This is a genomic window from Synechococcus sp. HJ21-Hayes (assembly GCF_024345835.1).
Classification (GTDB): Bacteria; Cyanobacteriota; Cyanobacteriia; order PCC-6307; family Cyanobiaceae; genus Vulcanococcus.
This window is the reverse complement of sequence record NZ_JAGQBW010000013.1, coordinates 1-92,027: the sequence shown is the minus strand read 5'-3', so window position 1 is coordinate 92,027 and position 92,027 is coordinate 1. Positions and strand designations below refer to the sequence as shown.

Here is a 92,027-nt window from a genome sequence, read left to right as displayed (position 1 = left end):
CTTGGCGCTGCTGGAGAGTGGTGGTCATGAGTACGGGAAAGAAATGCCGCGTGCCCGAAGGCTTTTGGCGGTAAGTAGGGCAGCGGCCGGAGCCGACGCCTCCCACAACGTAACGGAACATTGCGCGTTCTGTGAAGAGCCACGAAGCAGATCAGCCCCAAAGCGCCCCTTTCTCGCAGCAATCCCATTTGCGACTTAAGATTTTTCTTAGATTCCTGTGTGGAGTGCCTCAGTGGTTCTGATCTGTTGGGACATGGATGGCGAGCGCGGTGCGGTGACCGTGCCCATCCATGAGGCCCGCTTGAGACGCCAGCAGCTCGAGCAGAGCGGGGCTGTCGTCTACTGGAGCGAGCGCGTGGCCAATCCCGGTGGGCACTGCTAAGAGAGCGGGGCTCCCCCAACGGTGCTGGGCCCATGCGGCTGCGCTCGATCCCCTTTGTTGCCACCGTGTCGCTCACCGTGTCGCTCACCGTGTCGCTTACCTCGGCGCTGGCTGGCTGCCAAGCGAGCGGCCCCTCAGCCGAACGCCAGCGGCTCGACCGCCTGGAGTTGCGGGTGCAGCAGCTGGAACAGCGCCAGGCCAATCCGCAGGCGGCCGACACCGCCGACAAGGCGGGCAAGCCTCCCGCCGGGGTGGTGAAGTCGCTCACCTATCGCACTGGAGCAGAATCCAACAGCCTGCGCATCTACTGGGCTGATGGCTCCCAGAGCGATCTGGAATGCACCCAGGAGCAAAGCACCCTCGCCTGCGGCTGAATCCCCATGCGCACCCTCTCAATCCCAGCCCTGGCCCTCACAGCCCTGAGCCTTACGGCGGCACCGCAGGTGCGGGCCCAGGCAGGCCCCGGCACCTACTCCAGCGTCCGCGCCATCAACCTGGCCCGCAACACCGCGGTGAAGCTCAACGGCGGACTCACCGTGTACCGGCCGGCCGCCTGCATGTTCAACACCGACTTCTCCGGTGGTTCCTGCCTGGTGCAGACCAACAGCGACGGCTACCTCTACAAGTTCCTGGGTGGAGCCCCGGGCTGGCAGCAACTCGGCCTGCCCGCCACCACGGAAACCGAACTGCTGATCTCCCCCGATGGCCGCACCGTGGTGAACCTGCTCTACAACGGAGCACCACGCTGAGCCAGCTGCGTGAGGGCCTCGGCCCAGACCCCCTCACAGGCCAACCGCTCGCGCCTGGTAAGGCTCAGGGCAATGCCCTTCTCGCCGTAGGCCGCCTCGTTGATGAACACCGGCCAACGGGCTGCCGGGTCCAACGGCTCTGAAGGAACAAAGCCCTGGGTTCCAGCATCGGGGCTCCAGAACAGCGGATCGCCAGCCTCCAGGGGCTGCCAGTCGCGGTGCTGCCGGCGCGGGTGCAGGGCGGAGGCTGGCGTGCCATCAGGACGCCGTGGCAGATCCACACTTCCGGCATGCACGTGCAGGGTGAGGGCCTGGGGCAGCCGCAACCGCCCCGCCGCCGCTGCGGCGACGGTGTCCAGGCCGGCTTCAAGCGCGAGCTGGGTCTGGCGGCAGATCGGTGCACTCACCAGTCCTTGGGGCACCGGCCCCACCTCAATCACCAGCCCACAGGGCCAGCGCTCCACCAGAAAACCGGTCTGCACCGGATCGGCCTCGTGCAGATACACCGGCAGCCCCAGCCGTGCCTGGATGCCCGCGGCCAGGGCCAAATCCGCCGGGCGCCGGCCGTACACCACCAGGGAATTGCCCATGGCACTGGTGGTGCTGTGCAGATCGAACACCACGGCGCAGGGGTTGGTGCCGCCGGGGCCATGGGCCGCCAGCAGGGCGCGGGCCCGCTGGATCTCCTGCTCCTGGCGGCTGGTATCTGCCAGCAGCTCCAGGGAAAAACTGCGGTTGAGGTCGCAGTCGAGATAGCGGGTGTTGGCCGCCAGCGCCTGGGGATGGCCCACCACCAGCTGCAGCTCTAGGCCGTGGCGGGCCAGCAGATCCGGCTGCTGGCGCCAGTGCTCCAGCAGCCAGGGGGCATTGCGCTCATTGCCATGGGTGGCGGCCACCACCAGCACCCGCCCCTGCGCCATCTCCGGCCTGCTCCATCCAGCGTTCTGCGTCAGCCTGGCAGCAGTTGCCCCGCCGCGCCCATGTCCGTTCCTCCCGCCGCGGTGGCCGCAGCCCGCTGCGCCTGGCGGTGGCAATGGCAGCAACTGATGGGCGGGCTGGGCCCCGCCGATGCCGGGGGCAACTACAGGCGGCCCCCCGCCGCCTTCAGCACCAAACCGCCCCTACCTGCCACGGCCCACCAGCCCCACGGCCACGTGTTGATCGTGGGGCGCAGCTGCCCTTGGGCCCACCGGGCCTGGCTCACCTGGGCCCTGCGGGGTCTGGCCGACACCATCGAGCTGCTGGTGGTGGAGCCGGATCCAGAGGCCGGCCGCTGGCGCTTCAGCGCCGCCTTTGAGGACTGCGACACCCTGCAGGATCTCTACCGCCGCTGCGGCGCTCAGCCCAGCCAGCGGGCCACGGTGCCGGTGCTGGTGAACCGTGCCAACCGCCAGATCGTGGTGGGCGAGAGCGCCCGCTTGATCGAACTGTTGAACGACTGGCCCGCTCCCGATGGCGTTCCGGATCTGGAGCCGTTGGCCCTCAAACCGGCCATCGCTCGCTGGCGCGACCGCTTCCAGAACGCCGTCAACGACGGGGTGTACCGCTGCGGCTTCGCCCGCAACCAGGCCGCCTACAACCGGGCCGAGGCCGAGCTGTTCGCCGCCCTGGAAGAGGCGGAACAGGCCCTGGCAGGCGCCGGCCCCTGGCTCTGCGGCGAGGCGCTCAGCCTGGCGGATGTGCAGCTGTTCCCCACCCTGATCCGCCTGGAAATGGTGTATACCCCTCTGTTCGGCGTGAGCCGCCAACCGCTGTGGCACTTCCCGGCCCTCTGGGCCTGGCGCCAGCGCATCTATGACCTGCCACAGGTGGCGGCCACCTGCTTTGCGGAGTCCTGGCGCCAGGACTACTTCGGAGCCCTGTTCCCGCTGCATCCCTCCGGCATCGTGCCCGCCGGGCCCGACTTGGCCACACTGGTGCAGGCCAAACCCGGCAAGCAGCCATGAGCAGCACCACCCTCGCCGGTGATCCCGTCTTCGAGGGGGTCTACGGACCCTTCAGCATCACCGCCCGCGACCGGCGCGAGGTGCTGGGCTACCGCCTGGCGCTGCTCACCGTGGCCATCGCCCAGGCCGGGCTACTGGCCCAGTGGCACTGGCTGGGCTCCGCGGCGCTCTGGCCCTGGCTGCTGCCGATGGCCGTGGGGCTGGGCCTGGCCCTGCGCTGGATTCACATCTATCTGCGGCCCCTGCACCGGGCGCTGCAGCTGTTCTGGCTGGTGGGCTGCCTGGGCTTTCTCGGCCTCGGGCTAGCGGTGGGCCCGGGGGCCATGGCCACGAGCCTGGCCGCAAACGGCCGCTGGATCTGGGCCGTGGGGCCCTTCTTCGCCGCCCTGGCGGGCATCGGCTTCAAGGAGTTCTTCTGCTTTCAGCGTGCGGAGGCCATCGGCGTGACGCTGCTGCTCCCGACCGCTCTGCTAGGCCATCTCAGTGGCCTGCTGCAGGCCTCTGCCTGCGGCGCCTTGCTGGCCATCGAAGCAGCGTTGCTGCTGCTGCTCACCCTGCGCAAGTTCCCGATGCCAGCCGCGGCCGACGTAGGCGACAAGAGTGTGTTTGCTTATCTGGAGGGTCAACGCCAGCCCTCCAAAGCGTGAGCCTGATCAGCCTGGTGGGAGTCCGCAAGGACTTCGGCATCCGCACCCTGTTCGACAACCTCACCCTGCACGTGGGGGAGAAGGAGCGGCTGGGGCTGATTGGCCCCAATGGGGCGGGCAAGAGCACCCTGATGCGGCTGTTGGCGGGCCTGGAGCCCCCCGGCGCCGGCGAGCGGCGGGTTCTTAGCCAGGCCCGCATCGTGCTGGTGAGCCAGGAACCGGAGATGGATCCGGAGCGCACGGTGCTCGAACAGGTGTTCGCCGAAAGCGGCGAAAAGATGGAGCTGCTGGGCCGCTACACGGCCTTGAGCGATGCCCTGGGCCATGCCCATGCCGAGGGCCGCGACGACACGGCCCTGCTGGCGGAACTGGGCAGCCTCAATGCCCGCATGGACCAGAGCCAGGCCTGGGACCTGGAGCAGCAAATCCGCGAGGTGCTCGAGCGGCTCGGCATCGGCGACACCCAGCGCAAGGTGGGGGAACTCTCCGGCGGCTACCGCAAGCGCCTGGCCCTGGCCTCCGCCCTAGTGGCCGAGCCCGATGTGCTGCTGCTGGATGAACCCACCAACCACCTCGACGCCGACTGCATCCAGTGGCTGCAGGGCTATCTGGAGCGCTTCAGTGGCGCCCTAGTGCTGATCACCCACGACCGCTACGTGCTCGACCAGGTGACCCGCCGGATCGTGGAGGTGGATCGCGGCGAAGCCCGCAGCTACAGCGGCAATTACGCCTACTACCTGGCCCGCAAGGCGGAGGAAGAAGCCGCCGCGGCCGCCAGCGAGGTGAAGTTCAAGGGGGCCCTACGGCGGGAGCTGGAGTGGCTCAAGCGGGGCCCCAAGGCCCGCAGCACCAAACAGAAGGCCCGCATCCAGCGCATCGAGGCCATGCAGGAGGCCCCCAAGCGGCAAGCCAAGGGCCAGATCAGCCTGGCCAGCAACCAGCGGCGACTAGGCAAGCGGGCGATCGAAGCTGAAGATCTGGCGGTGTGGGCCACCGACGAAGCCCGCACGGCCGGCGGCACCCCCCTGCTGAAGGCCTTCAGCTACGACTTCAGCCCTGAAGATCGCATCGGCATCATTGGCCCCAATGGCTCGGGCAAATCCACCCTGCTGGATCTGATCGCCGGCCGGCGCCGGCCCCATGGCGGACGCCTGGAGCTGGGCGGCACCGTCAAGCTGGCCTACTTCGATCAGCACTCCGAAACGGTGCTGGGCAACACCAAGGTCCTCGAGAAGAAGGTGATTGATGTGGTGAAGGAAGCGGCCAGCACCGTGGAGGTGGATGGCAGCCAACTCAGTGCCTCGCAGCTGCTGGAGCGCTTCCTGTTCCCGCCCGCCCAGCAGCACCAACCAGTGAGCAAGCTCTCGGGCGGCGAGCGGCGGCGGCTGCACCTGTGCCGGCTTCTGATCGAAGCCCCCAACGTGCTCTTGCTCGACGAGCCCACCAACGACCTCGACGTCCATACCCTCACCGTGCTGGAGGACTTTCTGGAGGACTTTCGGGGCTGCGTGGTGGTGGTGTCCCACGACCGGTACTTCCTCGACCGCACCGTGGACCGCCTGTTCAGCTTCGAAAACGGCGAGCTGCAGCGTTTCGAGGGCAACTACAGCGCCTACCTGGACCGCCAGGCCGCCATCGCGAGCCAACCAGCCACACGAGCCATCTCCAAGCCGGCGCCCCCGGACGCCAGCGCTCAAAAAGATCCTGCCCCGGACAAGCCCAGCGCCCCGAGCAAAACCCGGCGGCGCAGCTTCAAGGAAAGCCGCGAGCTGGCCGCACTCGAAACCAACCTGCCGGCCTGGGAGCAGCAGCGCAGCGAGTTGGAACGCCTGATGGGGGCAAACGGCAGCGACTACACGGCCCTGGAGGCCCTCACCCAAGAACTCTCGGCGCTGCTGGCGCAGATCGAGGCAGGCGAAGAGCGGTGGCTCGAACTCAGCGAGCTATCCGCCTGAGCCAGGAGTGGCGGGCACCGAGGCCCCCCGCCGCCGCCGCCGCAGATGGGGCAACTCGCCGAATCCGCAGCCCGGCCGCGCCGCCAGGTCACAACGGGGGGAGGGCAACACCGTGCCCTGCCAGGGCTGCTGACGCACCCGCCCCCCTTGGGCCTCCTGCTGCTTGATGGCCGTGGGCTTGTAATCGTCGGCGCCGCGCTGCAGGGCCATCTCATCGCCCATGTGGCGCAGGTAGAGATCGAGCGTCCACTGCACCTGACGGTGCTCAAAGGCCTCACAGGCGGCCTGAACGGAGCTGAAGCGCTGACTCACCCGACCGCTGGGAGCACATTGCTTCCACTCGAGCACCTCATCAAAACTGAGGCCTGAGCGCCACTGGCGCTGCTCGGACAGGTAGCAGTGCTGATCGGGCCCGTTGATCCAATAGAGCTGGCCATCAGCATCGATGAAATGACGATCCCGTCGTTGCGTGATGCGTGCCATGGGCAGCTGTGGCGTCTGTTCTTCTGCTAGCCACGGCGGCCCAGTGTGGCCGCTGGGGGACGAAATCAGAACCCCGCCACAAAGGGCGCCACCCCCTGGTGACGACTCGTATGGTGGGCTCGACGTCGAGCGGCCTGAGGATCTCCGGCCCCTTTCATGAACACCATCGACGAGCACATCGCCAAGGACCAGACCGAAATCGAAGCGGCCAAGGCGGTCGGCGACGAGGCCAAAGTGCGTCACCTCGAAGAGGAACTCAAGGGCCTCGAGGAGTACAAGGCCCACCACCCTGAGGACAAGCACGACCCCAGCTCCCTGGAGGTGTACTGCGACCTCAACCCCGAAGCCCCCGAGTGCCGCGTCTACGACGACTGAGCCTTTCGGCCCAGCCGTTGCCGCTCAGATCCCCAGCTCCCGCCAAGTTGCGGCGAGGAGCTGGTCCAGATTTTTCGAAGTAGCCGCAGAGATCGCCATCACAGGCCGGCCGCAGTGGTCGCTGGCCTGCTGCAGTCGTTCCTCAAGCTCCTCATCCAGCAGCAGTTCGGTCTTGTTGAGCGCCACCAGACAAGGCCGCTCATCGAGACCGTTGCCATAGGCGGCCAGCTCCTGCTCCACCACCGCCAGGTCTCGCACCACATCCTCGGAGCTGGCATCCACCAGATGGATCAGCAGCCGGGTGCGCTGGATGTGGCGCAGAAAATCGTGGCCCAGGCCAGCACCCTGGGCCGCCCCCGCAATCAGGCCGGGGATGTCGGCGAACACGGTGCCATCGCCGGTGGGACGGCGCACCACCCCCAGGTTGGGCACCAGGGTGGTGAAGGGGTAGTCGGCGATCTTGGGCCGGGCGGCGGAGAGCACGGAGATCAGGGTGCTCTTGCCGGCGTTGGGCAAGCCGATGATGCCCACCTCGGCCAGCAGCTTGAGCTCCAGCTGCAGGTTCCACTCCTCCCCCTCACGGCCCTCGGTGCACTTCTCGGGGGCGCGGTTGCGGTTGCTGAGGTAGTGGGCATTGCCGAGGCCGCCGCGACCACCGGCGGCCACCAGCAGCCGCTGGCCCTTCTCGGTGAGATCCCCCAACAGGATGTTGGTGCGCAGGTCGCGCACCTCCGTGCCACAGGGCACCTTGATGGTGAGGTGGTCGCCGCTGGCGCCGCTGCTCTTGTTGGGGCCGCCACGGCGGCCCTCCTGGGCCTCAAATAACCGCTTGTATTTGAAGTCGAGCAGGGTCTGGAGGTTCACATCGGCCTCCAGCCACACATCGCCCCCCCGGCCGCCATCCCCCCCAGAGGGGCCGCCGGCGGGCACGTACTTCTCGCGTCGGAAGGCCACGATGCCGTCGCCGCCGCGGCCGGCGCGCACCGCAATGCGGGCCTGATCAATGAACTGCATTTGAGCAACCCTAGGATCGGGCCCTCGAGAAGACCCGTCTTGGCAGAGGTTCGCTTCCAGCAGGTCAGCAAAACCTATCCGCCCAGGCGGGGAAGCGCACCAGTGGAGGTGCTGCGGCAACTGGATCTAGCCATCGCCGACGGTGAATTCCTAGTGCTGGTGGGGCCATCGGGCTGTGGCAAGAGCACGCTGTTGCGGCTGCTAGCTGGCCTGGAAACCCCCACCTCCGGTGAGGTATTTGTGGGGGATCGCTGCGTCACCGGGCTGCGCCCCGCCCAGCGGGATGTGGCCATGGTGTTCCAGAGCTACGCCCTGTATCCCCACCTCACCGTGGCGGACAACATCAGCTTCGGCCTGCGCCGTCAACGGGCCCGTACACCGCTGCAGCAACTGGGCGACAGCCTGCACCGCGCCAGCCGCCAGCTGCCTGCCCCCCTGCGCTTCCCCTCCAGCCGCGAAAGTCGCATCGAGCAACGCATCCGCGATGTGGCGGAAACCCTGGAGCTGGAGGGCCTGCTCGACCGGCTGCCCAAGGAACTCTCCGGCGGCCAGAAGCAGCGGGTAGCCCTGGGGCGCGCCATCGCGCGCCAACCGGCGGTGTTTCTGATGGACGAACCCCTCAGCAACCTCGACGCCAAGCTGCGCACCGGCACCCGCGCTCAGATCGTGGAGCTGCAGCGCCGTCTTGGCACCACCACCGTGTACGTGACCCACGACCAGGTGGAGGCCATGACCATGGGCCACCGCATCGCCGTGCTCAACCGAGGCTGCCTGCAGCAGCTCGGCACGCCGATCGAGCTCTACCAGTGGCCCTCGAACCTGTTCGTGGCGCAGTTCATCGGCAGCCCCCCGATGAATCTGTTGCCGGTGCTCAGCGTGGGCGGCGGCCAGCTGCAGCTGGGAAACAAGCGCTTCTTGCCGGAGGAGCCCATGGCTGCAGCCCTGAACCGCTGGCAGGCCTTGGGCCAGCCGGACGCCCTCACCGGCGGGCTGCGGGCCGAACACCTCAAACTGGCCCCTGCGACCAATCGCAACCTGGCCGCTGAAGTGAGCCACAGCGAGGCCCTCGGCAATGAGCAACTGCTCACCTGCCGCCTGCTGGAGGGGGATCACCTGGTGCAGCTGCGGGCCGAGCCAGACCAAACCTTGGTGCCGGGTCAGACGGTGCACCTGGAGGTGGACCCCAGCGGTTGGCGCCTGTTCGATGCCAGTGGGGAAGCCATTCCCCGGCCGGAGCCCGTGGCTGGAGCCAATGGCCCGGAACCGCTGCTGCCCCAGCTCGGCTAACGGCCTCGGCCTATTTGGGCCAGATCACACTGCAGCCCTGGCCTCCATCGCCCTGGTCGGCATCGCTCACCCGCTCCACATAGGGCACGCCAGCCAGCCACTCCCGCAGGCCGCGCTTGAGCTTGCCGGTGCCGATGCCATGGATCACCCAGAGCGGACCATTGGCCACGCGCAACTGTTCCTCCACGGCGGCCTCCGCCTCATGCACCCGCATGCCGCGCACATCCACGGTGTTGCGCTCGGTGCGCACCTCGGGTCCGCGGCTGGCGGGATGGCGACGGCTCTTGATCGCCACCTGCGCTTTGATCGGCTCCGGTGGGGAGGGCTTTTCACCGTGGAGCCCCTCGATGGCCGAGAGCTCCAGGTTGAGCCGCATCACGCCACAGCGCACGGTGAGTTCGCGGCCATCGTCGGACAGTGCCAGCACCTCACCTGCCTTGCCCAGTGAGAGCACCCGCACCCGATCGCCCAGCTGCGGCAGCCAGCCACGGTGATCACGCCGTTCCGGCACAGGGCGGTGTTGCTGCTCCAGCTTCTTGAGCCGCTGACCCGCCTGGCGGGCCGACTCGCCCAGGGCCGCCGTATCCACATCCCGGCCCTGGCGCAACCGGCGGATGATGCGCCGCACCTCCTTCTGGCCATCGCGAATCGAGCGTTCCAGCTGCTGGCGGCGCTGCTCCTGCAGCTCGGCGCTCTGATCCTTCTGCTGCTGCCAGCGCTGCAGCAGCTCCTCGTGCAGCAGTTCCGTACGCGCCAGCAGGGCAGCGGCCTCCTCGGCGGCCTCCTGCTGGCGCTGGCGCTGGTTCTCCAGCCCCGCAATCACCTGGTTGAGTTCCCCCTCCCCGCGGGGGGCCAGCAACTGCTGGGCCTCATCCAGAACGGCCCCCTCCAGCCCCAGGCGCGCGGCAATGGCCAGGGCATTGCTGCGGCCAGGGATGCCCCACTGCAGGTGATAGGTGGGCGAGAGGGTCTCCACGTCAAACGCCACGGAGGCGTTCTCGAAGCGCGCATCGTTGTATTTGAGCGCCTTGAGCTCCCCGAAGTGGGTGGTGGCAATCGTGAGCCGGGCCCGCTCCGCCAATTGCCGCAGCAGGGCAATCGCCAGGGCCGTGCCCTCGGTGGGATCTGTGCCGGCCCCCACCTCATCCAACAGCACCAGCGAGGCACCGGCGGTGGCCGCCAGGTCGCTGCCTGGGGGTGGCAAGGCCTCGAGGATGCGCGCGATGCGGCGGATATGGCCGCTGAAGGTGGAGAGGTTCTGCTGCAGCGACTGCTCATCGCCGATATCCGCCAACACCTGGGCGCACCAGGGCAAGCGAGGCGTGCCGCTACAGGGCAGAAACAGGCCGGCGCGCGCCATCAGTACCGCCAGGCCCACGCTCTTGAGGGTCACAGTTTTGCCGCCGGTGTTGGGGCCCGTGATCGCCACAACCCTCAGCTGGGAGCCCACCGTGACGGCCACGGGCACCACCGGATGGCCCTGCTGCCGCCGCTCCTGCCAGAGCAGCAGGGGATGGCGCAGGCCCTCCAGCACCAGCGGGGCCAAGGCATCGGCCTCCAGCTCAGGGCGCACCGCCCCCAGCCAGGCGCTGTAGCGGGCGCGAGCGACGCCGCAATCGAGCTGAGTCAGCACCTGCTGCAGGTGGGTGAGGGCCTCCTGCTCGCCGGCCACCAAGCTGCTGAGCCCCTGCAGCACCGCCAGCTCCGCCTCGCGCTCTTGACCTTCGAGCTGGCGCAGGCGATTGCCCAGGGGGATCACCGCCTGGGGCTCGATGAACACCGTGCTGCCAGAGGCCGAACTGTCGTGCACCAGGCCGGGCAACTGGCTGGCTGCTCCGGCCTTCACCGCCAGCACCGGCCGGCCATTGCGCTCCGCCACCACGCTGTCCTGCAACAGGGCGGCGAAACGCCGCAGCAGCCCATTGAGGCGATCGCGGCGGTCGGCGCGGGTGGCGGCGATCTGTCGCCGCAACTCCGCCAGGGGGGGGCTGGCCCGATCGGCCACCCGGCCACCATCGTCGATGCAAAAGCGCAGGCGCTGCTCCAGCTCCGGCAGGGTGCGCAGCTCCTCCACCAGGGCGGTGGTCACCGGACGCAGATCGGGATCATCGATCTGGCGGCGCAGGCGCCGCGCCGCCGCCAGGGTGGTGGCCACGGCGAGCAGGTCGTCGGCCGGAGCGATGCCGCCCTTGGCGCAGAGCTGCAGGGTGCGGCTCAGATCCGCCACGCCCTGGAAGTTGAGGCCACCCTCGGTGAGGCCATCGAGGGCCAGCAGCTCGGTGGTTTCAGCCAGCAGGCGCTGGCTCTCGGCCCGATCCGGCGCCAAGGGGAGCTGCAGGCAGAGGCTGCGGCCGGCGGTCGTGCCGGCAAAGCCAGCCACGTGCTCCCCCAGGCGTGCCCACTCCAGCAGCTCCAGCGTTTCGGCCTGGATGTCGTGCACAGCGCCTGCGCTCACACCCGGCCAGTGGCAATCGGTGCGGCACCGATGTTGGAAGGCAGTCCCTCAGCGGGCTCGTAGAGCATCTCCAGCCAGTTGCCCTCGGGATCCTGCATGTAGAAGGAGGCGGTTCCGTCGCGATGATCGTGCACGGGGCCGCAGCGGTGCCCCGCCGCCTCCAACTGGGCATGCACCTGGTCCACCTCGGCGCGCTGCTGGAAATGGAAGGCGAAGTGGGGCCCGGCTGCCTTGTAGTCGGGGCTGAGCAGGGCAACGCCCTCGCCGCTGTCAGGCCACTGGAGGTAAGCCCAGTCAACCGCATCCCAGGTGAGGCGAAGGCCCAGGGAGCTGTAGAAGGCCTTGGCACGCTCCATGTCCTGGACGCGCAGAGCCACGTGGCCCAGGCGATGGAGTGGCGGGGGGGTCATCAGCGCACTTGCTGTGTGGCGCCATTCTGGGACGACAGCCCATGAACCCATGCGCCGACGCCTGTTGCGTGCCGCCGCCGATCCCGAAGGCCAGGTGGGCCTGGCCCTGGCGGGCGTGGGCCTGCTCACGGCCGGCTGGTTCTGCTTCTGGCGCGTGCCCACGGAGGTGGTAGGCCGTGGTGTGCTGATCGTGCCGGGGGGAGCCACGGTGATGGATGCCCGCGCCCCGGGACAGATCCTGCGGATCCCCGTGCGCGTTGGCGAACGGGTGCGGCGCGGCCAGCTGCTGCTGGAGCTCTATCTGCCCACCCTGGCTCAGGAGTTGCGGCGCCAGGAGCGCGACCTGCGGGAGCTGATCCGGCTCAACGACGACCTCAACCGCCGCGATGGCCTGCGCCTGGCCTCGGCCCAGCGGGTCCGCGACACAGCTCTGGCCAAGCTGGCCAAGGATCTGGGCCGCTACCGGGGGCTGCGAGCCACCTACGACCAGAAGGTAAGCGATTTCCGCTATCTGGCCCGCCAGGAAGTGGTGGCGCCCCTGGCCCAGGAGGTGGTGTCCACCGAAGACCGGGCCACCCAGCTCGATGTGTCCGCAGAGGAATTAAAGATCCGCGAGAAGGAGGCCATCGACGCCTACCAGAAAGTGAAGCTGGAGGTGGAAACCAGCCAGCTGCAGCGCCGCTTCCGCATCGACGAGCTGCGCCGCTCCATCCAGGTGACCCGCACCCGCCTGCGCTACGACGGCACCCTGCTGGCCGAACGGGACGGCCAGATCCTGGACATTCAGGTGGTGCGAGGCCAGACGGTGAAGGCCGGCCAGCGCCTGGGCACCCTCGGTGGCCCCAAGGCCGATGGCCTCCAGGCCGTGGCCTATTTCGCCCCCGCCGATGCACGCCGCCTACCCGAGGGGCTGCCGGTGGAGGTGGTGCCGGATTGGAATGAGCGCGCCCGCTTCGGCGGGATGCTGGGGGAAGTGGAGCGGGTCAGCCTGCTGCCCGCTACCCGTGAGGATGTGGACACCACCATGGGCAACCCCCAGCTTGCCGAATCCCTGGTGAAGGACGGCCCGGTGATGCGCGCCGAGATCAACCTGCGCCGCCAACCCATCCAGGGCGACGGCTACCGCTGGACCCTGTCCAAGGGCAGCACTGTGTTCCCGATCCGTGAGGGGCTCACCCTCAAGGCCCATGGCTATGTGGAGTGGCGCACGCCGTTGAGTTACGTGGTGCCGGCCCTGAGGGACCTCACCGGCAGCTACCGAACCCTGCGCCAGGAGCGCCAGGCCACCCCGCAACTGAGGCAACAATGAAGATCTGGGACCGGCTCCACCCTCCCCTGCGGCGGGAACTGCCGTTTGTAGCCCTGCAGCTGGCGCTGCTGGTGGTGCTGCTACACGCCAACGCCCCGGAGGTGTGGTTCTGGTTCGCGGCCCTGCTGGTGCTACTGCTGTGGCGCAGCCTGGCCTGGCGCAACCGGCGGCTGGATCAGGGCAACACCAGCGGCAGCACCACCGATTGATCCGGCCGATCCGACACCGGCAGCAGTTCCCGCAGCAGGCGGGCATAGCTCACATTGGCCAGGGTGACCGCCTCAGCGCGGGCCTCCATCGCCTCGGTGAGCCGCCGGATGGTGTCGCTCACATCGGTGTAGTCCGCCAGGCCCAGCTGGTAGCGGGCCCGTACATCGCGGAAGGCCTCACGGGCGGCGCGATAGGCGGCGCGGGCCGCCAGGATCTGATCCAGCGATGCCGTGTGATCGAAGTAGGCGCTCTCCAGACGCTGGCGAATGGCATTGCGCTCCCTGGCACTGGCCTGCTCGGTGCGCTGGGCCGCAGCACGGCTGGCGCTCACCTGGCCCGCGCTCACCCCACCATCAAACAGCTTCCAGTTCAAGCTGACGCCGGCTGCCCAGTCGGCGCTGCCGGTGTTCACCTGGGGAATCACGGACTCCGAGCAGCAGCCTTCGAGCTGCACCACCGGGCGAGTTGCGAGGCCATCGGCCACCCCCGCCTGGGCGAACAGCCGCAGGCTCGGCAACAGGCTGGCCGCCTGGCGATCCGCCTGCAGCAGCAGGGCCTGGCGCGCCTGCTGCAGGGCCAGCAACTGGGGATTCTGCGTCCAGCCGCGCATCAGGGTCTGCTGCAGATCCAGGGGCCAGGGCGGCAGCAGGCGGATCGCCTCCGGTGCCACCAGGGTGACGTCGAAGGGAACATTGATCAAGTTGCTGAGCTGGCGTTGGCGGCTGAGGCGCTGGGCATCCGCCTGGGAGAGGCGGAAGCGGCCCTGCTGCAGATCAGCCTCAGCTCGCAGCAGGTCGACCCGAGGCACCAGGCCACTGGCCTTGAGGGCCGCTACCTGATCGCGCACCACCGTGTCGTTGAGGGTCACGGCCTGGCGAATCCGCCAGAGCTGATCGGCCAGCTGCAGCCCGTAGTAGGCCTCACTCACCTCCAGCTGGAGCTGACGGACCCGGTTGGCATAGCGCTGGCGCGCCTCCCCCAGGCTGGCGCCGAACTGCCCCAGGGCGGCGGAGCGTTCAAAGCTCAAGAGCTCGTAATCGAGCCGCAGAGCGGCAGAGCCGAGGCCCAGGTTGGTCTGGATGGTGTTGCGACCGTTGGGCTCCACCAGAAAAGGCGAGTCCGCCGGATAGAGCCCGGCGTTGTCCTGCCAGACAACGCTGGACGCCCTCAGCTGACTGAAGGCTCCCCCCACCGCCAGGCCCAGCTCCGGCAGCAAGCGGCCCTGCACCGCCGCCAGCAGCCCCTGGCGCTCCCGCACGGCCGCCACCTGCTCGGCGAGATCGGGGTCGTTGCGCACCGCCAAGGCCAGGGCCTGGGGCAGCGAGAGCAGCACCCGACGCTGCACGGTGAGGGCAGACGCCTGGTTGGGCAAGGCCAGGGCTGATGGAGCCGGCAGATCGATGGCCTGCAGCTCTGCCGCGCTCAAGGGGGACGGAGGGGCGGCAGGGTTCTCGTCCGGGACCGTTTGATCCAACCGCTGCACATCACGGGCAAAAGCCTCGAGGCTGCGCAGCAGTAGCGGCGAAGGCGGCCGCTGCTGGGCCAAGGCCAAGGGCCCCTTGGCCATGGACAACAACCCCAGCAGGCTCAGCAGCCAGCAAGGGCAGCGCAAACGAGGGCCCATCAGGATCTGCGGTCCGGGCGGGGGGGCTGGGCCAGGCCGAGGCTGGTGCGGGCAAGGCAGCCGATCGAGAAGCAAATCATGCCGCTGCCGAACAGCGACCAGTGCACCTGAGCACCCCCCTGCTGGAGCTTGGTCACCACAAACAGCACCACCCCGGATGCAAGCCAAGGCAAGGTCACCAGTAGGCGCAGCTGACCGCGGGTCATCGCTTGCGCTGGGCCAGGCCCCAGGAGGTCTTACAGACGCAACCGATGGAGAAGCAGATGGCGGCGCTACCGATCAATCCCCAGCCATGGCCATGGTTACTGAAATCTGCATCAATCAACAGGCGCAGGGCCAACACAAACGTGATGGCAGCCACAAGCCAGGGCCCATAGACCCAGCCCACAAAAAAACCATCCACCACCCAACGCATGGAGGGCCGCGGCCGCAGCGACGTCAACCCTGCTTCAGCCATGCAGCCGCATCACAGGCGTGATAGGTGAGGATCAGATCGGCACCGGCACGCTTGAAGCAGAGCAGGGTCTCGAGCACAACGGCACGCTCGTCGATCCAGCCCCTCTCGGAGGCGGCCTTCACCATGGCGTATTCACCGCTCACGTTGTAGGCGGCAATCGGCAGCTCACTCTCCTCGCGCAGGCGATGAATGATGTCGAGATAGGCCAGGCCGGGCTTCACCATCATGATGTCGGCGCCTTCCTGCTCGTCGAGCTGGGCCTCGGTGATGGCCTCGCGGGCATTGGCCGGATCCATCTGATAGGTGCTCTTGTCCTTGGGGATCGGCTTGCCAGCTGCGGCACGGGGCGCCGAATCCAGGGCTTCCCGGAAGGGCCCGTAGTAGGCGGAGGCGTATTTGGCCGTGTAGCTGATGATCCCCACCTGCTCGAAGCCCTCCTCATCGAGGGCTTCACGAATGGCGCCAACACGGCCATCCATCATGTCGCTGGGGCCAATCAGGTCGGCGCCGGCGCGCGCCTGGACCACGGCCTGCTTGCAGAGGATGGCCACGGTCTCATCGTTGAGCACCACGCCCTCACCACTCACGATGCCGTCATGGCCATCGCAGGAGTAGGGATCCAGGGCCACGTCGGTCATGATCGCCATGCCGGGGTGCACCTGCTTGAGCCGGCGAATGGCACGGGGGATCAGGCCACCCTCGTTGAAGCACTCGGCTCCATCCTCGGTTTTGAGGCCATCGCTCACCTTGGGGAACAGCACCACACAACGGATACCCAGGTCCCAGGCGCGACCCACCTCCTGCACCAGCCCCTCCAGGCTCCAGCGCTGGCAGCCGGGCATGGCACCGATAGGCTCGTTCGTGGCCCCTTCGTGCACGAACAGCGGATAGATGAAATCGGCGGCGCTGAGATGGGTCTCCCGCACCATGGCCCGCAGGGCAGGCGTACGACGCAGCCGGCGGGGGCGGTAGCTGAGCTCCATGCAGGGCCAAAATCTCCGGGCGATCCTAGAGAGCTGGGCGCCACGAGCTCAGACGCACCAACCCAGAACCACCACCACCAGGAAACCGATCACAGCGCTCACCTGGCAGATGCGATCCAGGCGATTGACGCGGCGCGCAACCTCAGCCAATGACTCCTCAGAGGCCCGGGCGTGGGCGTTTGTCCCTACCAGAAACAAGAGGAAGATCCCCAGGCAGACCAAATAGGAATAGGCATAGATCTCATCGAGATAGATGAGTAAGGGACAGGCGGGAAGCCACCCTTGCAGCCATCATGCAGAAAGACAAGCGTCAGCAAAGCCGTGGACAGGGTGTCATGAACCCGAGCGCCCGAAGGTGATGGGCTTCAGAGTCTCGCGTCCTGGAGCCAGGTGGAGCGTGGATCTGAACTGCGCGCAGCGCGCAACTGTTCCAGTAGCTCGCGCTCCTGCTCGCTGTAACTGGCGGGCTGCTTCAGGCTCAGGCTCAAGAGCAGATCCCCACGGCCCCCTGCACGGGGCCAGCCCTTGCCCTTCAGCCGCAAACTACGGCCCACCGCCATGGCGGGGGGCACCGTCACGGTGGCTTCGCCATCGGGGGTGGCCACCCGCACCTCACCGCCCAGGGCGAGCTCGTCGAGGCTGAGGGGCAAATCGGCCTTGAGCTGATCCCCATCGAGGGTCCAGATCGGATGGTCCTGCACCTGCAGGTTGAGGTAGAGGTCGCCGCGACGACCGGTGCCTGGCTGCAGGTTGCCCTTCCCCTTGAGACGCAGACGGCTGCCGGGCTTCACACCTGCGGGGATCCGCACCTGCACCCGCTCATCATTCACAGCCAGGGTGCGCTCACAGCCTCGGAAGGCCTCGGCAAAGCTGAGGTTGATGCTGGCCTCCGCATCGAGATTCAGCGGAACTCCACGGCCAGCGCTAGCACCGGGGGCTCCGAATCCGCCAGGGAACCCCGAACCAAACCCGCCGAAACCGCCCGGAGCGCCAGCAAATCCAGCCCCACCACCCGGGCCACCAAAGCGACCCAGCAGGTCGTTGATGAAGTCGTCGAAATTGCCATACCGACCGAAATCCACATCCACACCACCCATGCCGCTACCACCACCGGCCTGGTTCCAGTACTGGCCAAACTGCTCATAGCGCCGCCGCTTATCGGGATCGGAGAGCACCTCATAGGCCTCGCTGATCTCCTTAAATTTGGCCTCAGCACCCTGATTGCCGGGGTTCACATCCGGGTGGTACTGGCGCGCCAACTTGCGAAACGAGCGCTTGATCGTGTCGGCATCCGCACCGCGATCGACACCGAGCACCTTGAAATAGTCGCGATAGCCGTTGGCGCCCATGGCAGCTGCTGTCTCGGTGGTCAACGGCCCTCCCAGTGTCCCAGCTGAACACCGCTGCCAGAGCAAGCGGTGGGGGGCGGAAGGCCGAACGCCAAGCCGGATTCAACGGCGATGCAAGCTGAAACAGAGGCCGTAACGTCAGTTCCAACGCCTTGATCGCGCCGATGCCCGCTCCTTCAGTCGGTCGCCAGCGCCTCTGGCGCAACCTGGGCCTGACCTGCATCACCGCCCTGCTGGTGGGAGGCCTCAGTGGCACCAGCGATCCACTCCAGGCCGCTGGTTCGGATGCCAGCGCCGTGGGCGAAGCCGTAAGTCCATCCACGCCTGAGCAGATGGCCTTGGTGGAGCATCTGCGTCGCCAGGGCGCCGTGGTGTACGGGGCCTGGTGGTGCCCCCACTGCTTCAGCCAGAAGAACCTGTTTGGCACCGAGGCCGGCCGGCGCCTGCCCTACATCGAGTGCGACAAGGACGACAACGGCCGGCAGCGCTGCCAGGCCGCCAAGATCCGCTCCTTTCCCACTTGGGATCTCAACGGCGAACGACGCGAAGGGGTGCTGAGCCTGGAAGAACTGAGGGTGTGGAGTGGATTCAGCAGCAACAGCGCAACGGTTTCACCAGCGTTGAAATAACAGAAGCCCAGAGGGAACCTTCTTACGCTCGGGTTACAGCCCGGTCCGGGGTGAGGTGGGTGGCCGGACTTATCCAGACCGTTGATTCACTGAACAGCCTGCTGCCGCTGCAGCGACACATCGGCATCTTGGCGGGCTTCCTGAGCTCTGGATCTTGGCGGGCTTCCTGAGCTCTGGCTCGGTTGACATCCGGCCTATACCCAGGTTGACGCCATCCCAGCACCAGTCGTGGTGGCAGCAACCGAGCGCGAGAAGATCACCGCTCTGAGCGTTGCTGTCTGTGGTCTTGGTGGCACCCCCACTGCAGATACGCCCCTATGAGGCGGACGACTGGCCGGCGGTGTGGCAACTCCTGGAGCCGGTGTTCCGCGCCGGCGAAACCTTCCCCCACGATCCCGCGATCTGCGAGGCCGAAGCCCAACTGCTGTGGGTGGAGCAGCCCCAGGCCGTGATGGTGGCCACTGATGGGGCCGGGCTCTTGGTGGGCACCTATTACGTGAAGCCCAATTCCCTCTGCCTGGGTGCCCACGTGGCCAATGCCGGCTATGTGGTGGCCGAGCACATACGCGGCCAGGGCATCGGCAGCCGCCTCTGCCAGCACTCGCTGAAGACCGCCCGGCGGCTGGGTTTTCGGATGATGCAGTTCAACCTGGTGGTGAGCACGAACACCGCCGGCATCCACTGCTGGCAGCGGAACGGCTTTCAGATCATCGGCACCCTGCCCGGAGCGTTCCTCCACAAGCAGTTGGGCTATGTGGATGCCCTGGTGATGGTGCAGTCGCTACTGGAGGAGCCGCTGCCATGAAGGTGGTGCCATGGCGGTTGAAACCGGGCGACGACCTGCGCTTGGCGCTGAAGGCCTGGATCGGCAAGCAAGGCGAATCGGCCGGCTGCGTGCTCATCGGCATGGGCAGATTGTCGGTGGCCGAGCTGCGGATAGCAGGCCAGCAGGAGAGCACCACGATCAGGGGCAACCTGGAGATCCTCAGCCTCACCGGCACGCCCTCGGCCAACGACGCCCACCTGCACATCGCTGTTGCTGACAGCACCGGAGCGGTGGTGCTGGGGCTGCTGCCGGAGTGGGAGTTTCACCGGGGCCTGGATCCCGCCACCGGCTACGCCGAGCTGCAGATCAGTCCTCGGGCGCCTGGGGCCGAAGCGGCAGCCGCCGTTCCACCTGCACAAACACCAGCCAGGCCACCCCGGCACTGATGCCCCCCGTCCAGTCATTGCGCAGCAGTTCCACGATCGACACCGTGCTGGCGCCGATACGCAGGCCACGCAGCATAAAGCGGCCAAGCTTGTCCAGCGTCTCCCGATTCATCGTCATGGGCTGGGGCCAGCGCAGAGGGGATTCAGATTGGCGGAAGGGGAGGGGGTTGTTCCGCCAGTTGGGCTATCGCACCCGAAGGGACACCCACCTGATGAGGGATCAGCAGCCCCAGCTGCAGCAGCCAATGGAGACACGCCCCGATGCCGATGTTGACCTACTGATCACCGGCCCAGACGGCTGGCTGGCGACCCGTGATCTGGCCCGCCTGCTGCTGCATTGACAGGACATCCGGTGTCCACAGCAAAGAGCTACTGCCACTACGACGAAGAACCTGAACACCTCGAACTCGACCGCGCCGCTTGGATCAGGCGCGCTGCCTGGAGATGGCTGCGGCGTTGTGACGGGAGGTCAGCGACTCGGAGAGGAACCGAGATCCCAGTCCCTAGACACTAGAAAGGGGCCTTCCAGCCCCCACGGATCATTTGGGTGATAAGGCTGATCTACCCCATCTCCCTAACTAGGGTCAGGCGGCCACAGGGGCGGTCTGACGGGAGAAACGAACGATGTTGTTCGCTGTTACGTGTTTGCTCTTACCGAGCAGGCTTCAGTCACCCTCCTGATGCCCCGTCGAAACCATTGCAGCCCCGGCAAAAGCCCCGGCAGTGCCGAGAGCGGGGGAATGGAGCTGAGCGGAATCGAACCGCTGTCCGAAACATTGGTGTGAGCCACCTAGTCCGGCCGAAACCGGACTCCTTCATTGTGGCAGCAGGACCAGGCAGCAGGTGGGGTGGGCATGACCGAACGCAACTGGACGCCATCCCGCACAGCGGCATTCCCCTGCCTGGCCGTGGTGCCACCGGGGCTGGAGGAGGCGGCCGCGGCTGAGCTGGCGGCCCTGGGGGCCACCGGGGTGAGGCCCCTGCGGCGGGCGGTGCGCTGTCAGACGGATCTAGCCACGTACTACCGCCTGCACCTGCAGGCCCGCTTGCCCTTCCGACTGCTGCGCCAGCTGGCGGCCTTCCCCTGCCGCGGACGCGACGACCTTTACTGGGGCGTGCAGGAAGCGGCCGACTGGGGCTTCTGGCTCCCTCCCGAGGCCAGCTTCCGCGTGGATGCCAGCGGCAGCATCCCCGGGCTGAACCACAGCCACTACAGCGCCCTGCAGGTGAAGAACGCCCTGGTGGATGGCCAGCGCCAGGCCTGGGGCGCGCGCTCCTCGGTGAATCTCGACAACCCCGACCTGGCCCTGCACCTGCACCTGAGTCCTGGCCGTCCTGGCCAGATCCCGGAGGCGATCCTGAGCCTGGATGGCAGTGGCGAGAGCCTGCATCGCCGGGGCTACCGGGCCCGCATGGGCCTAGCGCCGCTGAAGGAAAACCTCGCCGCTGGCCTGATCGCCCTCACCGGCTGGAACGGCAGCGTGCCCCTGGCCGATCCCCTGTGCGGCTCCGGCACGCTGCTGATCGAGGCGGCCTGCCAGGTGCTGGGGCGCGCTCCTGGCCTGGGGCGAGGCTTTGCCCTGGAACGCTGGCCGGATTTCGATGCCGGCCTGTGGCGCCAGGAAGTGGCAACCGCCCAAGACCTGGCCCGCACAGCGCTGCCAGAAAACATCCCCCTGGCCCCGATCGTGGGCAACGAGGCGGATCCGGAGGTGCTGGAGCAGGCGCAGGACAATGCGGAGGACGCCGGGGTGGCCCCCTGGCTGCAGCTGCAGCGCGGCGACTGCCGCGACTTCGTGCCCCCTTCTACCCCGGGGATCCTGGTGTGCAACCCGCCCTACGGCGAGCGGATCGGGGCGGGCGAGGCCCTGGAACAGCTCTACAGCGACCTGGGCCAGATGCTCAAGCAGCGCTGCGGCGGTTGGACCCTGTGGCTACTCAGCGGCAACCCCGAACTCACGGGAGCCCTGCGGATGAAAGCCAGCCGCAAACTGCCCGTGAGCAATGGCGGCATCGACTGCCGCTGGCTCCAGTACGAAATCCGCTAGCGCCCCACCAGGGCCCGGGTGGTCTTGGTGATGCCGGCCATGGTTTCGGGCAGATAGGGGCCCTTGGTCATTTGGCCCCCTACCCGCAGGAACAGGCCGGTGAGCAGCAGATTCAGGCCCGCCAGCACCAACACCGCCTGAATCCAGCCCCAGCCCAGCCCCAGATGAAGCCAGAGCACCAGCGCCAGTTCCGCGGCGATCAAGGCCAGCAACAACGTGGCCAGCCCCCCCATCAGCAGCACGGCACCGCTGATCAAACGGCGCTTTTCGCGGTCGGCCTCCTGCAGGGCAATGCGCACGTGCAGATCCATCACCGAGGTCACCAGTCCGGTGACCCTGGAGGCGGCCTGCAGAGGCAGCCCGCGGGAACGGCGCTCGCCGCTGGGCCGATCCCCACCAGCCCCATTGCCGTTGCTCGTGGTCATGCGGATCGGCGGCCGGATGCCAGCAGCAGGCCGGTGAGCAGACCCACCCCGGCGGCGATCCCCAGGGCCATGAGCGGACGCTCCCGCACAGGCTTCTCGATCCGGGGCCGCAGGCTGGTGTTCAACTCATCGAGCAGATGCTCGAGCTGATCTTCCAAGGGCTTGAGCGAATCGGCGAGGTGGTGGGCCTGGTCCGTGGTGACATGCACCAGGTCCATCAGCTGGGCCTTGACGCCCTCGCTGGTGCGACCAGTCTGGCGAGCGATCACATCCACCACCAGATCCAGACTGCCGCGGGTGGCTTCCAGCGTGTGGCGCGCCACCTCCGGCCATTCCCTCTGGATGATCGGCAGCAGCGCTTCAAAACGCTCGCGGAACAGGGCCGGTGCCGCGGGACGCGGAGCTGCGTCACCGCTGTCGCGTCCGGCTTCGGGCGGAGTGGAGACGGCCGTGCCGACTGGAGAGTCGTAGCCGTTGGCTGGGGTGTCTAAGTCCATGGTGCGACGGCGTTGACGCGGGACTGTCCTCACCGTAGGGACGGCGGCTTGAAATCGTCAGTGCTTGGGCTAGCTTTCTGGGTGCTCGGCGCTCGGGCCTGTTGGTTCACATCAATCAGGTAGCGCTCACGCATTTCAAGTCGTTCGGGGGGTCGATGACCATCCCCCTCGAACCGGGCTTCACGGTGGTGACGGGGCCCAACGGATCGGGCAAGAGCAACATCCTCGATGGGGTGCTCTTCTGCCTGGGCCTGGCCAACAGCCGCGGCATGCGGGCCGAGCGCCTGCCCGACCTCGTGAACAGTGCCGTGCTGCGGGATGGCAAGGCCGCCGAAACCGTGGTAACTGTGCGCTTCGACCTCAGCGACTGGCAGCCCGATGAGGCCGAAGCCGGGCTGGAGGCGCCGGCGGAGGGCCCCTGGATTCAGCCGGGCCAGAAGGAATGGAGCGTGACCCGCAAGCTGCGGGTGGCCCCAGGCGGCACCTACAGCAGCAGCTACAGCGCGGAAGGTGTGCCCTGCAACCTCCAACAGCTGCAGACCCAGCTGCGGCGCCTGCGGGTGGATCCCGAGGGCAGCAACGTGGTGATGCAGGGCGACGTGACCCGCATCGTGTCGATGAGTGCCCGCGACCGGCGGGGCCTGATCGATGAACTGGCCGGGGTGGCCCTGTTCGATTCCCGCATCGAACAGACCCGCAGCAAGCTTAAGGAGGTGCAGGAACGCGAAGAGCGCTGCGCCATCGTGCAGCAGGAGCTGCTGATCTCGCGCCAGAAACTGGAGCGCGACTGCGCCAAGGCCCGCACCTATCAGGGCCTTAAGGAGCGCCACCACCTGGGCCGCCTACAGGAGAAGGTGCTGGGCTTCGAGCAGACCCAGGCAGACGTCCACAGCCTCAAGAGCCGCCAGGAGGCCCTCGCCAAACAACAGGACGCCGATCGCACGGCGGTGAGCGAGGGCCGCGCCGCCCTGGAGCAGGCCGCCCAGGCCCTCGAACTGCTGCAGGCCGAAGTGAAGGCCCTCGGTGAAGACAGCCTGCTGGCCGTGCAATCGGAACTGGCAGGCCTGGAGGCAAGGGGCCGCGAACTGGCACGGCAGGCCGAGAAGCACCAGCTGAGTGCCGAAGAGCTGCAACGCCAACGCCACGAGCTGGCGCGCCAGCAGGGCAACTTGCGCCAACAGCAAGGGGAACTGGCCGCCGCGGACGACCGCTCCAGCCTCGAGCAGGCCGAAGGGGAGTGCCGCGCCGCCGAGGCCGCCGTGGAACTCTCGCGCCGGCGGCTGGGCGAGGTGGCCGGCCGCAGCGGCAACTGGCTCGAGGAGCAGAAACAGCGCAGCCGCCAGCGCCAGGAGCTGCAGGGTCAGGTGTCCCCGCGATTGGCGGAGCAACAGCAGCTGAGTGAGCGGCGGCGCCAGGAGCAGGAACGCCTGGCGGAACTGCGCCAGCAACTGGAGGAGGACGCCGCCAACAGCCAGGGGGTGGCCAGCGCCCTCGGCCAGCTAGAGGAGGAGTGGCAACTGCTGCTGAACGCCCTCCAGGCCGAGCAGGCCAAGGCCCAGGAGCTGGTGGAGGCGCTGGCACTGCAGCAGCGCACCCGCCAGCGATTGGAGCAGGAGCAGTCGAGCCTGGAACGGGAGATCGCCCGGCTCGAATCCCGGCGCGAGACCCTGCAGGAAAGCCGCGGCACCGGTGCCCTGCGGCTGCTGCTGGAGGCGGGGCTGGAGGGCATCCACGGCCCCGTGGCCCAGCTGGGTGAGGTGGAGGATGCCCACCGCCTGGCGCTGGAGGTGGCCGCCGGGGCGCGCCTGGGCCAGGTGGTGGTGGACGACGACCGCATCGCCGCCCGCGCCATCGACCTGCTCAAGAGTCGCCGGGCCGGGCGCCTCACCTTCCTGCCGCTCAACAAGATCCGGGGCAGCGGCGGTGCGGGTGCAGGCGCGGCCTTCGAGCGGGGAGCGGCGGCGGGCCGCAGTGGTGGCGGCGATGGGCTGGTGGGACGCGCCGTGGAGCTGGTGCGGTTTGAAGCGGTGTACGGCGAGGTGTTCCGCTACGTGTTCGGCGACACCCTGGTGTTCCGGGATCTGGCCAGCGCCCGGCGGGAACTGGGCCGCTGCCGGGCCGTGACCCTCGACGGGGAATTGCTGGAGAAGAGCGGCGCCATGACCGGCGGCAGTTTCCAGCAGCGGGGCAACCAGCTGAGCTTCGGCACCGCCAGCGACAACGACGAGGCCGAGCCCCTGCGCCGCCGCCTGTTGGACCTGGGCGAAACCCTGGTGGCCAGCCGCCGCAAAGAGGCGGAGCTGGGGCGCCAGTTGGAGGAGCTCAGGCCCCTGCTGAGCCGCCAGGAACAGCGGCGCGCCGCCCTCGAGGCGGAGCGCAAAGCCGCCCAGCGCTCCCATGGCCCCCTGCTCCAGCGCCGCGAACAGCTCAGCCAGCGCATTGGGCAGATCGAAGCTGAGCTCCAGGCCGCCCAGGAGCGGCTGATGGTGCTGGCCACGGAGCTGGCCCCGTTGCAGCAGCAGCTCAGCGCGCTCGAATCCGCCGAAGCCACAGCCCAGGCCTCCGGCGACAGCGAGCGCTGGCAGGGACTGCAACAGGAACTCGAGAGTGCCGATCAGCAGCTCACCGAGGCCCGGCGTCTGCGGGACGACCTGCTGGCGGCGCGGCGGGAACGGGGCCTGGCCGCCGAGCGGGTGGCCAGCCAATTGCAGGCCCTGGGCGCCGATGAGCAGCGTCTGGCCCAGGCTGTGAATGCCCTGGTGGCCGAACGCAGCCAATGGAAGGAACAGCAGCAGGCCGACCAGCAGCAACGGGCCGCCCTGGAGGTGCAGCAGCAGGAACTCCAGGCCCGCTTTGGCGAGCGGCGCCGCGCCCGCGATGAGGCGGAGACCCAGCTCTCCAATCAGCGGCAGACGTTGCAACAGAAGGAATGGGAACTGCAGCGGCTGGGGGAGGAACTGCTGTCCCTTGGCGAGCAGCAACGCAGCGCCACCCTGCGGCTGGACCAGCTGGAGAAGGAGCTGCCCGATCCCCTGCCAGAGGTTCCCGCCGAGGTGCGTGAGAACGGGCTGGACGCCCTGCAGGCGGAGTTGCGCAGCCTGCAGCAACGCATGGAAGCGCTGGAACCGGTGAACATGCTGGCCCTGCAGGAACTCGAAGACCTGGAGCAGCGCCTGGCCGACCTCCAGGACCGCCTCGACGTGCTCTGCAAGGAACGGGAGGAACTTCTGCTACGCATCGAGACCGTGGCCACCCTGCGCCAGGAGGCCTTCATGGAGGCCTTCACCGCCGTGGATGGGCACTTCCGCGAGATCTTCGCGGGCCTCTCCGATGGCGAGGGCTTCCTCCAACTGGAGAACCCCCAGGACCCACTCGAGGGCGGATTGAGCCTGGTGGCCCACCCGAAGGGCAAGGCCGTTCGACGGCTGGCCTCGATGAGCGGCGGCGAGAAATCCCTCACAGCCCTCAGCTTTCTGTTTGCCCTACAGCGTTTTCGGCCCTCGCCCTTTTATGCCCTGGACGAAGTGGACAGCTTCCTGGACGGCGTGAACGTGGAGCGACTGGCTGGCCTGATCGCACGCCAGGCCGATCAGGCCCAGTTCATGGTGGTCAGCCACCGTCGCCCCATGATCGCGGCCTCCACCCGCACCATCGGCGTGACCCAGGCCCGCGGTGCCCACACCCAGGTGGTGGGATTACCACCGGCGGCCTGAACACTCCCATCCAGCTTCTCGGCCACAATGCGCCCATGACAACGACACCCCCCGGCAGCGACCCGACCGCCACACCAAGCGATCGCCTCTGGCTGCGATCGGAGCTGATGGGGACCCAGGTGATCACCCGTGACACCGGCAGGCGGCTCGGTGTGGTGGGCGAGGTGGTGGTGGACATTGACCGCCGCGAGGTAGTGGCCTTGGGCCTGCGGGACAACCCCCTGACCCGCTTTCTGCCGGGATTACCCCGCTGGATGCCCCTGGAGAGCATCCGCCAGGTGGGCGACGTGATCCTGGTGGATTCGGCTGATTCCCTCTCCGAGGGATTCAACCCCGATCGCTACAGCAAGGTGATCAACTGCCAGGTGGTCACCGAGGCGGGCGAACAGCTGGGCCGGGTGCTGGGGTTCAGCTTCGACATCGAAACCGGCGAGCTCACCAGCCTGGTGCTGGGCGCTTTGGGGGTTCCCCTGCTCGGGGAAGGGGTGCTCAGCACCTGGGAGCTCACCGTGGAAGAAATCGTGAGCAGCGGGCCCGATCGGATCATCGTCTACGAGGGGGCCGAGGAGAAGCTCAAGCAGCTGGGCACCGGCCTGCTGGAAAAACTGGGGGTGGGCGGACCCAGTTGGGAACAGGAGGAGCGCGAGCGCTACCGGCTCAACATGGTGCCGGTGGAGAACCAGCTGGCGGCGGGGCAGCCCACCGCCCAGGAACAGCAGCGCCGCATCCAACCGGCAACTACCCGCAGCTTCGAGCCCGACGAGGCCTACGACTACGTGGAAGTGGACGAGCGCCGCGAGCGCGAACCGCTGCGCCAGCGCCGCTATCTCGATGAGGAGCCGCTCCGGGACGAGCGGCCCCGTAACCCCCAGCCAGCCCCGGGCGGGCGCCGCTACATCCGCGATGACGGCCCCTTGGACGTGGAGCCGCTGGACTACGACAGCCCCGCACCGCCCCGGCGCGACCTGGGCAACGACCCCTGGTGAGGGGTTCAGCCCTGCTGGGCCTCAAAAGCCAGGGAGGCTGAATTCACGCAATAGCGCAAGCCCGTTGGAGTGGGGCCATCGGGAAACACGTGGCCGAGATGGGCGTCGCAGTTGGCGCACTTGATCTCGGTGCGCACCATGCCGTGGCTCACGTCCTGATGGGTGCTGATGGCACCGGGTTTGGCCCCATCCCAGAAGCTGGGCCAGCCAGTACCGGATTCGAATTTGGTGTCGGAGTTGAACAGTTCGCTGCCGCAGCACACGCAGCGGTACATCCCCTGAGCTTTGTTGTCCCAGTAGATGCCGGTAAAGGCTCGCTCCGTACCGCCGAGGCGGGCCACCTGGAACTGCTCAGGGGTGAGCTTGTCGCGCCACTGCTCGTGGTCAGCGGCCCGCTCGGCGTGGCCCTGGGGCGTTCCGAAGGCGGCACAGGAGTTAGGCGTTGCGTCAGCCATCGCGAGGGGGAAACGGCAGTGCGCTCAAGTTAGGCAGCGGATTCCGAGGCCGGCGGCAGCAACTCCCGCACCAACGCCGCCAGGGCAGCCACGGCCCCAGGCTGGCCCCGCAGGCTGCGCAGGTCGTCGCGCATGCCCTCCAGACGCTCCGGATGGGCGAGCCAGTCGGCAGCTTCCGCGGCGATGGCCGCCGGGGTGATCGCCCCCACCCGCTCGGGCACTACCTGCCGCCCCGCGGAGATGTTCGGCCAGGCCAGGAATCCGTGGTGCCGCATGCGCCAGGCGGTGAGGGCAGCCCCAAGCAACCACTTGAGCAGGGGCAGACGGGCCAGGATCCCCAGACCCCCATCCCAGGCCTGCATCACATGCAAATGCTGGGTGGGCACTAACACGATCATCGGCACCCCCAGGGCACCGAGCTCGGCGGTGTTGGCCCCCACCGTGGTGAGGGCAAGACAGCATTGGCTGAGCACGCCATGGGCGGGCTGCTGCTCGATCAACAGGATGGTGGTGCCAGCTGCCGTCTGCAACGCCTGGCCCAAGGGCGTGTCCACGAGCTGCAGATCGCCGGCCTCATAGTGCGCGGCGATCGGGTTCGTGATGGGGCGTCCGTACGCCAGCAACTCAACCACGCTGGTGGTGGGCGCCACCGGTAACAGAAAGCGCGTGGAGCCATTCACCGCCGCCAACCGATCGGCAGTGTCCAGCAGGAAGGGCATGCCCACCTGCAGCTTGGCCCGCTTGGAGCCCGGCAACAGGGCCACCCACTGTCCGGGGGGCAAGGGGGAATCTCCCTGGGCCGATTCCGACAGGTCGGCCATCAGATCGCCCACCACGGTGCAACGCTTGTCCCAGCGGGCGGCCAGTCGATTCGCTGCGGCGGGCCCCATGGCCGCAATGCGGTCGTTCCAGCGGGGCCAGCGGGCCACCCACTCGGCATAGGTGAGATGGCGGTAGCCCAGCCGCGCCGAGAGCAGAACCGTCCAGAACTGATCACCACCCAGGAACACCACCACGCCCTGGCGAGGCCAGGGGCCGTAGCGGCGGGGCCGCAGCAACAGCCACCAGAAGCGCGAGGCCGGCAGGATGCGGGCAAACAGGGCCATGCCCGCCGCCACGCGATGCTCGCTGCCCGTGGCGTTCGGGCACGGCACGAGCACAAGATCCAGATCCACGGCAGCGCCGGGGACCCGTGGCATCAGGGGAAGCTCACGGTGCAGACGCTGGGCAAGGGGGCGCACCCAGGTGCTGAGTTCCCCGGGGCCGTTACACACCAGGACAATGGAGGCACGGGCTGCCGCTACGGGCTGCTGCTCAGACGCCAGCTGAACCACTCACAGAACGCGTCAACGGGAATCTGGGAGGGAGTTTTGAAATGCGGATGGCGAGACTTGAACTCGCAAGACCGAAGTCACACGCCCCTCAAACGTGCGTGTCTACCAATTCCACCACATCCGCGTGGTTGTGTAGGCCTGGCTATGGGGCCCGACCAGAACGCCTCGAACCACTGGGGTTGAGACGGGTTCTGACCAACTGAACCGCAGGAACAGCTGAACCAGACGAGGGGAGGAAGCAGCCCTGGGGCGTTCCTTCCGAGCAATATACCCATCGCCCGGGCCGGCCCCCATCCAGGTGAGCGCTGATACAGTCCCCAGCGGCCTGCGCTGCCGGATCTGCCGGACTGCCACTGGATGCCCATCGGCAAACTGCTGATCGCCAACCGTGGCGAAATCGCTCTTCGAATCCTGCGCAGCTGCCGAGAACTCGGCATCCCAACCGTGGCTGTGTACAGCACGGTGGACAAAAACGCGCTGCACGTTCAACTGGCCGATGAGGCGGTGTGCGTCGGCGACGCGCCCAGCAGCAAGAGCTACCTCAACATTCCGAACATCCTCGCTGCCGCCACCTCCCGCGGCGCCGATGCAATTCACCCGGGCTACGGCTTCCTGGCGGAAAACGATCGCTTCGCCGAAATCTGTGCGGCCCACGGCCTCACCTTCGTGGGCCCTTCGCCCGAAGCCATCCGGTCCATGGGCGACAAGTCCACCGCGAAGGCCACCATGCAGAAGGTGGGCGTGCCCACCATCCCCGGCAGCGAAGGCCTGCTGGAGAGTGTGGCCGAGGCCGCCCGCCTGGCTGACGCCATGGGCTACCCGGTGATGATCAAGGCCACCGCCGGCGGCGGTGGCCGGGGCATGCGCCTAGTCCCCGGCCCCGACCAACTGGAGAACCTGTTCAAGGCCGCCCAGGGCGAAGCGGAAGCCGCCTTCGGCAACCCAGGCCTCTACATGGAGAAATTCATCGACCGGCCCCGGCACGTGGAAGTGCAGGTGCTGGCCGATCGCCACGGCAACGTGGTGCACCTGGGTGAGCGCGATTGCTCCATCCAACGCCGTCACCAGAAGCTGCTGGAGGAAGCGCCAAGCGTTGCCATCAATGCCGACCTACGCCGTCAGATGGGCGATGCTGCCGTAGCCGCAGCCCGCACCATTGGCTACGAGGGCGCCGGCACCGTGGAGTTCCTGGTGGATCGCAGCGGCAGCTTCTATTTCATGGAGATGAACACCCGCATTCAGGTGGAGCATCCCGTCACTGAGATGGTGACGGGCGTTGACCTGATTGCCGAGCAGCTGCGCATCGCCGGCGGGCTGCCCATCTCCCTGACCCAGGACCAGATCAAGCTCACCGGTCACGCCATCGAGGTGCGCATCAACGCCGAGGATCCGCGCCAGAACTTCCGGCCGGCCCCCGGCAAGATCACTGGCTGGCTGCCCCCCGGCGGCCCCGGCGTGCGCTTCGATAGCCACGTCTACACGGGCTATGAGATCCCCCCCTTCTACGACTCGCTGATCGGCAAGCTGATCGTGTGGGGCACCGACCGTGACCACGCCCTCCGGCGCCTGCGACGGGCCCTCTCGGAATGCGCGGTGACGGGCATTCCCACCACCATCGAGTTCCATCTGCAACTGCTGGATCGCCCGGAATTCCAGGCGGGGGATGTGCACACAAAATTTGTTGAGCAGGAGATGCTGCCGCAGATGGGCAAGTAAGCCCAGCGCAGCACCGCCCTCAGGCCGCCACCACACTGGCGCGGATCATCACCTGGGTCACCAGCCCCTGCTGACCCACCAGCAGCTCCCGCACCAGACTGATCAGCCCCACCCAGATCACCGGGGTGACATCCACGCCGCCGATGGGGGCCACCAGTTTGCGGGTGAAGCCCAGCAGCGGCTCCGTGGGCCAGCCCACCAGCCGTAAGGCTCCCTTGTTGAGATCCAGCTGCGGATACCAGGTGAGCACGATGCGGAACAGGAACAGCAGCGTCCAGCCCGAGAGCAGCAGGCCCAGCAACAAATGCACCCCTGGAAGAGCCGGGCGGACCAGGGAGAGAAGCTCAGGTCCCGTCACAAAGCTCTAAGCAGCTGGGCCTTGATCGTAGGAAGTCGCCATCACTGCCTAGGATCCGCCACGGATTAGTCGGTGCCATGACCCCTTCCCTCGCCAACTTCCTGAGCAGCCTCCTGTGGGGTGCGGTGATCGTGGTGGTGCCCATCAGCATCGCCCTGGTGCTGATCAGCCAGAACGACCGCGTTGACCGCAAGCTCTGAGCTGCTGCTGGCCTTGGAGCCCCTAGCGGCTCCCAGCAACCCGCCTACAGTGGCAACACAGGGCCTCTTGATCTGTGGTTAACGCCAGCCTGAATTGGGCCAGCATTGTCGGCATTGTGCTGGCTGTTGGCGGAGCCCTCCTCTACTTCATGAGGAGCTTCAAGCCAGCCTTGGCGCGCGACTACGACGTGTTTTTTGCCGCCGTGGGCCTCCTCTGCGGCGGCATTTTGTTCTTTCAGGGTTGGCGCCTCGATCCAATCCTCCAGTTCGGCCAGTTCCTGCTGGCCGGCACCACGGTGTTCTTCGCCTACGAGAGCGTGCGCCTGCGGGGCGTCACCACCGAACAGGCCCGCCGCTCCTCCTACTTCGACGACGATGAGCCCCCCGCCAGCCCCCGCATGGGGGGTGGACGGGAGTGGGGTGAAGGTGTGGACCGCTTCGACGAACCCCAGCCGCTGCGGCGCCGGATCCGCTCCCGGGAAGACGGCTACGACGAAGGGCGCCCCGAGGAGGATGACTTCTACCGCCCCCGCCGCCCTGCGGCCCGGGCAGCCATCCCCGAGCGGGCAGCCTCCCGCGGGGGGCGTCCGGAACCCGGCCCCTCAGACGCTCCGAGCCGTTTCCGAGCGGGCGGCCCATCCACCGCTGGTTCCGCCCCCGTGGATTTCGGCTCCCGTCGCCAAGGCCGCGACGACCAGCGCCGCGGCAGCAGGCCCGCCGCCCCTGCCGCCGAGAGCATGCCTCGCTCCAGTCGGCGCCCTGCCCCTGGGGTTCCCCAAGGCTCTCCCTATCAGGAGCGCCCCAGCAACGATCGGCCCAGCCCTAGCAACGGCCCTGCTGCCCCAGCTGTGAGTGATGCCGATTTCAGCCCCGTGCGGCCCAGCCCGCGCCAGGCGGCTGGCGCCCCCCGCGACAACAGCTCTCGCTTCGACGACTGACGGCCCTGGGCTTGTCCGTTCAACCCCACAGCTCTAGCCGCTACCGCTGGGCCGGCCTCGCCACCCTGCTCAGCACCAGCCTGTGGCTCTGGGGGTGTGGCACTCCCTGGGAACTGCGTCGCCAGCCGGCCGCGCCCCTGGGCATCGGCCAGGAAGCCCGCCAGGATCCCGCCCTCAGTGGCGATGGCAGGCTGCTGGCCTCGGTGGTGGAACGGGGAGGGCGCAGCACGGTGATCCTGCAGGAGCGCAGCAGCGGCAAGGTCCTTCCCCTGCACCACCTGCGGCGGCAGCAACCCCACAGCTCACCCTCCCTGAGCTGGAACGGCCGTTACCTGGCCTTGGTGGTGCAGCAAGGACCGCAGCGTCAGGCCGTGATCGAAGATCGCGCCAACGGACAACTGCACCCACTGCTGCTGCCGGCCGGCCGCGAACCCCAACGGCTCAGCCTCGCCCCCGATGCCCGCCGGGTGGTCCTCGAGGTGCTCGACAACGGCCAGTCCCGCGTGGAGGTGTTTGACCTGAGCGGGCTGCTCGAGCCAGACCAGGCCCCGGGGCAGCCCGTGAGCGGCGGCGGCGGGCTAACGCGATGAAATCAAGAGCCCTGCTGGCTATGGCGCTTACGCTCTCGAGCCTGCTAGGGGGGTGCCTGGGCGGCAACCTGAGGCCACTGCAAGGCCTCAACCTCCAGCTCGCCCGTGGCGGCACCAGCCATTCCCCAGCACTGAGCGGCAACTGGCTGGCCCTGATCACGGGCCGCGAGGGCCGCGAACAGGTTCAAATGGTGAACCTGAGCAGCTCCGCCCCCGTGCCCCTGCTGGGCCTGAACCGCCCCGACGCCCAACCGCTCAGCGTCACGGTGGATCAGCGGGGTGAGCGACTGGCGCTGGTGCGCCAACGGGAGGGACGCACGGAGCTGGTGCTCTACCGGCGCTCTTTGCAGAACCTGCAAGCAATTCCCATGGAACCGGCCGGTGTTCCCCGCCGGGTGCAACTCAGCGCCGACGGCCGCGTTCTTGCCGTGGAAGTGAGTCGGGGCGGGCAGTGGCAGGTGGACCTACTAACCCTGCCCTGAACCCGGTGCGCTAAGCCCCAGCTCAGGACACGAAGCCTGCCCACTGCAGGAAGGTTTGGCCACTCAGCGCCTCCAACAGCAGGATCGCAGCAAAGCCAACCATGGCGAAGCGACCATTCACACGCTCGGCGTAGGTACTCCAACCGAAGGCCGGCACATCGTTGGTGGTGGCACTGGTGGCCGGGGGCTCCAGCTGAGGGCTGGGGACATCGGCAGGTAGCGGAGCGGAAGGGGGCATGGGGGAATCAGGCGCCGGGGTTGAAGTCATAGCTGGCGGCGGGGATCAACTTCCAGCCGCCCTGGCCGTCCAGTTGCAGCACGGTGTCGTGGAAGGCCTTGAGGGTGGGGCGATGGCCCACGCTCACAAAGGCCATCTCGCGCTGGGTGAGCAGCTGATAGAGGCGCTTCTCGGTGGTTACATCCAAGGCACTGGTGGCCTCATCGAGCACCACAAACCGCGGCGAGTTCAGCAACAGCCGTGCAAAGGCGAGGCGTTGCTGCTCCCCAAGGGAGAGCAGCCGCTGCCAATCCTGCTTGATATCGAAATCGGGATAACGCTGCACCAACTCCAGCAAACACACCTCCTCAAGCACGCTGCGCAGGTGCTCATCTGTGAAGCGGCTGGGGTTCTGGGGGTAGCAGAGCTGCTCGCGCAGGCTGCCCAGAATCATGTAAGGCTTCTGAGGAATGAACAGCAGCTCCAGAAGCGGCGGCCGCTCCACCTCGCCGGCGGCGGGCGGCCAGAGGCCACTCACCATGCGCAGAAGGGACGTCTTGCCGCAGCCACTGGGACCCACCACCAGCACCCGCTGATTGAAGCCCACCTCCAGGCTCAGATCCCGGATCAGCAGGCGATCGCTCTGGGGGGGAACCAAATCCACATGGCTCAGCAGAATCGAAGCCCCAGCCCGTTCCCGCGAACTAGACGCCTCTTCAGCGCTGTTGATCGCCTCCACCTTGCCCTGGAAACCTTCCAGTCGGCTGATGGAAGCGGAGAAGGCCGCCAGGCGATCGATGTTATTCACGATGTAACTCACCGAAAACAACACCTGACTGAAGGCAATGCTCGCCTGTCCAAACACCCCGAAGTCCACCTGCTTGGCGAAATAGATTGGGGCAATCACCAGCCAGGGAAGGAAGCGCGAGAAGTAGTCGTAGGAGCGCTGGATCACACTGATCAGCGCCTCCCAGACAATCAGTTTGTTGTAGTTACGAATGGCACCACCCAGGCGCCTCCCGGCCTCGCGGGACTCCTGCTCCTCGCCCCGGTAGAAGGCAATCGATTCGGCGTTATCGCGGATATGTACTAGGCCATAACGGAAGTCGGCTTCCAGACGCAGCTGGTCATAGTTGAGGGCCACCAGCTTGCGGCTGGCAAAGATGATCACGGCCGTACCCGCCACCGAATACACCAGGAGCCAAAGGGCCAATTTGGTGCTGATGGTCCACAGCACCACAATAAAGCTCACAAAGGTGAGCAGTGCCGAGACAATCTCAACGGTGACACTTAGGCTGGTACTGGTGAAACTGGCTGCATCCTGGGAAATCCGCTGATCGGGATTATCGATCTCTTCGGCCGTTTCATCATTGGGGTTGAGAACGTAGTAGGCCCGATTAGAGAGGTAACGGGTCAACAAGCGGCCGCTCAACCACTCGCGCCACAGCAGGCCAAGCCGGGGAATCAGATAACTCTGCAGGGCTCTGATCGGCAGCGCCAGTACCAGGCAGAAGGCATAAATCGCCACCACCTGCCAAAACTGATCAGCTTGGTAGGCCACCAGGGTATTGTCAACATTGCGGGCCACATAACTGATACCCACGTTGATGCCATTGATCACCAGGATCAGCAGCGTGATCACCCCCATCAACAGCCAGGGCAACCAGCGCCCTTGGCGCAACTTGCCGCGCAGAGCAACAAAACAGCCGATTCCAGCGGCGAACAGCACCATCAGCACGGCCCCAAGCGGACTGCGCCAGATGGCGGCCACCTGCTGGGGAACTCCAGGCAGGAAACGGCCCTGCAGCTCGGGAATCAAGGCACCGGACAGGGTCACAACACCGGTGAGCAGCAACAATGTGCTTCCCACAACCACCGCCAACAGGGAGCTGATCAACAGCAGGAACTGCCAAGCGCGGGTTTCCTCAAGCGGCAGGAAGTAGGGCTGGGCCAGTCGCTGCAGCTTGCCAAGCTGGCTGCGGAAAGCCGACAGGGGGCTCATGACGGTGGGCAAGTGCCGCCATTCTCACCGCTGCTGGGGGCAACCGAGAACAGGTGACCGGTTACCCGGGTGGCCACGCCAGGGCACGGCCGCCAATCACGTGGACGTGCAGGTGAAAGACCGTCTGGCCGGCTTCGGCACCGCTGTTGATCACGGTACGGAACCCCGTGAGCCCCTCCTGACGAGCCACCTGGGCTGCCACTAGCAGGAGATGGCCCAGTAACTCAGCGTGCTGCGGCTCGGCTTCCGCCAGGTTCACGATGGGCTGCCGGGGGATCACCAGGATGTGCACCGGAGCCTGGGGCTGCACATCCCGGAAGGCCAGGCAGCGCTCGTCGGCAAACACCTGATCGCACGGAATCTCTCCTCGCAGGATGCGGCCAAAAATCGTGTCGTTGACGGGCTCAGCCATAGCCAGCGGCGGCGGTTGCAAGCGGGCAGACGCAACAGGGGTGGAACAACACCTCTGGTTTGTCCTGAGGGCTGATGTTGGCACGATGCAGCGGCGGGGCCCTGCTGGGGCTAGAAGCCGTGGAGGTGTCCGTGGAGGTGGACATCGCCCCAGGGCTACCTGGGCTGCTGATGGTGGGATTGGCTGACGCGGCCGTGCAGGAATCGCGCGAGCGGGTGCGTGCCGCGGTGCGCAACAGCGGGCTGCGCATGCCTCTCACCCGGGTGATCGTGAATCTGGCTCCGGCCGACCTACGCAAAGAAGGGCCGGCCTTCGATCTGCCGATCGCCCTGGCGGTGCTGGTGGCCAGCGGCCAACTGGCGCCTCCCCTGCTGGAGGGCATCTGGGCCGCGGGCGAACTGGGCCTGGATGGCAGTCTGCGGCCGGTGCGCGGCGCCGTGGCCCTGGCCCTCGCAGCCCGGCGGGCCGGTGCGCGAGCCCTGGTGATCCCGCAAGCCAACGCCACTGAAACAGCCCTGGTGGAGGGGCTAAGGGTATGGGCGGCCGCCGATTTACCACAGGTGCTGGCGCTGCTGGCCAACCCCGCGCTGGCGAACCGAACCACGCTGCCCTGCACCGCCACCCCGGCCTCTGCCGACGGACCAGACCTGGCCGAAGTGCAGGGGCAGCTGCATGGCCGCCGAGCCCTGGAGATCGCCGCGGCCGGGGGCCATCACCTGCTGCTGGTGGGTCCCCCCGGGAGCGGCAAAACCATGCTGGCTCGCCGCCTGTCGACGCTACTGCCACCCCTGGAGCGCGACGAAGCCCTGGAACTCAGCCAGCTCTATTCCGTGGCCGGCCTGCTGAGCCAGGGCCTCGGCCTGCAGCAACAGCGACCTTTTCGTGCCCCGCACCATGGCTGCTCCAGTGCGGCCCTGGTGGGCGGCGGCAGCATTCCTAGGCCGGGAGAACTGGCCCTCGCCCACCGCGGCGTGCTGTTTCTGGATGAGCTGGCGGAATTCCGGCGGGACGTGTTGAACCAGCTGCGCCAGCCCCTGGAGGAGGGGGAAGTCTGGGTGAGTCGCGCCAGGCAGCGGGTGCGTTTCCCCTGCGAGATTGCCCTGGTGGCAGCCACCAATCCCTGCCCCTGCGGCTGGTTTGGCGATCCCTTGCGACCCTGCCGCTGCGGCACCGGCCTGCGGGAGCGCTACTGGGGCAAGCTCACCGGCCCGCTGATGGACCGCATTGATCTGCAGGTGGTGGTGCGCCGACTGGATGCAGCGGACCTGGGCCGTCGCTATCGCCCGGACAGCCACCAGAGCGCACCGGAATCCAGCGCAGAGGTAGCGGCCCGGGTAGCCGCCGCCCGCTCACGCATGGGCCAGCGCAACCCCAGTGGCATTGCCAACAGCCGCCTGAGCGGCCAGCAGCTCCGCCAGCACGGCCAGTTCGAGCCCCTGGCTCTGGAGCTTTGGCAGGAGGCCATGGAGCAGCGCGGCCTGAGCGCCCGATCCTGCGAGCGGGTGCTGCGGGTTGCCCGCACCATCGCCGACCTCAGCGGAGACCCCAGGGTCGGCCCCGGCGCCGTGGCCGAGGCCCTGAACTACCGCAGCTTTGATCAGGGCCGCGAGCCCGGCTGAGCCAGGGAGCGATCAACCCTTGTGGGGATGATCGCGGTAGGGCTGAACGCCCACGTTCGGAGGCCTCTGCAGGCGGTCTTGCCGCGGGTCGCCAAAAGCATGGGCCACGCTTGTTCCGAACCAGCTGGTGAGTGCAGCCATGAGCTTGTCCACGGGAACCTCCGGTGGGATCAGTCCCATCATCGGCACGGCCACAACAAAGCGGGAACCGGTACAAACACCGATTCCCGCCTTGGAGGGAACTGGAAACAGCTCACCAATCAGCGACGACGACGACGCTGCTGGGCCTTGCGCTTGTACTTCTCGGTGGGGGTTTCGTGGTGACGCAGGCGCTTGAGGTCAGCGAAAATACCGGCCTTGGACACCTGACGCTTGAAGCGGCGCAACGCCGATTCGATGCCTTCGTTTTCGCCGACGGTGACCTGGGTCATGTACCGCTCAATGGAATCTGCAGTTGGACGATGGTAGCAACTGCCCCGCCGAGCTCAGGAACGGGACTGGGCTGGGGCAACAGGAACCGGCTTAGAGGGCTGAGGCACCAAAGGAGCCGAGGGGGACACCGGGGCGGCGATGGGGGTGCCCTCCGGCCAGCCATCCCGGTAGAGGTACACGTGGCCCAGTGCTCGACCACCGAACTGACGCCGCATCAGCTTCCAGCCCGGCTCAGGCACCAGCAGCAGGAAGCCCCCCGCCTGTCCCCCCGTGCGGGCCACCACCATTTCCGGACCGACGCCGGCCTTGGTGGGCAAGGCCAGCAGAACGTTGTCGCCGCCCTTACGCACCACGCTGAGGCGATACACCGTGGCCAGATCGGAGCCACCAACCCGCACCGAGTAACCGTTGGCATCGATGAAGCGGTTGCAGATGCCGGTGAAATCGAAGGTGGCGAGCAGAGGATTCACCACAGCCGGGTTCGAGCCCTGAACCTCGAAGCAGGGGCGGGCTGCGCTGCGCTGCTCATAGATGTTGAGCTGGGCCCGGCTGCCATCCCCAATCGGGGCCGCCACGATCACAAAGCGCTTCTGCTCCACCTCCGCGGCATTGAACAGGGCCTGAGCCTGGGCGGGCGCCTGGGGGCCCAACAGGGCAGTGCAGGCGAGGGCGCCGGCAGAGGCCAAGCCGCTGGCGGAGAGCAGCGAAACCAGGGAACGAGCCGGCGTCTTCACAGCGGAACGGAGGGCGGTGGGGGGATCGTAGAAGTGCTGGCCACGATCGCCATGGGGTTCAGGCCGGCTTGTTGAGGCGGATGGCCACGAGCAGGCTGAGCAGGGTTCCAGGCAAGGCCAGGCCGAGGATCAGGCGAGTGGTGGCCACGCCCAAGTCCGGGTCGCCATAGGCCAGCTCGAACACGGAGCCGGTGGCAGCGATCCCCAGGATGCAGGCCAGGGCGAGGAACAGGCCCGCCAGGGGTTTCATGGGCATGGGTTCAGAGCTCCTGAATCAGGCGACGGGACGCACGTCGTCGCGATTAAAGCCCTTCTCGTTCAGGCCCTCCTGGAGCTTGGCCTCGTCGGTGACGCGATCCACGAACAGCACCCCGTTGAGGTGATCCATCTCGTGCTGGATGCAGCGGGCCATCAGGCCGTCGGCCTTGAGTTTCTTGGGGCGCCCCATCGCATCGCGGTAACCCACCTCCACCACGCTGGGCCGGACCACATCGAGGTACACCCCCGGAATGCTGAGGCAGCCCTCCTCATAGGTGCAGATCGTCCCGCCCACCCCCGTGATCTCAGGGTTAATCAGCACCAGCGGCGGGCTGCTGGGGTCTTCCAGTTCCAGGTCAATCACCAACAACTGCTGATGCACGCCGATCTGGGGGGCCGCCAACCCGATCCCGCGGGCTGCGTACATGCTCACCAGCATGTCCCGTGCGAGATCTCGCACGGCGTCATCCACCTTGCCGATGCGCCGCGCCGGCGTGCGCAGCACCTCGTCGCCCAGTTGGTGGATGTCGTAAGGAGGGTTATCCACCGGCTCCTTGGACACCTGCAGGCGCCCCGACAGCTCTGCGGAGCGCGCCAACCTGGCGAAGCTGCTGGCCAAGGCGTGTCCTCACTGGCGCTTTGTTAAGGGCGATTCTAGGAGCTGCCCAATGGAGCAATCGGTGATCGAGTCCCCAGGCGCCCTGCCTGCAGCGGTGGTGGTGGGTAAGACCCCAAGCCTGCGGGAACCCCAGCTGCTGGATGGGGTGCTCCATTGGCTGGAACAACGCCCCCACGAGAAAGGACGCACCACCCTGGTGCGACGAACCAACCCCGACCAGGTACCCGAGGAACTCACCCCTGGCGCATGGAACCTGCGCAGCCGGGTGCATGACTACGGCGGTGGCGCCTGTGCCCTTGGTCACCGCGCCGATGGCCAGGCCGTGGCGGTGTTCAGCCACGACGGTGACCGCAGCCTGTGGTTGCTGGAGCTGGAGAGCCGCGACCCACAACCGCGGCGCTTGAGCCCGCCGGGGGCCTACGGCGGTGGGCTGATCGATCCAGCCCGCGACCGCTGGATCGGCGTGATGGAAACCAACGGTCGCGATCAGCTGGTGGCCATTCCGCTCAAGGGCGGCGACCCCCAGCTGCTGCTGGCAGCAGCGGATTTCTGCGGCTACCCAGCCTTGAGCCCCTCGGGTGCCTGCCTGGCCTGGGTGGAGTGGCAGCAGCCCTTCATGCCCTGGGATCGCAGCCAACTGCGCCTGGGGCGCTTCGATGCGGGTGGGTTGATCAGCGGGTCGCGCCTGGTGGCGGGCTCGGATGGCTGCGACGACCGCGGCGTGTCGGTGTTTCAGCCCCTGTGGACGGGGCCCCACCTCGTGGTGGCCAACGATCGCCATGGCTTCTGGAACCTGGAGCGGCTGAACAACGCCGACCACCTGGGCGCGAAGGCCCCGGTGACCTGGCAACCGCTCCTGCCCATGCAGGGGGACTTCGCCATGCCCCAGTGGGTGTTCGGCATGAGCACCCACGCCTGGGACGGAGAACAGCTGCTGGCCACGGCCTGCCTCCAGGGCCGCTGGCAACTGGGCCGGGTGGAGGAGCTGGCCGACGGCGACACGGCCGGGAGCGGACAGCCCTGCCGCTGGCACCCCCTGGACATCCCTTTCGACGACCTGGCGGGCCTCTGCGCGGCAGAGGGGCGACTGGCCTGCATCGCCAGCAATGCCACAACGCCACCAGGCCTGCTGGAACTGAACCTGCGCACCAGCCGCTGGCATCACACACCTGCCGCACCCTGTCCGCTGGCGGCCGAGGCCATCAGCGCTCCAGAGGAGCTGTGGTTCCAGGGCTACGGCGACCGCCCCACCCACGCCTGGTACTACCCGCCGAGCGGCGGCGGCCACAGCGGTTCGCCCCTGCTGGTGAAAGGCCACAGCGGCCCCACCGGCATGGCGCGCACGGGCCTGAACCTGGGCATCCAGTTCTGGACCTCCAGGGGCTGGGGGGTAGTGGATGTGAACTACGGCGGATCCACTGGCTTCGGCCGCGCCTACCGCGAACGGCTCGATGGGCAGTGGGGCGTGGTGGACGTGGCCGATTGCGCCGCTGCTGCGCAGGCCGTGGTGGCAGCCGGGAAGGCATCGCCTGAACGCATCGCCATCGAAGGGGGTAGCGCCGGAGGCTTCACCACCCTGGCGGCCCTCTGTTTCACGGATGTGTTCCGGGCTGGAGGATGCCGCTACGGCGTTGCGGATCTCAGCGCCCTGGCCATCGACACCCACCGCTTCGAGGCCCGCTACCTCGACGGGCTCGTGGGGCCCTGGCCCGCAGCGAAGACCACCTATGACGCGCGCTCGCCGCTGCAGCATGCCGACCGCATCCGCTGTCCGGTGATTTTTTTCCAGGGCCTCGACGACCAGGTGGTGCCAGCGGAACAAACCGAGCGGATGGCCCTTGCCCTCAAAGCCAACGCCATCCCGGTGGAGGTGCACCTGTTCCCGGATGAGGGCCATGGCTTCCGCAACAGCGACACCCAGATCCACGTCCTGGAGGCCACAGAGGCCTTCTTCCGCCGGCATTTCCGCCTGTGATCTCCAATCTCCAGGCTGAACTGCTGCCCGGGCTGGGCTGGTTGGCTCTGGCCATGGCCAGCCTCAGCCTGATCCTCACGGTGGGGCGCGCCCTTGGCGCCCGGATGCAACTGCGCTTATGGGGCATCCCCGAAGCCCTACTGGCCGGGCTGGTGGGCCTGCTACTGGCCCCAGGAGGCCCCCTGCCGCTACTGCCCCACCAGGTGCTGGAGCTCTGGGCCGATCTGCCCCTGGTGCTACTCACCCTGGTGTTCGGCTCCCTGCTGCTGGGCAAACCGCTGCCAAAGCTGCAGGGGCTGTGGCGTCCCGTTTCGGGGCAGGTGTCGCTGGCCCTGGTACTGGCCTTCGGCCAGTACGTGGTGGCTGGCCTGGCGGTACTGCTGGTGCTGCAGCCCTGGCTGGGGGTGAGCCCGATCATGGCCTGCCTGATCGAAGTGGCCTACGAGGGCGGCCACGGCTCCGCCGCGGCCATGGGTCCGAGCTATGCCGCCCTGGGCTTTCCCGGAGGGCAGGCCCTCGGCCTGGCCATGGCCACGGTGGGGCTGCTCTCCTCCACCTTGGTGGGGGGCCTGGTGGTGGTGCTGGGGCGCAGCCGCCGCTGGCGCCTGGCTGATGCCGCTGCCAGCGGCGAGACCAGCACCACAACCCAGGTAGGAGCAGGCGCGCCAACGGCCGCGAGCGCCCATCCCACCGGACCAGCCACCTGGGCGGTAAACCTGGCCCTCGCGGGTGTGGCGGTGTTGGTGGGCGTGGCTCTGCTGGCCGCCCTGCGCTGGCTGACCGCAGGCCTGGGGGATGGCGTTGCCACCGTGGTGGACTCCCTGCCGGTGTTCCCCCTGGCGATCGTGGGCTCGCTGCTGGTGCGCCTGGCGCTGGAGCGCAGCGGCAACGCCCACTGGGCCTCCGCTCCGGTGCAGGGCCAGATCGGCACGCTGTCGGCGGATCTGCTGATCACCGCCGCCACCGCTGGGCTGGATCTGGGCCTGCTACGCGCCGATTGGCTACCGCTCACGGTGCTGGCCCTCAGCGGCCTGGCCTGGAATCTGGGGGTCACCCTGGTGCTGGCCCCGCGACTGCTACCAGCGGACTGGTTCGAGCGGGCGGTGATCGAGTTCGGGCAGGCCACCGGGGTGGCCGCCAGCGGCCTGCTGCTGCTGCGCATGGCCGACCCCGAGGACCGCAGCGATGCCCTGCCGGCCTTCTCGATCAAACAGCTGCTGCTCCAACCGTTCCTGGCCGGGGGCGTGGTCACCGTGGTGGCCCCCCTGGCGATTGCGGACTGGGGGTTGCCGATCTGGACGGGCTTCTGCTTTGGCCTGGTGGTGCTGTTCGCCGGAACCGGGCTGCTGCTGGCTCGCCTTAAACCTGAGGCGACCTAGCAGACCTGGCTGCCCCTGCCCCGTAACACAAGGTGCGGAACTGGTGATGAACCGCGGCCATCTGCTCCGAACTCAGCCGCGGGGGCTCACCCAGCTGCAGCGCCTGCAGATACATCTGGGCCAGCGTTTCCACCTCAATGGCGATCCGCAGGGCCTGATCGAGGCTGCTCCCCAGGGCCACCTGGCCATGCTGAGCCAGCAGACAGGCCAGGCGATCCTGCAGGGCCTCCACCGCCAAGTTCGAGAGCTCCGCCGTGCCAAAGGTGGCATAGGGGGCGCAGCGGATGTCATGGCCCCCGGCGACGGCGGTCATGTAGTGGAAGGGGGGGATGCCACGGCCATGGCAGGCCAGCGCCGTGGCCTGGATGGAATGGCAATGCAGCACCGCCTGGATCTCCGGGCGGCAGCGCAGGATGTCGGCATGGAGCTGCCACTCCGACGACGGCCGCCGTGGGCCGCTGTGATGTCCCTCGCCATCCATCGCCACCAGATCCTCAGGCTGCATCTGCTCGTAGGGCAGGGAGGTGGGGGTGATCAGAAACCCGCCGGGAATGCGGGCGGAGAGGTTGCCGGAGGTGCCCTGGTTGATGCCCGAGGCATTCATACGCCGGGCCACCTCCACCATCTGCACACGCAGTGCTTGCTCAGTCATTGCCGTACAGGCCCTGGAGGCCCTGCTCGCTGGCGGCTGCAACGCCGCGCTCGGTGATCAGGGCCGTCACCAGACGGGCCGGGGTCACGTCGAAGGCGGGGTTGAACCCATCACTACCGTCAGGGGTGAGCTGCACGTTGGCGATCTCCCCGGCAGCGGGGCCGCTGGCGATGCGGCCCTGGATGTGGGTCACCTCGGCAGCAGCGCGGGCTTCGATCGGGATCTCGGCCACGCCATCGGCGATGGTCCAGTCGATCGTGGAAGCGGGCAGGGCCACATAGAACGGCACGCCGTTGTCGTGGGCGGCCAGAGCCTTGAGGTAGGTGCCGATCTTGTTACACACGTCGCCGCTGCGGGTGGTGCGGTCGGTGCCCACGATCACCGCATCCACCTGCCCGTGCTGCATCAGGTGGCCGCCGGCGTTGTCCACAATCACGGTGTGGGGCACGCCTTCGCGGCCCAGCTCATAGGCCGTGAGCGAGGCACCCTGGTTGCGGGGGCGCGTTTCATCCACCCACACATGGATGTTCAGCCCGGCGCGGTGGGCCTTGTAGATCGGCGCCAGGGCCGTACCCCAGTCCACCGTGGCCAGCCAGCCGGCGTTGCAGTGGGTGAGCACCTGGAAGGGCTCCTGTTGCCGCTGCGCCGGCCGGGCAGCGGCCAGCTGCTGGAAGATCGTCAGGCCGTGCTCGCCGATGGCCTCGCACATGGCCACGTCCTCATCGGCGATCGCCGCGGCCTCCGCCTTCGCCGCCTCGGCCCGCTCGGCCGGCGGCAGCGGCTGCACCTTGGTGCGCACCCGCTCCAGGGCCCAGCGCAGGTTGATTGCCGTGGGCCGGGTGGCATTGAGCTGCTCGAAGGCCGCTGCCAGGGAGCCATCACTGGGATCGGCCTGCAGGGCCAACATCAGCCCGTAGGCACCGGTCACGCCGATCAGCGGGGCACCACGCACCACCATCGTGCGGATCGCGTCGGCGGCTTCCTCACAGCTGCGCAGGGTGCGCGTTGTGAACTGGTGGGGCAGCCGGGTCTGATCGATCACGCCTACCGAACGGCCATCGGGCTCCAGCCAGATCGTGCGCCAGGCCTTGCCGTCGATATTCATGGCTGCGGGAGGAAAGCGGATCTGCCCTTGATCATCCCTGGAGGCGCGCAGGCGGCCCGGTGCCCTTCAGCACGGGCCAGAACAGGACTGTCCACCAAGCCGTAGTGCCGCGGACGCCACAGCGACCCCTGCCGCCCCGCTCAGATCGGCCGGTAGCCGAACCAATCCGGCACCTGGCTCTGGCTCAGACCCTCGGGGTGGGGCTCCAGCTGCACATGCCAGCGCTCACCGCCCAACAGCTCCAGCTGCTCAATCGCCAGACAATCGTCCACGGCGCACAGATCGTCCTTGTGTTGCTGCAAGGCCCCACCCAGCCACTGCCGCTTGGCCGCCGCCTTGGCCGCCTGCGGGGATCGGGCCACCACTAGGCCGAAGTGGTGCAGCTCGGCCAGGGAATCGGGACGGTAGGCGCCCAGGTTCACGAACCACAGCCGCTCGGGCCGGGGCGCGGCAGGCTCGCGCCCGAGGCGCACCGCCCAGCCATCCACCGCCCGCACCGCCATGTAGGCATCCAGGTGCAAGCCCTCACGCCTCCCGAACCACTGGCGCCGCAGCTCCGGCAGGGTGTCGTCGATGCGGCAGCCGGCCACGAAGCGCACATCGTGCAGCTCGATGGTGCTCTGGGCCGTGCGGCCGCCCAGCACCACCAGAAACAAACTGGCGTTGGCGCTGGAGCTGGCCAAGGTGAGCGCAGGGCGAAGGGGCATCAGTGCCATGGTGACTGCCGTCGACGTGGTGGTGGTGGGCGCCGGCCTCTCGGGGCTGGTGACGGCAAGGCGGCTGCAACAGAAGGGCCTGCGCGTGCGGGTTCTGGAAGCCCGCGAGCGGGTGGGAGGGCGCATGTTCAGCCAAAGCCTCCAAAACGGTGGCGTTGTGGATCTAGGCGGCCAGTGGGGTGGAGCCAGCCACCACCGCTTCGCGGCCTTGCTCGGCGAACTGGCCCTCGACACCTACCCGAGCCACTACGACGGCGACGGCGTCCTGCACTGGCAGGGGCGAGCCCGGCAGGCCCCCCTGGCCCCTGGCTTTGGGGAGAGCCTGTTGTTCTTTGAGCCGCAGCAGCTCGATCTACCCGCAGCCGAGCTGGCCGCCACCCTGGAGCTCCAAAGGGCCTTTGCCCAACTGGTGGCCCAGGTGGACCCGCGGCAACCGTGGCGCACCGCCGACGCCAAGCGGCTGGATCGGCTCAGCGTTGCCCAATGGGCGGCCGAACGGAGCAACCACAAGCTGGCGCGGCTGCCGCTCGCGTGGCTGTGCCGGGTGGGAGGCTCCGGCGGCTTTGAACCCTGGGAGGCCTCGATCCTGCATCTGGCCTGGAGCCAGGCGGTGGCACCCCAGGCCGAGAGCCCCGAAGCCTGGCTGGTGCGGGGCGGGGCGGGCCAGGTGCCACCGCTGCTGGTTGAGGCCCTACAGGCGGGCGATCCGGATTGTGTGCAGCTGGGGCAGGCGGTCGTGGCGCTCCGCCAGAGCGAGGGCTGCGTCACCGTCGTCACCGCTGGCGGCCCCGAATACCAGGCCCGGGCAGCGGTCGTGGCGGTGCCACCCCAGCTGCGCTTGGCCATCCACCTGGACCCACCCCTGCCAGCCGCCCACCGGGCCCTGCTGCAGCGCTCACCGATGGGCGCCATGACCAAAGTGCTGGCCGTGTACGCCCGCCCCTTCTGGCGCGAGCAGGGCCTCAACGGCCTGGGCATCGGCGATCGGCCGGCCCTGGAACTCACCGCCGACAGCAGCCCCCCAGAAGGGCAACCCGCGGTCTTGGCCAGCTTTCTGGCCGGCGAACGGGCCCTGCGCCTGGGCGCGCTACCGGCACAGGAGCGCCAGCAGCGGATCCTGGACGACCTGGTGGCCTACTGGGGGCCCGAGGCCTCCAAGCCCCTGGAACTGATCGAGCAGCCCTGGAACGCCGAACCCTGGAGCGGCGGGGCCTTCACCAGCTTTGTAACCCCCGGCACCTGGACCAGTCACGCCCGCCTGGCGGCAGGCGACCAGGGGGGACCCGGCCCAGCGGCCCATGGCCGGGTGCACTGGGCCGGCACCGAGATGTCACCACGCTGGCCGGGCTACTTCGAAGGGGCGATCGAGGCCGGCGAGCGGGCTGCCGCCGCGGTGCAGCAGCTGTGAGCCACATGCACGACCACTGAGCGCAACATGGTGGTAGTAACTTGAGCATGCTGGCCCCTGTGTCTTTCGTCCCCGCGATCACCCTGGAGAGCGGCGCCACATCGACTGCGCTTCGATCTATGGCAACGAGGCCGAGGTGGGTGCCGCCCTGGCAGCCGGACAGGCCAGCGGGCTCGTGAACCGGGAAGCGCTGTGGATCACCTCCCAGCTCTGGAACGCCTACCACGCCCCTGAGCAGGTGCGGCCGGCCCTGGAGCGGACCCTCTCCAACCTGCAGCTGGAGCAGCTGGATCTGTACCTGATCCACTGGCCGGTGGTGCACCGCCATGGCGTGCTGATGCCCAGCAGCGCAACCGACCAGATCGCCCTGGGACAACTGCCCCTGAGCGCCACCTGGGCCGCCATGGAAGTACTGGTGGAAGCGGGCCTGGTGCGTGAGATCGGGGTGTCCAATTGCAGCGCCAGCAAGCTCGAGGGCCTTTTGGCCAGCTGCCACATCAGGCCGGCGATGAACCAGGTGGAACGTCACCCCTGGCTGCAGCAAAACGATCTGCTGGCCTTCTGCCGCCGCGAGGGCATCGCCATCACGGCCTACTCACCCCTGGGCTCACCAGCGGCAGGCGGACCCACACCGCTGCTGAGCGAACCGGTGATTAGCCAGATCGCCGCGGCCCATGGGGCCAGCCCCGCCCAGGTGCTGCTGGCCTGGGGCATCGCCACAGGCACGGCGGTGATTCCCAAGTCGGTGCAACGCGAGCGGCTGGCCGCCAACCTGGCCGCCGCCCAGCTGCAGCTCACCCCGCCCGAGCTGGCCCAGATCGCCGGCCTGGACCGGCAGCACCGCTTTGTAGATGGCAGCTTCTGGGAGCTGCCGGGTGGGCCCTACAGCCGCAAGACCCTGTGGGACGAACCCGGCTGAGCCCCCCGCCACCCTGCTCCAGGAGGATGGCGGCACCAGCCGAGGGGTGATGGATTTCTTCGAGCGGCAGTGGAGCTCCTATCGAGCGGTGGTTGAGCACGACCTGATGGAGCATCGGGCCGTGGCCAACGCCACAGCCACGGCCATCGACGCCTGGCTGGCCGCTCGCCCTGCGGACGCCTCCGCCCCACGGCTGGTGGACCTGGGCTGCGGCGACCTGGCCCTGCTGGCACCGCTGCTGCAGCGGCTGCCCCTGGGCGCCTACACCGGCCTCGATCAGGCGGCGGTGGTGCTGCCGATGGCACAGCAGGCCCTGGGGAGCGTTGCCTACACCACCCACTGGCTGGAGGGCGATCTGCTGGCCTGGGCCCGGGGCGATCTGGATGGTGGCACTGCAGCCGGTGCAGCACCGGCAACCACCGACATCCTGCATTCGGCCTTTGCGATCCACCACCTGGACGATCCCGCCAAGCTGACATTTCTGCAGGCGGCGCGGAAGCGGATGAGCCCCGGCGGCCTGTTCGTCTGGGTTGATGTGTTTCGCGAACCCGGGGAGAGCCGGGAGGCCTACGTGGCGCGATACACCCAGCGCATCCAGCAGGGCTGGCCCCAGCTCACGACCGAGCAGCAAGAGCACGTGATCAGCCATCTGAGGGGCTTCGACATCCCCGCCGACCGCGCCGCGATCGCCGCGGCTGCAGAAGCGGCCGGCTGGCGCTGGCACTGGGCCTGGCAGGGAACTCACCAAGCCGAGGCCATGGCCGTTCTGCAAGCGGCCTGAGGGAATGGCTGCCGCCCCTCAGCTGTGCTCCCGCAGGAACTGAATGCTGCTCTGGAGCTCATCGGCAAACCGATCGATCTCCTCAGGGGTGGTGGTGAAACTGAGGCTGGCCCGGGCTGACGCACTGAGGCCGTAGTGGCGGTGCAGGGGCTGGGTGCAGTGGTGACCACTACGGATGCAGATGCCGGCTGAATCGAGCAGGGCCGCGATGTCATTGGCGTGCACACCCTCCACGTGGAAGGCCGCCAGGGCACCGCGATCCGGTTGCTGTTTGGGGGTGGGGCCCAGGATCTGCAGACCATCGATCGCCTGAAGGCGATGAAACAGCTGGCGGGTGAGCTGCTGCTCCCAGGCATGGATGCGATCCACACCAATGGTCTCGAGGTAGTCCAGGGCCGCCCCCATACCGATGGCTTCACCGATGGCCGGGGTGCCGGCCTCAAACTTGTGGGGCAACCCCGCCCAGGTGCTGTGATCCAGGTAGACGTCCTGGATCATTTCGCCACCGCCCAGAAAAGGCGGCATCGCCTCCAGCAGCGTTTCCCTGCCCCACAGGAAGCCCATGCCGGTGGGACCGCAGAGTTTGTGGGAACTTCCCACCAGAAAATCAGCACCCAGCTGGGCCACATCAATGGGCAGGTGGGGCAGGCTCTGGCAGGCATCCACCAGCAACAGCGCCCCAGCCCCGTGGGCTAGGGCGGCAATCGCCGGGATCGGGTTGAGGCAGCCGAGCGTGTTGCTCACCTGCACCAAGCTCACCAACTTGGTGCGCTCATTCAGCTTGCTGCGCAGATCTTCAAGGTCGAGCTCACCGGAGGGCGTGAGGCCCGCATGACGCAACACGCAACCCGTGCGGGCCGCCAACAGCTGCCAGGGCACCAGATTGCTGTGGTGCTCCATCACGGTGAGCAGCACCTCATCACCGACCTGGAGGTTCGCCTCACCCCAACTGCGGGCCACCAGATTGATCGCTTCGCTGGCGTTGCGGGTGAACACAATCTCGTTGGCCGACGCCGCCCCCACGAAGGCAGCGGTCTTGGCCCGGGCCCCTTCAAACCCCTCGGTGGCCCGAGCACTCAGCTGGTGAGCTCCGCGGTGCACGTTGGCGTTGTCATGGTCGTAGTAGTGCTGGAGCGCCTCGAGTACTTGCCGCGGCTTCTGACTGGTGGCGGCGTGATCGAGGTAGATCAGGGGCTGCCCCAGGCAGGCGGTCTGGGCCAGCAAAGGAAAGTCTGGACGGGTAAGCGCCGCCAGGTTCGGGGCTTCCGCCACCTCGAGGGCAGGGCGCAGCTCATGGGCGGGCACGGTGCTGGTCATACCGATGCCAGGAGATGTTCGAAGCGGCACCACTGGCGGGCGGCGCCGGGCAGGTCCCGAAGCACCTCTTCGCAGAAGGCCCGCTTGAGCAGGGCTGAAGCCTGATCAGCCGCAATGCCGCGGCTCTGCAGATAGAAGAGCTCGTCGGTCTGCAGGCAACTCACGGTGGCCCCGTGGGCACACTTCACATCGTCAGCCACGATCTCCAGCTCCGGCTTGGTGTCGATCCGGGCGCGATCGGAGAGGAGCAGGGTGCGGCTGAGCTGGGCGGCATTGGTGCGCTGGGCTTCCCTGGGCACACGCACAGCGCCGTTGAACACACTGCGCCCCTGGCCGGCAGCCACGGCCTTGTGCAGCTGATCGAGCTGCCCTTCCGGGCCGGAAAAGCTGATATGGCTGTGGGTGTCGGCGACCTGTCGATGATCAACCACCTGCAGCCCCCTCAGCGTGGTGGAGGCACTGCCATCCACCTGGCGGATGCGGGGCTCGAAGCGAGCCAGGCCCCAACCCGCAGCCACCGTGGCGAGGGTGGCGGAACTCTCCGGCTCCTGCTCGATGGCCAGGTGGGCCAGCAGGGCGGCATCGTTGCGTCCCAGGGCCACCACGCCGTGAGTCAAGCGGGCACCACGGCCCAGATGGGCCTCCAACACCAGGCTGGTGAGACCTGCACCACCGGCGCCGGCGAACTGACAGAGCTCAAGCTCGGCCTTCTCCTCCAACACCAACAACACCCGCAGGGGCAACAGGCCCGCCGCCTGCATGCTCACCAGCTCCAAGGTGAGGCAGGAGCGGCTCGCCACCCGCAGGGCCAACACCTGCTGGGCGGCCGCATGGTTGAGTTCAACAGGCCAGTGGTGCTCGCAGGCAGTAGCGGCCAAGGTGTGGCCCAAGGCCTGGGCGAGTTCGGAATCGCTCAGCGGTGCAAGCCCCGCTGGCAGTACGACACCCGCCAGGGGATCACTACGGCCATCCAGCACCAGCCGCAGGACACCAGGGGCGGCTGGTGGGAGGCCAGCATCACTCGGAGAGCAGGCCAAGGTGGCGTCAAGCCCCGCGAGCAGACCCAGGTCAGTGAAGCGCCAGTCCTCCTGACGACTGGAGGGCACGGGAAGTTCAGCCAGGGCCTCTCGGCCACGCTGTTGCACGGCAGCCAGCGGCCCGTCTGCAACGGGCAGACCATTGAGCCACTGGCGGGTCCAGTCGGCCAGCGCCATGGGAGCCGTGAGGCTGGCCGCCATCAGGCCACCTCCAGGGGAACGGGAGCCTGGGCAGCCAGCTCCTGATCCACCCAGTCGTAACCGCGCTCCTCCAGGTCAAGGGCGAGCTCTTTGCCACCTGTACGCAAAATGCGACCCGCCGCCATCACGTGCACGTAATCAGGGGTGATGGCATCGAGCAAGCGCTGGTAGTGGGTGATCAACACCGTGGCGTTGTCCGCGTTGGCCAGCTGATTCACGCCTCCCGCCACGATGCGCAGGGCATCGATATCCAGGCCTGAATCCGTTTCATCCAGGATCGCCACGAGAGGCTCGAGGAGAGCCATCTGCAGAATCTCGTTACGCTTCTTTTCCCCACCACTGAAGCCCTCATTCACGCTGCGATCGAGGAAAGCCGGATCCATCTGCACCACCTTGAGGCGCTCGCGAACGAGATCTTCAAAGGCAAATGTGTCCAACTCTTCGGCCCCCTGTTCGGCACGGCGGGCATTGGTGGCCACACGCAGGAATTCCAGGTTGCTCACCCCAGGGATCTCCACTGGGTACTGAAACCCGAGAAACACGCCGATGCGGGCCCGCAGCTCAGGGTCGAGAGCCAGTAGATCCTGGCCGCGATAGGTCACCACACCAGCGGTGACGGTGTACGCCGGATGGCCGGCGAGCACTTTGGAGAGGGTGCTCTTCCCGCTGCCATTGCGGCCCATCACGGCATGAATCTCACCGGCGCGCACTGTGAGGTTCACGCCCTTGAGGATCGCCTTGTCCTCAACCCGGGCGTGGAGATCCTTGATCTCAAGCAAAACGGGGGCGTCAGGGCGAATCACAGGTGGGAAACGAAAGGGAACGCAGACGGGGGGACGAACCGAACAGGAGCGAGAAGAGAGTGCGGGACCTAACCCACAGAGCCTTCCAACTTCAGGGCCAGAAGCTTATCGGCTTCAGCAGCAAACTCCATGGGGAGCTGATTGAAAACGTCGCGGCAGAAGCCACTCACCATCATCGACACAGCCTCCTCAAAGCCAATGCCACGGCTCTGGAGATAGAACAACTGATCCTCAGAGATGCGGCAGGTGCTCGCCTCATGCTCGACAGCCGCTTGGGGTTGCTGGGAACGAATGTAGGGATAGGTGTTGGCGGCGGCCTGATCACCGATCAACATCGAATCGCACTGGCTGTAGTTCTTGGCGCCCACCGCCTTCGGCCCCATCTGAACCAGGCCGCGATAACTATTAGCAGAACGACCGGCACTGATACCCTTGCTCACAATCGTGGAGCGGGTGCGCGGCCCCACATGAATCATCTTGGTACCTGTATCTGCCTGCTGCCGATGATTAGTGAGGGCCACGGAATAGAACTCACCCACTGATTCGGCACCTTGCAGCACACAGCTGGGATATTTCCAAGTGATAGCGGAGCCAGTTTCCACCTGGGTCCAGCTGATCTTGCTGCGGTCACCGCGACACTGACCGCGCTTGGTCACAAAGTTGTAGATACCACCCACGCCGTTCTCATCTCCGGCATACCAGTTTTGGACGGTTGAGTACTTGATCGATGCATCATCGAGGGCCACCAACTCAACCACCGCCGCATGCAACTGGTTGGTATCGAACATCGGAGCTGTACACCCCTCCAAATAGCTCACAGACGCCCCTTCTTCAGCCACGATCAGGGTGCGCTCAAACTGGCCGGTATCGCCAGAGTTGATGCGGAAGTAGGTGGACAGCTCCATGGGGCAATCCACGCCCTTGGGGATGAACACAAAGGACCCATCGCTGAACACCGCCGAGTTCAGCGCCGCAAAGTAGTTATCGGTAATCGGCACAACAGTGCCGAGATAACGCTCAATCAGCGGAGGGTACTCCTTCACCGCTTCGCTGATGGAGCAGAAAATGACGCCATGTTCAGCCAGTTTCTCTTTATAGGTGGTCGCAATCGAAACGCTGTCAAAAACAGCATCCACGGCAACATTGGACAGGCGCTTCTGCTCACTGAGAGGAATACCAAGCTTGTCGAAGGTCTCCAGCAACTTGGGATCCACCTCGTCGAGGCTGGTTTTCTTGTCCTGCTGCTTGGGAGCCGCGTAGTAAATGATGTCCTGATAGTCAATGGGCGGATAGCCCAGGGTCGCCCAGTCGGGTTCCTGCATCTGCAGCCACTGCCGATAGGCACGGAGACGGAACTCCAGCAGGAACGGCGGCTCCTGCTTTTTACTGGAGATCAGACGCACCACGTCCTCACTGAGGCCCTTGGCGATCTTTTCGGTTTCAATATCGGTGACAAAGCCGTATTTGTACGGCTGACTCACCAGATCACCAACGGCCTGTGCAGTGCTCATCGGATTCGCCGTCAGCCGGCAGTAAGGGCTTTAACTTCTTCAAGCGTGATGGTCTGCTTCTCACCGCGGAAAGGGTTCTCCTCGGTGAGGAAGAGCATGCAATGGCACTCCTTGCGCTCACGCATGGGCACACAGGGGCAGTTCCAGAAGGCCTGGGACACCTCAGCTTCCTTGTCCTCGTAATGGCGGCAGGGACACAGGGCCCCACCCAACTCATCCTTGTGGCGAGCCAAGCCCTCGAGCACCACAGCCGTGACCCCGGGATCGCTGCAGAAATAAGTACCAGTCCGCTGGGCGTAGGTCTCAGCGAACTTGCGGATCACCTCAAGGCTGTCGCTGGCTGAAGGGCTGGAGGCGTCAGACATGAGCGCAGGTACGAGGTGAAGGGAACGGCAGGGGCACCTCGGCCAGGAGGCAGCACCTGAGCGAATCGACCATTAACGAAACCCCAAGGTTTCGTAAGTCGACCATAGGGCACCCGGCAGCGGGCCTGGGGTGTTGAGGACCCATTGTGGCGCGTGACTGGCCCAGGCCGCCCGTCGTACCTGAATCCCCACGCGACGCCCAGCTGAACCCCAGTGGCTGTTTTGCCATGGCATGGTGTGGGGGTACGGACGTCGCCATGAGCGCCTCCATCCAGGCACCCACCCGCGAAGCCGCGCTCACCCTGATGCTCCGCCAAGGCGAAGTCACGGCGGGTCAGTTGGCTGATCAGCTGGAGGTGTCTGTGCAGGTGATGCGTCGCCATCTGCGCTCCCTGCAAGACGACGGCCTAGTGGAGGCCTGCCCTGCAGCCGAGGGGCCTGGCAGGCCAAGTAATCGCTGGCATCTCACCAGCAAGGGGCGATCCCAATTCCCAGACGGCAGCGAGCACTTCGCCTTGGGGCTGCTCACCTCCATGGCCAGCAGCCTTCCCTCGGAGATGGTGGACCAGCTTCTCCGGCAACAAGCTGCCGATAAAGCCACCGACTACCGCCGCCAGATCGGCCAGGGGGGTCTGCAACAGCGCCTCGAGCAGCTCGTGGAACTGCGCCGCCGCGAAGGCTACGTGGCCGAATGTCGCCCAGACCCGGACAGCCCAGGCTGGATCATCAGCGAATACCACTGCTCGGTCATGAAGATCGCCGAGCAATTCCCCTGCGTCTGCGACCAGGAACTCCAGCTGATTCGGCACACCTTCCCCGACTGCCAGGTGGAACGGGTGCACTGGCTGCTTGAGGGGGGGCACTCCTGTGGCTTCCGCCTGATCCCGTGCTGAGCGAGACCGATCTGCAGGAGCTGGAGAGCAGCCTGCTGCCCGCCCTCGAACGCCATCACCTACGGCTTCTGGCCCATAGCCTGCGCTGCCTGCAGCTGGCGGCCACCAGCCCCGAAGCTCCTCTCCCGAACCAGCAATGCCTGCAGGCCTGGGCTGTGCAGCAGCCCAACCTGGCCGGTGATCCCAGCTTCATTCCGGTGCTGGTGGAGCAGCTCGCCAAGGCGGCTGTGCAGCTGGAAGCGATCGGCGCAGGTCTGCGCAAGCCCCCCCTGGCTTTGGATATGGCCGATCTGGTGCGTTGGGGACGGGCCCAGGCCGACGCCCGCATCGCCGCACTCAACGAGCCAGCACTCCCACCACACAACTGACGCCAGCGAGGGCCAGCAGGGCGGCGAACACGCCGACCCAACCGGGCCGATCTCCCTCCAACCCTGCCAACGGCAGCGCCATCACCGGCGCCGTGGCCAGGAGGGCCACCGCCAACGCCCCTGGGAGCCGCTGCAGGGCCATCTGCTGCAGGGCAATGCCAGCACTGGTGCCCAGCAAGGTGGCCAACAACCACAGGGGCCAACGCCGTTGGGCCGGACGAGGCCGCTGAGCGCCCCAGGGCATGCCCCGTACCAGAGGCAGCAGCACCACGGCCGCCGCCGCCAGCCTCACGCTGGCGGACTGAAGAGGGTCGAGACCGTCGCTCCGCAGCGCCGCGCGAGCCAACAGGGCTCCGCCACTGCCGCAGCACAGTGCTCCCAGGGCCAAGGCCACCCCCAGGCCCTGCTGACCAACCCCGGCGGCCAGAGGGGCCTGCAAGGAGGGCTTCTGGCTGGCCACCAACAGCACCGCCGCCGTGATCAGGCCCACCCCAAGCCACTGGGAGGGGGTGGGCCACTCGGCCAGCCACAGGGCACCAGCCACGGCGGTCACCGCCGGACCGCCGGCATCAAGGGTGAGGGTGCGGCGGGTTCCCAGACGACGCAGAGCAGCGAAATAGAGGCTGTCCCCCAGGGCGATGCCGAGCACACCGCTAAGGATGAGCAGCCCCAGGGTGGTGCCCGTTCCGGACCCAGCCGTCCAGGGCAAGAGCAGCAGCAACGGGGCCTGAAGAGCCAACGCCAACCAGTTCTTCAGCAGGTTCAGCTGGCCGGCGGAGAGGGAGGTGGGCAGTCGGCGCCAGACACTGCTGGAGAGGGTCCAGCAGAGGGCCGCGGCCAGGGCCGCCAGGGCTCCAGGCAGCACGGTGCTCCGGAAACGGCGTTGACTTGCGATCATCGCTGCAACTGCCGCGGGTCCGTGAGCCTCCCCATCGCCGACGCCATCAGCTTTTTCCGGCTGAGCTGCGGCCGCTGGCGCTCCCAGCGCAGCAGCCACCACCTGCTGCACCGCCGCGCCGAGGCCGGCGGCTCGCTGATCGTGGTGGAAGAGCTGGGGCTGAGCGACGAGCGCCTCCAGGCCATCGCCGCCCTGCACCAGCAGGATCCCCAGGGCCTGGTGGGCGGCTGCCGCGTGCGCTGGAGCGGCTCGATGGCCTGGGACAAGGCCGGTGAAGCCCACGAGGGCGAGAGCGTGTTTGGCCTCATCCCCACCGATGAGCGGGGCCGCGAGGGGCTGCTGCTACGCGACCGCGGCTATGCCGAAACCGCTCCGGTGGCGGGGCACTTCCGCATGGATGACCACGACGGCCTGCTGCTCACCACCGACTACGAGACGATGAGCTCCTGGGAACGGTTCTCCTTCGCCGGCCCCAACGTGCGCCTGCGCAGCAGCACGGTGGAGGGCCTGTCCAACACCGCCTCCTTCTGCATCGAGACCCGCTGCGATGACAACAGCACCGCCACGGAGGGCGACGGGAAACGTCAACACAACAGCCACGCACCAGGGCAGCCCCTCTCCCTGCTGGGCTGGTGACTGGAGCCGGTAGGGAACGTTACGGACTGTGAGCCCTCACTCAGGGCGATCAGCCCAGGCCTGGCTTCACTTCTACGATCAGCCACGACGGATGCCGAAGTTCGAGTGGCCCTTCCTCTCCTGAAGTACGCGCCAATCACGCAGAACTCCCGTGTGGACGCCCTGCGGGTGGGTTCGGATGAGGATCCCAAAGCTGTGGCCATGGACAAGGCCATGGACCGCGAAGACCAGAACTTCGTGATTGAGGCGGCCTACCGCCAGATCTTCTTCCACGCCTTCAAGGTGGATCGCGACCGCACCCTGGAAAGCCAGGTGCGCAACGGCCAGATCACGGTGCGCGACTTCATCCGCTCCCTCTGCCTGTCGGACACCTTCAACCGCAGCTTCTACACGCTGAACAGCAACTACAAGGTGGCCCGCCACCTGGTGGAGAAACTGCTGGGCCGCCCAACCCACGGCAAGGCTGAAGAGATCGCCTGGTCTGCCGTGCTGATGACCCGCGGGGTCAAGGGCATGGTGGACGACATCCTGGATTCCCAGGAGTATCTCGATGCCTTCGGGTACGACACAGTTCCTTACCACCGCAATCGGGTGGTGGGCAGCCGTGACCTGGGTGAGACCCCGTTCAACATCACCAGCCCCCGCTACGACGCCTACTACCGGGGAATTCTGGGCTTCCCCCAGATCGTGTACACCGGAACGGCCCGCACAATCCCCGAGCGCTCCATGCAGCGCCGCGGCGGTTTCCCCCAGGACTACCTCCCCTGGGTGCGCAGCCTGCCCGCCATGCGCAGCCGTGGCGGAGTTGGCGGCAATGCCACCATCGATTACATGGCCAAGGTGCCTTACCGCAGCGTGGGTCGCTGAGTCACCCCCTTCAATGGGTTTCAAGACGGCGGGGAAACCCGCCGTTTTTTTATGTCCCAGAGCGGATGCAGCAGTCACGGGATGCTGACGGCAGGCTCCAAAAAGAGGGGGAAGCGGTGAAAGTTGTCAGACTGATCCCAAAGGAATCCGGAGGAACTGTGAGCCAGACCCTGTCATCGCTTGCCCGGATGACCCTGCGTCAACTGCGTCAAGTGGCCAGTGACGTGGGCGTGAGCCTCTACAGCCGCAAATCCAAGGAAGAACTGCTGAGCGCCATCAGCAAGCGCCAGCCCAACCTGGACAGCCTGGAATCAACCCTGCCAGCCCCCACCAGGCCAGAGGGCGACACCCGCGTGGTGTTTCTGCCCCGGGATCCGCAATGGGCCTACGTGTTCTGGGAGATTTCCGACAGCGATCGCCAACAGGCCCTCAAAGCCGGAGCCACCCAGCTCTGCCTGCGCGTAGCCGATGTGACCGGCCTCAGCCACGGGGGCAGCCACCCCCACACCCTGCAGGAGGTGGTGGTCGATAGCCATGCCACCGAGTGGTACCTCCCGGTGCCCCTGAGTGATCGCGACTACCGCGTGGAGCTGGGCTACCGCAAAGCCGGTGGCGGCTGGATCTTCCTCGCCAGCTCCTCCGTGGCCCGCGTTCCTGCCCTGCACCCCAGCGAACAGATCCTCGATCAGTTCGTGCCGTTCTCTCTGGATACCCCTCCCGCTCCCACGCCCCTGGCAGAGCCAATGACCACCGGCGACAACGGCCTGCACGAGCGGCTTTACCAGACCGCCACCATGGGCTGGCGCCGCCTGGGCCGGGGATCGGAAGCCTTCCACGAGCTCGAGCAGGCTGAAGCCGCTGGCCTGAACCCTTCGGGTGTGGGGCTCTGGGCCAGTGGCCGCAACGAATCGGGTGCTGGCGGCGTGACCCCACGGCAGCGGTCCTTCTGGCTGGTGGCCGATGCCGAACTGATCGTCTACGGCGCCACCGATCCCTCCGCCAAGCTCAGCATTGGCGGGGAGGACGTGCCCCTCTCCAGCGACGGCACCTTCCGCATCCAGGTGCCCTTCCGGGATGGCCAACAGGTGTATGCGATTGAAGCCGTGGCCGCTGACGGAGAACAGAAGCGCAACATCACGCTTCAGTTCGATCGCAACACACCAGAAGACAACAGCAACCCCAGTGAGCAGGCTGTAGCCGAATGGTTCTGACCTGAGCCCATGGCCAGCCTGCTTCCTTCCACGGTGGCCAAGCCCATCGTGGCCTTCACGCCCCTGATCGGCAGCCTGCTGGTGCCTCTGGTGGTGCCACTACTAATGGTGCGGGTGAGCGTCGGCGCGGGCGTCCTCGCTGCGGTGCTTCTCAGCAGCATCTGGATGGTGGCCATGCTCAGCACATCGGAGCTGCCTGAACACCCCTAACCCCGTACCCCATCGGCCCCAGGCGCCCCCAAAGGGGAACCCTCAGCCCAGAACAGACAGGGCAGATGGCGCACCGATGCAACAAAGCGCTGGCGCTGGCCGTGGTGTTGTCCGCTCTGCAGGGCTGCACCGCTCCAGGCCAGCTGCTGGGCCAGAAGGCCGCCGAACTGCCCATGCCCGAGGGCATCAAGGTGGCGTTCAACCATCGGGCGGAGGCGGCCTACCGCAGCCCGATCAGCGGGCAACGGCGCAGTGGCGACGATCTCGAAGCCCTGGTACTGGAGGCCATCGCCGGAGCCGAGCAGGAACTGCTGGTGGCGGTCCAGGAGCTCTCTCTACCGAGGGTGGCGCAAGCCCTGGCCGCCAAACACCGCTCCGGGGTGCGGGTGCAGGTGGTGCTGGAGAACACCTACAGCACCCCATGGAGCCAGCAACACGAAGCCGAGCTCAGCCCGCACCTGCGCCACCGGCACCATCAGTTGAGGGCGCTGGCTGATCGGAACCGGGATGGCCAGCTCAGCACCAGCGAGCGGGACCAGGGTGATGCCGTCGCGATCCTGCAACGGGCTGGCGTGCCACTGCTGGATGACACCGCAGACGGCAGCGCCGGCAGCGGCTTGATGCACTCGAAATACCTGGTGGCCGACCGGCAGGTGGTGGTAACCGGCTCCACCAACTTCACACCGTCCTGCGTCCACGGCGATCCCGACAGTCCCCGCACCCGGGGCAACGTGAATCACCTGCTGCGCCTGGAGAGCGCTGAGCTAGCGCAGCTGTTCGCCGAGGATTTCGCGCGGATGTGGGGCGATGGCCCCGGGGGAGAAGCCGACAGCCGCTTTGGCCAGGCCAAGGCCTCCGGCGGAGCCCAGGCCGTGATGGTGGGAGGGCAACAGGTGCAGGTGCTGTTCGCCCCACACCGGCGCGACGACCCCAACCAGGGCCTGCTGCTGTTGGCCAGCACCCTGGAGGAGGCGCGCCAACGGGTGGATCTGGCCCTGTTCGTGTTCTCCGCCCAGAGCCTCACGGACGTGATCGCCGAGCTTCATGGTCGTGGCGTCGCGATTCGATTGCTGGCGGATCCTGGCTTCGCCAGCCGCTCCTTCTCGGAAATACTGGATCTGCTGGGGGCCTCCTTGCCCGATCGCAACTGCCTGCTGGAGGCTGGCAACAAACCCCTCCAGACCCCCCTGGAGGGTGTGGGCATGCCCCGGCTTGCGGGAGGAGACAAGCTCCATCACAAATTGGCGGTGATCGACAACCGCACCGTGATCACGGGCTCCTTCAACTGGAGCCCCAGTGCCGCCCACCAGAACGACGAGGTGCTGCTGGTGATCGACTCACCCCTACTGGCGGCCCACTTCACGCGGGAGATGGATCGGCTGTGGCGTGGCGCAGATCTCGGATTGAATCAACGGCTCCAGCGCAAATTGGATCAGGGCAAGCGGCTCTGCGGCAGCGGGATTCTGCGGCAATGATGGGAACACGCCGTTAACCCCCCATGACCGCCCCCCGCGCTCCCCGCCGCTGGCTGCAGCTGGTGGCTAGTACCGCGCTGCTGCTGGGCACCGGTCTGGCGGCGAGGGCCGAGGTGTACGTGGCATTTCCAACTCAGGACACCCTCCGGCAGGTGCAGCTGGCGGCCATGGGCTGCGCCAGGGAGAACAGTAACGACACCTGCCAGCGCTCCAGGGCCCTCGCCGACCCACTGCTGGATCACCCACGCCTGCCCGCCAGCTGCAAAGACCTGGCGTGGACCATTCGCGAACGCTCCAAGCCGGCGGCCGTGAACAGCTTTGAACGGCGTGAAGCCCTGATCAAGCCAGCCCAGGATCTGATGCAGTTCTGCCGTAGCCAGGAGAAGCCTGTTGTAGAGAAGCCCGCACAGGACAAACCCACCAGTGGATTCAAATTAGGCGGGGGCAAGTAATCAGGGCCGAACAGGCGCTGCACTCAAGCTCAGGATCTCCCGGGCGGTGGCGTCGGCGAAAGTCATGGTCCAACGGGTTGTGGCCGCGGCCTTATCGGCAGTGGCGCAGAGCGGGTTGCGCTCACCGGCGGTCTCACAACTGGCCGACAGCCCCAGCATCGCGTTGGTGAGCTTGCCGATCAGGCAATGTTCCGTGCCGGTACGCCCCAACACGGCCTGGGACGCCACACGGCTCTTCGCCACGGCCTCGGCATAGGGCAGGCTCTTCGCCCCTCCCATGACTGCGGCCCGAGCCACTCCCACCATGAGCATCAGGCCGGCAGCGATGCCGACCACAGGGCCAAGCCGAATGGGAGTGTGAATCATGGGGTGCAAGCCGTTCCGGCAACGGCAACCATGATTTTCACGCTAGCCCTCGCGGGCAGCCGTGTGCGTGCAGCGATGGCAACCGGAACCCCAGCAGAACAGAGCTAATTTGGTGGCCCCTTGGCCCTCCCCGATGACCAGCAGCGTGCTGCACGTGGCACTGGATCAGCCCTTTGCCGATCAGAAGCCAGGCACCTCGGGGCTACGCAAGAGCAGCAAGCAATTCGAAATCCCCCACTACCTCGAGAGTTTCATTGAAGCGATTCTGCGGGTGGTTCCCGGCATCGCCGGTGGCACCTTGGTGGTGGGTGGCGACGGCCGCTACGGCAACCGCCGTGCCATCGAGGTGATCAGCCGCATGGCCGCCGCCCATGGCGTGGCCCGCATCATCACCACCACCGGGGGCATCCTCTCCACCCCGGCGGCTTCCAACCTGATCCGAAAACATGGCGCCAGTGCCGGCATCATCCTGTCGGCCAGCCACAACCCCGGTGGCCCCGAAGGTGATTTCGGTGTCAAGGTGAACGGCGCCAATGGCGGCCCGGCGCCGGAATCGGTGACGGATGCCATCTATGCCTGCACCCAGAGCCTGGATGGCTACAGCATCGTTGACGCCGCCACCATCAGGCTCGACAGCCCAGGAACCACCAGCATCGGCGAGCTGCAACTTGAGGTGATCGACGGCGTCGACGACTACATCGCGTTGATGCAGAAATTGTTCGACTTCGATCAGATCGGCGATCTCCTGCGCGACAACTACCCGATCGCCATCGATGCAATGCACGCGGTGACCGGCCCCTACGCCACACGCCTGCTGGAAGGTCTGCTGGGTGCCCCTGCCGGCACGGTCCGCAACGGCACCCCCTTGGAGGACTTCGGCGGCGGCCACCCCGACCCCAACCTCACCTACGCCCACGAGCTGGCCGAGCTGCTGCTGGAGGGAGATGCCTTCCGCTTCGGTGCCGCCTGCGACGGGGACGGCGACCGCAACATGATCCTGGGGCGCCACTGCTTCGTGAACCCCAGCGACAGCCTGGCGGTGCTCACCGCCAACGCCACCATGGCGCCCGCCTATGCAAAGGGCCTGGCCGGTGTGGCCCGCTCGATGCCCACCAGTGCCGCCGTGGATGTGGTGGCCAAAGAGCTGGGCATCCCCTGCTACGAAACCCCCACTGGCTGGAAGTTCTTCGGCAACCTGCTGGATGACGGCCGGATCACCCTCTGTGGCGAGGAGAGCTTCGGCACAGGCAGTGACCACATCCGCGAAAAAGATGGCCTCTGGGCGGTGCTGTTCTGGCTGCAGATCCTGGCCCGCAAGCGCACCTCGGTGGCGGCGATCATGGCCGACCACTGGAGCCGTTTCGGCCGCCACTACTACTCCCGCCACGACTACGAGGCCATCGCCAGTGAGGCCGCCCATGGCCTCTACGACCGGGTGAAGGGCATGCTGCCCAGCCTGGTGGGCCAGAGCTTCGCCGGCCGTACCATCGCCACCGCCGACGACTTTGCCTACACCGACCCAGTGGATGGCTCGCTCACCAGCGGCCAGGGCCTACGCCTGCTGCTCAACGATGGCAGCCGCGTCGTGCTGCGCCTCTCTGGCACCGGCACCCAGGGCGCAACCCTGCGGGTTTACCTCGAGAGCTACGTGCCCCCCAGCGGCAACCTGCAGCAGGATCCACAGGAAGCCCTGGCAGACCTGATCACCGCCATCGATGCACTGGCGGAAATCAAATCCCGCACGGGGATGGACAAGCCAACAGTGATCACTTGATCACGGCCCCAATAACTACTCAGGCGGCCGGGGGGACTTGATTCAACTCGGCCCGCTTATCGAGAGGCGCGCTTAAAGGAAGCCAGATAATTCCAAGGCGCAGATCTTGACCAGTACACAGCCAAGGGGATCGCGATCAGCTCGTTGACCAACATGGCATGAACATAGGAGGTTAATTCAATATTTCCTTTGGCAAGCAACCACAGTTGAATCACAAAGATCTTGACAACCGCGATCCACAAGATCACCCGAAGCCAGGACAGGGCCCTGAGCGACTTCCTGGCAGCAACGCCAAACATGGTCACCAGAACCGCAATCGAAATCGCGATTCCCATGAGATGCGGCAGGACCAGCGCATCAATGCCACGCTCCGGAAAAACCCGCAGCCCTAGCAGAAAGAAGGCCAAGCAGACAGCCTGATGGACATAGACAATCCGGGCAAATAGGCCGAAACCCCGGGGCCTTGGCTGACGTGGATCTTCAGCCATCAATCCTGACCAGGCATGGCAGGAACAGCAGCGGCCGTGGAATCACCACCCCGGCCTCCACCCTCACCAAACCAGCGCTCCTCAAGGTATTTGATCGCCACGTAGAAGGGAGGAACCACTCCCAGTGAGAGCACCGTGGCAACCAGAAGGCCACCGAAGATCACGGTGCCGAGCGACTGCTGACTGTTGGCACCAGCGGTGGTGGCCACCACCAGGGGCAGGAAGCCTGCCAGGGAGGCGATGGCCGTCATCAGAATGGGGCGCATCCTGGACTGGGCCGCCGCCATGGCGGCATCCGGCACGCTCATCCCCTCCCCAAGATGTTGCTCGGCCACCTCCACAATCAAGATTCCGTTCTTGGCCGCCAAGCCGATCAGGGTCACAAGACCCACCTGGGCGTAGATGTTCAGATCGATCGAGCGGACCGACAGGAACACCAGCGCACCGAGCATGGCCAGTGGCACGGTCATCAAGATCACCACGGGAGTGACGTAGCTCTCGTACTGAGCTGATAGCACGAGATAGACGATCAGGATCCCGAGAGCGAACACCAGAATGCTCGCACTGCCGGCTGACAACTGAAGCGCTGCAATACCAGTGAAAGCATAGCCAATGTTGTTGAAGTCGAGGCTGTTGAAGATCTGCTGAATGGCGGTGAGCGCCTGACCGGAGCTCTTGCCAATAGCTTCAACACCCTGGACCAGAATGGTGCGATAGAGGTTGTAGTGGCTGATCACCGGGGGCGCACTGGTGAGATCCGCCGAGGCGAACTCAGACACCTGAACCATCTTTCCGTCGCGGTTGCGGACGTAGTAGCTGAGCACATCCTCAAGGCTGCTGCGCTCATCAGGCTGCGACTGCACATAGATGTTGCGCACCTGACCGCTCTCGTAGGTGAGACCGGAGTAGTTGCCGCCCGCCAGGACGGCGATGGTCTGCATCGCCTGCTGGAAATCAACATTCAACGTGCCCAGAATGGAGCGATCAATCTTGAGCCCAAAAGCCGGAGAGCTGGGAACAAACTGGGAGTAGAGCGACGAGAACTCACCACTTTCATTGCCGGTTGCGATCAGGTTTTGGGCCATGGTATTGAGCTCGGGGAAGGTATAAGCGCCGTTGCTCAGATCATTGAACTGGAAATAGAAACCACCTTGAGCCGAAAAACCGGGAATCGCCGGAGGCTGAGCAGCCCTCACCAAACCGGAATCGAATTTGGAGAGCTTTTCATTGAGACGGTCCACGATCGCCGGAGCCTTGTTCTCGCTGCCGGAGCGCTCTTCAAGGGGCTTGAAGCCATAGAAGAAGAGTCCCTGATCAGGGCTGTTGCCGTTGAAGCCAGCACCCGAGATCACACTGCCGGCAATAATGTCTTCCTCTTCACTCAGAACCTGGGCAATCTGTGCGCCCACCTTCTGGGTCTGGGAGAGGGAAGCGCCGTTCTGAAGCTGGAAGATGCCGAGGCCATAACCCTGGTCCTCCTCCGGAATAAAGGCAGATGGCAGGGCATTGAAAGCAATCGCCGTCACCACGATGCCGCTGGCGAGACCCATCAGGATCAGGCGGCGCCGCTGAATCAGCACCTTCAGGACATTGGCATAGGCGTGCTCAAGGCGCTGGAACCAGTGATTGAACCCATCGAAGATGGTCGCCAGGCGGCTGCCGGCAAAACCGAACAGCAGCACGCCAAAGATGTACGCCCCAAAGCCAAAGGAGGCCGCACTGAACCGTCCAAAAGCAAGGCCGACGATGACGCCCGCCACCGTCCAGGTCCAGCCCTTGGGGCGAGGCGGCTTCTCAGATTTCAGAATCAGGCCCGCCATCATGGGGGAAAAGGTGAGAGCGTTAAAGGTAGAGATGGCAATTGCAAACGCAATCGTGAGGGCGAACTGGCGATAGATGATGCCAATGCCGCCCGGATAGAAGGCCACTGGTACAAACACAGCCATCAACACAAGGGATGTGGCGACCAGCGCTCCGATCAACTCACCCATGCACGCCAGTGCGGCCTGACGGGGTTTCATGCCACTCTCGAGATTTTTGGCCACCGCCTCGATCACCACAATCGCGTCGTCCACGACCAGACCGGTGGCCAACACAAGACCGAGCAGAGTGAGCTGGTTGATCGAGAACCCGAAGACCTTGATGAAGGCAAAGGTACCCACCAAGGAGATCGGGATCGCCAAGCTCGGCACCACCGTGGCCCGCCAGTCCTGCAGGAACAGAAACAGAATCACTAGAACCAACACGATCGCCAGCCCGAGGGCGTCGGTCACACCGTCAACCGCCGATTCGATGAACTGACCAACGTTGTAGATCTCCGTAATCGTGATGCCAGGCGGAACTTGGGCCCGGAACTGATCCATCAGCGACACCACAGCCTCACTCACCTGCAAGGCGTTGCTCTCGGGTGTCTGATAAACGCCCACCGTGATCGCCGGGTGGTTCGCAAGATCCACACCAGCGGTGGAGTAGGTGTTGAAGCCATAGCTGGCCTCACCAACATCCCGCAAGCGCAGCAGGTTGCCGGCCGGTGATTTGCCCACGATCAGATCGTTGAGCTGCTCAACCGAAACCAAGTTGCCGTTGTTCTCCACCAGGATCGGGTAGGTGAACATCTGATTCCCTCCCGCAGGGGGGCCACCCACCAGGCCGCCAATGGCCACAGCGTTCTGGCTTTTCACCGCCGTCACAACATCATCAGCCGTGAGCTGGTTGGCGGTGAGCTTGTTTGGATCAACAAACAACCAGAAGGCCGGATTACTGCCGCCGAACAGCGTGGCCTGAGCCACACCAGGGATACGCTCCAGCTGGTAATAGAGCTGCTCGTAGATCAGACCATTGATATAGGAACGATCAAATTGACCTTCGGTGGAACTCACCTGATAGGCCAGCAGAATCGATGGGGTGGTCTGCAGCACAGACACACCGGTGGCACTCACCTGCTGCGGCAGCTGAGGCATGGCCAGTGAAACGCGGTTCTGCACGTTCACTTGGTCGATATTGATATCCGTTGATTCATCAAAGAACACGTTCACCGTGCTGGCGCCGGTGTTCGTGGTCAACGACGAGATGTAGGCGGAACCCGGAACACCATTAATCTGCTGTTCCAGCACGTTGGTGACGGCTTGCTCGGTCACCAATGAGTTGGCGCCACCGTACGTGGCCGTCACCTGAATCTGGGGCGGCGCAATATTGGGAAGATTTTCAATCGGAAGCGTGGGGATAGCAATCAACCCCACCAAAACAATCAGAATGCTGCAGACGGTGGTGAGAACCGGCCGCTTGATGAAATTATCGGAGAGCGACATGACAGGTCCTCAGAGACTCGGGGAAGCGGCGGCTGAGACCTTCACCGGCATGCCGGAGCGCAACAGAGCGGTGTTACTCACCACCACTCGCTCACCCTTCTGGAGGCCGGAGATCAGCTCGTAGCGGTTGTCCTGCAGCTGACCCAACTTGACAGGGGTCTGAACAACAATGGAGGTGGTTGGCGGCAGGGCTAGGAGCATCTTTTTCTCTTTCTCCGGGATGACCGTCGAAGCCTTAATCTTGGTGAGCACTTGGGACAGCTGGACCACCCTGTAAACGAAGGGCTGCTGGGCCTGCATCAGCACAGCCGTAACCGGCACCGAGAGGCCCATGGCACTACCGGTGATGATCCTGTTCTTGACATACTGACCCGTCTTGAGGGTGCCATTAAGGTTGGGGAAGGCAGCCTTAACCAGCACCGTATTCGGCGACGAGGTGCTACCACTGACACCGAAGTAGGGCGAGATGAACACCACCTTTCCGGTTCCTTGCAGGGGCGGGTTGGTCTGCGTGGTCAGCTGCACCCTCTGCCCCATGGCTACCCGGAGAGCCTGAGTAGCAGGAACATCCATCAGGGTCCAGAGATTGGAGTTATCGACGATCCCAGTGATCGCCTGGCCCTGCCGTACATAATCACCGATCTTGACGGTATCGAGATCACCGATCTCACCGCTGATCGGCGCAGTCACGTACTTGTAACCCAGGGTCGCCGCATCTGCCCTTACTTGATCGCGGCTCTGAATCGCCTGGGTCACATATTGATCACGTTGCTTGGTGGAGACTGCACCTTGTTCATTGAGGAAGATGTAGCGCTCAGCATTCAGAAGGTCTTTCTTGGCTTCAGCCTTGCTGGCATTCAGGCTTGCGCTCTGCTGCACATTGTCGAGCACCAAAACTGGCTGCCCCGCCTTCACCTGCTGCCCTTGGCTCACCAGGATCTTCACCACCCGGCCATCGATTTCGGGACGAAGCGCCACATCAGTGGTGGAGCTGAGCTGGCTGATTACCTCAATCGAGGGATTGAACTCCGCCTCTCCGATCGACTCGACCTGCACAGACAGGGGCGCAGGCCCCGGTGGCTTGCCACCGCAGGCCGTCAACAGCAGGAGGGGCAGGGAAAGAGCAAGGAAGCCGCGCCGCACATCACATCAGTCATTGAGGAGAAAGGTAGCGGGTCTTGGCGCAAAGCTCCGGTCGTTCCCATCAGATGATGGGAATCTCCCCATCCAGCCCGCGTGAGCGATCTATTCAGCCACCGCGGAGAACAGCTGCGCCAGGGGCTCGCCCCCCTGGCCGACCGCATGCGGCCCCGCATCCTGGAAGAGTTTCAAGGCCAGGAAGAGATCCTTGGCCCAGGCCGCCTGCTACGGCGAGCCATCACCGCCGATCGCGTGGGCAACCTGATCCTGCACGGCCCGCCAGGGGTGGGGAAAACCACCCTGGCACGGATCATCGCCGCCAGCACCCGGGCCCACTTCAGCAGCATCAACGCCGTTCTCGCCGGCGTGAAGGAGCTCCGCATCGCAGTGGATGACGCCAAGCGCCGCCTCGACCAGCACGGCCTGCGCAGCATCCTGTTCATCGATGAGGTTCACCGGTTCAACAGCGCCCAGCAGGACGCCCTACTGCCCTGGGTGGAAAACGGCACCCTGACCCTGATCGGAGCCACCACCGAAAACCCCTACTTCGAGGTGAACAAAGCCCTGGTGAGCCGCTCACGGCTGTTTCGGATGCTGCCCCTCGAGGCTCGCCATCTGCAGGAGCTGCTGCTGCGAGCCCTCCGCGATCCGGAACGGGGCTACGGCAGCCGCAAGGTGGTGCTTAGCAACGATGCCTGCCGTCACCTGGTGGACGTGGCCGGAGGCGATGCCCGCAGCCTGCTCAATGCCCTGGAACTGGCGGTGGAAACCACGCCACCCGACGCCGATGGCGCCATCACCATTGATCTGGCGATCGCTGAGGAATCGATCCAGCAGCGGGCGGTGCTCTACGACAAGCAGGGCGATGCCCACTTCGACACCATCAGCGCCTTCATCAAATCGCTGCGGGGCAGCGATCCCGACGCAGCCTTGTTCTGGTTGGCCCGCATGGTGGAGGCCGGCGAAAACCCCCGCTTCATCTTCCGCCGCATGTTGATCTCTGCCGGAGAAGACATCGGCCTGGCAGACCCGCAGGCGATGGTGGTGGTGGAGGCCTGTGCCGCGGCCTTCGAGCGCGTCGGGCTGCCCGAAGGGCTCTATCCCATGGCCCAGGCCGCCCTCTATCTCGCTAGCACCGAGAAGAGCAACAGCCTGCTGGGCTTCTTCGATGCGCTCAAGAGCGTGAAAGCCACCAGCCAGCAGACCGTTCCCTCCCACCTGCGCGATGCCAACCGCGATAGGCAAGCCTTTGGCGATGGCGTGGGTTACCGCTACCCCCATGCCTATGCCGAACACTGGGTGGCGCAGCAATACCTACCCAACCAGCTCCAGGGAGAAGTGTTCTGGCAGCCCGGAGCCCTCGGCTGGGAGGGACAACGGCGCGAGCGCATGCAACAACGCCGGGCCGCCCAACTGGCCGCCGCGGCCGAGAACGAGGCGGAGCTGGGCACCGTGCTGAGTAGTGGCCCCGAGGATCCAACCTTGAACCGCTGGCTGCAACGCCAACTTGGAGCTGAGGGCAAAAGGCTCGATGGCCTGCGCCAACGCCTGTGGCACAGCGCCCACTGGCAGCGCCACGACCGCGTGCTTATCCTGGAGGCCCGCTCGTTGCTCTGGGCCCTCGACCCCCTGGCGGCCACCCCCGAGGGAGGGGTGGTGATTCAGGCGGCCAGTGCTGACGACGCCGAGCGGCTGACGGCCCAGCTTCAGGTGCTCGATAGCCTGCGGCAGCCCCGGCTGCTCGACCAGCTGGAGCCAGGAGAGCGGTTCGAGTGGATTGCCGCCCGCCATCCCTTCCGCCACTGCAACGCTGCGGAGCTGCACCAACAACTCGACGCGCTAACCGCCCTGGCCAGTCCCACGGCGGAGCTGCGCTTTCTGTTCAGCCGGCCCCAACTGGGGCCGGCTGGCGCCCTGCTAGCACTGGCCCAGACCAGCCCTGCAGAGCGGGAACTCCTGGCCCAGGTGGCCCCCTTGGAACAGGCCTGGCTCACCACGCCGCCGGAACCGCTCGCGTTGGAACAGCTGCTGGCTCAGAGGGGTTGGCAGGTGCAATCCCAGCACTGGGGGGAACGGCTGGAGCTGGAGGTGAACGCAGGCCTGGTGGAGCGCTGGTTCAGCCCAACATCCTCCTACCGGATCCAGCTCGATCAGCTGCTGAAACCTCATCAGGTCCAACAGATTGCCCAGCTGTTCCAGCAACACCAGGGCGAGCGAATTCCCCAGGAACTCCGCCACCAGCTCTGCATGGCCAAACAGCAACAAGCCCCGGCAATGCCGGGGCAGAACCACAGGGAGCCGAGGCTCGCCTGAGGCGGGATCACCAGAGACCGCGGATCGGCGACTGGGGAGCAGGAGCAGCGGCGGCCAGGGGATCGGACTGCTGGTTGGCCTGGATGCAGGCAGGCAGGAACACGTACCAGGACAGCAGGGAGGTGCACTGGGCCTCACCCTGGCACTTGCCCTCGGCGCAGACGTTCTGCTTACCGTCGTAGGTGTTGCAGGTGTCCGCCAGGCGGAAGTCAGTGGGCAGGGCCGCCATGATGCCGGCCGAGGAGATCTGGCCATCAGCTGCGTCGGCGATGATCGCGGAACGCAGGCCTTCCACCGCATAGGTGGACATCGTCCAGTAGGGGAAATAGCTGCGGGTCTGGTTCTTGAGGAACTTCACCCCGGCATCGGAGTAGAGGAAGCGGGATACGCCCACCAGATCCACGCTGTAGGTCTTGGACAGACCGGCGCGCAGTTCATCGGCGGTCCAGCCGGAGCGGGAGATGCCACCACCCAGGCCACGATCGGTGATCTCACCGTCCTTGATGAAGGTTGTGAAGGCATCCTGGTCGGTGGACCACACGGCACCGCCGGTGTTCCACCGGACTGGGAGGTTGTTATCGACGGCTGCAGAGGCAGGCAGAACGACAGCGGAGAGAGCCGCACCAGCAAAGAGACCAGCAGCGAGACGCTTCAGCACGGGAAACAGAGAAACTCGTCATTTAGAACCTACTCAACGAAAACTGGACCGACAGCAAACGCTGCACCGCAAAGCTGCCAAGCCTTCACAATCCAAAGCGCCCGAGATTTTACAAACTTTTCAGATTCCTGCCAGTCATCTAGCCGAGCGCAAAATATTGCCGCAACTGAGTCGCAGAGAAACAACGAAACGCAGCAAAGGGCGTCAGATTTGTGCGATTCAGTTCATGCCCGGGGCGCCGCTGGCTCAGCGGCTTCACCCATCCCGGCCATCCAAGGGCAGCTCCTGCCAACCGGATGGGCAGCGCAGATTGCCGCCCTCGAAGCCAAAACGCCCAGGATCGCCGCTGCCCCTGCAGGCCACCCCCTTGGCCACGTTCTCGAAGGCCTCCACGCGGGCGACGTAACGAACCGTTCCGGAGCGCGGCAGCAAGATCAACTGAACCATGTTTGGCCCCTCGCTAAGCCGGGGTTCCAGTCCCTCCGGCAGCGCGATGCCCAGCACGTCCAGGTAGCCGCTGAAGCCTCCCCAGATGTATCGGGTCAGTTCAGCGCCCACAAAGCCAGTGAGCACCTCCGCCGCCCGTGCGTCCAGCTCCTGTTTTGCTTCCTGGCTCTCCAGCTCGGCCAGCACCTGATCGGTATGGATGCCCGTCCGGCTGAGCAATGGTGGCGCCAGGGGCACCTGCACCAAGCCGGCAAGCCCCAACAAGGACAGCACCGAGATCAGGCTCCAGCGCAAGGCGATGGGCATACACCCCCCTGAGGTGGGCGGACGTTAGCCCCAGATGGCACCGGCGACATCCATGCCAACGGCGGCGCAAAGCCAGCCCTCACGCTCCACCACGCTGCTGGGAGGAGCCCAGCCATCCAGCTGATGACGCAGCCGATGGTGCTGGTGGTCCCACTGCCAGTGGCGCAGATCCGTGGCCAAGCTCGAGCCGCGCCATTTGATGGCGGCCTCCTTGCAGACCCAGCTCTCCAACACCGCCCGTTTGCGCAGCGCAGCGGGCATGACCTCGATCTGCGCGCATTCCGGGGGAGGGAAAAAACGCTGGGCCAGGGCCTCAGCCAGGAGCGGCCGCTGCCCCCACTCCAGATCCACCCCGATCGGCTGGGCCGACCAGGCCAGCAACAGCCCACTGCCGCTGTGGCTGAGGCTGATAAAACCAGCGCCCGAGCCCAACCGCGGGGGCTGGCCGGGGGGGCTGTGCAGCGGGACCGCCGCCACCTCCATTCCCAGCAGGGCTCCGAGACGCTGCCGCAGCAGCCCACGACTAATGGCATAGCGGCGGCGGACCGCCGGAGCCAGACCCTGGCACCAGTGCTGCTCCTGGGCACTCAAGCCGGCGAGCCAAGCGGTGGCGTCCAGCTCCAGGCTAGGCATCGCCAGCAGCCAGAGGCGCGGCCGATCGCACTGCGGCTGATTCAGAGCTCCCCTTAGGCTCCCGCCATTGTCTCCATGCCAGCGCCATGACCCTGCAGATCGGCGATGCCGCGCCTGAGTTCAGCCTGCCCAACCAGAACGGCAACACAGTGAACCTGGCCGATTTTCGCGGCCAGAGGGTGGTGATCTACTTCTATCCCAAGGACGACACCCCCGGCTGTACCAAGGAGGCCTGCAACTTCCGCGACCAGTGGAGTGCCTTTGAGCAGCACGGCATCGCTGTGCTCGGCATCAGCAAAGACGGCGCCACCAGCCACGTCAAGTTCATCAACAAGTACACCCTGCCCTTCACCCTGCTCAGCGATGCGGAGCCCTGTCCGGTGGCGGAGAGCTACGGCAGCTACGGCCTCAAGAAGTTCATGGGCCGCGAGTCCATGGGCATGATGCGCCACACCTTTGTGGTGGATAGCGAGGGCAGGATCGAGAAGGCCTACTGGAAAGTGAAGGCCGACACCATGGCTGACGACATCCTCAAGGATCTGGGCCTGGCCTAACCGGCCACGCCAACGCTGCCAGGGCCTCCAGGCACAGATCTGGAGCCCAGTGGAAGGTCAGCCCGCGCTGCTCAAGCAGCGGCGCAAGGGCGGGCCCATCGCCGCCAGTGAGCCAAAGGGCCCAGGACTCCTCGGCCCCCAGGCCATCGCAAGCCACATCCGCCCAGGCCTCGGCAATGGCACCGGCGCAGGCCTGGAGGCAGCCCCAGCCCATGGCCGCGGCCGTGGGCTGGGGCCATGGATCCCGGCTCACCTCCAGGCCGCCCGCCTCCAGGCTGGGCAGGAGGGCTGTGGACTGGCCGAGGGCCCGCAGCTGCAAAGCCAACCCCGCACTGATGCGGCCGCCACGGAAGACGCCAGCCCCATCCACCCGGGTGAGGCTCAAAGCGGTGCCGGCATCCGCCACCAACACGCCGGCGGCCTGGCGACGCCAGGCCGCCCAGCCCGCTAGGGCCCGATCAATGCCCAACCAGGAGGGTGCCTGGCGCAGGGGCACATCCTCCAGCCGCAGTTCCCGATCAGCCGGCAGGCTGAGCTGAGCGGCCACCGCCCCCACCCGAGCCCAGGCCTTCAGGCTGGGCCAACCCTCCTCCGGCCTGGCCTGGGGATGTGGACCATGCCAACAACGCAGTGCTGCTTCCCCAGGAGCAGCCCAGTGCCAGCGGCTGTTGCCCACCAGCAAGACGCGCTCGGGGGCCTGGCCCGGAGCGCCAGCCATTTCAGATGCCCTCGCCGCCGATCCCAGGCAAATGGATCCCACACTCCTGTTTCAGGCCACCGAACCGGGTTGACCGTCCACTGGAAGAGCCATCGTCGGGTCCACTGGAATGCCAGTCGCCCACGGTGGAGTAGCCCTGCTCGAACAGAGGGTGCTGGGGCAGGTTGTGCTCCTGCATGTAATAAAAGACATCGCGGCTGGTCCAATCCAACAGGGGCCGCAACGCCCAGCGTCCCCTCACCTGCTCCAGGGGCTGCATCGCCTTGCGGTGATCGGTCTGGCGGCCTCGGACGCCGCTGGCCCAACAGGTGACCTTCAGATCCAGCAGAGCCTGATCCAATGGCTCCACCTTGCGCAAGCGGTGGTAGTGCTCGAGATCTTCCACCCGGCCCGTGGCCCACAGCTGACCGTGCAGCGCCTCCATGCGGGCCGGACTGATCGGTGATTGCGCCACCTTGATCGTGATGGGCAACTGCGCCATCAGGGTCGCAGCGTATTGATAAGTCTCGGGAGGCAAGTAGCCCGTATCTACCCAGATGATCGGCACCTCTGCCCCCAAACGGCTGGCCATATGCAGCGATACGGCCGCCTGAATGCCAAAGCTGGTGGTGAGCGCAAACCCCTCGCCAAACTGCTCGAATCCCCAGCGAAGCCGGGCCTGAGCATCCAGCTCAACCAACTCGCGGCAGGCGCGATCGAGGTCCAATCCAGCAGAGGCGGTTGTCATCTCCCCATCTTCCAATGCAGCCGCCACTGGTTAGGGTTCGGCCACGACAATTCGGCCTGTCACAGGCTTCGATTCCGTGGCAGACAGCCCCTCTGTGCAGGACAGCGCTCCCCTCGTGATCATGGGCGGAGGCTTCGGCGGCCTCAGCACGGCCCTGGCCCTGGCCCAGCAGGCAGACCACCCACCGCTGCTACTGATCGAACCCAACGAACGCTTCCTGTTCCTGCCCCTGCTCTACGAGCTGCTGAGCGGTGAGCTGCGACGCTGGGAAATCGCGCCCACCTACAACGCGCTTCTGGCGGGCCGTGGGGTGGCCTGGCTGCGCAGTCGGGTGGTGAGCGTTGACGCCGACGCCCGCAGCCTGCGCACCGCCGATGGCCAGCAACTCACCTACAGCCAACTGGTGATCGCCACCGGTGGCCGCCCCGAGAGCTTCGGCATCCCGGGGGTGGAAGACAACGCCCTGGGATTCCGCAACCTCCACGACGTGGACCGCCTGCAGAAACTGGTGCAGCAGCTCCAACAACGGCGACGCCTGCTGCAGCGGCTCGTGGTGGTGGGAGCCGGGGCCAGCGGCGTGGAGCTGGCCTGCAAACTCGCCGACATGCTCAACGGCGCAGCCGTGCTGGAACTGATTGAGCAGGGCTCAGAACTGTTACCCAGCTCCAAGGCCTTCAACCGCGAACAGGCACGGCTTGCCCTGCAGCGCCGCGACATCCGCCTACGCACCGGTACCCGCGTGGTGGCCGTGCAGCCCGACGGCCTGGACCTACAGCGTGGGGATGGCACCTCCAGCGGCCAGGAACACCTCAGCGCCGATGGTGTGATCTGGACCGCCGGCGTCGCCGCCTGTGTGCCGGCGATCAGTCCGCCGCTTCCCCTCGATCGCCGCGGCCGACTGCCCTGCCACAGCGACCTACGGGTGGAGGGGCTGCAGGATGTCTTTGCCTTGGGCGATGCCGCCAGCTTCCCCAGCGCAGACTATCCCAACAACGCCAATCAGTTGCCGGCCACCGCCCAAGTGGCCTATCAACAGGCCGAGCTGCTGGCGGGCAACCTGCGCAAGGCCCAGGCGGGCGAGCCTCTGGAGCCCTTCCACTGGAACGACTTGGGCGAGATGCTGGGCCTTGGCATCGGGCAGGCGAGCATCACCGGCATGGGCCTCACCCTGGCCGGTCCGGCCGCCCATAAGATCCGGCGCCTGGGCTACCTAGCACGGCTACCGGGTCTGGGCCATCAGCTCAAGGTGGCAGCCGGTTGGCTGACGGACTGGCGATGAGCGGGGCACCCCGGGGCCTGCTGCTGGACGCCATGGGCACCCTCCTGGGCCTGCGCCACTCCGTGGGCCACACCTACAGCCGCCTCGCCGGCGACTTCGGCCTGCGGGTGGATGCCGCAGACCTGGATCGCGTGTTCCCGACGGTCTACCGCCAGGCGCCACCCCTGGCCTTCCCGGGGCTGCAGGGAGCGGCCCTGCTGGAGGCCGAGCGCCACTGGTGGGACGAGCGCATCGGCGAAGCCTTTGCAGCCAGCGGTCACACCGAGCCCCTGCCAGCGGGTCTGGGTGTGGCCCTGTTTGAGCACTTCGCCTCCCCGGAGCTCTGGCGCGTCTACCCCGACGTACCCAGCCAACTGCAGCGCTGGAAAGCTCGCGGCCTGAAGCTCGCCGTGGTGAGCAACTTCGACCAGCGCCTGCTGCTGCTCCTGCAGGGGCTGGGCCTCGCGGAAACCATGGACTGCGTGGTGGTGTCGAGCACCGCCGGCGCGGCCAAACCCGATCCACGGCCGTTTCAGCAAGCGCTGGAGGCCCTGGACCTGCCCCCCAGGGATGTGTGGCATGTGGGCGATAGCCCCGAAGACGAAGCAGGCGCCCGGGCTGCAGGGCTGCGCTGTGTGCTGATCCGCCGGTCCCAGCCGGACGTCGGGGCTTGAAGCAGGCTGTCCTACTGGGCCGCACCGCCGGGCTGCGCCCCTCGGTGACCCGGCGCCTGGAGCGCCTTGCCCACCGGCGACACCCCGAGGGGGACGGGGCCGATCTGCTCACCCTGCAACGCCTGGCCAGCGAAAGTGGCGAACTCGAGCTGCCCCTGAGCCTGGTGATCGATGGCCGCGGGCTCTGTCGGCTGCTGTGGGTCGGCCCCCTGGAGCAGTCGGGGCGGCTGCTGGAGCGGCTGCCGGGTGGGCCCCGGCGCCAGGGGGCGGGGCTGCGCCTGATCACCTGTGTGGGCCGCAGCAAACAGCTGACGCCCCAGGGCAGCGAAGCGGTGGTCGGCCTCGACCTGCAGCCCCGGCTGTGGCTGCGCTACGGCGACAGCCCCCGGGCCGGCGGCCACTGGGATGCCGCTGCCTTTGCCCCCGGAGGCGAGGCCAGCCAGCCCTGGCAGCCCCTGGGCAGCGGCGACCTGGAGGCACTCTGCGCCTTCATCCCCCACGAAGCCGAGCCCTCCCGGCAGGCCTCCGGCGGGATGCAGGCAACGCCGGGCGTGGAGCGGGTACTGGTGCTCGTGCTGAGCCCTGGCAATGCGGCGGAGGCCCAGCGCCAGATCGCCGAGCTGGAGGGCCTGGTGCGCAGCGCCGGGGCCAACCCCGTGGGGCTGGTGATGCAGCGCCAATCCCAGAGCTCACCGCAAACGTTATGGGGTGAGGGCAAGCTGCGCGAGGCCGCTCTGGAGGCCAGGCGACTGGGCGCCTCCCTGGTGGTGACGGATCGGGAACTCACCCCAGCCCAGGCCCGAAACCTGGAGAGGCTGCTGGATCTGCCCGTGAGTGATCGCAGCGAGCTGATCCTCGACATCTTTGCCCAGCGGGCCGCCAGTGGTGCAGGCCGCCTGCAGGTGGAACTCGCGCAACTGCGCTACCGGCTGCCCAGGCTCATGGGTCGGGGCCTCAGCCTCTCGCGTCAAGGCGGCGGCATCGGTACCCGTGGCCCCGGTGAAACCCAGCTAGAGAAAGACCGCAGGGCCATCGCCCGCCGCATCGACAAATTGCAGCGGGATGTGCAGAAACTGGGAGAGCACCGCGCCCGCATCCGCGCCAGCCGCCGTGGGCAGCACCGACTGGCCCTGGTGGGTTACACCAATGCCGGCAAGAGCTCCCTGCTCAATGCCCTCAGCAAGCCGGTGGCCGGGGAGGAGGTGCTGGCCGAAAACAAGCTGTTTGCCACCCTCGATCCCACCACCCGCCGCATCGCCCGCCCCAACCCGCAGGGTGGCCCGCCACAAACGCTGCTGCTCACGGACACGGTGGGCTTCATCCGCGACCTGCCACCACCGCTGGTGGAAGCCTTTCGCTCCACCTTGGAGGAAACCCTCGAAGCCGATCAGCTGCTGCTGGTGGTGGACCTCTCCGACCCAGCCTGGGCGGACCAGCTTCGAACCGTGCATGCCATCCTCGATTCGCTCGAGAGCACGGCCCCACGGCGCCTCGTGGGCAACCAGATCGACCGCTGCCCCGCCACGGCACTGGAGCAGGCCCGGGCCCTGGATGCGCAGGCGTTGTTCGTGTCCGCCACCGGTGGACTGGGACTGCAACGCCTGCGCGACTGGCTGTTTGACCCCGCTCCATCGCCCAGGATGTAGCCAATGCCACACGGGAACGGGAAACCGGCCTCAATCACTGCCACCCCTGTGTCAGCATTTGGCCAGATTCTCGACCCGCATCCGGCCATGGCGCTGCAGCTCGGCGATACCGTTCCCGATTTCACCCAGGACTCCCAGCTGGGATCCATCAACCTCTACGACTTCGCCGCCGACAGCTGGGTGGTGTTGTTCTCCCACCCCGCGGACTACACCCCGGTCTGCACCACGGAGCTGGGTGAAGTGTCGCGCCTGCGCCCCGAATGGGAGAAGCGCAACGTGAAAACCATCGCCCTGAGCGTTGATTCTGCGGAGAGCCACAAGGGCTGGATCGGCGACATCAACGAGACCCAGAACACCACCGTCGACTATCCGATCCTGGCGGATGCCGACAAGAAGGTGAGCGATCTCTACGGGATGATCCACCCCAATTCGCTCAACAACCTCACGGTGCGGTCGGTGTTCATCATCGACCCCAACAAGAAGCTGCGCCTGCAGATCACCTATCCCGCCAGCACCGGCCGGAACTTCGATGAGATCCTGCGGGTGATCGACTCCCTGCAGCTCACCGACCACCACTCCGTGGCGACTCCGGTGAACTGGAAGGACGGCCAGGACTGTGTGGTGGTGCCCTCCATCCCCACCGACGAGGCCCGCAACAAGTTCCCCAAAGGGGTCACCGAGATCAAGCCCTACCTGCGCATGACACCCCAGCCCAACAAGTGAGCCCCGGCGGCTCTCTTACTGCCCCCTGGCCTGTGGCCAGGGGGCTTTTTCATGGCCCATGGCCGCCGTGCATGGAGCCTTTATAACCAGCCCAAGCGGGCGGATCGTGATGCGGGTTCTGGGGCTGATGAGCGGCACAAGTGCCGATGGCATCGACGCGGTACTGGCCGACTTCCAAGGGGCACCGCAACGGCCCCGCTGGCGCCTGCTGGCCCGTGGAGCCACGCCCTATCCAGCCGACCTGCGGGCACGGCTGATCGCCACGGGCCAGGGAGTGCCGATCAGCGCCGCCGAGATGATCGAACTGGGGGAGGCCCTCACCGAAGTGCAGGCCGCGGCGGCCCACAGCTGTGATCCCAAGGGCCGGGCCGAACTGGTGGGCTGCCATGGCCAAACCCTGTGGCATCGCCCCCCCAGCGGCGAACGCCGTGGGAGCAGCTGGCAACTGCTGCAGGGGCCCCTGCTGGCAGCGCTGCTGCAGCGGCCGGTGATCTTCGACTTTCGCGCCGCCGACCTGGCCCTCGGGGGCCAGGGGGCGCCCCTGGTGCCGGCGGCCGACGCGGCCCTGCTACCCGCCATCGGCGGCTGGCGCGCCCTACTCAACCTGGGGGGAATCGCCAACCTCACCCTGCTGCCGCCCGCCAGCGGTCCCGACCGGCAGGCCGCGGTGCTGGGCTGGGACTGCGGGCCAGCCAACACCCTGCTGGACCTGGCCGTGCAACGCTTCAGCGAAGGCAGCCTGAACTTCGATGCCGATGGCCAATGGGCCCGGCGGGGCCAGAGCCATGGGGCCCTGATCACGCGATGGCTACAGGAGCCCTACATCCAGCAGAGGCCGCCCAAGTCCACCGGACGGGAGCTGTTCGGCCGGACGGACCTGGAGCGCCGCCTCGGCGATCTGGAGCAGGCCGCAACGGCGGCGGGACAGCCTCTGGAGCCTGCCGATGCCCTGGCGACCCTCACCGACTTCAGCGCAGCGGTGATTGCCCACGACCTGGCCCAGGCGCCACCGGCCCTGGAAGTGCTGGTGGCCGGCGGGGGTGCTCGCAACGGGCTGCTGATGGAGCACCTGCGCCGGCGTTGCCGAGGCCTGTGGGTGCGTTCTCTCGCGGAGCTGGGCATTGGTGACAGCGACCGCGAGGCCCTGGCCTTCGCCCTGCTGGCCTGGTGGCACAACTGCGGCCACCCCGGCTCCCTGCCTTCGGTCACCGGAGCCAGCCGGCCAGCCGTGCTTGGCGTACGGGCGGAGCCGCCGGGGCGCTCCGCCCACAAGGGCGGCTCAAAACCTACAAAACGCAAGCAAGCGCGGTAGCACTGCTGCAGCCAGCGGCTCCCATGCATAGCGTTCGGGACAGCGCGATGGCTCGCCGTGATGGAGAACAGCAACACCTCTGCGCTCTATGAGCGCATCCGGGCCGACCACGCTCTGACCCAGGAGTTGTTTCGCCAGGCCCTGCAGGACCCCTCAGGCACCCTCGACCGCATCTGCGACCTGGGCAGCACCTGGGGCCTGCCCGTGAGCCGCGAGGCGGTGAAGCTCTACCTCGCCAGCATCGACGACCCCGACACCAAACAATGGCTGCTCAAGGCCAGGGGTGGCCTCTAGGGACGTGCGTGCGGGGAGCTGGCGCGGACGACGGTCTTCGCCCATCCAGCTGAAGAACAGCAGGTAGCTCACGATGGCCAGGCCGGCCGCCACCACCACGGCTGCCAACTGCTCGAGACGCTTGACCATGGCGCTCCGGTGATGCAGCTCACGGAACAGTTTGCCGGCCAAGGGGGATGATGCAGGGCAGATCGGGCTCCAGAGCCCAGACCGGCGCCCCTTAAGTCATACCCCCCTGTGCTTCGCCTCGAACGCGTCTCCAAGATTTATCCCACCGGTGAGGTGCTGCGCGACATCACCTGGGAGGTGAAACCAGGGGACCGCATCGGCCTGGTGGGCGTCAATGGCGCTGGCAAGTCCACCCAGATGCGGATCATCGCCGGGCTCGAGGAGCCCACCAGCGGCCTGGTGGTGAAACAAGGCGACCCTCGCATCGTTTACCTGCAGCAGGAATTTGATGTGGACGTGCGCCGCAGCGTGCGCCAAGAGCTCTTTCAGGCCTTCGGCGAGGCGGCCGCGGTGCTCAACCGCCAGCGCGAGGTGGAAGAGGAGATGGCCAGCGAGAAGGCGGCCGCCGATGCCGACCATCTCGATGAACTGATCCACGAACTCGGTCGGCTGCATAGCCGCTTCGAATCGCTGCACGGCTATGAGCTCGAGGCCCGGATCGACAAACTGCTACCCACGATCGGCTTCACCCCCGAAGGTGCCGAACTGCTGGTGGGCGACTACTCCGGCGGCTGGCAGATGCGGATCGCCCTGGGCAAGATCCTGCTCCAGGAACCCGACCTGCTGCTCCTGGACGAACCCACCAACCACCTGGATGTGGAAACCATCCAGTGGCTGGAGGGCTATCTCTGCAGCCAGACCGTGCCGCTGGTGGTGATCAGCCACGACCGGGCCTTCCTGGACCGGGTGTGCAACCAGATCGTGGAGACGGAGCGAGGCGTGTCGCGCTGCTACCTCGGCAATTACAGCCAACACCTGGAGCAGAAGGCCCTCGAGCGCGAGGCGGGACAGGCAGCCTTCGAGCGCCAGCAGAAGGAACTCGCCACCCAACAGGCTTACATCGACCGCTTCCGCGCCAGCGCCACCCGCTCCACCCAGGCCAAGAGCCGCGAAAAACTTCTCGACAAGGTGGAGCGGATTGAGGCCCCGATCGAGACGGTGGGCGGGCCCCGCTTCCAGTTCCCACCGGCACCGCGCAGCGGTCGCCAAATCGCGGTGATGGAAAACCTCACCCACAGCTACGGCGACAAGCTCCTCTTCCTGGAGGCCAACCTCGAGGTGGAGCGGGGCGACCGCATCGCCTTCGTGGGCCCGAACGGTGCCGGCAAGTCCACCCTGCTACGGCTGGTCATGGGAACGGAGAGCCCGGACGAGGGCAGCGCCCGACTGGGCGAACACAACGTGATTGCTGGCTACTTCGAGCAGAACCAGGCCGAGGCCCTGGATCTGTCCAAAACCGTGATCGACACCCTGTTTGAAGCGGTGCCCGACTGGACCCAGACCCAGGTGCGTTCGCTGCTGGGCAGCTTCTGCTTCAGCAACGACGCCGTGTTCAAGGAGGTTGGCAAGCTCAGCGGCGGAGAGAAAGCTCGCCTGGCCCTGGCCCTGATGCTGCTCAGCCCCTGCAACCTGCTGGTGCTGGATGAGCCCACCAACCACCTCGACATCCCGGCCAAGCAGATGCTCGAAGACGCCCTAATGGACTACGAAGGAGCCGCCCTCGTGGTGAGCCACGACCGCTATTTCGTGTCGCGGGTTGCCAACAAGATCGTGGAACTACGCGAGGGCGAACTGGTGCTCTACCGCGGCGACTACGCCTACTACGTCGAGAAGAAAGCCGAAGAGGCCGCCGAGGCCGAAGCCGCTCGACTGGAGGCGGAGCAGCAGGCCAAGCGCAAGGCCAATCGCGAGCGACAGAAGGCCAAGGACGCTGCGCGAAAAGCCGCGGCCTGACAGGGCTTCAGCCAAGCCGCCACATACAACTTCACATATCCGTAGGCAAGAGAACTCATTCTTGTTTGCCCCTTGGTTTGATGTGCATAAGCTGACATCAATCCCCTCGCAACGAGGCCCCATGGGCGCTTCAGCTGGATATTCGTCTGAGCCCTCTGGCGCCGGCCGGGGCACGACCTTTGACGGGAGCACGCAGCGCCCAGGCACCCAGGGGCACCTGGGCGGCGATGCGGTGAACACCTATTTCGAGTGCATCACCTCCTGCTCCGTGGACGACGGCGAGTGCGTGACCCGCTGCGTGGAGACCCTCCGCGAGGAGGGCTGAGCAGCCCCGGCGCCAAGGGCGACAACAGGACCACGGCCAGCAACGGCTGACAGACCCCCTAGCCTTGTTGCAACAGATACGCGATGGCTGGAAACATTTCTTAGCCTGGATGCGGTCCCGATGATCCATCGCGTCTGCCGTCATGTCCGAACCGCTCGCCCTCAGCCTCGGCCAGCAATTTGAGCTGGAGCGCATGAACCGGGCCATCGAATCCACCGCCGACCTACAGACCCTGCAGGGACTGGCCAAGGAACTGCTCCTGGCCTGGCACAGTCAGAAAGCCGCCACCCAATGGGTGATGCGCCAGCAACTGGATGGCCCACCCTGGGTTGGCCTGCCCTCCAGTGGCCTACCTGGGCACCAGGGATGAAAGCTCCACAGGGGTGACCTGCAGGGTGACGGCCTGGCCACCCCGCTGCACCACCAGCGCCATCGGATTGCCCACGCCGTTGCGCTCCACCAGTTGGGTCAACTGGGCAGGGCTCTTCACAACCTGACCCGCCGAGGCCGTGATCACATCACCGGGCTTGAGCCCGGCCCGTGCGGCCGGCCCGCCTGGCATCACGCTGCGCACCTGGGCCCCTGCTGCCGTGGCCCCACTGGCATCACGGGCAGGCTCGAGCCCAACCCCAATCATGGCGTGGCTCACAAGGCCGGTGGCCACCAGTTGCTGGGCGATCGTGCGGGCACGGTTGATGGGAATGGCAAAACCCAACCCAGCCCCTGGGCCCGACCGCACCAGGGTGTTGATCCCCACCACCTCACCGCCGGCATCCAGCAAGGGACCTCCGGAGTTACCGGGGTTGATCGCGGCATCCGTCTGGATCAGCTCCAGCCGCTTGTCGGTGATACCGAGCTTGGCCGCATTGCGGTTCAGGCTGCTCACAATTCCGAGCGTCACGGTGTTGTCGAGGCCAAAGGGGTTCCCCACGGCAATCACCCAATCACCCACCTGCAGGGCATCGGAATTCCCCAGCCGGGCAACTGGCCAAGGGCCACCGCCCTCGAGACGCACCACCGCCAGATCGGTGACGGGATCACTGCCCACCACCTTGCCCTCCACGCGCCGGCCATCCGGGAGTCCCACCACAACACGGCTGCTCTTCTCCACCACATGGGCATTGGTGATCAGCAGGCCCGTGGGGTCGTAGATGAGGCCGCTGCCCTGGCCCCGCTCCGTGCGCTGCGATGGCGGCATCGGGGCCTGTCCCCCCCGGGGCAGGCCAAAGAACTGGCGCAGCAAGGGATCCATGAAGGGCAACTGCTGCAAGCCGCCCTGGCCGGGCACCACCACGGTGCGCTCGGTGTCGATCGTGACCACCGCCGGGCCCGCGCGGCGCACGGCCTCCGCCACGAAGGACTGGCGCGCCAGGGCCCCGCTGGCCGGGGACTGCTGCGCCCAGGCGGTTGGGAGCAGGACGGGGCCGGCCACGGTGACGGCCAGAGCCGAGGCCAAAGCCAGGGGGAACACGCGCACAGGGGGGACTGCCATGGCGACAGAACCAGGAAGGGTCTTGACCGTAACCACGGTCTGCGGGAGCAGGAAGACCCGGACTGGGTGGGTTTTCACGCCAGTAGGTGCTGCAGGCTCCGCTGTGGGGAGCGATGATGGATCCAGAAGGTGCGCCGGGCTGCTCTGGCCCCGCTGTCCATGCCTGTTCTGCTCGCCAAACTGTTGCCGCTCGCCTACGGGGTCTGCTTCCTTGCCCTGCTGTGGCAGGCCTTTCGCGTGATGAGCAAAGGGTTCAGCGCCGTGCCACGGCCGGGCGATCAGCCCCAGGCCCCCCAGGGTGATCGCACCGGCCGGCTCACGATCCATCCCGAGCTGCTGGATGCGGACGGGCAACTCACCCGCGACGACCTACTCACTGTTCGATTCAGTGGCGACAACGAACAGCCCGCCTTGCCGAACGACCCCACCTGAAGCCGCCCGGGCCCGCCAGCTGGTACAACCGTTGCGTGGATGTGGAAACCGGCGGAGTCTGAGCGTGGATCAAAGAACCCGAATCGTTGCGGCGGTGCTCAAGGGCCTCAAGCTGCCCCCCCGTTTTCAGCTGAAGCTCGTGAAGGAAGATCCCATTCGCCTTGAGCTGGTGCTCACACCGGCTTACGGCAAGGATCCCATCCTTGTAGGCCTGGTGGAATCCCAGGATCTGGTGGCTCGCCGCGACCGGGAGGGGCGCATCCCCCGCGACCTCCAGGGCACCTGGGACTGGACCGTGCGTCACGGAAAGGTGAGCACCGGTGGCTGGAATCCCTATTTGAAGGAAGCCCTTCAGACGATGTTCGAAACGGGCCTGCCCGCCATCGTCTACGAAGAAACCACCGGTGAGGTGTACCACCCCGTCGATGGCGCCCGCCACGTCCGCTGAGCTGCCGATTGAACCGCTGCTGCCCGCCCTGGTGCAGCAGCTGCCGGCCGGCGCCACCCTGCTGTTGCAGGCCCCTCCTGGGGCGGGCAAAACCACCCGGGTTCCGCTGGCCCTGAGGGCAGCCCTGGAGGCCAGCCATGGCGCCGATCACGGCCGCATCCTGATGCTGGAGCCCCGGCGCCTTGCCGCCAAAGCCGCGGCAGAACGCCTGGCGGCAGGCCTCGGTGAGGCCGTGGGGGAGCGGGTTGGCTACCGGGTGCGAATGGAATCGCGGGTATCGGCGGCCACCCGGATCGAGGTGCTTACCGATGGCCTGTTCCTCAGGCGACTCCAGGCCGATCCCTCCCTCGAGGGCGTGGCCTGCGTGATCTTCGATGAGTTCCACGAGCGCCGCAGCGAGGCCGACCTGGCCCTGGCCCTGTTGCGGGAGGCCCGCACCCTGCTGGCACCGGACCTGAGGCTGCTGGTGATGTCGGCCACGCTCAACCTGCAGCCCCTGGCCGAACAGCTCCCGGAAGCCGGGCTGCTCACCAGCGAGGGCCGGGCCTATCCGGTGACGGTGAGCCATCAGCCGCCCCGGGAGCGCGAACCCCTGGGCCGTCAGCTGGTGCGGGCCCTCGAGAGTCATTGGCTCGACCAGCGCCACGACGCCGAAACGGTGCTCGTGTTTCTGCCTGGGCAGCGGGAGATCCAGCAGTGCCTGCAGGCCATCAGCGCGACCGCCTGGGGCGGTGAGCTGGAGCTGTGCCCACTCCATGGCAACCTGCCGCTGGCCGCCCAGAGCCGCGCCATCAGCCCCGCTCTCCATGGCGCCGGCAAGGTGGTGCTCGCCACCGCCATCGCCGAGAGCTCGCTCACGATCGAGGGGGTCACCCTGGTGATCGACAGCGGCCTGAGCCGCCGCAGCCGCTTCGATCCCAGCAGTGGCATGGACAGCCTGGTGACGCAACCCGCCAGCCTGGCCAGCGCCGAGCAACGGGCAGGACGCGCCGGACGCCTGGCTCCCGGCCGTTGCGTGCGGCTCTGGAGTCCGGCCGAACAGCAACGCCGACCCGCCTTTGACCCACCGGAACTGCTGGAGGCCGATCCCACCCCCCTGGTGCTGCAGCTGGCCCAGTGGGGCGCCGGCCTCGGGGAGCAGCTGCCCTGGCTGGAGCCTCCGCCACGGTCCAGCCTGCTGGAGGGCCAGGAGCTGCTGCGCCAGCTGAGGGCGGTGGATACCGCCGGCACGCTCACGGCCCATGGACGGGCCATGGCAGGCCTGGGGCTGCATCCACGCCTGGCCCATCTGCTCCTACGGGCACGGGCACTGGGGGCGGAACCCCTGGGCTGTGCCCTGGCAGCCCTACTCAGTGAACGGGACCCCCTCAATCCCCAGGAAGCCGGCGCCGACCTGGGCCACCGCCTGGACTGGTTGCAGCAGCCGGGGCGCGATCCACGCCGCCAGCAACTGCAACAACTGCAACAACAGCTGCTGCGACAGCTCGAGGCCGTACCGCGACCCAAGCCAACCGCAGAATCCCAGCAAGATCCGATGCTGGCGGCCGAGCTCCTCGCCCATGCCTTTCCTGAGCGGGTGGCCCTGGCCCGCGAGGGCCACCCTGGCCGCTACCTCACCCGCGGCGGCCGTGGAGCCCACCTGCATGCGAGCGATCCCCTGCAGGCCTGCGGGGCCCTCGCCATCGCCACTGCGGATGGCGCCGGCAGCGATTGCCGGATCCAGCTAGCCCTGCCCCTACATCGCAGCAGCCTGGAGGCTCTGGCGGCGGAATCGGGCTATCAAAAGGCCCTGGTGAGCTGGGATGCTCAGCAGCAACGGGTCCGCAGCGACCAGGAGTGGCGTCTAGGCGCTCTCGTGCTGGAGCGGCGCCCCTGGCCCGAGGCGCCCGCTGCAGCGGTGCGCGCGGCGCTGCTGGAGGGGCTGGCGCTGATGGGCCTGGAGGCCCTGCCCTGGAACCCGTCCAGTCGGCAACTCCAGCGTCGCCTCTGCCTGGCCCAGGAGCACCTGGGCGATCCCTGGCCTGACCGCAGCGACCAGGTGCTCCTGGCCGATCCCGAGAGCTGGCTGCAGGATCAGCTCGACGGCCTGCGCAGCCGCGCAGACCTGCAAACCCTCGATCTGCAGGAAGCCCTCTGGAGCGGTCTAGCCTGGGACTGCCGGCTGCAACTGGAGCATCTGCTGCCAAACAGCCTGCTGATCCCCTCCGGCCGCCAAGCCCGGATTGACTACGACACAGGCCGCCCCGTGCTCGCCGTGAAGCTGCAGGAGATGTTCGGTGCCACCACCACGCCCACCGTGCTGGAGGGCCGCCTGCCCATCACGGTGGAACTGCTCTCACCGGCGGGCCGCCCGGCCGCTATCACCCAGGACCTCGCCGGGTTCTGGAGTGGGGGCTACCGCCAGGTGCGCCGCGAACTGCGAGGACGCTACCCGCGCCATCCCTGGCCCGAGGATCCCAGCCAGGCGATCGCCACCGCCCTCACCAAGCGCCGGCTCCAACAGGATCAATCCCAGAGGTGATCAAAGCCGAAGTGGCGTAACCCCTCGGCGATCCCCGCACAGCCCTCCGCCTCGGCGCGGTACACCGATGGCAGTCGCGGCAGATGCTCCAGCAACGCGGCCTCGGCATTGCCCACCATCACCCCCTGCAAGCCGGTCTCGAACATGGCCAGGTCGTTGAGGGTGTCACCGGCCGTGACCACACAGCGGGATTCCACCTCCAGCCACGTCAGCAGGGCCAGCAGGGTACTGCCCTTGTTCACCCCCGCCGGGAGCACATCGAAATAACGACTGTCGGAGAGCACGCAATCGGCTCCGGCGGCCTGGAGCTGAGGAATCACCCCGTGGTCAAACAGCTCCAGATCCACGTAGTAAGCCAATCGGCGGTTGGAACTCACCGGCTGCAGCGACAATCCGGTCTGATGGGCCAACAAGGGGGCCAATCGCTCGGGCAAGCCCTGCCAGCGCTGCTCGATTGGATCGACGGCCAGCGGGACCGGTGCAAGCGAGGCCCCACAGGCCACGGTGCAACCCACATCACCAATCACCAGGTGAGGGGCCCGCAGGCCGATCGGTTCGTCCTCCTGCAGAACCCGGGCAATCGACGCGAGATCACGGCCCGTACAGAACACATGCAGCACCCGCTCACGCTGCTCCGCCAGCCAGCGGTAGAAGCGACGACGCTCCGGGGTAGAGCCGCCCAGCAGGGTCCCATCCAGGTCGGTGACCAGCACCAGTTCTGGCGCCTCGGGCAGGGGAGCCGAGAGCTGACGCTGCAGCTGCTGGCGAGGACTGGCGATGGGGCCAACAGTCGCGGATGCTCCTACCTCACCAGGCTTCCGCAGACCTGTCAACGTCCCTCCACACTGGAGACCAAGCGCGAACCCTTCGGCAGATCCGCGGCAACTGTCAAGAAACCGCTAGCTATCGTTACGGTTGTGAGGCCGTCGCCTTGACTTCCGTGTCTGACTCCCCCCGCTTCGGCTTCGTAACCTTCGCCGAAACCTGGAACGGCCGCCTGGCCATGCTGGGATTTGTGATCGGCCTGGGCACGGAGCTACTCACCGGCCAAAGCATCCTCGGACAACTCGGCCTGGGCTGAAGGGCCTCCGCCCGCAGCTCCCCATCGGAGTGTTTTTTCATGGTTCAGACTGGACAGACGTCTGGCCTGTCCCTGCTCTGGCACCGCTCTACGCCAAGAATCGCCGTGATGGCGCCCGTCTGCTCAGCAGCGCTCTCGTGATCACGAGCATCGCCCTGATGAGGATCGATCACACCATCGGCCTGGTGATCGCGATCCTTGGCACGGCGGTGTGCCTCTACTGGTGGCGCTGCTACCAAACCCTTGAACGCTGAACCGGGCCTGCCGCGCTACAGCGTTTCAGAGCTGAACCAGGCGATTGGATCGCTGCTGGAGCGGGGCTTTGCCCCCCGTTTTCTGCTGGAGGCCACAGTTTCAAGGCCCCAGCTGAAGAAGGGACACCTGTGGCTCACCCTGGTGGATGAACAGGCGTCTGTGTCTGCGGTTGTGTGGGCGTCTCAGCTGAGCAAGCTGTCGCACCAACCCAGCGAAGGCGATGGCGTCACCGTGGTGGGCAAGCTCAATTTCTGGGCTACCCGAGCCAGCCTCTGCGTTCAGGTCCTCGACCTGCGCCCCAGCCTCAGTGCAGTGCTGCGCCGGTTCGAGCAGGTGCGCCAGCAGCTCGAGCCGGAAGGCCTCTTTGCCCCGGAACACAAGCGATCCCTGCCGGCAATGCCAGAGGCCATCGCCCTGCTCACCAGTGCTCCCAGCTCGGCCCTGGCGGACATGTTGCGCACCGCTGCCGAACGCTGGCCGGCCACCCGCATCCATGTGGTACCCATCCCCGTCCAGGGGCCGGTGGAGGCCGCCATTCAGGCGCGCCTGGCCCAGGTGATCGCCGCAGCTCCGCATCTCGGCATCGAGGCGATCGTGCTGGCACGGGGCGGCGGCAGTCGGGAGGATCTGGCCGTGTTCGATAGCGAAGAGCTCGCCCGCGACCTGGCAACCTGCCCTCTGCCCGTCGTGACTGGCTTGGGTCATGAGGACGACACCACCATTGCCGATCTGGTGGCCGACTACCGAGCCGCCACCCCTACCGCGGCGATCGTGGCCCTCGTACCAGACCGCCAGGCCATCCAGCAGCGGCTGGCTCAGGAGCGATCCCTCGTGAAGCAGGTGGTGATCCTGCGGCTGGAGCGCGAGCGCCAACGGTTGAGCAGCCTGCGAGAGCGGCTGGACTTGCAGCATCCAACCCTGGTGCTGCAACGTCTGCGACACGACCTGCAGCATCGCTTGGCGCTGCTGCAGGCCCTATCCCCTGAGCATCTGCTGCAGCGGGGGTTCGCTCTGGTACGCACCGCCACTGGGGAACTGGTGCGCTCAGCGCAACAGGTGACACCGGGGGACGCGCTGAGCATCCAGCTGGCGGAAGGCCAGCTCGAGGTGGAAGTGAAGCAACATCACCCTCAACAGGCAGGCTGAGGCCATGAGTGACCCCACCCCCAAAAGCACCAAAAGCCGCTCGCGCAAGGTCCAGCCGCCAGCCGCCAGCACTACGCCGGAGTGGCTGGCCGATATCCAGAATCTGAGCTTTCAGGACGCCCACACGGCCCTGCAGCTGGCCATGGCCCAACTGCAGGCGAGCAACCTCGATGTGGAACAGATGGCGGGCCTCTATCAACGGGCCCGCGCCTATGCAGACCACTGCGAAGCCGTGCTGGCTCGGGTGGAACAGGACGTGATCGAATGGGGCAGCGAACCACCAAAAGAGAGCGCCTGACCATGCCCCGCCCCTGGCTTGCCTGGCTGTATCTCGCCCTCGCCGTAGCCGGAGGGGTGCTGCCCTGGATGGCCAATCTGGATTACATGCGGGCCTACGGCTCGAGCTTCGATATCAGCCAATTCGTGCAGCTCGCCAACGCCAATCCAGCGGCCCAATCCCTCTCGCGCGACCTGCTGATCGGCGCTTCGGCCATCACCATCTGGATGGTGGTGGAGAGCCGGCGGCTGCAGATGCGGCATCTCTGGGTGGTGCTCCTGAGCTCAGTGACCATCGCCTTTGCCTTTGCCGCCCCCTTGTTTCTGTTCCTAAGGGAGCGGAGGCTGATCGAACTGGAGCAGCAAGGCTGAGCCTTAGCGCTCCTCATCCACTGGCGTCACCACCACGTCGATCACGGCATCACTGGCGGGCTGTTCTCTGAAATCCTCTGGCGGGAAGCCAGTCTGTGGCTGATCCAGCACGGCCCCACACGCCGGACAAATAGCCGCACCAAAACTGGGAGTTCCACAAGCCGCACAGGTGACCATGCGGCGCTTGAGGATTTGCCAGGCCAACAGACCCGCGCCTGCCAGCAGCAGCGGACCGAGCACCACCAGGAGTGTCACCCCTTCCAACAGGTCGACAGCGAAGCGACCGGCCAGCCCGGGCGCCAAGAGCACAAAGGCCCCGATCGTGATCCATAGCCAGGGGATGCGGCGCTCCATCACAGCTTGAAGCGGGCGTCACGCTCCATCCAGCGCTCAAGCGCCGCCAGAGCGTCCAAGCCGGCCCACCCCAGCAACAGGCTGGCCGGCATTGGCCGAACAGAACGCGTGAGTTCTCCCAAATGCATGGCGCGGCAGATGTTCATCCTGCTTGCTTACCTGGCCCTGGGCCCAGGGCAGTAGGTGCGGATCGCCCCCCATAGGGAGCACGGCTGAGCACCACACTCACTGCCATGCCGTAGTACACCACAAGGGCCACGAGCCACACCCACAGGGTCAACACCAACACGGCACCAATCACGCCATAGGCCTGGAAACGAGCCCCCAGGGTGATCAAACTGCGCCCAACAGCCAGGTTGAGGGCGGTGAGAGCCCCCCCCACCAACAAAGCACCCGGCAGCAATGGAGCTGTGGGGACCGGTCTTGTGGGCAACAGGCGCAGTAGGGCATAGGACAGGCTGCAGGCGATCAACAGCGAAAGCATCAGATCGAGCAACAACGGCAGCGGCAGCCAGACATCAAAGGGTTGGGGCAACCAGCGCTGGAGCAGGAGCTTCCAACTGCCAGGCCCCATCATCCGAAGGTTGGTGGTGAGCTGATCGAGAACGACAAAGAAACCGATCAACAGCACCAACCCAAACGACTCAAGCCGCGCCCGAATGAAACGCTGTACCACGCGAATCCAGGGGATCTCCTGGGGTGGCATGGGCCTGAATCCCCAGAGTCGATCAGCCCCACGCTGAAGACTGAGATAGGCATTGGTGGCCGTGACGAGCAGAAACACAACACCCACCAAGCCTGCTCCTGCCCCTTGGCGGTAGAGCTTGATCAGGGTGGAGCTCACCAGCGGTAGCACCGATGGCGGCAGAAATTGCTCTGCCAGATTGAGCAGATTATCCGTCAACCCGTCCACACGGCCAAGAATGCGGCTGGCCACGCCAAGGGCAATCAGCAGAATCGGGAACAGGGACTGGAGGCTGTGATAGGCAAAAGCGGCACTCAGATCAACACAATCCTCCCGGTCCCAGAGCCGATAGGCACGCCAAAACAGCTTGACCAGTCCGCGAATGCGCAACCGACGACCTCTGCGGATCTGCGTCACTCAGCCGTCCGGTGGATTGGTCTGACACTAGTCAGACGGCGAAAGGAGCTCAAGGGGAGAGGGATGTGTCAGCAACAAAAAAGCCACCCCTAGGGGTGGCTTTTTTATCTCTCCAGCAGCAGGCTTCAAGCCAGTACTACTGGTAAAGGGCTGACACACTGGTCAGCGGAGCAAATGTTTTACCTGGCATCGAGCTATTTTCTCAGGGGGCTACCCCCCAAATATCGTCGCC

The 92,027-nt window shown here is 66.5% G+C and carries 99 protein-coding genes and 1 tRNA gene; 54 read left to right on the top strand and 46 right to left on the bottom strand.

Translation table 11 applies throughout. The annotated features are described in order from the left end of the window. Positions 1–232: 232 nt before the first annotated feature. From KBZ14_RS11325 to KBZ14_RS11315, 3 genes are read left to right on the top strand one after another with little or no spacing between them, the layout of a single operon-like run. Positions 233–382: a hypothetical protein gene (locus KBZ14_RS11325; protein ID WP_255118434.1), complete on the top strand. Its 150-nt coding sequence runs from the start codon at positions 233–235 to the stop codon at positions 380–382. Positions 383–414: 32 nt separating this feature from the next. After that, positions 415–756: a hypothetical protein gene (locus KBZ14_RS11320; RefSeq protein WP_255118433.1), complete on the top strand. Its 342-nt coding sequence runs from the start codon at positions 415–417 to the stop codon at positions 754–756. A 6-nt stretch (positions 757–762) separates the two neighbouring features. Continuing rightward, the gene (locus KBZ14_RS11315; RefSeq protein ID WP_255118432.1) at positions 763–1,131 is read left to right on the top strand and encodes a hypothetical protein; all 369 of its coding nucleotides are present in this window, start codon (positions 763–765) and stop codon (positions 1,129–1,131) included. On the opposite strand, the gene KBZ14_RS11310 is transcribed toward KBZ14_RS11315, so the two are convergent. Then, positions 1,110–2,051, bottom strand: coding sequence for an aspartoacylase (locus tag KBZ14_RS11310; RefSeq protein ID WP_255118431.1), 942 nt, complete (start codon positions 2,049–2,051; stop codon positions 1,110–1,112). The genes KBZ14_RS11315 and KBZ14_RS11310 overlap by 22 nt on opposite strands. A 60-nt stretch (positions 2,052–2,111) precedes the next feature. On the opposite strand from KBZ14_RS11310, the gene KBZ14_RS11305 reads away from it, so the two are divergent. Genes KBZ14_RS11305 through KBZ14_RS11295 form a run of 3 tightly spaced genes read left to right on the top strand, consistent with a single transcriptional unit; the run spans position 2,112 to position 5,679 of the window. Beyond that, complete coding sequence (locus KBZ14_RS11305; RefSeq protein WP_255118430.1) at positions 2,112–3,077, top strand: glutathione S-transferase C-terminal domain-containing protein; 966 nt, start codon at positions 2,112–2,114, stop codon at positions 3,075–3,077. Next, complete coding sequence (locus tag KBZ14_RS11300; protein WP_255118429.1) at positions 3,074–3,724, top strand: DUF2301 domain-containing membrane protein; 651 nt, start codon at positions 3,074–3,076, stop codon at positions 3,722–3,724. Before KBZ14_RS11305 ends, KBZ14_RS11300 begins: the two co-directional genes overlap by 4 nt. After that, positions 3,721–5,679 (top strand): ABC-F family ATP-binding cassette domain-containing protein, encoded by a 1,959-nt coding sequence (locus KBZ14_RS11295; RefSeq protein ID WP_255118428.1) that lies wholly within the window; start codon positions 3,721–3,723, stop codon positions 5,677–5,679. The genes KBZ14_RS11300 and KBZ14_RS11295 overlap by 4 nt, the downstream gene beginning before the upstream one ends. Here the strand turns inward: KBZ14_RS11295 and KBZ14_RS11290 are convergent. Further along, a complete protein-coding gene (locus KBZ14_RS11290; protein ID WP_255118427.1) occupies positions 5,668–6,162 on the bottom strand; it encodes a hypothetical protein in 495 nt (164 codons plus the stop codon). The two genes, KBZ14_RS11295 and KBZ14_RS11290, sit on opposite strands and share 12 nt — an antisense overlap. A 156-nt stretch (positions 6,163–6,318) precedes the next feature. Between KBZ14_RS11290 and KBZ14_RS11285 the strand changes: the two genes are divergently transcribed. Next, positions 6,319–6,537 (top strand): CP12 domain-containing protein, encoded by a 219-nt coding sequence (locus KBZ14_RS11285; protein WP_255118426.1) that lies wholly within the window; start codon positions 6,319–6,321, stop codon positions 6,535–6,537. A 24-nt stretch (positions 6,538–6,561) separates the two neighbouring features. On the opposite strand, the gene cgtA is transcribed toward KBZ14_RS11285, so the two are convergent. Beyond that, positions 6,562–7,551 carry an Obg family GTPase CgtA gene (gene cgtA / locus KBZ14_RS11280; protein ID WP_255118425.1) on the bottom strand — a complete coding sequence of 330 codons (990 nt, stop codon included), beginning with the start codon at positions 7,549–7,551 and terminating at the stop codon, positions 6,562–6,564. Between the two features lie 39 nt (positions 7,552–7,590). On the opposite strand from cgtA, the gene KBZ14_RS11275 reads away from it, so the two are divergent. Next, a complete protein-coding gene (locus KBZ14_RS11275) occupies positions 7,591–8,838 on the top strand; it encodes an ABC transporter ATP-binding protein (RefSeq protein ID WP_255118424.1) in 1,248 nt (415 codons plus the stop codon). A 10-nt stretch (positions 8,839–8,848) separates the two neighbouring features. On the opposite strand, the gene KBZ14_RS11270 is transcribed toward KBZ14_RS11275, so the two are convergent. Beyond that, positions 8,849–11,278 carry an endonuclease MutS2 gene (locus tag KBZ14_RS11270; protein WP_488657340.1) on the bottom strand — a complete coding sequence of 810 codons (2,430 nt, stop codon included), beginning with the start codon at positions 11,276–11,278 and terminating at the stop codon, positions 8,849–8,851. An 11-nt stretch (positions 11,279–11,289) separates the two neighbouring features. After that, positions 11,290–11,703: a VOC family protein gene (locus tag KBZ14_RS11265; protein WP_255118422.1), complete on the bottom strand. Its 414-nt coding sequence runs from the start codon at positions 11,701–11,703 to the stop codon at positions 11,290–11,292. A 49-nt stretch (positions 11,704–11,752) separates the two neighbouring features. Between KBZ14_RS11265 and KBZ14_RS11260 the strand changes: the two genes are divergently transcribed. Both KBZ14_RS11260 and KBZ14_RS11255 read left to right on the top strand, forming a co-directional pair. Beyond that, on the top strand, positions 11,753–13,012 hold the full coding sequence (locus tag KBZ14_RS11260) for an NHLP bacteriocin system secretion protein (RefSeq protein ID WP_255118421.1): 1,260 nt from the start codon (positions 11,753–11,755) through the stop codon (positions 13,010–13,012). Then, the gene (locus tag KBZ14_RS11255; protein WP_255118420.1) at positions 13,009–13,221 is read left to right on the top strand and encodes a hypothetical protein; all 213 of its coding nucleotides are present in this window, start codon (positions 13,009–13,011) and stop codon (positions 13,219–13,221) included. Before KBZ14_RS11260 ends, KBZ14_RS11255 begins: the two co-directional genes overlap by 4 nt. On the opposite strand, the gene KBZ14_RS11250 is transcribed toward KBZ14_RS11255, so the two are convergent. The 5 genes from KBZ14_RS11250 to KBZ14_RS11230 form a co-directional block, all read right to left on the bottom strand. Then, positions 13,188–14,846 (bottom strand): TolC family protein, encoded by a 1,659-nt coding sequence (locus tag KBZ14_RS11250; RefSeq protein ID WP_255118419.1) that lies wholly within the window; start codon positions 14,844–14,846, stop codon positions 13,188–13,190. The genes KBZ14_RS11255 and KBZ14_RS11250 overlap by 34 nt on opposite strands. Next, on the bottom strand, positions 14,846–15,052 hold the full coding sequence (locus KBZ14_RS11245; RefSeq protein WP_255118418.1) for a hypothetical protein: 207 nt from the start codon (positions 15,050–15,052) through the stop codon (positions 14,846–14,848). Before KBZ14_RS11245 ends, KBZ14_RS11250 begins: the two co-directional genes overlap by 1 nt. Continuing rightward, positions 15,049–15,288, bottom strand: a complete 240-nt coding sequence (locus KBZ14_RS11240) for a hypothetical protein (protein WP_255118417.1) — start codon at positions 15,286–15,288, stop codon at positions 15,049–15,051. Before KBZ14_RS11240 ends, KBZ14_RS11245 begins: the two co-directional genes overlap by 4 nt. After that, a complete protein-coding gene (hemB, locus tag KBZ14_RS11235) occupies positions 15,285–16,286 on the bottom strand; it encodes a porphobilinogen synthase (RefSeq protein ID WP_255118416.1) in 1,002 nt (333 codons plus the stop codon). The genes KBZ14_RS11240 and hemB overlap by 4 nt, the downstream gene beginning before the upstream one ends. Before the next feature lie 365 nt (positions 16,287–16,651). Beyond that, positions 16,652–17,635 carry a DnaJ C-terminal domain-containing protein gene (locus KBZ14_RS11230; RefSeq protein ID WP_255118443.1) on the bottom strand — a complete coding sequence of 328 codons (984 nt, stop codon included), beginning with the start codon at positions 17,633–17,635 and terminating at the stop codon, positions 16,652–16,654. Positions 17,636–17,799: 164 nt separating this feature from the next. Between KBZ14_RS11230 and KBZ14_RS11225 the strand changes: the two genes are divergently transcribed. The 4 genes from KBZ14_RS11225 to KBZ14_RS11200 all read left to right on the top strand — a co-directional run bounded on the left by KBZ14_RS11225 (position 17,800) and on the right by KBZ14_RS11200 (position 21,524). After that, entirely contained in the window at positions 17,800–18,264 is a 465-nt protein-coding gene (locus KBZ14_RS11225) for a thioredoxin domain-containing protein (protein WP_255118415.1), read from the top strand. 289 nt (positions 18,265–18,553) lie between these two features. Continuing rightward, positions 18,554–19,069 carry a GNAT family N-acetyltransferase gene (locus tag KBZ14_RS11220; protein WP_255118442.1) on the top strand — a complete coding sequence of 172 codons (516 nt, stop codon included), beginning with the start codon at positions 18,554–18,556 and terminating at the stop codon, positions 19,067–19,069. After that, positions 19,066–19,476 (top strand): PPC domain-containing DNA-binding protein, encoded by a 411-nt coding sequence (locus KBZ14_RS11215; protein ID WP_255118414.1) that lies wholly within the window; start codon positions 19,066–19,068, stop codon positions 19,474–19,476. The genes KBZ14_RS11220 and KBZ14_RS11215 overlap by 4 nt, the downstream gene beginning before the upstream one ends. A gap of 854 nt (positions 19,477–20,330) precedes the next feature. Continuing rightward, the gene (locus KBZ14_RS11200) at positions 20,331–21,524 is read left to right on the top strand and encodes a THUMP domain-containing class I SAM-dependent RNA methyltransferase (protein WP_255118412.1); all 1,194 of its coding nucleotides are present in this window, start codon (positions 20,331–20,333) and stop codon (positions 21,522–21,524) included. On the opposite strand, the gene KBZ14_RS11195 is transcribed toward KBZ14_RS11200, so the two are convergent. Continuing rightward, positions 21,521–21,949 carry a phage holin family protein gene (locus tag KBZ14_RS11195; protein WP_255118411.1) on the bottom strand — a complete coding sequence of 143 codons (429 nt, stop codon included), beginning with the start codon at positions 21,947–21,949 and terminating at the stop codon, positions 21,521–21,523. The genes KBZ14_RS11200 and KBZ14_RS11195 overlap by 4 nt on opposite strands. Further along, a complete protein-coding gene (locus tag KBZ14_RS11190; RefSeq protein WP_255118410.1) occupies positions 21,946–22,446 on the bottom strand; it encodes a glycine zipper domain-containing protein in 501 nt (166 codons plus the stop codon). Before KBZ14_RS11190 ends, KBZ14_RS11195 begins: the two co-directional genes overlap by 4 nt. A 101-nt stretch (positions 22,447–22,547) precedes the next feature. On the opposite strand from KBZ14_RS11190, the gene smc reads away from it, so the two are divergent. Together smc and KBZ14_RS11180 are read left to right on the top strand one after the other, a co-directional pair. Then, positions 22,548–26,159 (top strand): chromosome segregation protein SMC, encoded by a 3,612-nt coding sequence (gene smc / locus KBZ14_RS11185; RefSeq protein ID WP_255118409.1) that lies wholly within the window; start codon positions 22,548–22,550, stop codon positions 26,157–26,159. 35 nt (positions 26,160–26,194) lie between these two features. Continuing rightward, positions 26,195–27,145 (top strand): PRC-barrel domain-containing protein, encoded by a 951-nt coding sequence (locus KBZ14_RS11180; protein ID WP_255118408.1) that lies wholly within the window; start codon positions 26,195–26,197, stop codon positions 27,143–27,145. Positions 27,146–27,150: 5 nt separating this feature from the next. Here the strand turns inward: KBZ14_RS11180 and msrB are convergent, their stop codons facing one another. The 3 genes from msrB to KBZ14_RS11165 all read right to left on the bottom strand — a co-directional run bounded on the left by msrB (position 27,151) and on the right by KBZ14_RS11165 (position 29,058). Then, positions 27,151–27,600, bottom strand: coding sequence for a peptide-methionine (R)-S-oxide reductase MsrB (gene msrB / locus KBZ14_RS11175; protein WP_255118407.1), 450 nt, complete (start codon positions 27,598–27,600; stop codon positions 27,151–27,153). 29 nt (positions 27,601–27,629) lie between these two features. Further along, on the bottom strand, positions 27,630–28,934 hold the full coding sequence (locus KBZ14_RS11170) for a glycosyltransferase family protein (protein ID WP_255118406.1): 1,305 nt from the start codon (positions 28,932–28,934) through the stop codon (positions 27,630–27,632). Between the two features lie 42 nt (positions 28,935–28,976). Beyond that, positions 28,977–29,058 (bottom strand) — tRNA-Leu (locus tag KBZ14_RS11165). 233 nt (positions 29,059–29,291) lie between these two features. Between KBZ14_RS11165 and accC the strand changes: the two genes are divergently transcribed. Next, complete coding sequence (gene accC, locus KBZ14_RS11160) at positions 29,292–30,650, top strand: acetyl-CoA carboxylase biotin carboxylase subunit (protein ID WP_255118405.1); 1,359 nt, start codon at positions 29,292–29,294, stop codon at positions 30,648–30,650. A gap of 19 nt (positions 30,651–30,669) precedes the next feature. On the opposite strand, the gene KBZ14_RS11155 is transcribed toward accC, so the two are convergent. Next, positions 30,670–31,008, bottom strand: a complete 339-nt coding sequence (locus tag KBZ14_RS11155; protein ID WP_255118404.1) for a YggT family protein — start codon at positions 31,006–31,008, stop codon at positions 30,670–30,672. A gap of 77 nt (positions 31,009–31,085) precedes the next feature. Between KBZ14_RS11155 and psbX the strand changes: the two genes are divergently transcribed. The 4 genes from psbX (at position 31,086) to KBZ14_RS11135 (ending at position 33,218) form a co-directional block, all read left to right on the top strand. Beyond that, on the top strand, positions 31,086–31,208 hold the full coding sequence (gene psbX / locus KBZ14_RS11150; protein ID WP_255118403.1) for a photosystem II reaction center X protein: 123 nt from the start codon (positions 31,086–31,088) through the stop codon (positions 31,206–31,208). Positions 31,209–31,282: 74 nt separating this feature from the next. Next, positions 31,283–32,146, top strand: a complete 864-nt coding sequence (locus tag KBZ14_RS11145; protein WP_255118402.1) for a Ycf66 family protein — start codon at positions 31,283–31,285, stop codon at positions 32,144–32,146. Between the two features lie 11 nt (positions 32,147–32,157). After that, entirely contained in the window at positions 32,158–32,736 is a 579-nt protein-coding gene (locus KBZ14_RS11140; RefSeq protein ID WP_255118401.1) for a TolB family protein, read from the top strand. 20 nt (positions 32,737–32,756) lie between these two features. Then, complete coding sequence (locus KBZ14_RS11135; protein ID WP_255118400.1) at positions 32,757–33,218, top strand: TolB family protein; 462 nt, start codon at positions 32,757–32,759, stop codon at positions 33,216–33,218. 22 nt (positions 33,219–33,240) lie between these two features. Here the strand turns inward: KBZ14_RS11135 and KBZ14_RS11130 are convergent, their stop codons facing one another. The 3 genes from KBZ14_RS11130 to KBZ14_RS11120 form a co-directional block, all read right to left on the bottom strand. Further along, positions 33,241–33,456 carry a chlorophyll a/b-binding protein gene (locus KBZ14_RS11130; protein WP_255118399.1) on the bottom strand — a complete coding sequence of 72 codons (216 nt, stop codon included), beginning with the start codon at positions 33,454–33,456 and terminating at the stop codon, positions 33,241–33,243. 7 nt (positions 33,457–33,463) lie between these two features. After that, positions 33,464–35,437: an ABC transporter ATP-binding protein/permease gene (locus tag KBZ14_RS11125; protein ID WP_255118398.1), complete on the bottom strand. Its 1,974-nt coding sequence runs from the start codon at positions 35,435–35,437 to the stop codon at positions 33,464–33,466. A 61-nt stretch (positions 35,438–35,498) separates the two neighbouring features. Beyond that, positions 35,499–35,849: a histidine triad nucleotide-binding protein gene (locus tag KBZ14_RS11120; protein ID WP_255118397.1), complete on the bottom strand. Its 351-nt coding sequence runs from the start codon at positions 35,847–35,849 to the stop codon at positions 35,499–35,501. 74 nt (positions 35,850–35,923) lie between these two features. On the opposite strand from KBZ14_RS11120, the gene KBZ14_RS11115 reads away from it, so the two are divergent. Beyond that, entirely contained in the window at positions 35,924–37,468 is a 1,545-nt protein-coding gene (locus KBZ14_RS11115; protein WP_255118396.1) for a YifB family Mg chelatase-like AAA ATPase, read from the top strand. Positions 37,469–37,728: 260 nt separating this feature from the next. Here the strand turns inward: KBZ14_RS11115 and rpsU are convergent, their stop codons facing one another. From rpsU to def, 4 genes are read right to left on the bottom strand one after another with little or no spacing between them, the layout of a single operon-like run. Beyond that, positions 37,729–37,899 carry a 30S ribosomal protein S21 gene (gene rpsU / locus KBZ14_RS11110; protein ID WP_006172073.1) on the bottom strand — a complete coding sequence of 57 codons (171 nt, stop codon included), beginning with the start codon at positions 37,897–37,899 and terminating at the stop codon, positions 37,729–37,731. Positions 37,900–37,953: 54 nt separating this feature from the next. Beyond that, positions 37,954–38,634, bottom strand: a complete 681-nt coding sequence (locus tag KBZ14_RS11105; RefSeq protein ID WP_399211003.1) for a DUF3747 domain-containing protein — start codon at positions 38,632–38,634, stop codon at positions 37,954–37,956. Between the two features lie 58 nt (positions 38,635–38,692). Further along, positions 38,693–38,890 carry a hypothetical protein gene (locus KBZ14_RS11100; RefSeq protein ID WP_255118395.1) on the bottom strand — a complete coding sequence of 66 codons (198 nt, stop codon included), beginning with the start codon at positions 38,888–38,890 and terminating at the stop codon, positions 38,693–38,695. Between the two features lie 18 nt (positions 38,891–38,908). Beyond that, positions 38,909–39,511, bottom strand: a complete 603-nt coding sequence (def, locus tag KBZ14_RS11095; RefSeq protein ID WP_255118394.1) for a peptide deformylase — start codon at positions 39,509–39,511, stop codon at positions 38,909–38,911. 64 nt (positions 39,512–39,575) lie between these two features. Between def and KBZ14_RS11090 the strand changes: the two genes are divergently transcribed. Together KBZ14_RS11090 and KBZ14_RS11085 are read left to right on the top strand one after the other, a co-directional pair. Then, positions 39,576–41,486 (top strand): S9 family peptidase, encoded by a 1,911-nt coding sequence (locus tag KBZ14_RS11090; RefSeq protein WP_255118440.1) that lies wholly within the window; start codon positions 39,576–39,578, stop codon positions 41,484–41,486. Further along, complete coding sequence (locus KBZ14_RS11085) at positions 41,483–42,865, top strand: sodium/glutamate symporter (protein ID WP_255118393.1); 1,383 nt, start codon at positions 41,483–41,485, stop codon at positions 42,863–42,865. Before KBZ14_RS11090 ends, KBZ14_RS11085 begins: the two co-directional genes overlap by 4 nt. On the opposite strand, the gene KBZ14_RS11080 is transcribed toward KBZ14_RS11085, so the two are convergent. From KBZ14_RS11080 to KBZ14_RS11070, 3 genes are all read right to left on the bottom strand, one after another. After that, positions 42,846–43,517 carry a class II aldolase/adducin family protein gene (locus KBZ14_RS11080; protein WP_255118392.1) on the bottom strand — a complete coding sequence of 224 codons (672 nt, stop codon included), beginning with the start codon at positions 43,515–43,517 and terminating at the stop codon, positions 42,846–42,848. The genes KBZ14_RS11085 and KBZ14_RS11080 overlap by 20 nt on opposite strands. Continuing rightward, positions 43,510–44,622 (bottom strand): S-methyl-5-thioribose-1-phosphate isomerase, encoded by a 1,113-nt coding sequence (mtnA, locus tag KBZ14_RS11075; RefSeq protein WP_255118391.1) that lies wholly within the window; start codon positions 44,620–44,622, stop codon positions 43,510–43,512. Before mtnA ends, KBZ14_RS11080 begins: the two co-directional genes overlap by 8 nt. A gap of 140 nt (positions 44,623–44,762) precedes the next feature. Next, positions 44,763–45,329 carry a DUF1543 domain-containing protein gene (locus KBZ14_RS11070; protein WP_255118390.1) on the bottom strand — a complete coding sequence of 189 codons (567 nt, stop codon included), beginning with the start codon at positions 45,327–45,329 and terminating at the stop codon, positions 44,763–44,765. A 7-nt stretch (positions 45,330–45,336) separates the two neighbouring features. Between KBZ14_RS11070 and KBZ14_RS11065 the strand changes: the two genes are divergently transcribed. From KBZ14_RS11065 to KBZ14_RS11055, 3 genes are all read left to right on the top strand, one after another. Next, positions 45,337–46,746, top strand: a complete 1,410-nt coding sequence (locus KBZ14_RS11065; RefSeq protein ID WP_255118389.1) for a flavin monoamine oxidase family protein — start codon at positions 45,337–45,339, stop codon at positions 46,744–46,746. Between the two features lie 100 nt (positions 46,747–46,846). Beyond that, positions 46,847–47,665: an aldo/keto reductase gene (locus KBZ14_RS11060; protein ID WP_255118439.1), complete on the top strand. Its 819-nt coding sequence runs from the start codon at positions 46,847–46,849 to the stop codon at positions 47,663–47,665. A 49-nt stretch (positions 47,666–47,714) separates the two neighbouring features. Next, positions 47,715–48,446, top strand: coding sequence for a class I SAM-dependent methyltransferase (locus tag KBZ14_RS11055; protein WP_255118388.1), 732 nt, complete (start codon positions 47,715–47,717; stop codon positions 48,444–48,446). 18 nt (positions 48,447–48,464) lie between these two features. Here KBZ14_RS11055 and KBZ14_RS11050 read toward each other — a convergent pair whose 3' ends face one another. The 5 genes from KBZ14_RS11050 to KBZ14_RS11030 all read right to left on the bottom strand — a co-directional run bounded on the left by KBZ14_RS11050 (position 48,465) and on the right by KBZ14_RS11030 (position 53,680). Beyond that, positions 48,465–49,763 (bottom strand): SufS family cysteine desulfurase, encoded by a 1,299-nt coding sequence (locus KBZ14_RS11050; protein ID WP_255118387.1) that lies wholly within the window; start codon positions 49,761–49,763, stop codon positions 48,465–48,467. Continuing rightward, positions 49,760–51,001, bottom strand: coding sequence for a SufB/SufD family protein (locus KBZ14_RS11045; RefSeq protein WP_255118386.1), 1,242 nt, complete (start codon positions 50,999–51,001; stop codon positions 49,760–49,762). Before KBZ14_RS11045 ends, KBZ14_RS11050 begins: the two co-directional genes overlap by 4 nt. Then, the gene (gene sufC, locus KBZ14_RS11040) at positions 51,001–51,804 is read right to left on the bottom strand and encodes a Fe-S cluster assembly ATPase SufC (protein WP_255118385.1); all 804 of its coding nucleotides are present in this window, start codon (positions 51,802–51,804) and stop codon (positions 51,001–51,003) included. The genes KBZ14_RS11045 and sufC overlap by 1 nt, the downstream gene beginning before the upstream one ends. Before the next feature lie 68 nt (positions 51,805–51,872). Beyond that, positions 51,873–53,315, bottom strand: coding sequence for a Fe-S cluster assembly protein SufB (sufB, locus tag KBZ14_RS11035; RefSeq protein ID WP_255118384.1), 1,443 nt, complete (start codon positions 53,313–53,315; stop codon positions 51,873–51,875). A gap of 11 nt (positions 53,316–53,326) precedes the next feature. After that, the gene (locus KBZ14_RS11030) at positions 53,327–53,680 is read right to left on the bottom strand and encodes a ferredoxin-thioredoxin reductase catalytic domain-containing protein (protein ID WP_255118383.1); all 354 of its coding nucleotides are present in this window, start codon (positions 53,678–53,680) and stop codon (positions 53,327–53,329) included. A gap of 257 nt (positions 53,681–53,937) precedes the next feature. On the opposite strand from KBZ14_RS11030, the gene sufR reads away from it, so the two are divergent. Then, on the top strand, positions 53,938–54,573 hold the full coding sequence (gene sufR / locus KBZ14_RS11025) for an iron-sulfur cluster biosynthesis transcriptional regulator SufR (RefSeq protein ID WP_255118382.1): 636 nt from the start codon (positions 53,938–53,940) through the stop codon (positions 54,571–54,573). Next, positions 54,567–54,941: a hypothetical protein gene (locus KBZ14_RS11020; RefSeq protein ID WP_255118381.1), complete on the top strand. Its 375-nt coding sequence runs from the start codon at positions 54,567–54,569 to the stop codon at positions 54,939–54,941. Before sufR ends, KBZ14_RS11020 begins: the two co-directional genes overlap by 7 nt. Here the strand turns inward: KBZ14_RS11020 and KBZ14_RS11015 are convergent. Continuing rightward, positions 54,910–55,839, bottom strand: a complete 930-nt coding sequence (locus tag KBZ14_RS11015; RefSeq protein ID WP_255118380.1) for a DMT family transporter — start codon at positions 55,837–55,839, stop codon at positions 54,910–54,912. The genes KBZ14_RS11020 and KBZ14_RS11015 overlap by 32 nt on opposite strands. A gap of 21 nt (positions 55,840–55,860) precedes the next feature. On the opposite strand from KBZ14_RS11015, the gene KBZ14_RS11010 reads away from it, so the two are divergent. From KBZ14_RS11010 to KBZ14_RS10985, 6 genes are all read left to right on the top strand, one after another. Continuing rightward, positions 55,861–56,475, top strand: coding sequence for a phycobiliprotein lyase (locus KBZ14_RS11010; protein ID WP_255118379.1), 615 nt, complete (start codon positions 55,861–55,863; stop codon positions 56,473–56,475). 105 nt (positions 56,476–56,580) lie between these two features. Next, positions 56,581–57,342: a phycobilisome rod-core linker polypeptide gene (locus KBZ14_RS11005; protein ID WP_255118378.1), complete on the top strand. Its 762-nt coding sequence runs from the start codon at positions 56,581–56,583 to the stop codon at positions 57,340–57,342. Positions 57,343–57,500: 158 nt separating this feature from the next. Beyond that, complete coding sequence (locus KBZ14_RS11000; protein ID WP_255118377.1) at positions 57,501–58,553, top strand: DUF4912 domain-containing protein; 1,053 nt, start codon at positions 57,501–57,503, stop codon at positions 58,551–58,553. A 9-nt stretch (positions 58,554–58,562) separates the two neighbouring features. Beyond that, entirely contained in the window at positions 58,563–58,763 is a 201-nt protein-coding gene (locus tag KBZ14_RS10995; protein WP_255118376.1) for a DUF8677 family protein, read from the top strand. Between the two features lie 65 nt (positions 58,764–58,828). Beyond that, the gene (locus KBZ14_RS10990) at positions 58,829–60,238 is read left to right on the top strand and encodes a phospholipase D-like domain-containing protein (RefSeq protein WP_255118375.1); all 1,410 of its coding nucleotides are present in this window, start codon (positions 58,829–58,831) and stop codon (positions 60,236–60,238) included. Positions 60,239–60,261: 23 nt separating this feature from the next. After that, positions 60,262–60,690: a hypothetical protein gene (locus KBZ14_RS10985; protein ID WP_255118374.1), complete on the top strand. Its 429-nt coding sequence runs from the start codon at positions 60,262–60,264 to the stop codon at positions 60,688–60,690. On the opposite strand, the gene KBZ14_RS10980 is transcribed toward KBZ14_RS10985, so the two are convergent. Next, entirely contained in the window at positions 60,691–61,056 is a 366-nt protein-coding gene (locus KBZ14_RS10980) for a hypothetical protein (RefSeq protein WP_255118373.1), read from the bottom strand. It abuts the gene before it with no gap. A gap of 133 nt (positions 61,057–61,189) precedes the next feature. On the opposite strand from KBZ14_RS10980, the gene KBZ14_RS10975 reads away from it, so the two are divergent. Next, positions 61,190–62,830 carry an alpha-D-glucose phosphate-specific phosphoglucomutase gene (locus tag KBZ14_RS10975; RefSeq protein WP_255118372.1) on the top strand — a complete coding sequence of 547 codons (1,641 nt, stop codon included), beginning with the start codon at positions 61,190–61,192 and terminating at the stop codon, positions 62,828–62,830. Between the two features lie 56 nt (positions 62,831–62,886). Here KBZ14_RS10975 and KBZ14_RS10970 read toward each other — a convergent pair whose 3' ends face one another. The 3 genes from KBZ14_RS10970 to KBZ14_RS10960 are packed head-to-tail and all read right to left on the bottom strand — an operon-like array spanning position 62,887 to position 67,682. Continuing rightward, entirely contained in the window at positions 62,887–63,318 is a 432-nt protein-coding gene (locus tag KBZ14_RS10970; RefSeq protein WP_255118371.1) for a hypothetical protein, read from the bottom strand. Beyond that, positions 63,318–66,626: an efflux RND transporter permease subunit gene (locus KBZ14_RS10965; RefSeq protein WP_255118370.1), complete on the bottom strand. Its 3,309-nt coding sequence runs from the start codon at positions 66,624–66,626 to the stop codon at positions 63,318–63,320. The genes KBZ14_RS10970 and KBZ14_RS10965 overlap by 1 nt, the downstream gene beginning before the upstream one ends. A 9-nt stretch (positions 66,627–66,635) precedes the next feature. Next, positions 66,636–67,682, bottom strand: coding sequence for an efflux RND transporter periplasmic adaptor subunit (locus KBZ14_RS10960; protein ID WP_399219640.1), 1,047 nt, complete (start codon positions 67,680–67,682; stop codon positions 66,636–66,638). A 180-nt stretch (positions 67,683–67,862) separates the two neighbouring features. Here KBZ14_RS10960 and KBZ14_RS10955 point away from each other — a divergent pair, with 180 nt between their 5' ends. Further along, on the top strand, positions 67,863–70,079 hold the full coding sequence (locus KBZ14_RS10955) for an AAA family ATPase (RefSeq protein ID WP_255118369.1): 2,217 nt from the start codon (positions 67,863–67,865) through the stop codon (positions 70,077–70,079). A gap of 7 nt (positions 70,080–70,086) precedes the next feature. On the opposite strand, the gene KBZ14_RS10950 is transcribed toward KBZ14_RS10955, so the two are convergent. The 3 genes from KBZ14_RS10950 to KBZ14_RS10940 all read right to left on the bottom strand — a co-directional run bounded on the left by KBZ14_RS10950 (position 70,087) and on the right by KBZ14_RS10940 (position 72,123). Then, positions 70,087–70,737, bottom strand: a complete 651-nt coding sequence (locus tag KBZ14_RS10950; RefSeq protein ID WP_255118368.1) for an alpha/beta hydrolase — start codon at positions 70,735–70,737, stop codon at positions 70,087–70,089. Positions 70,738–70,992: 255 nt separating this feature from the next. After that, positions 70,993–71,490 carry a hypothetical protein gene (locus tag KBZ14_RS10945; protein ID WP_255118367.1) on the bottom strand — a complete coding sequence of 166 codons (498 nt, stop codon included), beginning with the start codon at positions 71,488–71,490 and terminating at the stop codon, positions 70,993–70,995. A gap of 24 nt (positions 71,491–71,514) precedes the next feature. After that, entirely contained in the window at positions 71,515–72,123 is a 609-nt protein-coding gene (locus KBZ14_RS10940) for a 4'-phosphopantetheinyl transferase family protein (RefSeq protein WP_255118366.1), read from the bottom strand. 86 nt (positions 72,124–72,209) lie between these two features. Between KBZ14_RS10940 and bcp the strand changes: the two genes are divergently transcribed. Then, on the top strand, positions 72,210–72,677 hold the full coding sequence (gene bcp, locus KBZ14_RS10935; RefSeq protein ID WP_255118365.1) for a thioredoxin-dependent thiol peroxidase: 468 nt from the start codon (positions 72,210–72,212) through the stop codon (positions 72,675–72,677). Here bcp and KBZ14_RS10930 read toward each other — a convergent pair. Both KBZ14_RS10930 and KBZ14_RS10925 read right to left on the bottom strand, forming a co-directional pair. Further along, positions 72,655–73,395, bottom strand: coding sequence for a type III pantothenate kinase (locus tag KBZ14_RS10930; protein ID WP_255118364.1), 741 nt, complete (start codon positions 73,393–73,395; stop codon positions 72,655–72,657). The two genes, bcp and KBZ14_RS10930, sit on opposite strands and share 23 nt — an antisense overlap. A 1-nt stretch (position 73,396) precedes the next feature. Further along, positions 73,397–74,122, bottom strand: a complete 726-nt coding sequence (locus KBZ14_RS10925; protein WP_255118363.1) for a phosphoadenylyl-sulfate reductase — start codon at positions 74,120–74,122, stop codon at positions 73,397–73,399. Positions 74,123–74,198: 76 nt separating this feature from the next. Here KBZ14_RS10925 and KBZ14_RS10920 point away from each other — a divergent pair, with 76 nt between their 5' ends. From KBZ14_RS10920 to KBZ14_RS10880, 9 genes are all read left to right on the top strand, one after another. Continuing rightward, the gene (locus KBZ14_RS10920; protein WP_255118362.1) at positions 74,199–75,401 is read left to right on the top strand and encodes an NAD(P)/FAD-dependent oxidoreductase; all 1,203 of its coding nucleotides are present in this window, start codon (positions 74,199–74,201) and stop codon (positions 75,399–75,401) included. Further along, a complete protein-coding gene (locus KBZ14_RS10915; RefSeq protein WP_255118361.1) occupies positions 75,398–76,054 on the top strand; it encodes an HAD-IA family hydrolase in 657 nt (218 codons plus the stop codon). Before KBZ14_RS10920 ends, KBZ14_RS10915 begins: the two co-directional genes overlap by 4 nt. Beyond that, positions 76,051–77,700 (top strand): GTPase HflX, encoded by a 1,650-nt coding sequence (hflX, locus tag KBZ14_RS10910; RefSeq protein WP_255118360.1) that lies wholly within the window; start codon positions 76,051–76,053, stop codon positions 77,698–77,700. Before KBZ14_RS10915 ends, hflX begins: the two co-directional genes overlap by 4 nt. 87 nt (positions 77,701–77,787) lie before the next feature. Next, positions 77,788–78,423 carry a peroxiredoxin gene (locus tag KBZ14_RS10905; RefSeq protein WP_255118359.1) on the top strand — a complete coding sequence of 212 codons (636 nt, stop codon included), beginning with the start codon at positions 77,788–77,790 and terminating at the stop codon, positions 78,421–78,423. Between the two features lie 109 nt (positions 78,424–78,532). Further along, entirely contained in the window at positions 78,533–79,735 is a 1,203-nt protein-coding gene (locus KBZ14_RS10900; protein WP_255118437.1) for an anhydro-N-acetylmuramic acid kinase, read from the top strand. Between the two features lie 60 nt (positions 79,736–79,795). Further along, positions 79,796–80,029, top strand: a complete 234-nt coding sequence (locus KBZ14_RS15945; RefSeq protein ID WP_255118358.1) for a DUF8665 family protein — start codon at positions 79,796–79,798, stop codon at positions 80,027–80,029. A gap of 237 nt (positions 80,030–80,266) precedes the next feature. Continuing rightward, the gene (locus KBZ14_RS10890) at positions 80,267–81,991 is read left to right on the top strand and encodes an ABC-F family ATP-binding cassette domain-containing protein (protein ID WP_315856146.1); all 1,725 of its coding nucleotides are present in this window, start codon (positions 80,267–80,269) and stop codon (positions 81,989–81,991) included. A 121-nt stretch (positions 81,992–82,112) separates the two neighbouring features. Continuing rightward, positions 82,113–82,316, top strand: coding sequence for a hypothetical protein (locus KBZ14_RS10885; RefSeq protein ID WP_255118444.1), 204 nt, complete (start codon positions 82,113–82,115; stop codon positions 82,314–82,316). Positions 82,317–82,458: 142 nt separating this feature from the next. Further along, a complete protein-coding gene (locus KBZ14_RS10880; RefSeq protein WP_255118357.1) occupies positions 82,459–82,686 on the top strand; it encodes a hypothetical protein in 228 nt (75 codons plus the stop codon). Here KBZ14_RS10880 and KBZ14_RS10875 read toward each other — a convergent pair. Next, positions 82,666–83,808: a trypsin-like peptidase domain-containing protein gene (locus tag KBZ14_RS10875; protein ID WP_255118356.1), complete on the bottom strand. Its 1,143-nt coding sequence runs from the start codon at positions 83,806–83,808 to the stop codon at positions 82,666–82,668. The two genes, KBZ14_RS10880 and KBZ14_RS10875, sit on opposite strands and share 21 nt — an antisense overlap. Before the next feature lie 159 nt (positions 83,809–83,967). On the opposite strand from KBZ14_RS10875, the gene KBZ14_RS10870 reads away from it, so the two are divergent. The 3 genes from KBZ14_RS10870 to hrpB all read left to right on the top strand — a co-directional run bounded on the left by KBZ14_RS10870 (position 83,968) and on the right by hrpB (position 87,209). Continuing rightward, entirely contained in the window at positions 83,968–84,240 is a 273-nt protein-coding gene (locus KBZ14_RS10870; RefSeq protein WP_255118355.1) for a DUF2973 domain-containing protein, read from the top strand. Positions 84,241–84,304: 64 nt separating this feature from the next. Beyond that, positions 84,305–84,688 (top strand): DUF8663 family protein, encoded by a 384-nt coding sequence (locus tag KBZ14_RS10865; protein WP_255118354.1) that lies wholly within the window; start codon positions 84,305–84,307, stop codon positions 84,686–84,688. After that, positions 84,666–87,209, top strand: coding sequence for an ATP-dependent helicase HrpB (hrpB, locus tag KBZ14_RS10860; protein ID WP_255118353.1), 2,544 nt, complete (start codon positions 84,666–84,668; stop codon positions 87,207–87,209). Before KBZ14_RS10865 ends, hrpB begins: the two co-directional genes overlap by 23 nt. On the opposite strand, the gene KBZ14_RS10855 is transcribed toward hrpB, so the two are convergent. After that, positions 87,194–88,042 carry an HAD family hydrolase gene (locus tag KBZ14_RS10855; RefSeq protein ID WP_255118352.1) on the bottom strand — a complete coding sequence of 283 codons (849 nt, stop codon included), beginning with the start codon at positions 88,040–88,042 and terminating at the stop codon, positions 87,194–87,196. The two genes, hrpB and KBZ14_RS10855, sit on opposite strands and share 16 nt — an antisense overlap. A gap of 107 nt (positions 88,043–88,149) precedes the next feature. Between KBZ14_RS10855 and KBZ14_RS10850 the strand changes: the two genes are divergently transcribed. The 4 genes from KBZ14_RS10850 to KBZ14_RS10835 all read left to right on the top strand — a co-directional run bounded on the left by KBZ14_RS10850 (position 88,150) and on the right by KBZ14_RS10835 (position 90,339). Then, entirely contained in the window at positions 88,150–88,290 is a 141-nt protein-coding gene (locus tag KBZ14_RS10850) for a chlorophyll a/b-binding protein (protein ID WP_255118435.1), read from the top strand. Positions 88,291–88,533: 243 nt separating this feature from the next. Next, positions 88,534–89,691, top strand: a complete 1,158-nt coding sequence (gene xseA, locus KBZ14_RS10845) for an exodeoxyribonuclease VII large subunit (protein ID WP_255118351.1) — start codon at positions 88,534–88,536, stop codon at positions 89,689–89,691. Positions 89,692–89,695: 4 nt separating this feature from the next. Continuing rightward, positions 89,696–89,989 carry an exodeoxyribonuclease VII small subunit gene (gene xseB / locus KBZ14_RS10840; RefSeq protein WP_255118350.1) on the top strand — a complete coding sequence of 98 codons (294 nt, stop codon included), beginning with the start codon at positions 89,696–89,698 and terminating at the stop codon, positions 89,987–89,989. Positions 89,990–89,991: 2 nt separating this feature from the next. Continuing rightward, positions 89,992–90,339 (top strand): DUF2834 domain-containing protein, encoded by a 348-nt coding sequence (locus KBZ14_RS10835; RefSeq protein ID WP_255118349.1) that lies wholly within the window; start codon positions 89,992–89,994, stop codon positions 90,337–90,339. Between the two features lie 3 nt (positions 90,340–90,342). Here KBZ14_RS10835 and KBZ14_RS10830 read toward each other — a convergent pair whose 3' ends face one another. From KBZ14_RS10830 to KBZ14_RS10820, 3 genes are read right to left on the bottom strand one after another with little or no spacing between them, the layout of a single operon-like run. Next, positions 90,343–90,693 (bottom strand): zinc ribbon domain-containing protein, encoded by a 351-nt coding sequence (locus KBZ14_RS10830; protein WP_255118348.1) that lies wholly within the window; start codon positions 90,691–90,693, stop codon positions 90,343–90,345. Continuing rightward, entirely contained in the window at positions 90,693–90,839 is a 147-nt protein-coding gene (locus tag KBZ14_RS10825) for a hypothetical protein (protein WP_255118347.1), read from the bottom strand. The genes KBZ14_RS10830 and KBZ14_RS10825 overlap by 1 nt, the downstream gene beginning before the upstream one ends. Continuing rightward, entirely contained in the window at positions 90,836–91,795 is a 960-nt protein-coding gene (locus tag KBZ14_RS10820) for a YihY/virulence factor BrkB family protein (protein WP_255118346.1), read from the bottom strand. The genes KBZ14_RS10825 and KBZ14_RS10820 overlap by 4 nt, the downstream gene beginning before the upstream one ends. Positions 91,796–92,027 lie beyond the last annotated feature (232 nt).

What these genes read in the sequence shown, in the direction of transcription:
- KBZ14_RS11320 (WP_255118433.1), top strand. Translation starts at nt 415, where the DNA reads ATGCGGCTGCGCTCGATCCCCTTTGTTGCCACCGTGTCGCTCACCGTG.
- KBZ14_RS11315 (WP_255118432.1), top strand. Translation starts at nt 763, where the DNA reads ATGCGCACCCTCTCAATCCCAGCCCTGGCCCTCACAGCCCTGAGCCTT.
- KBZ14_RS11310 (WP_255118431.1), bottom strand. Translation starts at nt 2,051, where the DNA reads ATGGCGCAGGGGCGGGTGCTGGTGGTGGCCGCCACCCATGGCAATGAG.
- KBZ14_RS11305 (WP_255118430.1), top strand. Translation starts at nt 2,112, where the DNA reads ATGTCCGTTCCTCCCGCCGCGGTGGCCGCAGCCCGCTGCGCCTGGCGG.
- KBZ14_RS11300 (WP_255118429.1), top strand. Translation starts at nt 3,074, where the DNA reads ATGAGCAGCACCACCCTCGCCGGTGATCCCGTCTTCGAGGGGGTCTAC.
- KBZ14_RS11290 (WP_255118427.1), bottom strand. Translation starts at nt 6,162, where the DNA reads ATGGCACGCATCACGCAACGACGGGATCGTCATTTCATCGATGCTGAT.
- KBZ14_RS11285 (WP_255118426.1), top strand. Translation starts at nt 6,319, where the DNA reads ATGAACACCATCGACGAGCACATCGCCAAGGACCAGACCGAAATCGAA.
- cgtA (WP_255118425.1), bottom strand. Translation starts at nt 7,551, where the DNA reads ATGCAGTTCATTGATCAGGCCCGCATTGCGGTGCGCGCCGGCCGCGGC.
- KBZ14_RS11265 (WP_255118422.1), bottom strand. Translation starts at nt 11,703, where the DNA reads ATGACCCCCCCGCCACTCCATCGCCTGGGCCACGTGGCTCTGCGCGTC.
- KBZ14_RS11260 (WP_255118421.1), top strand. Translation starts at nt 11,753, where the DNA reads ATGCGCCGACGCCTGTTGCGTGCCGCCGCCGATCCCGAAGGCCAGGTG.
- KBZ14_RS11255 (WP_255118420.1), top strand. Translation starts at nt 13,009, where the DNA reads ATGAAGATCTGGGACCGGCTCCACCCTCCCCTGCGGCGGGAACTGCCG.
- KBZ14_RS11250 (WP_255118419.1), bottom strand. Translation starts at nt 14,846, where the DNA reads ATGGGCCCTCGTTTGCGCTGCCCTTGCTGGCTGCTGAGCCTGCTGGGG.
- KBZ14_RS11245 (WP_255118418.1), bottom strand. Translation starts at nt 15,052, where the DNA reads ATGACCCGCGGTCAGCTGCGCCTACTGGTGACCTTGCCTTGGCTTGCA.
- hemB (WP_255118416.1), bottom strand. Translation starts at nt 16,286, where the DNA reads ATGGAGCTCAGCTACCGCCCCCGCCGGCTGCGTCGTACGCCTGCCCTG.
- KBZ14_RS11230 (WP_255118443.1), bottom strand. Translation starts at nt 17,635, where the DNA reads ATGGGCGCCAACGGCTATCGCGACTATTTCAAGGTGCTCGGTGTCGAT.
- KBZ14_RS11225 (WP_255118415.1), top strand. Translation starts at nt 17,800, where the DNA reads ATGCCCGCTCCTTCAGTCGGTCGCCAGCGCCTCTGGCGCAACCTGGGC.
- KBZ14_RS11215 (WP_255118414.1), top strand. Translation starts at nt 19,066, where the DNA reads ATGAAGGTGGTGCCATGGCGGTTGAAACCGGGCGACGACCTGCGCTTG.
- KBZ14_RS11200 (WP_255118412.1), top strand. Translation starts at nt 20,331, where the DNA reads ATGACCGAACGCAACTGGACGCCATCCCGCACAGCGGCATTCCCCTGC.
- KBZ14_RS11195 (WP_255118411.1), bottom strand. Translation starts at nt 21,949, where the DNA reads ATGACCACGAGCAACGGCAATGGGGCTGGTGGGGATCGGCCCAGCGGC.
- KBZ14_RS11190 (WP_255118410.1), bottom strand. Translation starts at nt 22,446, where the DNA reads ATGGACTTAGACACCCCAGCCAACGGCTACGACTCTCCAGTCGGCACG.
- KBZ14_RS11180 (WP_255118408.1), top strand. Translation starts at nt 26,195, where the DNA reads ATGACAACGACACCCCCCGGCAGCGACCCGACCGCCACACCAAGCGAT.
- msrB (WP_255118407.1), bottom strand. Translation starts at nt 27,600, where the DNA reads ATGGCTGACGCAACGCCTAACTCCTGTGCCGCCTTCGGAACGCCCCAG.
- accC (WP_255118405.1), top strand. Translation starts at nt 29,292, where the DNA reads ATGCCCATCGGCAAACTGCTGATCGCCAACCGTGGCGAAATCGCTCTT.
- psbX (WP_255118403.1), top strand. Translation starts at nt 31,086, where the DNA reads ATGACCCCTTCCCTCGCCAACTTCCTGAGCAGCCTCCTGTGGGGTGCG.
- KBZ14_RS11135 (WP_255118400.1), top strand. Translation starts at nt 32,757, where the DNA reads ATGGCGCTTACGCTCTCGAGCCTGCTAGGGGGGTGCCTGGGCGGCAAC.
- KBZ14_RS11130 (WP_255118399.1), bottom strand. Translation starts at nt 33,456, where the DNA reads ATGCCCCCTTCCGCTCCGCTACCTGCCGATGTCCCCAGCCCTCAGCTG.
- KBZ14_RS11125 (WP_255118398.1), bottom strand. Translation starts at nt 35,437, where the DNA reads ATGAGCCCCCTGTCGGCTTTCCGCAGCCAGCTTGGCAAGCTGCAGCGA.
- KBZ14_RS11120 (WP_255118397.1), bottom strand. Translation starts at nt 35,849, where the DNA reads ATGGCTGAGCCCGTCAACGACACGATTTTTGGCCGCATCCTGCGAGGA.
- KBZ14_RS11115 (WP_255118396.1), top strand. Translation starts at nt 35,924, where the DNA reads ATGTTGGCACGATGCAGCGGCGGGGCCCTGCTGGGGCTAGAAGCCGTG.
- rpsU (WP_006172073.1), bottom strand. Translation starts at nt 37,899, where the DNA reads ATGACCCAGGTCACCGTCGGCGAAAACGAAGGCATCGAATCGGCGTTG.
- KBZ14_RS11100 (WP_255118395.1), bottom strand. Translation starts at nt 38,890, where the DNA reads ATGCCCATGAAACCCCTGGCGGGCCTGTTCCTCGCCCTGGCCTGCATC.
- KBZ14_RS11080 (WP_255118392.1), bottom strand. Translation starts at nt 43,517, where the DNA reads ATGACTGAGCAAGCACTGCGTGTGCAGATGGTGGAGGTGGCCCGGCGT.
- mtnA (WP_255118391.1), bottom strand. Translation starts at nt 44,622, where the DNA reads ATGAATATCGACGGCAAGGCCTGGCGCACGATCTGGCTGGAGCCCGAT.
- KBZ14_RS11070 (WP_255118390.1), bottom strand. Translation starts at nt 45,329, where the DNA reads ATGCCCCTTCGCCCTGCGCTCACCTTGGCCAGCTCCAGCGCCAACGCC.
- KBZ14_RS11065 (WP_255118389.1), top strand. Translation starts at nt 45,337, where the DNA reads ATGGTGACTGCCGTCGACGTGGTGGTGGTGGGCGCCGGCCTCTCGGGG.
- KBZ14_RS11055 (WP_255118388.1), top strand. Translation starts at nt 47,715, where the DNA reads ATGGATTTCTTCGAGCGGCAGTGGAGCTCCTATCGAGCGGTGGTTGAG.
- KBZ14_RS11050 (WP_255118387.1), bottom strand. Translation starts at nt 49,763, where the DNA reads ATGACCAGCACCGTGCCCGCCCATGAGCTGCGCCCTGCCCTCGAGGTG.
- KBZ14_RS11045 (WP_255118386.1), bottom strand. Translation starts at nt 51,001, where the DNA reads ATGGCGGCCAGCCTCACGGCTCCCATGGCGCTGGCCGACTGGACCCGC.
- sufB (WP_255118384.1), bottom strand. Translation starts at nt 53,315, where the DNA reads ATGAGCACTGCACAGGCCGTTGGTGATCTGGTGAGTCAGCCGTACAAA.
- KBZ14_RS11030 (WP_255118383.1), bottom strand. Translation starts at nt 53,680, where the DNA reads ATGTCTGACGCCTCCAGCCCTTCAGCCAGCGACAGCCTTGAGGTGATC.
- sufR (WP_255118382.1), top strand. Translation starts at nt 53,938, where the DNA reads ATGAGCGCCTCCATCCAGGCACCCACCCGCGAAGCCGCGCTCACCCTG.
- KBZ14_RS11015 (WP_255118380.1), bottom strand. Translation starts at nt 55,839, where the DNA reads ATGATCGCAAGTCAACGCCGTTTCCGGAGCACCGTGCTGCCTGGAGCC.
- KBZ14_RS10995 (WP_255118376.1), top strand. Translation starts at nt 58,563, where the DNA reads ATGGCCAGCCTGCTTCCTTCCACGGTGGCCAAGCCCATCGTGGCCTTC.
- KBZ14_RS10990 (WP_255118375.1), top strand. Translation starts at nt 58,829, where the DNA reads ATGGCGCACCGATGCAACAAAGCGCTGGCGCTGGCCGTGGTGTTGTCC.
- KBZ14_RS10985 (WP_255118374.1), top strand. Translation starts at nt 60,262, where the DNA reads ATGACCGCCCCCCGCGCTCCCCGCCGCTGGCTGCAGCTGGTGGCTAGT.
- KBZ14_RS10980 (WP_255118373.1), bottom strand. Translation starts at nt 61,056, where the DNA reads ATGATTCACACTCCCATTCGGCTTGGCCCTGTGGTCGGCATCGCTGCC.
- KBZ14_RS10975 (WP_255118372.1), top strand. Translation starts at nt 61,190, where the DNA reads ATGACCAGCAGCGTGCTGCACGTGGCACTGGATCAGCCCTTTGCCGAT.
- KBZ14_RS10970 (WP_255118371.1), bottom strand. Translation starts at nt 63,318, where the DNA reads ATGGCTGAAGATCCACGTCAGCCAAGGCCCCGGGGTTTCGGCCTATTT.
- KBZ14_RS10965 (WP_255118370.1), bottom strand. Translation starts at nt 66,626, where the DNA reads ATGTCGCTCTCCGATAATTTCATCAAGCGGCCGGTTCTCACCACCGTC.
- KBZ14_RS10945 (WP_255118367.1), bottom strand. Translation starts at nt 71,490, where the DNA reads ATGCCCATCGCCTTGCGCTGGAGCCTGATCTCGGTGCTGTCCTTGTTG.
- KBZ14_RS10940 (WP_255118366.1), bottom strand. Translation starts at nt 72,123, where the DNA reads ATGCCTAGCCTGGAGCTGGACGCCACCGCTTGGCTCGCCGGCTTGAGT.
- bcp (WP_255118365.1), top strand. Translation starts at nt 72,210, where the DNA reads ATGACCCTGCAGATCGGCGATGCCGCGCCTGAGTTCAGCCTGCCCAAC.
- KBZ14_RS10930 (WP_255118364.1), bottom strand. Translation starts at nt 73,395, where the DNA reads ATGGCTGGCGCTCCGGGCCAGGCCCCCGAGCGCGTCTTGCTGGTGGGC.
- KBZ14_RS10925 (WP_255118363.1), bottom strand. Translation starts at nt 74,122, where the DNA reads ATGACAACCGCCTCTGCTGGATTGGACCTCGATCGCGCCTGCCGCGAG.
- KBZ14_RS10915 (WP_255118361.1), top strand. Translation starts at nt 75,398, where the DNA reads ATGAGCGGGGCACCCCGGGGCCTGCTGCTGGACGCCATGGGCACCCTC.
- KBZ14_RS10905 (WP_255118359.1), top strand. Translation starts at nt 77,788, where the DNA reads ATGGCGCTGCAGCTCGGCGATACCGTTCCCGATTTCACCCAGGACTCC.
- KBZ14_RS10900 (WP_255118437.1), top strand. Translation starts at nt 78,533, where the DNA reads ATGCGGGTTCTGGGGCTGATGAGCGGCACAAGTGCCGATGGCATCGAC.
- KBZ14_RS15945 (WP_255118358.1), top strand. Translation starts at nt 79,796, where the DNA reads ATGGAGAACAGCAACACCTCTGCGCTCTATGAGCGCATCCGGGCCGAC.
- KBZ14_RS10885 (WP_255118444.1), top strand. Translation starts at nt 82,113, where the DNA reads ATGGGCGCTTCAGCTGGATATTCGTCTGAGCCCTCTGGCGCCGGCCGG.
- KBZ14_RS10880 (WP_255118357.1), top strand. Translation starts at nt 82,459, where the DNA reads ATGTCCGAACCGCTCGCCCTCAGCCTCGGCCAGCAATTTGAGCTGGAG.
- KBZ14_RS10875 (WP_255118356.1), bottom strand. Translation starts at nt 83,808, where the DNA reads ATGGCAGTCCCCCCTGTGCGCGTGTTCCCCCTGGCTTTGGCCTCGGCT.
- KBZ14_RS10870 (WP_255118355.1), top strand. Translation starts at nt 83,968, where the DNA reads ATGCCTGTTCTGCTCGCCAAACTGTTGCCGCTCGCCTACGGGGTCTGC.
- hrpB (WP_255118353.1), top strand. Translation starts at nt 84,666, where the DNA reads ATGGCGCCCGCCACGTCCGCTGAGCTGCCGATTGAACCGCTGCTGCCC.
- xseB (WP_255118350.1), top strand. Translation starts at nt 89,696, where the DNA reads ATGAGTGACCCCACCCCCAAAAGCACCAAAAGCCGCTCGCGCAAGGTC.
- KBZ14_RS10835 (WP_255118349.1), top strand. Translation starts at nt 89,992, where the DNA reads ATGCCCCGCCCCTGGCTTGCCTGGCTGTATCTCGCCCTCGCCGTAGCC.
- KBZ14_RS10830 (WP_255118348.1), bottom strand. Translation starts at nt 90,693, where the DNA reads ATGGAGCGCCGCATCCCCTGGCTATGGATCACGATCGGGGCCTTTGTG.
- KBZ14_RS10825 (WP_255118347.1), bottom strand. Translation starts at nt 90,839, where the DNA reads ATGAACATCTGCCGCGCCATGCATTTGGGAGAACTCACGCGTTCTGTT.